Origin of the sequence: Pseudomonas sp. zjy_15, from assembly GCF_043101865.1 — a bacterium.
Taxonomy (GTDB): Bacteria; Pseudomonadota; Gammaproteobacteria; order Pseudomonadales; family Pseudomonadaceae; genus Aquipseudomonas; species Aquipseudomonas putida_Y.
Genome location: NZ_JBICII010000098.1, coordinates 1 through 110,402, shown reverse-complemented (window position 1 = coordinate 110,402; position 110,402 = coordinate 1). Strand labels below are relative to the sequence as shown.

At 61.1% G+C, this 110,402-nt stretch carries 116 protein-coding genes and 4 pseudogenes; 65 read left to right on the top strand and 55 right to left on the bottom strand.

What is annotated here, in order from left to right:
* The 3 genes from ACF8EF_RS18060 to ACF8EF_RS18050 form a co-directional block, all read right to left on the bottom strand.
* Nucleotides 1-678, bottom strand: a 678-nt coding sequence (locus tag ACF8EF_RS18060; RefSeq protein ID WP_392529293.1) for a DNA adenine methylase, incomplete at its 3' end; no start/stop codon positions are given.
* Nucleotides 679-829: 151 nt separating this feature from the next.
* A complete protein-coding gene (locus ACF8EF_RS18055; RefSeq protein ID WP_392529291.1) occupies nt 830-1,384 on the bottom strand; it encodes a lysis system i-spanin subunit Rz in 555 nt (184 codons plus the stop codon).
* A complete protein-coding gene (locus tag ACF8EF_RS18050) occupies nt 1,384-1,953 on the bottom strand; it encodes a glycoside hydrolase family 19 protein (protein WP_392529290.1) in 570 nt (189 codons plus the stop codon). The genes ACF8EF_RS18055 and ACF8EF_RS18050 overlap by 1 nt, the downstream gene beginning before the upstream one ends.
* Before the next feature lie 20 nt (nt 1,954-1,973).
* On the opposite strand from ACF8EF_RS18050, the gene ACF8EF_RS18045 reads away from it, so the two are divergent.
* Genes ACF8EF_RS18045 through ACF8EF_RS18030 form a run of 4 tightly spaced genes read left to right on the top strand, consistent with a single transcriptional unit; the run spans nt 1,974 to nt 3,694 of the window.
* Complete coding sequence (locus tag ACF8EF_RS18045; protein ID WP_392529288.1) at nt 1,974-2,729, top strand: hypothetical protein; 756 nt, start codon at nt 1,974-1,976, stop codon at nt 2,727-2,729.
* Nucleotides 2,726-3,214: a hypothetical protein gene (locus ACF8EF_RS18040; RefSeq protein WP_392529286.1), complete on the top strand. Its 489-nt coding sequence runs from the start codon at nt 2,726-2,728 to the stop codon at nt 3,212-3,214. Before ACF8EF_RS18045 ends, ACF8EF_RS18040 begins: the two co-directional genes overlap by 4 nt.
* The gene (locus ACF8EF_RS18035; RefSeq protein WP_392529284.1) at nt 3,207-3,425 is read left to right on the top strand and encodes a hypothetical protein; all 219 of its coding nucleotides are present in this window, start codon (nt 3,207-3,209) and stop codon (nt 3,423-3,425) included. The genes ACF8EF_RS18040 and ACF8EF_RS18035 overlap by 8 nt, the downstream gene beginning before the upstream one ends.
* A complete protein-coding gene (locus tag ACF8EF_RS18030) occupies nt 3,422-3,694 on the top strand; it encodes a hypothetical protein (protein WP_087535010.1) in 273 nt (90 codons plus the stop codon). Before ACF8EF_RS18035 ends, ACF8EF_RS18030 begins: the two co-directional genes overlap by 4 nt.
* 4 nt (nt 3,695-3,698) lie before the next feature.
* Here ACF8EF_RS18030 and ACF8EF_RS18025 read toward each other — a convergent pair whose 3' ends face one another.
* A complete protein-coding gene (locus tag ACF8EF_RS18025; RefSeq protein ID WP_392529282.1) occupies nt 3,699-5,324 on the bottom strand; it encodes a recombinase family protein in 1,626 nt (541 codons plus the stop codon).
* Nucleotides 5,325-5,509: 185 nt separating this feature from the next.
* Between ACF8EF_RS18025 and ACF8EF_RS18020 the strand changes: the two genes are divergently transcribed.
* Nucleotides 5,510-6,130: a LysE family translocator gene (locus ACF8EF_RS18020; protein WP_392529280.1), complete on the top strand. Its 621-nt coding sequence runs from the start codon at nt 5,510-5,512 to the stop codon at nt 6,128-6,130.
* A gap of 438 nt (nt 6,131-6,568) precedes the next feature.
* Here the strand turns inward: ACF8EF_RS18020 and ACF8EF_RS18015 are convergent, their stop codons facing one another.
* Nucleotides 6,569-8,896: a P-loop ATPase, Sll1717 family gene (locus tag ACF8EF_RS18015; RefSeq protein WP_392529279.1), complete on the bottom strand. Its 2,328-nt coding sequence runs from the start codon at nt 8,894-8,896 to the stop codon at nt 6,569-6,571.
* A 318-nt stretch (nt 8,897-9,214) separates the two neighbouring features.
* Nucleotides 9,215-9,592 (bottom strand): annotated as a pseudogene (locus ACF8EF_RS18010) (LysE family translocator); the annotation flags it as partial.
* A 131-nt stretch (nt 9,593-9,723) separates the two neighbouring features.
* On the opposite strand from ACF8EF_RS18010, the gene ACF8EF_RS18005 reads away from it, so the two are divergent.
* Both ACF8EF_RS18005 and ACF8EF_RS18000 read left to right on the top strand, forming a co-directional pair.
* The gene (locus ACF8EF_RS18005) at nt 9,724-10,533 is read left to right on the top strand and encodes an AraC family transcriptional regulator (protein WP_392461093.1); all 810 of its coding nucleotides are present in this window, start codon (nt 9,724-9,726) and stop codon (nt 10,531-10,533) included.
* An 83-nt stretch (nt 10,534-10,616) separates the two neighbouring features.
* Entirely contained in the window at nt 10,617-11,231 is a 615-nt protein-coding gene (locus ACF8EF_RS18000; RefSeq protein WP_176684562.1) for a LysE family translocator, read from the top strand.
* Here the strand turns inward: ACF8EF_RS18000 and ACF8EF_RS17995 are convergent.
* Nucleotides 11,179-11,904, bottom strand: a complete 726-nt coding sequence (locus ACF8EF_RS17995) for a serine/threonine protein phosphatase (RefSeq protein ID WP_176684563.1) — start codon at nt 11,902-11,904, stop codon at nt 11,179-11,181. The two genes, ACF8EF_RS18000 and ACF8EF_RS17995, sit on opposite strands and share 53 nt — an antisense overlap.
* Nucleotides 11,905-12,116: 212 nt before the next feature.
* On the opposite strand from ACF8EF_RS17995, the gene ACF8EF_RS17990 reads away from it, so the two are divergent.
* Together ACF8EF_RS17990 and ACF8EF_RS17985 are read left to right on the top strand one after the other, a co-directional pair.
* Nucleotides 12,117-12,860, top strand: coding sequence for a carbon-nitrogen hydrolase family protein (locus tag ACF8EF_RS17990; protein ID WP_392461092.1), 744 nt, complete (start codon nt 12,117-12,119; stop codon nt 12,858-12,860).
* Nucleotides 12,857-13,099: a hypothetical protein gene (locus tag ACF8EF_RS17985; RefSeq protein ID WP_176684565.1), complete on the top strand. Its 243-nt coding sequence runs from the start codon at nt 12,857-12,859 to the stop codon at nt 13,097-13,099. The genes ACF8EF_RS17990 and ACF8EF_RS17985 overlap by 4 nt, the downstream gene beginning before the upstream one ends.
* A gap of 4 nt (nt 13,100-13,103) precedes the next feature.
* On the opposite strand, the gene ACF8EF_RS17980 is transcribed toward ACF8EF_RS17985, so the two are convergent.
* Together ACF8EF_RS17980 and ACF8EF_RS17975 are read right to left on the bottom strand one after the other, a co-directional pair.
* Nucleotides 13,104-13,604, bottom strand: coding sequence for a methylated-DNA--[protein]-cysteine S-methyltransferase (locus ACF8EF_RS17980; RefSeq protein ID WP_392461091.1), 501 nt, complete (start codon nt 13,602-13,604; stop codon nt 13,104-13,106).
* Nucleotides 13,605-13,674: 70 nt separating this feature from the next.
* Nucleotides 13,675-14,475 carry a lipopolysaccharide biosynthesis protein gene (locus ACF8EF_RS17975; RefSeq protein ID WP_392461090.1) on the bottom strand — a complete coding sequence of 267 codons (801 nt, stop codon included), beginning with the start codon at nt 14,473-14,475 and terminating at the stop codon, nt 13,675-13,677.
* Between the two features lie 323 nt (nt 14,476-14,798).
* On the opposite strand from ACF8EF_RS17975, the gene ACF8EF_RS17970 reads away from it, so the two are divergent.
* Nucleotides 14,799-15,005: a hypothetical protein gene (locus ACF8EF_RS17970; RefSeq protein ID WP_392461089.1), complete on the top strand. Its 207-nt coding sequence runs from the start codon at nt 14,799-14,801 to the stop codon at nt 15,003-15,005.
* Between the two features lie 42 nt (nt 15,006-15,047).
* Here ACF8EF_RS17970 and ACF8EF_RS17965 read toward each other — a convergent pair whose 3' ends face one another.
* Nucleotides 15,048-15,407 (bottom strand): hypothetical protein, encoded by a 360-nt coding sequence (locus tag ACF8EF_RS17965; protein WP_176684568.1) that lies wholly within the window; start codon nt 15,405-15,407, stop codon nt 15,048-15,050.
* Between the two features lie 169 nt (nt 15,408-15,576).
* Between ACF8EF_RS17965 and ACF8EF_RS17960 the strand changes: the two genes are divergently transcribed.
* On the top strand, nt 15,577-15,777 hold the full coding sequence (locus ACF8EF_RS17960; RefSeq protein WP_176684569.1) for a hypothetical protein: 201 nt from the start codon (nt 15,577-15,579) through the stop codon (nt 15,775-15,777).
* A 223-nt stretch (nt 15,778-16,000) separates the two neighbouring features.
* Here ACF8EF_RS17960 and ACF8EF_RS17955 read toward each other — a convergent pair whose 3' ends face one another.
* From ACF8EF_RS17955 to ACF8EF_RS17945, 3 genes are all read right to left on the bottom strand, one after another.
* Nucleotides 16,001-16,309 (bottom strand): hypothetical protein, encoded by a 309-nt coding sequence (locus ACF8EF_RS17955; protein ID WP_392461113.1) that lies wholly within the window; start codon nt 16,307-16,309, stop codon nt 16,001-16,003.
* Between the two features lie 191 nt (nt 16,310-16,500).
* On the bottom strand, nt 16,501-16,869 hold the full coding sequence (locus ACF8EF_RS17950) for a hypothetical protein (RefSeq protein WP_176684570.1): 369 nt from the start codon (nt 16,867-16,869) through the stop codon (nt 16,501-16,503).
* Nucleotides 16,870-17,272: 403 nt separating this feature from the next.
* Nucleotides 17,273-17,560 carry a hypothetical protein gene (locus ACF8EF_RS17945; protein WP_209966281.1) on the bottom strand — a complete coding sequence of 96 codons (288 nt, stop codon included), beginning with the start codon at nt 17,558-17,560 and terminating at the stop codon, nt 17,273-17,275.
* 217 nt (nt 17,561-17,777) lie between these two features.
* Between ACF8EF_RS17945 and ACF8EF_RS17940 the strand changes: the two genes are divergently transcribed.
* From ACF8EF_RS17940 to ACF8EF_RS17930, 3 genes are all read left to right on the top strand, one after another.
* Nucleotides 17,778-18,305: a DUF3455 domain-containing protein gene (locus tag ACF8EF_RS17940; protein WP_392461088.1), complete on the top strand. Its 528-nt coding sequence runs from the start codon at nt 17,778-17,780 to the stop codon at nt 18,303-18,305.
* A 103-nt stretch (nt 18,306-18,408) separates the two neighbouring features.
* Complete coding sequence (locus ACF8EF_RS17935) at nt 18,409-18,957, top strand: sigma-70 family RNA polymerase sigma factor (protein WP_392461087.1); 549 nt, start codon at nt 18,409-18,411, stop codon at nt 18,955-18,957.
* Complete coding sequence (locus ACF8EF_RS17930; RefSeq protein ID WP_392461086.1) at nt 18,954-19,646, top strand: anti-sigma factor domain-containing protein; 693 nt, start codon at nt 18,954-18,956, stop codon at nt 19,644-19,646. The genes ACF8EF_RS17935 and ACF8EF_RS17930 overlap by 4 nt, the downstream gene beginning before the upstream one ends.
* A gap of 52 nt (nt 19,647-19,698) precedes the next feature.
* On the opposite strand, the gene ACF8EF_RS17925 is transcribed toward ACF8EF_RS17930, so the two are convergent.
* The 7 genes from ACF8EF_RS17925 to ACF8EF_RS17895 form a co-directional block, all read right to left on the bottom strand.
* Complete coding sequence (locus tag ACF8EF_RS17925) at nt 19,699-19,956, bottom strand: hypothetical protein (RefSeq protein WP_021785589.1); 258 nt, start codon at nt 19,954-19,956, stop codon at nt 19,699-19,701.
* A 239-nt stretch (nt 19,957-20,195) separates the two neighbouring features.
* Complete coding sequence (aroQ, locus tag ACF8EF_RS17920; RefSeq protein ID WP_176684575.1) at nt 20,196-20,633, bottom strand: type II 3-dehydroquinate dehydratase; 438 nt, start codon at nt 20,631-20,633, stop codon at nt 20,196-20,198.
* 4 nt (nt 20,634-20,637) lie between these two features.
* Entirely contained in the window at nt 20,638-21,456 is an 819-nt protein-coding gene (aroE, locus tag ACF8EF_RS17915; RefSeq protein WP_392461085.1) for a shikimate dehydrogenase, read from the bottom strand.
* Nucleotides 21,453-22,685, bottom strand: a complete 1,233-nt coding sequence (locus ACF8EF_RS17910; protein ID WP_021785591.1) for a CaiB/BaiF CoA-transferase family protein — start codon at nt 22,683-22,685, stop codon at nt 21,453-21,455. The genes aroE and ACF8EF_RS17910 overlap by 4 nt, the downstream gene beginning before the upstream one ends.
* Nucleotides 22,682-23,137 (bottom strand): MaoC family dehydratase, encoded by a 456-nt coding sequence (locus tag ACF8EF_RS17905; RefSeq protein ID WP_004576665.1) that lies wholly within the window; start codon nt 23,135-23,137, stop codon nt 22,682-22,684. Before ACF8EF_RS17905 ends, ACF8EF_RS17910 begins: the two co-directional genes overlap by 4 nt.
* Entirely contained in the window at nt 23,134-23,532 is a 399-nt protein-coding gene (locus ACF8EF_RS17900) for a VOC family protein (protein ID WP_010953899.1), read from the bottom strand. The genes ACF8EF_RS17905 and ACF8EF_RS17900 overlap by 4 nt, the downstream gene beginning before the upstream one ends.
* Nucleotides 23,529-24,476, bottom strand: coding sequence for a ketopantoate reductase family protein (locus ACF8EF_RS17895; protein ID WP_392461084.1), 948 nt, complete (start codon nt 24,474-24,476; stop codon nt 23,529-23,531). The genes ACF8EF_RS17900 and ACF8EF_RS17895 overlap by 4 nt, the downstream gene beginning before the upstream one ends.
* Nucleotides 24,477-24,569: 93 nt before the next feature.
* Here ACF8EF_RS17895 and ACF8EF_RS17890 point away from each other — a divergent pair, with 93 nt between their 5' ends.
* Together ACF8EF_RS17890 and ACF8EF_RS17885 are read left to right on the top strand one after the other, a co-directional pair.
* Entirely contained in the window at nt 24,570-25,484 is a 915-nt protein-coding gene (locus ACF8EF_RS17890; RefSeq protein ID WP_392461112.1) for a LysR family transcriptional regulator, read from the top strand.
* 183 nt (nt 25,485-25,667) lie between these two features.
* Nucleotides 25,668-26,855, top strand: a complete 1,188-nt coding sequence (locus ACF8EF_RS17885) for an MFS transporter (protein ID WP_392461083.1) — start codon at nt 25,668-25,670, stop codon at nt 26,853-26,855.
* Between the two features lie 132 nt (nt 26,856-26,987).
* Here the strand turns inward: ACF8EF_RS17885 and ACF8EF_RS17880 are convergent, their stop codons facing one another.
* Nucleotides 26,988-27,929, bottom strand: a complete 942-nt coding sequence (locus ACF8EF_RS17880) for a LysR substrate-binding domain-containing protein (protein ID WP_176684582.1) — start codon at nt 27,927-27,929, stop codon at nt 26,988-26,990.
* 236 nt (nt 27,930-28,165) lie between these two features.
* On the opposite strand from ACF8EF_RS17880, the gene ACF8EF_RS17875 reads away from it, so the two are divergent.
* Complete coding sequence (locus ACF8EF_RS17875) at nt 28,166-29,914, top strand: OPT family oligopeptide transporter (RefSeq protein ID WP_176684583.1); 1,749 nt, start codon at nt 28,166-28,168, stop codon at nt 29,912-29,914.
* A gap of 197 nt (nt 29,915-30,111) precedes the next feature.
* Here ACF8EF_RS17875 and ACF8EF_RS17870 read toward each other — a convergent pair whose 3' ends face one another.
* A complete protein-coding gene (locus tag ACF8EF_RS17870) occupies nt 30,112-30,732 on the bottom strand; it encodes a TetR/AcrR family transcriptional regulator (RefSeq protein WP_392461082.1) in 621 nt (206 codons plus the stop codon).
* 93 nt (nt 30,733-30,825) lie between these two features.
* On the opposite strand from ACF8EF_RS17870, the gene ACF8EF_RS17865 reads away from it, so the two are divergent.
* Nucleotides 30,826-31,422 (top strand): NAD(P)H-dependent oxidoreductase, encoded by a 597-nt coding sequence (locus ACF8EF_RS17865; RefSeq protein WP_176684585.1) that lies wholly within the window; start codon nt 30,826-30,828, stop codon nt 31,420-31,422.
* A gap of 71 nt (nt 31,423-31,493) precedes the next feature.
* Here the strand turns inward: ACF8EF_RS17865 and ACF8EF_RS17860 are convergent.
* A pseudogene (locus ACF8EF_RS17860) lies at nt 31,494-31,992 on the bottom strand (AraC family transcriptional regulator).
* Nucleotides 31,993-32,121: 129 nt separating this feature from the next.
* Here ACF8EF_RS17860 and ACF8EF_RS17855 point away from each other — a divergent pair.
* From ACF8EF_RS17855 to ACF8EF_RS17840, 4 genes and pseudogenes are all read left to right on the top strand, one after another.
* Nucleotides 32,122-32,641, top strand: a pseudogene (locus tag ACF8EF_RS17855) (carboxymuconolactone decarboxylase family protein).
* A 13-nt stretch (nt 32,642-32,654) separates the two neighbouring features.
* Complete coding sequence (locus ACF8EF_RS17850; RefSeq protein ID WP_176684586.1) at nt 32,655-32,810, top strand: glutaredoxin domain-containing protein; 156 nt, start codon at nt 32,655-32,657, stop codon at nt 32,808-32,810.
* A gap of 280 nt (nt 32,811-33,090) precedes the next feature.
* Complete coding sequence (locus ACF8EF_RS17845) at nt 33,091-33,657, top strand: TetR/AcrR family transcriptional regulator (protein ID WP_392461081.1); 567 nt, start codon at nt 33,091-33,093, stop codon at nt 33,655-33,657.
* Nucleotides 33,658-33,710: 53 nt separating this feature from the next.
* Nucleotides 33,711-34,187, top strand: coding sequence for a DUF1348 family protein (locus tag ACF8EF_RS17840; protein ID WP_392461080.1), 477 nt, complete (start codon nt 33,711-33,713; stop codon nt 34,185-34,187).
* A 129-nt stretch (nt 34,188-34,316) separates the two neighbouring features.
* On the opposite strand, the gene ACF8EF_RS17835 is transcribed toward ACF8EF_RS17840, so the two are convergent.
* Both ACF8EF_RS17835 and ACF8EF_RS17830 read right to left on the bottom strand, forming a co-directional pair.
* Nucleotides 34,317-34,661 (bottom strand): hypothetical protein, encoded by a 345-nt coding sequence (locus ACF8EF_RS17835; protein ID WP_256122369.1) that lies wholly within the window; start codon nt 34,659-34,661, stop codon nt 34,317-34,319.
* On the bottom strand, nt 34,654-35,520 hold the full coding sequence (locus ACF8EF_RS17830; protein WP_392519174.1) for a DMT family transporter: 867 nt from the start codon (nt 35,518-35,520) through the stop codon (nt 34,654-34,656). The genes ACF8EF_RS17835 and ACF8EF_RS17830 overlap by 8 nt, the downstream gene beginning before the upstream one ends.
* 121 nt (nt 35,521-35,641) lie before the next feature.
* Between ACF8EF_RS17830 and ACF8EF_RS17825 the strand changes: the two genes are divergently transcribed.
* Nucleotides 35,642-37,024 (top strand): PLP-dependent aminotransferase family protein, encoded by a 1,383-nt coding sequence (locus tag ACF8EF_RS17825; protein WP_392461078.1) that lies wholly within the window; start codon nt 35,642-35,644, stop codon nt 37,022-37,024.
* Nucleotides 37,025-37,117: 93 nt separating this feature from the next.
* Nucleotides 37,118-37,594, top strand: a complete 477-nt coding sequence (locus tag ACF8EF_RS17820) for a GNAT family N-acetyltransferase (RefSeq protein WP_392461077.1) — start codon at nt 37,118-37,120, stop codon at nt 37,592-37,594.
* A gap of 85 nt (nt 37,595-37,679) precedes the next feature.
* Here the strand turns inward: ACF8EF_RS17820 and ACF8EF_RS17815 are convergent, their stop codons facing one another.
* Genes ACF8EF_RS17815 through ACF8EF_RS17805 form a run of 3 tightly spaced genes read right to left on the bottom strand, consistent with a single transcriptional unit; the run spans nt 37,680 to nt 41,889 of the window.
* A complete protein-coding gene (locus ACF8EF_RS17815; protein ID WP_392461076.1) occupies nt 37,680-39,083 on the bottom strand; it encodes an ATP-binding protein in 1,404 nt (467 codons plus the stop codon).
* A complete protein-coding gene (locus tag ACF8EF_RS17810) occupies nt 39,080-40,894 on the bottom strand; it encodes a DAHL domain-containing protein (RefSeq protein ID WP_392461075.1) in 1,815 nt (604 codons plus the stop codon). The genes ACF8EF_RS17815 and ACF8EF_RS17810 overlap by 4 nt, the downstream gene beginning before the upstream one ends.
* Nucleotides 40,891-41,889: a cytochrome-c peroxidase gene (locus ACF8EF_RS17805; RefSeq protein ID WP_392461074.1), complete on the bottom strand. Its 999-nt coding sequence runs from the start codon at nt 41,887-41,889 to the stop codon at nt 40,891-40,893. Before ACF8EF_RS17805 ends, ACF8EF_RS17810 begins: the two co-directional genes overlap by 4 nt.
* A 199-nt stretch (nt 41,890-42,088) precedes the next feature.
* Here ACF8EF_RS17805 and ACF8EF_RS17800 point away from each other — a divergent pair, with 199 nt between their 5' ends.
* Together ACF8EF_RS17800 and ACF8EF_RS17795 are read left to right on the top strand one after the other, a co-directional pair.
* Nucleotides 42,089-43,459: an HD domain-containing phosphohydrolase gene (locus ACF8EF_RS17800; RefSeq protein WP_392461073.1), complete on the top strand. Its 1,371-nt coding sequence runs from the start codon at nt 42,089-42,091 to the stop codon at nt 43,457-43,459.
* Nucleotides 43,460-43,580: 121 nt separating this feature from the next.
* A complete protein-coding gene (locus tag ACF8EF_RS17795; RefSeq protein WP_392461072.1) occupies nt 43,581-44,246 on the top strand; it encodes an SOS response-associated peptidase in 666 nt (221 codons plus the stop codon).
* A 328-nt stretch (nt 44,247-44,574) separates the two neighbouring features.
* Here the strand turns inward: ACF8EF_RS17795 and ACF8EF_RS17790 are convergent, their stop codons facing one another.
* The gene (locus ACF8EF_RS17790; RefSeq protein ID WP_392461071.1) at nt 44,575-45,561 is read right to left on the bottom strand and encodes an alpha/beta hydrolase; all 987 of its coding nucleotides are present in this window, start codon (nt 45,559-45,561) and stop codon (nt 44,575-44,577) included.
* 97 nt (nt 45,562-45,658) lie between these two features.
* Between ACF8EF_RS17790 and ACF8EF_RS17785 the strand changes: the two genes are divergently transcribed.
* Together ACF8EF_RS17785 and ACF8EF_RS17780 are read left to right on the top strand one after the other, a co-directional pair.
* Entirely contained in the window at nt 45,659-46,552 is an 894-nt protein-coding gene (locus ACF8EF_RS17785; RefSeq protein ID WP_392461070.1) for a LysR family transcriptional regulator, read from the top strand.
* A gap of 80 nt (nt 46,553-46,632) precedes the next feature.
* Nucleotides 46,633-47,052 (top strand): hypothetical protein, encoded by a 420-nt coding sequence (locus tag ACF8EF_RS17780; protein ID WP_392461069.1) that lies wholly within the window; start codon nt 46,633-46,635, stop codon nt 47,050-47,052.
* 70 nt (nt 47,053-47,122) lie between these two features.
* Here the strand turns inward: ACF8EF_RS17780 and ACF8EF_RS17775 are convergent, their stop codons facing one another.
* Nucleotides 47,123-47,683: a nucleotidyltransferase family protein gene (locus ACF8EF_RS17775; protein ID WP_392461068.1), complete on the bottom strand. Its 561-nt coding sequence runs from the start codon at nt 47,681-47,683 to the stop codon at nt 47,123-47,125.
* Between the two features lie 299 nt (nt 47,684-47,982).
* On the opposite strand from ACF8EF_RS17775, the gene ACF8EF_RS17770 reads away from it, so the two are divergent.
* On the top strand, nt 47,983-48,468 hold the full coding sequence (locus ACF8EF_RS17770; protein WP_392461067.1) for an AAA family ATPase: 486 nt from the start codon (nt 47,983-47,985) through the stop codon (nt 48,466-48,468).
* A 46-nt stretch (nt 48,469-48,514) separates the two neighbouring features.
* Here ACF8EF_RS17770 and ACF8EF_RS17765 read toward each other — a convergent pair whose 3' ends face one another.
* From ACF8EF_RS17765 to ACF8EF_RS17750, 4 genes are all read right to left on the bottom strand, one after another.
* Nucleotides 48,515-49,027: a GrpB family protein gene (locus ACF8EF_RS17765; protein WP_392461066.1), complete on the bottom strand. Its 513-nt coding sequence runs from the start codon at nt 49,025-49,027 to the stop codon at nt 48,515-48,517.
* Between the two features lie 81 nt (nt 49,028-49,108).
* Nucleotides 49,109-49,651 carry an AAA family ATPase gene (locus tag ACF8EF_RS17760; RefSeq protein ID WP_392461065.1) on the bottom strand — a complete coding sequence of 181 codons (543 nt, stop codon included), beginning with the start codon at nt 49,649-49,651 and terminating at the stop codon, nt 49,109-49,111.
* Between the two features lie 125 nt (nt 49,652-49,776).
* On the bottom strand, nt 49,777-49,905 hold the full coding sequence (locus tag ACF8EF_RS17755; RefSeq protein ID WP_392461064.1) for a hypothetical protein: 129 nt from the start codon (nt 49,903-49,905) through the stop codon (nt 49,777-49,779).
* A 147-nt stretch (nt 49,906-50,052) separates the two neighbouring features.
* A complete protein-coding gene (locus ACF8EF_RS17750; RefSeq protein WP_392461063.1) occupies nt 50,053-50,220 on the bottom strand; it encodes a DUF2199 domain-containing protein in 168 nt (55 codons plus the stop codon).
* Nucleotides 50,221-50,524: 304 nt separating this feature from the next.
* Between ACF8EF_RS17750 and ACF8EF_RS17745 the strand changes: the two genes are divergently transcribed.
* The 11 genes and pseudogenes from ACF8EF_RS17745 (at nt 50,525) to ACF8EF_RS17695 (ending at nt 61,613) form a co-directional block, all read left to right on the top strand.
* Nucleotides 50,525-50,809 carry a type II toxin-antitoxin system Phd/YefM family antitoxin gene (locus ACF8EF_RS17745; RefSeq protein ID WP_070096705.1) on the top strand — a complete coding sequence of 95 codons (285 nt, stop codon included), beginning with the start codon at nt 50,525-50,527 and terminating at the stop codon, nt 50,807-50,809.
* Nucleotides 50,775-51,083, top strand: coding sequence for a Txe/YoeB family addiction module toxin (locus ACF8EF_RS17740; RefSeq protein WP_392461062.1), 309 nt, complete (start codon nt 50,775-50,777; stop codon nt 51,081-51,083). The genes ACF8EF_RS17745 and ACF8EF_RS17740 overlap by 35 nt, the downstream gene beginning before the upstream one ends.
* Before the next feature lie 156 nt (nt 51,084-51,239).
* Nucleotides 51,240-51,556: pseudogene (locus tag ACF8EF_RS17735) on the top strand (site-specific integrase); the annotation flags it as partial.
* Between the two features lie 20 nt (nt 51,557-51,576).
* A complete protein-coding gene (locus tag ACF8EF_RS17730; RefSeq protein WP_003248141.1) occupies nt 51,577-53,163 on the top strand; it encodes an ABC-F family ATPase in 1,587 nt (528 codons plus the stop codon).
* Nucleotides 53,164-53,337: 174 nt separating this feature from the next.
* Nucleotides 53,338-54,531, top strand: coding sequence for an MFS transporter (locus ACF8EF_RS17725; protein ID WP_176684599.1), 1,194 nt, complete (start codon nt 53,338-53,340; stop codon nt 54,529-54,531).
* A 113-nt stretch (nt 54,532-54,644) separates the two neighbouring features.
* Nucleotides 54,645-55,487, top strand: coding sequence for a glutathione-dependent disulfide-bond oxidoreductase (gene yghU / locus ACF8EF_RS17720; RefSeq protein WP_176684600.1), 843 nt, complete (start codon nt 54,645-54,647; stop codon nt 55,485-55,487).
* A 191-nt stretch (nt 55,488-55,678) separates the two neighbouring features.
* Nucleotides 55,679-57,382: an amidase gene (locus ACF8EF_RS17715; protein ID WP_392461061.1), complete on the top strand. Its 1,704-nt coding sequence runs from the start codon at nt 55,679-55,681 to the stop codon at nt 57,380-57,382.
* Nucleotides 57,383-57,465: 83 nt separating this feature from the next.
* A complete protein-coding gene (locus ACF8EF_RS17710; protein WP_252459746.1) occupies nt 57,466-58,140 on the top strand; it encodes a transcriptional regulator in 675 nt (224 codons plus the stop codon).
* The gene (locus ACF8EF_RS17705; protein ID WP_392461060.1) at nt 58,137-59,054 is read left to right on the top strand and encodes a pyridoxal-phosphate dependent enzyme; all 918 of its coding nucleotides are present in this window, start codon (nt 58,137-58,139) and stop codon (nt 59,052-59,054) included. Before ACF8EF_RS17710 ends, ACF8EF_RS17705 begins: the two co-directional genes overlap by 4 nt.
* Nucleotides 59,055-59,238: 184 nt before the next feature.
* A complete protein-coding gene (nspC, locus tag ACF8EF_RS17700; protein WP_003248125.1) occupies nt 59,239-60,336 on the top strand; it encodes a carboxynorspermidine decarboxylase in 1,098 nt (365 codons plus the stop codon).
* Between the two features lie 32 nt (nt 60,337-60,368).
* A complete protein-coding gene (locus ACF8EF_RS17695) occupies nt 60,369-61,613 on the top strand; it encodes a saccharopine dehydrogenase family protein (RefSeq protein WP_176684603.1) in 1,245 nt (414 codons plus the stop codon).
* A gap of 131 nt (nt 61,614-61,744) precedes the next feature.
* Here ACF8EF_RS17695 and ACF8EF_RS17690 read toward each other — a convergent pair whose 3' ends face one another.
* Entirely contained in the window at nt 61,745-62,791 is a 1,047-nt protein-coding gene (locus ACF8EF_RS17690; RefSeq protein ID WP_392461059.1) for a class I SAM-dependent methyltransferase, read from the bottom strand.
* Nucleotides 62,792-63,035: 244 nt separating this feature from the next.
* Here ACF8EF_RS17690 and ACF8EF_RS17685 point away from each other — a divergent pair, with 244 nt between their 5' ends.
* The 3 genes from ACF8EF_RS17685 to ACF8EF_RS17675 all read left to right on the top strand — a co-directional run bounded on the left by ACF8EF_RS17685 (nt 63,036) and on the right by ACF8EF_RS17675 (nt 66,565).
* Complete coding sequence (locus ACF8EF_RS17685) at nt 63,036-64,364, top strand: UDP-glucose/GDP-mannose dehydrogenase family protein (RefSeq protein ID WP_176684605.1); 1,329 nt, start codon at nt 63,036-63,038, stop codon at nt 64,362-64,364.
* A gap of 141 nt (nt 64,365-64,505) precedes the next feature.
* On the top strand, nt 64,506-65,726 hold the full coding sequence (locus ACF8EF_RS17680; RefSeq protein ID WP_176684606.1) for a putative DNA modification/repair radical SAM protein: 1,221 nt from the start codon (nt 64,506-64,508) through the stop codon (nt 65,724-65,726).
* Nucleotides 65,717-66,565, top strand: a complete 849-nt coding sequence (locus ACF8EF_RS17675) for a TIGR03915 family putative DNA repair protein (protein ID WP_392461058.1) — start codon at nt 65,717-65,719, stop codon at nt 66,563-66,565. Before ACF8EF_RS17680 ends, ACF8EF_RS17675 begins: the two co-directional genes overlap by 10 nt.
* 62 nt (nt 66,566-66,627) lie before the next feature.
* On the opposite strand, the gene ACF8EF_RS17670 is transcribed toward ACF8EF_RS17675, so the two are convergent.
* From ACF8EF_RS17670 to ACF8EF_RS17660, 3 genes are all read right to left on the bottom strand, one after another.
* Nucleotides 66,628-67,599 carry a biotin-dependent carboxyltransferase family protein gene (locus ACF8EF_RS17670; RefSeq protein ID WP_176684608.1) on the bottom strand — a complete coding sequence of 324 codons (972 nt, stop codon included), beginning with the start codon at nt 67,597-67,599 and terminating at the stop codon, nt 66,628-66,630.
* Entirely contained in the window at nt 67,596-68,483 is an 888-nt protein-coding gene (locus ACF8EF_RS17665; RefSeq protein ID WP_176684609.1) for an allophanate hydrolase subunit 1, read from the bottom strand. Before ACF8EF_RS17665 ends, ACF8EF_RS17670 begins: the two co-directional genes overlap by 4 nt.
* A 92-nt stretch (nt 68,484-68,575) precedes the next feature.
* Nucleotides 68,576-69,334, bottom strand: coding sequence for a 5-oxoprolinase subunit PxpA (locus ACF8EF_RS17660; protein ID WP_392461057.1), 759 nt, complete (start codon nt 69,332-69,334; stop codon nt 68,576-68,578).
* Between the two features lie 120 nt (nt 69,335-69,454).
* Here ACF8EF_RS17660 and ACF8EF_RS17655 point away from each other — a divergent pair, with 120 nt between their 5' ends.
* The 4 genes from ACF8EF_RS17655 (at nt 69,455) to ACF8EF_RS17640 (ending at nt 74,144) form a co-directional block, all read left to right on the top strand.
* Entirely contained in the window at nt 69,455-70,372 is a 918-nt protein-coding gene (locus tag ACF8EF_RS17655) for a LysR family transcriptional regulator (protein ID WP_176684611.1), read from the top strand.
* 191 nt (nt 70,373-70,563) lie between these two features.
* On the top strand, nt 70,564-72,630 hold the full coding sequence (gene treS, locus ACF8EF_RS17650) for a maltose alpha-D-glucosyltransferase (RefSeq protein WP_392461056.1): 2,067 nt from the start codon (nt 70,564-70,566) through the stop codon (nt 72,628-72,630).
* A gap of 173 nt (nt 72,631-72,803) precedes the next feature.
* Nucleotides 72,804-73,433 carry a riboflavin synthase subunit alpha gene (locus ACF8EF_RS17645; RefSeq protein ID WP_209966387.1) on the top strand — a complete coding sequence of 210 codons (630 nt, stop codon included), beginning with the start codon at nt 72,804-72,806 and terminating at the stop codon, nt 73,431-73,433.
* A 9-nt stretch (nt 73,434-73,442) separates the two neighbouring features.
* Nucleotides 73,443-74,144 (top strand): YoaK family protein, encoded by a 702-nt coding sequence (locus ACF8EF_RS17640; RefSeq protein ID WP_209966390.1) that lies wholly within the window; start codon nt 73,443-73,445, stop codon nt 74,142-74,144.
* Here the strand turns inward: ACF8EF_RS17640 and proP are convergent, their stop codons facing one another.
* The 6 genes from proP to glaH all read right to left on the bottom strand — a co-directional run bounded on the left by proP (nt 74,145) and on the right by glaH (nt 81,842).
* Nucleotides 74,145-75,647: a glycine betaine/L-proline transporter ProP gene (proP, locus tag ACF8EF_RS17635; RefSeq protein WP_176684613.1), complete on the bottom strand. Its 1,503-nt coding sequence runs from the start codon at nt 75,645-75,647 to the stop codon at nt 74,145-74,147.
* 158 nt (nt 75,648-75,805) lie between these two features.
* A complete protein-coding gene (gene hemB, locus ACF8EF_RS17630) occupies nt 75,806-76,780 on the bottom strand; it encodes a porphobilinogen synthase (RefSeq protein WP_010953815.1) in 975 nt (324 codons plus the stop codon).
* A gap of 196 nt (nt 76,781-76,976) precedes the next feature.
* A complete protein-coding gene (locus tag ACF8EF_RS17625; RefSeq protein ID WP_021782398.1) occupies nt 76,977-77,870 on the bottom strand; it encodes a PA4780 family RIO1-like protein kinase in 894 nt (297 codons plus the stop codon).
* Nucleotides 77,871-77,957: 87 nt separating this feature from the next.
* Nucleotides 77,958-79,349: a GABA permease gene (gene gabP / locus ACF8EF_RS17620; RefSeq protein ID WP_176684614.1), complete on the bottom strand. Its 1,392-nt coding sequence runs from the start codon at nt 79,347-79,349 to the stop codon at nt 77,958-77,960.
* Between the two features lie 150 nt (nt 79,350-79,499).
* Nucleotides 79,500-80,750, bottom strand: coding sequence for an L-2-hydroxyglutarate oxidase (gene lhgO / locus ACF8EF_RS17615; RefSeq protein WP_176684615.1), 1,251 nt, complete (start codon nt 80,748-80,750; stop codon nt 79,500-79,502).
* A gap of 114 nt (nt 80,751-80,864) precedes the next feature.
* Nucleotides 80,865-81,842 carry a glutarate dioxygenase GlaH gene (glaH, locus tag ACF8EF_RS17610; RefSeq protein ID WP_176684616.1) on the bottom strand — a complete coding sequence of 326 codons (978 nt, stop codon included), beginning with the start codon at nt 81,840-81,842 and terminating at the stop codon, nt 80,865-80,867.
* A gap of 194 nt (nt 81,843-82,036) precedes the next feature.
* On the opposite strand from glaH, the gene csiR reads away from it, so the two are divergent.
* The 3 genes from csiR to ACF8EF_RS17595 all read left to right on the top strand — a co-directional run bounded on the left by csiR (nt 82,037) and on the right by ACF8EF_RS17595 (nt 84,856).
* Nucleotides 82,037-82,732, top strand: a complete 696-nt coding sequence (csiR, locus tag ACF8EF_RS17605) for a DNA-binding transcriptional regulator CsiR (RefSeq protein ID WP_392461055.1) — start codon at nt 82,037-82,039, stop codon at nt 82,730-82,732.
* Between the two features lie 74 nt (nt 82,733-82,806).
* The gene (locus ACF8EF_RS17600) at nt 82,807-83,487 is read left to right on the top strand and encodes a response regulator transcription factor (RefSeq protein WP_176684618.1); all 681 of its coding nucleotides are present in this window, start codon (nt 82,807-82,809) and stop codon (nt 83,485-83,487) included.
* On the top strand, nt 83,465-84,856 hold the full coding sequence (locus ACF8EF_RS17595) for a HAMP domain-containing sensor histidine kinase (RefSeq protein ID WP_176684619.1): 1,392 nt from the start codon (nt 83,465-83,467) through the stop codon (nt 84,854-84,856). Before ACF8EF_RS17600 ends, ACF8EF_RS17595 begins: the two co-directional genes overlap by 23 nt.
* 130 nt (nt 84,857-84,986) lie before the next feature.
* Here the strand turns inward: ACF8EF_RS17595 and cysS are convergent, their stop codons facing one another.
* Nucleotides 84,987-86,369 carry a cysteine--tRNA ligase gene (cysS, locus tag ACF8EF_RS17590; RefSeq protein ID WP_392461054.1) on the bottom strand — a complete coding sequence of 461 codons (1,383 nt, stop codon included), beginning with the start codon at nt 86,367-86,369 and terminating at the stop codon, nt 84,987-84,989.
* A gap of 9 nt (nt 86,370-86,378) precedes the next feature.
* Entirely contained in the window at nt 86,379-88,082 is a 1,704-nt protein-coding gene (locus ACF8EF_RS17585) for a glutamine--tRNA ligase/YqeY domain fusion protein (protein WP_010953806.1), read from the bottom strand.
* A gap of 248 nt (nt 88,083-88,330) precedes the next feature.
* Here ACF8EF_RS17585 and ACF8EF_RS17580 point away from each other — a divergent pair, with 248 nt between their 5' ends.
* Nucleotides 88,331-88,831, top strand: coding sequence for a peptidylprolyl isomerase (locus ACF8EF_RS17580; RefSeq protein WP_176684620.1), 501 nt, complete (start codon nt 88,331-88,333; stop codon nt 88,829-88,831).
* Complete coding sequence (locus ACF8EF_RS17575) at nt 88,828-89,550, top strand: UDP-2,3-diacylglucosamine diphosphatase (protein ID WP_176684621.1); 723 nt, start codon at nt 88,828-88,830, stop codon at nt 89,548-89,550. Before ACF8EF_RS17580 ends, ACF8EF_RS17575 begins: the two co-directional genes overlap by 4 nt.
* A gap of 81 nt (nt 89,551-89,631) precedes the next feature.
* On the opposite strand, the gene ACF8EF_RS17570 is transcribed toward ACF8EF_RS17575, so the two are convergent.
* On the bottom strand, nt 89,632-91,944 hold the full coding sequence (locus tag ACF8EF_RS17570; protein ID WP_392461053.1) for an acylase: 2,313 nt from the start codon (nt 91,942-91,944) through the stop codon (nt 89,632-89,634).
* Between the two features lie 196 nt (nt 91,945-92,140).
* On the opposite strand from ACF8EF_RS17570, the gene ACF8EF_RS17565 reads away from it, so the two are divergent.
* A complete protein-coding gene (locus ACF8EF_RS17565) occupies nt 92,141-92,515 on the top strand; it encodes a fe2+ zn2+ uptake regulation protein (protein WP_176684623.1) in 375 nt (124 codons plus the stop codon).
* A gap of 36 nt (nt 92,516-92,551) precedes the next feature.
* Here ACF8EF_RS17565 and ACF8EF_RS17560 read toward each other — a convergent pair whose 3' ends face one another.
* Nucleotides 92,552-92,740: a hypothetical protein gene (locus tag ACF8EF_RS17560; RefSeq protein ID WP_003248064.1), complete on the bottom strand. Its 189-nt coding sequence runs from the start codon at nt 92,738-92,740 to the stop codon at nt 92,552-92,554.
* A gap of 151 nt (nt 92,741-92,891) precedes the next feature.
* Here ACF8EF_RS17560 and ACF8EF_RS17555 point away from each other — a divergent pair, with 151 nt between their 5' ends.
* The 4 genes from ACF8EF_RS17555 to ACF8EF_RS17540 all read left to right on the top strand — a co-directional run bounded on the left by ACF8EF_RS17555 (nt 92,892) and on the right by ACF8EF_RS17540 (nt 95,320).
* Nucleotides 92,892-93,350, top strand: coding sequence for a hypothetical protein (locus ACF8EF_RS17555; RefSeq protein ID WP_176684624.1), 459 nt, complete (start codon nt 92,892-92,894; stop codon nt 93,348-93,350).
* Nucleotides 93,351-93,601: 251 nt separating this feature from the next.
* Nucleotides 93,602-93,982, top strand: a complete 381-nt coding sequence (locus ACF8EF_RS17550) for a Mor transcription activator family protein (RefSeq protein WP_003248057.1) — start codon at nt 93,602-93,604, stop codon at nt 93,980-93,982.
* 63 nt (nt 93,983-94,045) lie between these two features.
* Nucleotides 94,046-94,690: a DUF2589 domain-containing protein gene (locus ACF8EF_RS17545; protein WP_176684625.1), complete on the top strand. Its 645-nt coding sequence runs from the start codon at nt 94,046-94,048 to the stop codon at nt 94,688-94,690.
* A gap of 75 nt (nt 94,691-94,765) precedes the next feature.
* Nucleotides 94,766-95,320 (top strand): DUF2589 domain-containing protein, encoded by a 555-nt coding sequence (locus ACF8EF_RS17540; RefSeq protein WP_019437142.1) that lies wholly within the window; start codon nt 94,766-94,768, stop codon nt 95,318-95,320.
* A gap of 19 nt (nt 95,321-95,339) precedes the next feature.
* Here the strand turns inward: ACF8EF_RS17540 and ACF8EF_RS17535 are convergent, their stop codons facing one another.
* From ACF8EF_RS17535 to ACF8EF_RS17525, 3 genes are read right to left on the bottom strand one after another with little or no spacing between them, the layout of a single operon-like run.
* Complete coding sequence (locus ACF8EF_RS17535) at nt 95,340-99,014, bottom strand: translocation/assembly module TamB domain-containing protein (protein ID WP_392461052.1); 3,675 nt, start codon at nt 99,012-99,014, stop codon at nt 95,340-95,342.
* The gene (locus ACF8EF_RS17530; RefSeq protein ID WP_339443143.1) at nt 99,011-100,753 is read right to left on the bottom strand and encodes an autotransporter assembly complex family protein; all 1,743 of its coding nucleotides are present in this window, start codon (nt 100,751-100,753) and stop codon (nt 99,011-99,013) included. Before ACF8EF_RS17530 ends, ACF8EF_RS17535 begins: the two co-directional genes overlap by 4 nt.
* A gap of 52 nt (nt 100,754-100,805) precedes the next feature.
* Nucleotides 100,806-101,456, bottom strand: a complete 651-nt coding sequence (locus tag ACF8EF_RS17525; protein ID WP_392461051.1) for a GNAT family N-acetyltransferase — start codon at nt 101,454-101,456, stop codon at nt 100,806-100,808.
* A 162-nt stretch (nt 101,457-101,618) separates the two neighbouring features.
* On the opposite strand from ACF8EF_RS17525, the gene xthA reads away from it, so the two are divergent.
* Nucleotides 101,619-102,431: an exodeoxyribonuclease III gene (gene xthA, locus ACF8EF_RS17520; protein WP_176684629.1), complete on the top strand. Its 813-nt coding sequence runs from the start codon at nt 101,619-101,621 to the stop codon at nt 102,429-102,431.
* A 40-nt stretch (nt 102,432-102,471) separates the two neighbouring features.
* On the opposite strand, the gene ACF8EF_RS17515 is transcribed toward xthA, so the two are convergent.
* Both ACF8EF_RS17515 and ACF8EF_RS17510 read right to left on the bottom strand, forming a co-directional pair.
* The gene (locus ACF8EF_RS17515) at nt 102,472-103,224 is read right to left on the bottom strand and encodes an anti-sigma factor family protein (protein WP_392461050.1); all 753 of its coding nucleotides are present in this window, start codon (nt 103,222-103,224) and stop codon (nt 102,472-102,474) included.
* Nucleotides 103,221-103,742, bottom strand: coding sequence for a sigma-70 family RNA polymerase sigma factor (locus tag ACF8EF_RS17510; RefSeq protein WP_021782377.1), 522 nt, complete (start codon nt 103,740-103,742; stop codon nt 103,221-103,223). Before ACF8EF_RS17510 ends, ACF8EF_RS17515 begins: the two co-directional genes overlap by 4 nt.
* A gap of 124 nt (nt 103,743-103,866) precedes the next feature.
* Here ACF8EF_RS17510 and ACF8EF_RS17505 point away from each other — a divergent pair, with 124 nt between their 5' ends.
* The 5 genes from ACF8EF_RS17505 (at nt 103,867) to ACF8EF_RS17485 (ending at nt 107,667) form a co-directional block, all read left to right on the top strand.
* Entirely contained in the window at nt 103,867-104,919 is a 1,053-nt protein-coding gene (locus ACF8EF_RS17505) for a catalase family peroxidase (RefSeq protein WP_176684631.1), read from the top strand.
* Nucleotides 104,916-105,449 carry a cytochrome b gene (locus tag ACF8EF_RS17500; RefSeq protein WP_176684632.1) on the top strand — a complete coding sequence of 178 codons (534 nt, stop codon included), beginning with the start codon at nt 104,916-104,918 and terminating at the stop codon, nt 105,447-105,449. Before ACF8EF_RS17505 ends, ACF8EF_RS17500 begins: the two co-directional genes overlap by 4 nt.
* 83 nt (nt 105,450-105,532) lie before the next feature.
* On the top strand, nt 105,533-106,738 hold the full coding sequence (locus tag ACF8EF_RS17495; RefSeq protein WP_209966411.1) for an MFS transporter: 1,206 nt from the start codon (nt 105,533-105,535) through the stop codon (nt 106,736-106,738).
* A gap of 81 nt (nt 106,739-106,819) precedes the next feature.
* Entirely contained in the window at nt 106,820-107,365 is a 546-nt protein-coding gene (locus ACF8EF_RS17490; protein WP_003248033.1) for a cupin domain-containing protein, read from the top strand.
* A 2-nt stretch (nt 107,366-107,367) separates the two neighbouring features.
* A complete protein-coding gene (locus ACF8EF_RS17485; protein WP_245355123.1) occupies nt 107,368-107,667 on the top strand; it encodes a hypothetical protein in 300 nt (99 codons plus the stop codon).
* Here the strand turns inward: ACF8EF_RS17485 and ACF8EF_RS17480 are convergent.
* Nucleotides 107,640-108,254 carry a 2-hydroxychromene-2-carboxylate isomerase gene (locus tag ACF8EF_RS17480; protein WP_392461049.1) on the bottom strand — a complete coding sequence of 205 codons (615 nt, stop codon included), beginning with the start codon at nt 108,252-108,254 and terminating at the stop codon, nt 107,640-107,642. The two genes, ACF8EF_RS17485 and ACF8EF_RS17480, sit on opposite strands and share 28 nt — an antisense overlap.
* 29 nt (nt 108,255-108,283) lie before the next feature.
* On the bottom strand, nt 108,284-109,015 hold the full coding sequence (locus ACF8EF_RS17475; protein WP_176684635.1) for an SDR family oxidoreductase: 732 nt from the start codon (nt 109,013-109,015) through the stop codon (nt 108,284-108,286).
* Between the two features lie 89 nt (nt 109,016-109,104).
* Here ACF8EF_RS17475 and ACF8EF_RS17470 point away from each other — a divergent pair, with 89 nt between their 5' ends.
* Nucleotides 109,105-109,668, top strand: coding sequence for a TetR/AcrR family transcriptional regulator (locus ACF8EF_RS17470; protein ID WP_176684636.1), 564 nt, complete (start codon nt 109,105-109,107; stop codon nt 109,666-109,668).
* A complete protein-coding gene (locus ACF8EF_RS17465) occupies nt 109,655-110,248 on the top strand; it encodes a DUF4157 domain-containing protein (RefSeq protein WP_392461048.1) in 594 nt (197 codons plus the stop codon). The genes ACF8EF_RS17470 and ACF8EF_RS17465 overlap by 14 nt, the downstream gene beginning before the upstream one ends.
* Nucleotides 110,249-110,402 lie beyond the last annotated feature (154 nt).

Here is a 110,402-nt window from a genome sequence, read left to right as displayed (position 1 = left end):
GTGGAAGCCTTCGAACGCGCGTCGAATGTCTGGGTGATCGTTGATGCTGACCATCACTTTCCCCTTGCAGCGGCGCATGAAGTTGGCCATGCGCTCGTACTCCTCGAGCGGAAAATCCACGCCATATCCGGCGGTCTGCCAGTATGGCGGATCCATGTAGAAAAATGTGTGTGCCCGATCGTAGCGCTCGGCACAGTCGAGCCAGGGCAGATTCTCGACGTAGGTACCGGCAAGGCGCTGCCACGCGGCCGACAGGTTCTCCTCGATGCGCAACAAGTTGATGGCCGGTCCGGTGGTCGCGGTACCGAACGTCTGCCCGGTGACCTTGCCGCCGAAAGCGTGCTGCTGCAGGTAGAAGAACCGAGCAGCGCGCTGGATATCGGTCAAGGTTTCCGGGCGCGTCATCTTCTGCCACTCAAAGATCTGGCGAGAGCTGAGCGCCCATTTGAACTGGCGCACGAACTCCTCCAGGTGGTTCTGTACAACGCGGTAGAGGGTGACCAGGTCACCGTTGAGATCGTTCAGCACCTCCACGGGGGCGGGCTGGGGACGCATGAAGAACAACGCGGCACCGCCGGCGAAGACTTCGACGTAGCATTCATGAGGGGGAAATAGAGGGATCAAGCGGTCGGCCAGGCGGCGTTTGCCACCCATCCAGGGAATAATTGGAGAGGTCATAGGTATGCAAGTCTTTACTGTATGGATAAACAGGTGTTAGGCTCGCCGCGCTTTGTGCACAAGGCAGAGGCCACGGCTGGACTTGCAGGAAGGGTCTGCGGGTTCAGCGGGCCGGGCTGGATGTTGACGCATCCACCCGGCTCGCCTCTTTTCATTTGGTGACTGTACGGACGTAGGCCTGGCAGGCTTTCAGTGCGATCAGTCCTCGGTCACCGTCGTCGGTGATACCGATAATTCGTTGAGCATGCGCTGGGTCAAGTCGGGCGCGTATGGCTCCATGAACCACGCTTCCGGTGCAGGCGGCTTCTCGCACCCCACCGTCACCACCCGGGGCGGCAAAGGCTCCGGCGTCGACAAGGACTGACAGCCGCAAGTCAGCAGTAGCCAGCCTGTCACGCAGGTGATCTTGAGTCTGTTGTGCATCGTTCATTTCCTTCCAATGTGTTTTGCCCTGCTCCTGCAGGCGATCTTCTAGGTCTTTGCGCTGGCTTTTCTGCTCCGCCAACTGTTGCAGGGCTGCAGCTGCAGCCTCCTCGCGTTCGCGACCATAGATCCGGTCCCTGTCTGCAAGCTGCTGGACATAACCTGTAGCCTGCTCAGCCAGCTGCTTTCCGTACTCGCTGGCCTGCCAGACCCAGGCCCCACGCCCGCCGGCACAGAGACCGACCGCAGCGGCCAGAAGCGCGATACGCCAATTCATCGGCATTACTGCAGCACCTCCAGCGCACGCTTGTAGAACGCCTGGCGATCCTTCAACCCATTCAGGCCACCATTGATACGCCGGGTGATCAGCTCGAACACCGCGTCATCGGCCCGCAGCACCTTGTCCGAGAGGCTATTGAGTCCTGCCCGCTGCCAGTACCAGCCGGCCGACAGCGACGCATAGACGGGCTGCTCAAGCAGGTCGGGTGTGTTGAGCAAGCGGCTGTCACCGAACAGCGCTTCGCTGCAGGCCTCGTAGTTGTCGCGGCCGGTGATCTGAATGAGCCCACGCCCACGGTACCGCTGACCATCGCCGTCAGCCGCCGGGGTGTTGCCAAGGCGCTCCGCCAGCCGCCCGGTGTCGTACTTGGCCAGGTAGGCATCGTTGCCGAGCTCGCGCACATACAGCAGCTGGCCTGACTCATGGCCGACTTGCGCAAGAAACGCAGCCATACGCCGAGGGGTGACGATCGAGTACTTGCCCATTGTGGCGTTGAGGCCGGGAACAAAAACGCCGGCTTTGCGGCCGGCGTTGGGGAGGATCTGCTGCAGCTGTTGTACTGAGATAGCCATTATTCTCTCCAGTGATGGCCGTGAGCGGCCATAAGGGTTACGCCTATTTCCTTGGCCGAAAAGCAGGTCGCGCCCACCACCAACGCGGCTTGCTTTTTGATCTCCTGCCGAGCGATGTCAGTCGCACCACCATCATGGAGATACCACCACAGGGTTCGACCCCGGAGGGAAGCGGGCACGCGAGAGCACAGGAATCAATCGAAGCCACTCCCGCTTCGCTCCGCGAAGTCCGTGTTGTCGACGCGCAAAAAACAGAAAGTCTCTGCTGCGAAGCAGCAGGCATTATTCCCCCTTTCAGCAGCCCCACCGAGGGACTGATACCCCACGACAGGCTGCGCGAGGCAGCGCCCGCTGATGCAGCGCTAATCGCTAAAAATCGCCCGTACGCGCAGCCTGCCATGGGGTATACGCACCCTTCTGCCGCCAGCTGCATTGGGGCCGCGATGGACGCGATACTGGCCGAGCAGAATGGTACGTACGCCACCTCCGGGCAGATGGCACAGGCAATTGAAGCCGCGCTGAAGCAAGCCGGGTTCATGATGCCTGCTGATCAGTCCTACCAGAGCATACCGGTGACAAGATCGGACTATGACCTGCTGATGCATGCGGCCGAGACATTGCGCCTGGCCGAGAAGACTTGGAAAGCCCTCCCAGGCACCGAACCAGGCCGGAAACGGGCCATACAGCAACAGCAGGATATCTTGGCACTCGCAATTCGCGTGCACGTCCAACTGCGAAAAACTTCGGCCAGCGTCGACAGTGTGGAGGCAGCATGAGCCGCATTCAACGCATCATTTTCAACAAGACGTCGCTGGAGCATGCACTTTCCGCCGTTTGCGGGCTTCACAACATGAGCACCGATCTGATCGCTGGAGATGTATTCCGGCAATTTTCGGAACTGGCTACCTATCAACTGACCCCAGTGACAGTTTGGTGCGGCCAAGGCGGTTTGTACCAATCCAAGATGGAGGCTGTTGGAAACGGCGAGCAACGCATCGAATCTGCCATTCTGATCGACGAACCGGATCTCGCGGGACTTGCCGTCGACAGCGTCGAGGTTGCTCGGCTGGCGGAGGAAAACCTGCAGCACCGAAACCTTCAGATCGAGGCCGACGACCTGATCAAGTCCCTCCGCGCCAAGCTGGCTGAGCGTGATGTGCTACTACGCGATTGCTTCACCGCCATGCTGAAAGGTGGTTACTCGAAGCCCTTGCGCGAGCGCATCAAAACCGCGTTATCCGGCGGGGCACACCATGACTGAGCGCATCCGCCCACCCATGGCCTCACACAGCCTCGACCTGCCCGCAATCTGTGATGTCTGCGGTAAAGGCAGATCGACACGACGACACACGAAGTGCGGCCAGATCCGCCAACAGCGGGAAGGCGACAAGTGGGCAGCCTACATGGCCAACGTGGCCGCTAAACGAGCATTGGGTAAACGGGCCATCGCCCGCCGGGGAGATATTGAATGAAGACAGTAGTACCTAACCCAAAACTGGCGGGTGCAAAGCTATCAGCGACAGTCAGCACTGGCTTCACCGCCAAGAGCGAGTCAGGCGCCCCCGCCCAGTTGGCGATCATTGATGAGTACGGCAACATCCTTGCAGCCGGACAAGACGTGGCATGGGCGGCCTGGCGCGTATGTGTGGAGGTACAGGAAAACTTCTGGGAGGGACAAGGGCACCTGGTGGTCCACACTAGCCCACCTGGCCTCCCACTGGACAACAAAAAGTCAGCTTAAAGATTCAACCTGGGCGGTCGATACCGGCCGCCCACTTTCCAGACTTCCTCTCGACCCTAAGCCATCGGCGCTGCCCTGCCTTGGAAATCAGCAGGACATCGATGTACCAAGCCCTGCGCCCCTCTGGCAATACACCACGCATGTAAACCACGATGCGCTCGAAAGTATCGATCATCAATTGCCGAACCTTATCCCGCGCCTCGACCTCCTGCGCCTCAACTCCGGCGGTTAGATCCGACCATAGCCTTGCATCTGCTGGCCTCTGCCTGGAGGCGATGCCGGCTAGCTCTCGTTCAGCCTGGAGCAGCTTTGCTTTAGCCTTAGTCAGCTGCTCTTCGAGATCACGGGCTTTACGCAGGAACGTAATCGGCAGAACGCCATCACCCTCCCCCAATGCCAACGCTTCAGTAAGCCGGCCGAGCTGGGCTTCGAGATCAGCCACCTGCTTTCGCGAGCTCATAACCCCTTGCTGTAGGTCGCCACTCGGTCCTGCTGGCTGCTGTAAACGCAGCAGGTTCATCTGATCTGAGCAAAACGAAATAACAGCCCGTTCGACAGGTGCAACGCTACAACTTCCGCCCACATCGCACCCTCCTTTGTTCATGTAGGACATGCACATGATACGCCTATGCCCATCCGTCAAAGTCCCATCAGGTCGAACCTTATGCATCACATTCTGCGCGGTCATTGCCGTGCCGCAGTAGCCACAGTAGGTAATACCGATACCAGTCACTATCCCAGGAATGGCTCCCTTCCCTCGCCGACGACTTCGCTGACCTCGCAATAGCTGTAATTCCTCAAACTCAACATCCGAGAGTAACCGAGGATAATAGTCCTCCAACAGGTAATCTTCACCGTCAACACAGATATGCTTCGCACCTTTCAAAGCCACTAACTTGATCAGGCGATAAATCTGCTGTGGAGAGATCCCGAGATAAGAAGTATCGAAGCCCCGTTCCTGGATCATACTGAAGGCTCGATCAGCGCCATATCCTTCGCGATACTTCTCGATGGCAAATCGCACAACTTCGGTACGCTCAGGAATCAACTCCCAGCGACCGTCGACGAAGCGGACCCAGCGAGGGTCGCTGCCATTGCGGATCAAACCACGGTAGTGTCCAGCGATCCAGTCTTCACACAAGCGCTTGATTGAGGCCTTCACGCGCTTACTTTTGGTGTCGCTCTCTTCATGAGCCCGGATCATGACCAGAAGGCTATAGACCAGGTCCATTGGCTGCGCCTTCAACCTTTCCCTATTGTACTCACGGCCGTCACTCGCGGTGACCACGGTAATGCCCGCATTGATGATTTGGGCCAACTGGGCTTGCGCTTGTATCGGTTCTGCCCGGCTGAGACGATCCAGGCCCTCAACAACCAATACAGAGCCGGCCGGGATACGCTCCTCATCAACGGCCTGCAGGAAGACGCCCAAGGCGCCCTGTTTTATGTGCCGCTGGTGAAAGGCAGAAAGGCCCTCATCCCTCAAGGAAAGCGACTCGTCTAGTGTGAGTCCCCTTGCCGCAGCCCATGACTTCGCATACTCAGCCTGCCTGTCCGCACTGTTCCCTGCTGCTTGGCGCGGGTCAGAGAACCGCAAATAGCTGTAGACCACTCCCTGAGACGCTTGCATGCCCTTGATTCTACTCTAAACGTGAAAAACCGAAGTATATATTACCACTCAAAGGGCCAACCAGTGGACACATGATCATGCCGAGATGATTCTGCTAGCCGGCGCTCAGCACGCAGGGGATTGAAAAAAGAAACGAATTCATAAATGATGCCCACACCAACATTCACAAAAAATGACGAAGAATCATGAACATCTCCACACTACTCATATTCATACCTGCTTGTTTTGCACTGAACATGGCTCCCGGCCCAAATAACCTGCTTTCGGTTAATAACGCCACACATTATGGTTTCTGGGCTTCATGTCTTGCAGGCACCGGAAGGCTAATTGCTTTTGCAGCAATGATAGCGCTCGCAGCAGCGGGCTTAACGGCTGTACTCGAAACGTCCGAACTGGTGTTTCTAGGTATCAAATTTCTTGGCGCTGCTTATCTATTCTACTTAGCTTTTAAACTTTGGACAGCAAAGATTCAAAATCAGGAGACGAGCGATGCAAAACCAAGAAGTCTTGTGAACCTAGCGAAACAAGAGTTTGTCATTGCAGCTGGAAATCCAAAAGCAATATTGATATTCACAGCATTCCTACCACAATTCATAGACCCAGCACATGATGTCGCGCCGCAGTTTGCAATGCTGGGTGCTCTGTTTTTGGTACTCGAGATGATCGCACTGGCAGGCTATGCCTTAATCGGGTTGCACCTGCGACGCTGGTTCAATAACCCCAAAGAAAAACGTCTTTTCAACCGCATCTGCGCGGTGCTGCTATCTGGCGCAGCCTCGGTACTGCTCGCCACGCGGCGTGCATAAGGCCTCTCAGCAGCTAAGGGAGAGCTGTATATTTGGGTTCCGGTAGCCTAGCTGAATATCCCGGCACCCTTGTGAGTGGAGCCTACTGAGAGGGCGATTCAGCTATCGACCCAGGCTGTGTGAAAACGCAAATGGATCTCTGAAGAGCGCGAGCGTACGTGAAATCTGTAATGGCTTGGTTATTTAGCTAACCTAGATTTCGCGCAGAAGCGCGAAACTCTGGTCGTTTTCTAACCAGCCTGATCGCGCAGAACGTTTTCACACAGCCTGGACCCATAGCGGACGCTGGTGAAGGGCAACAATCGGCCAGAAGCGGACAGTCAGCCCAGTAAATAGATCTGCCCCTTTTCTTGAACGAGCAAGAAAAACCAAGTGCGCGCTTTGTTTCAAGCCCGCATTCTTTGAATGCGGACGATTAATTTGGCGTAGAAAAATTAACTATTGATCAATCATAAGTGCGGGCCAGAAAGCCTGATTAATAGCCAAGCTCACAAGCCCCGCCCTACGCTTAATGCCATCCAGAAGCGCCTTGTTGTAACTGAAATCGTAGATAAACTTTGGCTCATCTGAGTTCATCTTGATGCCAAGAAACCCATACCACAGCAAAAGATCGAGAACATTGGCGGCCTGCGACTCATCAAGACCAGACTCCTTTAGCTTGCTTAAAACATCGACCTCGGAAAGCACTGAACTTGACGCAACAAATGCATAGAGAATTCCGTCAGCATTGCCGGAAATGTCACGCAACTCGTATCCAATATCACGAAGCAAGTCAGAGGAATAAGCGGCAATTCCCTTCTCAATGTCAGTTGCATCAATAATTTCATGATTGAGGTTAATAGCGAACCCCTTGCACTGATTAATCAAATTCAGTAGAAATCTGGGGCGCATCAGCGACCTCTCAATAAGGAACTGAGATGTTTCCTCCCCTTTAAAGTGGCTAACAAAGACACTAAGCCACGCCGCCTTGAAATCTGCATCCTCATCCAAACCATTTGAAACAATGCGGAGGCGCACCATTTCTCGAAGAAGATCAGGGTCTGTCCAGTCCAAAACAACGTTGGCTTCTTTTCCGCGATCAGAAGTCTCTTGAACCAATAGCTCATAGACATCATTGCGCAGAAACACCACTGAGTGAACAGAAAATTCGTCAGAGCCAAACTGCCTCTCAATCTTCCTGGTTGCCTCAATAAGCGCTCGAATAATAAGCAAATCTTCGTGTTGTAAACCTGAGGTAGGCCAACCATTATCTATATTATCGAACAAAAGCCAAAGTACTTCTTTGTTTTCCAGGTACTTACCCAGCTTATTTTTTAGCTGCTTAACATCATGCTTATATAGGAGCTCTGTAACTTGCGCAGCGCTCAAAGAGGTATTCTCTTTATCGCCGTACAATGACTGATACTCGGAGTATATTTTCTCCATAAGAACGGACATGCGTTCGGAAAAATCCCCTTCTGAATCATAACCTTCTGCATAATAAAGCTCTGCCAGCTCTCTATAGCCATCGTAAAGCCTATGGTCGTGAATGTGACGAGCCTTATCCTTTTCCAGAATTTTATAACAAATCTCAAGAAGAAGAACATATTCCCAGAAGGCAGTAACAGTGTGCTGATAAGTACCCTCTGCAAGAAATTTCAAAATTCTTTCTTTGAACTTAACAAGCTTGTAACCATCCGGCTTTAAGTCGAGAACAATATTTTTATTTCGACTTTTTTCGCGTTCAGCATCCCTGATCTGTATGAAAATAGCGGATTTCCCTGATCCTTTACGACCTACTACCAGATGGGCTTCACCTCTTAAAGACTTTAGGAACTGATCCGTCTCGAGATAGTAGCGGTCCAAATCACGCATCTCATTCTCGGCAGAGGTCGCACCAAGATTAAGCCTCTTTAGAAAAGATCTTTCCTGCTTGAGATTCACATTCTCAACCAGCTGGAACGCCTGGGTTACTTCAACAGCGAACGCCTCTACTACAACATTGACATCATCAGGGTGGTAATTAACGCTAACGAAATCCCTGTAATCCAGGGGGACAGGATCATCACCCCACTGAAGGATACGAATAACTTTCCCCATGCCCTCTGCTAAACCCGCTATGAAGGCTGCGCGGAGATTATGAATTTCCCACCCTTGATAAGTAGAGCCTAGAAGAGGAACAACCACACCATAGGACTGCGCCACTTGCGATATTGCATCATTAGCCGAAAGCCTTGGAATCTCATTAGGATCAAAATTCCTAAAGGTAAACCCGGCCTTTTTGATTCTAGAGATAATCCGAGTAGACCAATCCGACTTTACTGGTAAGTCCAGATAATAAACCGGGGCCTTCAAGTTCATTGGAGCAGACACGTCCAACGCCTTTGCAGTAGGGGCACCAGCAATAAAGGCGGCAAGATCAGTAGAGTTTTGGTACTCCCGATACCCCAAGGTGTCGAATATACCTACCTTGGCGATAGTAACGCCCTGTGTGGTAAGCGCTCTATTTCTTACAAGTAGAATCCGCTTCCCCTTACCAATCGCATATCCGATTTCGTAAGTAACATTGAAATTTAGCTCAGTGATATCAGCCAATAGAAAATCAGCCTCGTCAATTCCAGCTAAAACCTCATCGCCAATAAAATGACCGACAATATCAAGAGCGGCCCAGGTTTTAACCTTAACTTCTGAGCAGGTATTAGACACAATACCAACAGCACGCTCAATTACTTGCCCTATGTCTGAAGGTTGCGAAGCATAAGCAAAAAAACCGTTAGAGTTGCTCATTTGATCGATTTCCCTATCGCAGGAGATGGCTCATGGCCACAACATAATGAGTCAGACTAGCGGGCAAAAATCCTGAGGTAAAGGCAGGGTTGCTACGTTGACCAAATTTTCTGAAAAAACTTTGGTCCAATTAGGTAGGAGGGTGGTTGGTCGCTCCGAGGTCATGCAGGACTTTGCGCAATCAAGCCTGACTAGCGTGTCTGAGAGCCCCTATCTTGCTGCAAGGGCGCTGACGCCACTGGCAGCTATTGGCCGGTATGTGACCACCGCGAAGGGCAGCATTGGGTCGATAGGTGCCTGTCACCTGTGTTTATATTGAACATCCTTAGGGTTGCCGGCCGCCACCCAGAACTCCTGGCGCGCCAGGCGCCAAGTGCCGCCAGGGTGATCGCTTGCCACCACGGTCTCGCTCACGGGTGCGCGCCACAGTTGCCAGGCGATGTAGAACAGGTAGGCCGCGCCCACCACCTTGATGGCCAGGAACAGGTATTCGCTGGTATGCAACACCACTGCCAGGCCCATCGCTGCCAGGGCGATCATGCCGCAGAAGGCAAGGATACGGCCGCCGCCGGCCACGCAGGCGGTGCGCAGGCCGTAACGGCTGGCGTTGTGCAGTGACAACAGGTTATTTGGCCCTGGCGCCATGTTCAAGGCGAAGCAGGCGGGGATGAAAAGCAGCAGGCTTGAAAGGTCCATTCTCGTTTTCCTCTGACAACAGCCCTCTATTTCGGCGCGTTCCGGGCCCTGCGGTCAAGTAACAGCCAGCGATAAAAACTGTACGGGTCCACGGTACCTGTTAACCTGCCGGCAATACCGAGGAGCCTGTAATGCCCCGTTCCCACGCCGCCTTGTGGCGCGATCCGGCCCTGCCACATGTCGAAAGCCGGCGCGCCTGCCACAGCCGGGCCTGCTACAAGGCCCACAGCCACCCGACGTTTTCCATCGGTGCGGTGGATGCTGGCCGCAGCCATTTCACCGGGGCTGCCGACGGGCAGCATCACTTGGCACCCGGCACGCTGGTACTGGTTCCGGCCCACCGCGTGCATGCCTGCAACCCGGCCCCCGGCCTGGCGTGGAGCTATCAGATGCTGCATGTGGATGCCGACTGGCTGACGCAGTTACGCCTGGAGTCGGGCCTTGGCGGTATCGAAGCTGGCGAACCGGTGCGTATCTGCAGGGAGGCTGAGGTATATCGGCAGTTCTGCGCGCTGAACAGGTTACTGTTTTCCAGTGCCTGCAACGGCGAGAAAGATGCGGCGCTGATTGCCTTTCTGGGGGACCTGGACGTTTCCGCACACCCACCGCTGGCAGCGGCCCCCGCCCTGGAAGCCGCCACCTTGAGCGGGTTGCTTGCACACATCGAACACCAGGATCCTGCCCAATTGAGCCTGGAGGTGTTGGCGCGGGAGGCGGGGCTTGGGCGCTATCAGCTGATCCGCGCGTTTCGTGCGGCTACCGGGTTCACGCCGCATGCCTACCTGCTCAATGCCCGGGTCAATCGTGGGCGGCAACTGTTGAGTGAAGGGCTGGCCCTGGCGGAAGTGGCCTACCAGCTTGGCTTTGCTGACCAGAGCCATTTCCAGCGGGTGTTCAAGGCCCATGTGGGGGTTACGCCGGGGCAGTACCGCGGAAACTGAAGGCTGCTGCAGGTGCAATATTGTTCAATACGCCAGAACGGGCCCGGCAGCAGACTGCGGTTTTTTCCGTAGAGCAGCCCCCAATGCAACAATTCATGATCATCGCCCTGGCCCACTTCCTTGCCCTGCTCTCACCTGGCCCGGACTTTTTCCTGGTCGCACGCAACGCGATCAGCAGCGGCTGGCGCATCGCCAGCGGCGCCTGCCTGGGCATAGCACTGGCCAACGGTGCGTTCATCGTCATCGCCTTCACCGGGCTCTCGGTTCTGCAGCAGGGCAGCCTGCTATTTACCGCCCTGCAACTGGCCGGCGCCAGCTACCTGCTGTACATCGGCGTGCTGTTCCTGCGCCATGCCGGGCAAACCAGCCTGGGCACAGTCACCGGCAGCCAGCGGGTGCATGGCTGGTGGCGCAGTTTGGGCATGGGCTTCTTGTCCGGCATCCTCAACCCCAAGAACGCGCTGTTCTATGCCAGCCTGGCCAGCATGGTCGCCAGCGTCAGCCCCGGCTGGAAAACGGCCTACGCCGTATGGATGTTCAGCATCGTCCTGCTCTGGGACTTGCTGGTCGCCGTGGCCATCGGCAACCAGCGGGTACTGCGGCGATTCGCCCGCAGCCTGGCGTGGCTGGAGCGGGCCTCGGGGGTCATGCTGGTGTTGTTGGCAGGGGCGTTGTTGCTGCATCTGGCCCAGGGCTGACCCGCTGCAAGGTGCGCATGTCGACCAAGGTGAAATGCCCGCTGGACCAGCCCCCCGTGTCCAGGTGCCACACATTGCCCAGCAGCTTGGCCTCCAGCACCGGGGTGTGGCCGACCAGCAGGGCTCGCAGGCCCTGCACCGGTTGGGTGTCTCCCTCTTTCAGGCGCCGACGCGACCACTGGCACACTTGGCGCACGTCAGGGTCGTCATCCAGTTCCAGCCAGGAGCGTAAGACTGCCCAGTCGGCAAACGGGCTGTCTGCATGCAGCAGGCCTACCAGCCCGTCTGCACTCTCCACTTCCATGGCAATCGGCAGCTGCTCGAAACGCTCCACGAAACGCAGTTGCTCGCGCCGCGGCAAGTCGAGAAACCAGCCACCGCCGGCGGCGCGGTACATGCCCAGGTCGAGCCGCCCCCCGCGCACGCGGGTGATTGCCAAGGCCTCATGATTGCCCTGGACGGCATGGAACCAAGGCTGGGCCAGCCATTCCAGCGCTGCCTCGCTGTGCGGCCCACGGTCGACCAGGTCACCTACGCTGAACAGGCGGTCCACCGCCGGATCGAACCCTACCGCATCCAGGCATTGTTGCAGGCGCTGGAAGTGACCATGGATATCGCCCACCGCCAGGTCCCGTCCCCGGATATTGGCGATCAGCCGCCGAAACCGTGCCATTACCGTCTTCCTCTGCTGGTGGCACCATGCCCGCCTCGCGCGTGCCCTGCTCATGGCGCTGTCACTGGACAGCATGGCACAAGGCACCGCGGCTGCGCGGATCTTGGTGCGTTGCGTTGCGCACTCGAGGCTTCCTGAAAACCCTTCACTGGTACAGGCGTTGGTGCCAATAGTATGCTCGGTACTTGAACCTCTACCAAGGAAGGGTCTTGATGAAACTGTGCGCCGTACAACTGGCGTCGCTCAAGGGCGATTTGCCAGCCAACCTCCAGCGCCATCTGGTTTGCATCGAGCAGGCTGCTGCCCTGGGTGCCGAACTGGTCGTGTTTCCCGAGCTGTCACTGACCGGCTATGAGCCGAGTGTGGCGCGTCAGGCCGCCCTACCCGTCACCTCCACGCGCCTGGACCCGCTGCAGGCGGCGTGCGACCGCTTGGGCATTACGGTTGCCGTGGGCCTGCCATTGCCGACACCCGACGGCATACGCATCGGCATGCCCATCTTCTGCCCAGGGGCGCCGCGCCAGGCCTATGCCAAACAGCGCTTGCACGATGATGAGCTGCCTTACTTCACCCCAGGTGATCAGGCATTGCTGCTGGAGGTAGGTGAACACCGGGTGGCGCCGGCGATCTGCTACGAGTCGATGTTCCTGGCGCATGCCGCCGTGGCCCGCGAGCGCGGTGCCGATCTGTACCTGGTCAGCGTTGCGAAAACCGCCAAGGGTATCCGCGAGGGATATGCGCACTACCCAGAGGTGGCACACGAGCTGGGCATGCCGGTATTGATGGCCAACTGCGTGGGGCCGGCCGACACCTTCATCGGTGCCGGCGGTTCTGCCGCATGGGACAGCCAGGGGCAGTTGCTGGCCAGCCTGGATGACCACAGTGAAGGCCTGATCGTACTCGACACCCGCAGTGCCAGTGCGATCACCCTGCCCTTGGACCCGTACCTTGCATGATCTATCTGTTTCTAGCGTTGCTGAGCTACGCCTGCACCTACTACCTGGTCGGTTTGCTGATTCAGGGTCAACTCGCCGATGTGGCCGAGGGATTGCGCCATCGGCCCGATGCGCCTACGCCCGGCGAGTACCTGCGTGAGGTCGAGCCCCGCGCACGTCAGGCGCGGCGGCAATACACCCTGATCGCCGGTTCGGTGCTGGCCGTGCTGGCCTGCCTGATCGCCAGCGGGTTCGGTTGACGCCTTACAGGTCCAGCGCCAGGCTTTGCCGCCCTTCCAGCGCCAGCAGGTACTGCTTGGCCGCCAGGCCACCGGCAAAGCCGGTCAGGCGGCCCGACGCGCCGATTACCCGGTGACAGGGAGCGATGATCGAAATCGGGTTGCGGCCATTGGCAGCGCCAACCGCGCGTACTGCCCTGGGGTTGCCGAGCTGCCGGGCAATGTCGCTGTAGCTGCGGGTTTCGCCGAACGGTATCGCCAGCAACGCGGCCCACACCTGGCGCTGGAACTCAGTACCGGCAAAGTCCAGCGCCAGCTCGAAACGCTGACGCTTGCCGTCAAAGTACTCGCCCAGCTGGCGAGCGGTTTCCCGCAGTACCGGGCACTGGTCGTCCCGGTGCAGTGCGCCCAGGCGTACGCGGTTTTCCCGCTCCTCTTCCCACAATACGGCTGCCAGGCAATTGCCACGGGCCACAAGGGTCAGCATGCCGACGGGCGATGGCATGATCGTGAATGCGCTGGACATAGCAGGCTCCTGCAAGTTGCGACCGCCCAACTGTACGCATCCACAGTCTTTCATGCACCCGCTTTCTTGCTTAGTTCATTGCGCAGCCGGCAATGTGCCGCGCCTGGCTGAGCGTGACCTTGGGTATCAGCTCAGCGGGAATGCGTGATGTTGCCGACAGGTTGTAGACGTGGAAATGCTCGCTGACCACTTCCCTGGCCATCAGCTTCAACGACGGCAGGATGCGGCTGTCCCAATGCTGGTCGAGCCCGCACGGCGAACACTGCCCTTGGCCGTTTTCGTAAAAGCGCCCGGCACTCTGATCGAGGTCTACCCCTACCAGCAACACTTCTTCAAAGCCCAGGTGATAAGCCAGTTGCAAGGCCACATAAGCTACTGTGCGAGCATCGAAGAAACCGTGGGCCAGGTTTTTGCTGAAGGCGATGGAGCGGCTGCGTTTGCTCCACAGAGCACGGTTGCACACACAACTGTCACCATGTCCGCGCAAACCGTCCAGCAGCCCCGGCGTGACGGCTTTCTGCAAGGCATAACACTGGGTGTGGGCTGGCACATCGGCACGCGCATACTGCTCTGGCCACAGGGCCAGGCGTTCGCTGTCGCGCACGGCAGTGGCGAACAAGGCCGGCTGTTGCTGGCAAAAGCTTTTGTCGGTGCACACGTAGAAGAAGGGTTTGATGCCGTGTTCGGCAGTCATGGCGACCGAGCCATTCATGGCGATGATGGGCAAATGCGCAAACTCGCCCAGTGGAAACTGTTTGGCAGAAGCGCCGGAGGCAAGGATCACCACGGGGCCTTGCTGGGTATTGCGACACGCCTCGAAATGGGCGAACGCCCCGCGTTCAGCACTTGGCTGCAACGGATGTGTGTTCATCAATGGCATCTTTAACCGGACAGTACAAACCACAAGACTGATCAGTTTATATGCCGCCGCCGCTTTTACCTAACTTTACCTAGCTGAACTTCAGTCAACCGCCAATCCCTTGCTTGGCGGGGTTTCAGCCTAGCGAATAGCGGCTTATCCAAGAGCCATGACAGCCCCCCGGTGAAAAAGTGTTCCCCTACTGTGGATCAGGAATAGCGATAACCATCACCGATGGTGACGGACGGGTACTAAGCGCCTTTCGTCATGAGCCTGCTTGATGCTTACCACTGGCGAGACTAATACTTAAACATCTGCCTGGGGAGGCACGAAAAATGCAACCAAGATTCGTTATCGTTCCCGCTGTGCCGATCGAAAAGGAGTCGTTCCGCGTAGGCAGCCGCTACTACGCCGCTACCGTTTGTGGAGGGTTCGACATTTATGACAATCAGGCAAAGGAGCGGCTCAAGCCCAGCTACCCGAGCCGGAAGGAGGCGCAGGTGAAGTGCGAGCATTTGAACAAGCGGGATGAGGCGGGGTAACCGCAGGAGATCTGCGCGGCTCAGCAAGCTCGGGTTACTGACTCAGTCCAGACATTCCTTGGCAGCCTGGCGTAATTTGTCGCCAGATAGAAAGCTGCCCTTGTAGAAGGTCGCGCGGCTGCCCTCACGAGCTTCGACTACGTCAAGCACATCGTCGCTTGCCACGGCGCTTGGCGCCGTCAGCCGGTAGCCGTGGGCTATCGACTTCTGCGTGGCCTGGGGTGCCAGCGCCTGCCATTTGGGCAGGACACAGGCGGCGTACTGCTGCGGCGACTTTTGGGTAAGTTTGCTGGCTGTGGGTTTGCCAGGGGTTGCGCAACCGGCGAGGCTGGCAACCAACACCGTGGCGATAAAAATACGAAAGTCAGGCATTTGCAATCGACCGTTATGGATAGGCTGCATTCTAACGGCGGTGACGCCGCGTTACTAATCAACCAAAGTCTTGCTGCAGGACGGCGCCCAAGCGGGGACAGTGTAGCGCACCTGATATTTCTGCCAGTAGCCGGGGGCACGCCGCAACAGTGAAACTCCCGAGGGACATCACACCACGACTCGGCAGGGGCTTCAGACCATGCAAACCAACGCCAACCACACTCAGTTCTTCTATCAGAATGGCAAACTCGTCACCCTTAAAACCGGTGAACAAGGCCGTAGCCTCTTTCGCTCGCCGGACGTACCACTTGCCGAGCGACAATCAGACGACACCGACGCCGGCGGATTGCTGGCAACTGACGACAAGGGTTCGGTGCTGCAGGTACAGCAGAAAAGCTGAAGTCGTCATGATGCTCCGGCCCCATTGCGAACCAAACGCGGGCTCAGGGCTTGGCTCCCCTGTACAACACGATGGCTGCTATATCCAGGACCAGCACACTGCCGACAATCACAAACATGATGTACTGATCTTCAGAGAGCATTGCCGTATCCCCCAGATGCGCCGGTTTCAAAGGGGTATGCAATTACTGATCCCGTCAGCGCATCAGGTAGCGAACTGAGACTCAGCTGAACTTCAACTTGACCACTTTGCTCAGCGCCCAGCCACTGAAGACATAGAACGCATCCAGGTAGAAGCGCCCTGCATAGTTGGTCAACGGCGTTTGATTCAATAGCACATCAGGCTCGGGCGCAGGAGGAAACAGTGCATAAAAGCCGTTGGGCAGAACTGCCAGCGTCAGCAATAACAGGTAAGTCGAGGCTTGTAGCAGGGTGGCACGCTTACTGGATCTGGCGGACCACTTCAGCCCGTAGTAGGCCACCAGGCCGGCAACAGGCAAAACCCAGAAATGCGTCGGAATCCCAATGAACATTTCGGCGACTACGCTTCTTGCTTCCACCTGCGACTCTCCATCCAAATGCATCGATTATTACGGGCGGGGCCGGCAAATGCAAAAAACAACGCTGCTCAAGCCATAGGCCGTTTCTTGGGCACGCAAGGTTATTCGCCCCTCAGACAAGAAGCCCGCTCTCGACGGCGGGCTTTTTGACTTGGGTCTGAGATTTACGCTTTTGAACACATCAGTGCAGCATCCAGCAACCTGCCATGGTCGTACCAGGCATCACGTTGATAGGCCGTGAAGTGGCGCTCGCTTCCCGTGCCCCGCAACTCTACAAGACCCTCTGCCTTGTCGGGGTCAGTGCTTTCGATGAAAAGCCTGACCGCGTTATCACCCTCGACTTCATAGGTTTTCACATTCCCTTGTAGCTCGCCTTTGACGCAGCCCAGATAGGCGGGTGGGCTTTTCATGGTAGTGCCAGCCGTATAATCGTGGCTGTCACGCACATCAGGGTTTTGTGCGCAGCCTGCCGTGAACAACGTGGCTACCCCGGACACAAGTAGTGCGCCTGCTAGCGATCTTGAGTTTCTCATGCGACACGCTCCTGCAGCCCCATCGAAAACTGGGAAATGTTGCCAAGCAGCCTGCCCTTTTTTTGGTTTTGGTGTGCCCATGTTACTGCGCCATGACGTCCGTGCATCAGGTTTGTTAGCTATATAGGTTTCGGGGCGTTTCCCTCACGCCCTGCCTTGCCCCCGATTACGAGTAAGGCCTACCCCATAACCGGGGTCAGGGGATGGCATTGAGAAACACATAAGTCGCCGCCAAATCCAGTACCAGCACAGCAACCACGCTGAAAATCATGTAATAGCGGTCATCCTGAGTCATGTCTGCGTACCCCGCATGATCAATGTCTCAGGGGTCACAGCAATTCCCGTTCCAGCGCCCTGATGCAGCCCGCTGACACTGCGCCAGCCCAACCGCGCAATCGCGCAGTCAGTCCTTGATCTGGCATACGCCATTGGCTTTGTTCTTGCCGGTATACGAGACGTCAGGCGAGCCGTCCGGGTTGATCGACAACGATACCGTTACCCCGCCGCCTTTGGCCTCGAAATAGTTGTCATTGAATTTCTTCAGCTTGGCCTCCTTGCCATTGATGTAGACGGGCCCGCCTTTATCGGCATGGACCTCGATATTTCCGGGGCATGTTGCATTCAACAGCGGAATACCGGCATGGGCAACGCCCGACGCGGTGAACAACAGGCCTAGTAACAAACGCTTCATCTGCAGTGTCCTCATGGGGTTGGCGGGGTGCGAGCATTAACGCCGTCCTGCAATGGCGAAGATGCTCATGATTCGTTCGAGATTGTAGGCGAGCACAGGCAGGCTCATCGCGCTACGCATATTTTTTTCATTCAGTGCATCCAGCCCGGCCGTTGGCGGGTATTGCTAATGGGCGGCCTCTGACTGCCCAGCCCAATGACTTTCAGGAGCACTGTCCATGAACTTCAAATACTCCGCCTGTGTGCTTGCCTGCAGCCTCGCCCTTGCGCTGCCACCCGCCCACGCCCAGTCCGCGCTGCCAGAATCGGTCAAAGTCCCTGATGGTCATCGGGTCCTGCTCGAAACCGTCGGCGTCGGCGAGATCACCTACGAGTGCCGCGACAAGGCCAACACCCCCGGTCAGACCGAATGGACTTTCGTCGGCCCCAAGGCAGTGCTCAATGACCGTGCCGGTAAACAGGTGGGCGACTACTTTGGCCCACCCGCTACCTGGCAGGCCAAGGATGGCTCGAAAGTCACCGGCACCCAGCTGGCAGTGGCACCAGCGGACAAAGGCGCCATTCCTTATCAACTGGTCAAGGCCAACCCGGCCGAGGGCAAAGGCGCCATGCTGGGGGTCAGCTATATCCAGCGCCTGGCCACCCGCGGCGGTGTGGCGCCGTCAATCGACTGCACGGCGCAGAACAAAGGTGCCAGGCAGATCGTCCAGTACCAGGCTGACTATGTGTTCTGGACAGCCAAGTGAAGCGCACTTGAGCCTACGCCCTGCGAGTGATGATCTACGCTCGATGGCAAGCCCCCGGCTGGATGGCCGGGGTACCTTGCCTTACACAAGGAAGCCACACACGTTGAACTCGCCGGCCACCCCCTTCGACTTCCACCGCTGCCTGTTAGCCTGTGCACAGGGTGACCGGCGGGCCCTGCAGGCGCTCTACGATCACGAAGGCGCGCGCCTGCTTGGCGTTGCCCGGCGTATCGCACGTGACGACGCCACCGCAGAAGACATCGTCCACGATGCGATCATCCGCATCTGGACCTGCGCTGCCAGCTACGACCCGGCGCGCGGCTCGGCTCGAGGCTGGATCTACAGCATTACCCGCCACCTGGCACTGAATTCGATACGCGATACCCGCCGTGAAACTGTACTGACCGATGCCGACACCGAAACTGCGTCAACATTGCACGGGAGGGTTGATGACCTTGACCTCTGGTCCGGCTCAGCAAAGATCTACCGCTGCCTTGAACAACTGCAGCCCGCACCGCAGCGCTGCATCCTGCACGCCTACGTGGACGGCTGCAGCCACGCCGAGATAGCCGGTTTATTGGGCGCGCCACTGGGCACTGTCAAGGCCTGGATCAAACGCAGCCTCAAAGCGCTACGGGAGTGTCTGGAATGAAGCCCGATTCTGCCGAAGAACTGGACAGCCTCGCCGGGGAATATGTGCTGGGGACCTTGTCGCCGGAGCAATATGCCGCAGCGGCCGAACGCCTGCGTACCGACCCCGCGCTCCGCGCCGCCGTGGATGCCTGGGAGGCCCGGCTGCTGGAGCTGACCGCGCTGTCTACCCCGCAGCCACCAAGCCCCCGTCTGTGGCGCCGTATCCAGCGCAGCCTCGATGAGCTACCCGCATCGCGCACGCAGACTCGCTTGTGGCAACGCCTCGGCCTGTGGCAAGGGCTCAGCGCCGCGGGGCTGGCTGCAAGCCTGCTGCTGGCGTTTACCTTGCTGACCACGCCCCCCTCTACCACGGAATACCTGGTGGTGCTGGTGGCGCCGAACAGCCAGGCCCCCGGCTGGGTGGTGCAGGCCAGCGACAGCCACATGATCGAACTGCTGCCGCTGGGCCAGGACACGGTCCCCGACGGCATGGCCTTGCAGTTCTGGACCAAGGGCGAGCAATGGCGCGCCCCGGTTTCGCTTGGCCTGGTCAAACCGGGCGAACCCTATCGAGTTCCGCTGGAAAGTTTGCCACCCCTGGAGGCCAATCAACTGTTCGAGCTGACGCTGGAGAAAGCCGGTGGCTCGCCGACCGGTCTGCCGACAGGGCCGGTGAAGTTCATTGGTCGCGCGGTGAAAGTGATATGACACGACAGGGCCGCAGAACGCGACTGCGGCCTTCGCAAGGCTGGACCTATGGTCAGGCGCGGATCACCTCGAGGCGATCCCGCCCAGCCTCTGTGATGGCGTTCTCCCCTTCATCGCTGATGCGATAACGTCCTGACACCATTTTGGTAATTGAGAACCGGACCAGCCCGCTTTGGGACAAGGCTTGGCCTGCTTCGAAGCTCATTGCCTGCTCCAGGTCGAAGATCTTGATTTCTCCGATCTTGTAGCGTGCAAACGCGACCAAGGCGTTATCCAGTTCTTGTTGACTGATCGTTGTAGCGACTTCCATTCGACCTCCCAGGTCATGAGAGCCCCGGTCCGTGGGGTTGGAGGCAACGAACCGGGTGGCTTGTTGAAGGCGGACCGTACTATGCAGTCACGGAAGTCGCTACTGGCTTTCCATCCATGCTGGATGGGTAGGCAGCACGACACCCGCCACACCTACGGTCACTTCAGGAACCGTCGCCGCATGCCCCGCGTCACCTGCTTCGCGTGTAAACCCGCTCGCAGATCCCCCCTGCACCCTGCTCAGACCATGCTCATCACTGCACGCAGCGCCAGCAGGTAGGTTTCGACACCAAACCCGCAGATCTGTCCGCGCACCACCTCGGCAAATACCGAGTGATGGCGGAATGGCTCCCTGGCATGAATGTTGGACATGTGCACTTCAACCACCGGCACTTCGATAATGGCCAACGCATCACGAATGCCGTAGCTGTAATGGGTCCAGGCACCGGCATTGATCAGCACGGCATCTACCCGGTCCTCATAGGCCTGATGGATGCGTTCGCACATGGCGCCTTCGAAGTTGCTCTGGAAGCTCTCGACCTGCGCCCCCAGCTCTTCGCCCAGGGCCTGCAACGCCTGGTCGATGTCGGCCAGGGTCGCGGTGCCGTACTGGCGCGGGTCGCGCTTGCCGAACATGTTGTGGTTGATGCCATGCAGCATCAGTACATTGGCGACCATCGACCTACTCCAAGGGAATCGTCAGCTGATCGATCACCGCACATGTGTCGGGCCGCACCCCGCGCCACCAGGCAAACGCCTCGGCGGCCTGCTCCACCAGCATGCCGACGCCATCGGCCAGGCGCGCCTGACCCTGCTCGCGGGCCAGGCGCAGGAAAGGCGTGAGGCCTTTGCCATAGGCCAGCTCGTAGGCCAAGGCCGCCTCGCCCAGCACATCAGCCGGCAGTGGCGGCAAGTCAGCGGTCAGGCTCGCCGAGGTGGCGTTGACCACGATGTCGAACGATTGCCCTTCCAGCGCTTCGTAGCGGCTGATGCGCAGAAGCGGGTGATCGAGCTCGTTACGCAGCGCCAGCGCCTTGGCCATGTCCCGGTTGGCGATCACCAGCTCACGTGGCCCCGCCTGCAGGAACGGCAGCAACGCCCCGCGCACCGCGCCGCCAGCGCCCAACAGCAGCACACGGCGGTTGCGCAGCGGCTCGCCAAGGTTCTGCTCGATGTCTCGCAGCAAACCGATGCCATCGAAGTTCTCGGCGACGATGCGACCATCCTCGAACTTCAGCGCATTTGCCGCCCGTGCCAGTTGCGCCCGCTCGCTGCGCCGGTCGGCCAGTTCGAAGGCACGCAGCTTGAACGGGGCGGTGATGTTCATGCCCTTCCCGCCTTCGCTACGAAACTGCAGCACCTGGGCTTCGAAGTCTTCCAGCGAGCCTTCAATGGCCCCGTATTCCAGCTGCTGGTTGCTGGCCTGGGCGAACAGGCCATGAATCAGCGGGGATTTGGTGTGGTTGATCGGCCGGCCGATCACTGCGTAGCGGTCGCTCATCGTGCATCTCCGTGGGTGAACAGTACACCGTCTGCCTGCAGGGCAACGATTTCTTCGGGGCTGAAGCCAAGCCCGGCGGCCACTTCGGCGTTGTGCTGGCCAAGGTCCGGGGCTACTTGGTGAATCGTGGTGTCGCAGTCGGAAAAGCGGAACGGCAGGTTGGGCAGGCGCAGCGTGCCGTAGCGTGGGTGCTGCTGCTCGATGACCATGTTGCGTGCCTGGATCTGCGGATCGGCCAGCACTTCGTCGATGCGTTGGACCTTGGCACTGGGGATGTCGATGGCATCGAGCAACGCCAGGATCTCGGCCACCCGACGCGCGCCGACCCAGTCGCGGACCACCGCCAGGATCGCCTCACGGTGGGCGTTGCGGCCGTTGAGGTTGTGGTAGCGGCGGTCGCTTCCGAACCCGGGCGGGCCGCCGTTGGCTTCGAGCATGGCCGCGAAGCGTTGCCAGGCATCGTCGACCTGGGCAGCGATCACCAGGTCGCCGTCGGCAGCGCGGAACACGCCGTACAGGGTCGAGGTGGGCATGTCGTGGCCGGTCTGCTGGGGCAACACAGTGCCACCGGACAGCGTGTAACACTGCACCGCGTATTCGTGCATCGACACCAGGGTGTCGTACAGCGCCATGTCGATATGCTGGCCACGGCCACTGCTCACCCGGCCGAGCAGCGCGGCATTGATCGCCGCCACCGCGTGAATGCCGGTGTACATGTCGCCCAGGGAAATACGCAGCAGCGGCGGTGCCTCGCCCGGCACGCCAACCATTTGCATGATCCCGCTCTTGGCCTCGGCGATCAGGCCGAATCCGGCGCGGTGGGCGTCCGGCCCGGTATGGCCGTAGGCGGAAATCGAGCAGTACACCAGGCGCGGGTTGCGCGCCGACAGCTCGGCGTAGCCCAGGCCCAGCTTGTCCAGGGCGCCGGGGCGGTAGTTCTCGATGAACACGTCGGCCGAATCGGTCAGGCGCTGCATGAACGCCTTGCCGCGCGGGTCCTTCATGTTGACGCTGACGCCCTGCTTGCCCATGTTCAGCTGCAGGAAATAGCCGCTCTGCTGGTCGTCCAGGGTGAACGCGTGCTGGCGGCCAGCGTCGCCGCTACCCGGCCGCTCGACCTTGATCACCTCTGCGCCGAGCGCCGCCAGGCAACGGCCGACATAGGGGCCAGCGAGGAAGTGGCTGTAATCAACGACGCGGATACCCGCCAATGGCAATGCCTGGCTCATGCTGCTGCCCTCCGCGGCACCATCAACCGGTGCTCGCCACGTTGCACGACTTCGCCGTGCTGGTTGATCAGTTCCGAAGGCAACACCACGATGCCCCAGCCAGGTCGGCTGTTGCTCGGGCGCATCGCACCCACTCGCATGCGTACGTGGAGCACGTCGTTGACCTTGATCGGCAGCACGAAGTCCCAGGTCCAGCCCAGCGACATACCCGGTAGGAAGCGGTACTCGCACTGGGTCTTCAGGCCGTCGGCGATCGACAGCCCGAACAGGCCGTGGGCGACCAGGCAGCCAAAGTGGCTGGCGTTGGCGTAGGCCTCATCGACATGCACCGGGGTGTGGTCGCCGGTGAGGTCGGCGTAGGCCAGGATGCGTTCGCGGGTCACGGTGTAGGTCGGGCTGATGCACTCATCGCCTTCGCGGGCGTCGTCCCAGTACTTTTCAATCACGCTCATGCCTGCACCTCCGCGCGCGGGTCGATGGCCAGTGCCTGGGCTACGCACTTGGCCGGCAGCGCCTGGATGAACTCCACCGCCAGGCCATCAGGCAGGCGCAGCCAGTTGCGGCCCTGGGGCATCTCACTGACGCCAAAGCGTTGGGCGGCGGCCAGCGCCGCTTCCAGGTCTTCGCACATGATGCCCAGGTGCGCCAGGCGCCCTTCCGGGCCAGCGAAGTCCGGCTGGTGAATGAACTGCAGGCCGCCGAGTGTCCAGTACTGCGCCGGTTGCTCGACGTCACCCTGCACTTCACGCATGGTCATGCCGCACACCTCGCTGAAAAAGCGGATATGCCACTGAATGTCCTGCACCCAGAACGCCACGTGTTCGAGGTAGGCTTTTGGCTGGCTCATGGGGTTTCCCTCTTCTGCTGATCGGCCATGGCGCGCTCGATACCCTTGATGCAGGCCACCAGGGTCGCGTTGACCGGCGTGGCCACGCCATGGCGCTGGCCCCAGCGCACGACGGAGCCGTTGATGAAGTCGATTTCGGTGATCGAGTTTTTTTCCAGGCTCTGCAGCATCGAGGTGCGGAAGCTCGCCGGCAGGCCTTCGGCGGCCAGTGTCCAGGCAGCTTCGGGGCTGGTCAGGCTCAAGCGGATGCCGGCGCGCTCGGCCACGGCGATGGCCTCGGCCACAGCGGCCTTGGCGGTACTTTCCAGTAGCGGCTCGCTGTATAGCTGGCCGTAGCTGAGCATGGTGATGCCGCTCAATGCACCGGTGGCGACGTTGACCAGCAGCTTGTCCCACATGGTGCCGAGGATGTTGTCGCTGACCGTGGTGGCTAGCCCGGCGTGGTTGAACGCTTCGGCGATGGCCTGCACGCGCGGCGTCAGCTGGCCGTCGAGCTCGCCGATGAAAGTCTGTTTGCCGACGACACCGGCGCGGACCGAGCCCGGCGCGAGCAGCACGCCGCCGACATAGGTCTTGCCAGCCAGCACCCGCTCACGCCCCACCGCCTCGGCCAGGATGTCCTCGTGGCCGAGGCCGTTCTGCAGCGACAGCACCAGCGTCTGCGGCCCGATCAGCGCGACAGCGCCGGCTATGGCCTCGGCGGTGTGAAACGACTTCACCAGCACCACCACCAAATCGGTCACGCCAACGTCTTCGGCTTCGATGGCCGCGTTGACCGGTACATAGCGCTCGCCCCGTTCGTCCTGCACCCGCAGCCCGTGCTGGTTCATCGCCTCGACGTGCGCGCGGCCGCGGTTCAGCAGCCAGGTTTCATGCCCTGCCTCGCTCAGGGCTGCGCCAATGGCGCACCCCAGTGCACCGGCGCCCAGAATGCAAATTTTCACGTCGCAGACCTCCTGTGATTTGCGGTCACCTTATGCAGCAGGGATTATTTGCGCTATACAATGGCCTCAATACGACTATTGAGAATCGCAATGATGGCTACCCAGGAAGCCCTGCCCGAACCCAAGCTGCTGCAGCTGTTCGACGTGCTGTACCAATGCCGCAGTGTGACCCGCGCCGCCGAACAGCTAGGGCAGAGCCAGCCGACCATCAGCATCTGGCTGGCGCGCCTGCGCGAGCAATTGAACGACCCACTGTTCGTGCGCACGCCGGGCGGCATGGCCCCTACCCCGCGCGCCGATCAGCTGATAGGGCCGTGCCGCGAGGTGCTGGAATCGCTGCGCCGGCTGACCGCCTGGGAGCCGCAGTTCATCGCCGCCACGGCGCAGCGGCGTTTTCGCCTGTGTGTCAGCGATGCCAGCCATATCACCTTGCTGCCAAGCATCCTCAACTATCTGCGCAGCCATGCGCCGGGCATCCGCCTGGAGGCAGCGCGGATCGACGGCAATACCGAGAGCGCGCTGGAATCGGGTGAAGCGGACTTGGCCATCGGCTTCGTGCCCTGGCTGGGAGGGGGGATGTACCAGCAGGTGCTGTTCGAGCAGGACTGGGTGTGCCTGAGCAATCCGCAGCATCCGCGCCTGGGCAATGGCATGAGCCTGGAGCGATATCGGGCCGAGGGGCATGTGCAGATCAGTTTCGGCACCGGGCAAAAGCTGCTGGAAGCGGGATTGGCGCGGGCCGGGATCGAACGGCGGATCATGCTGGAGCTGCCAGCGTTTCTCGGGTTAGGGATGATAATCGGGACTACCGATCTGCTAGGCACCTTGCCGCGGCATATCGGGCAGACACTGGCCGATATGCATGGGCTACAGGTCCATGACTGCCCGTTCGAAGTGGAGGGGTTCACGGTCAAACAGCATTGGCATGCCCGATATCATCAGGACAATGGAAATCGATGGTTGAGGGACGTCGTGCGCGGATTGTTTCAGCAAGCAAGCCAAGCATGATCCAGTTTCGACTTGGAAGGCTGCAACCTGGAGAGCCAGTGGGGAAGCACACATGTACTCCACTCAATTGACATCAGGCCCCTTCATTGATGAAAAATTGTCCTCAGAGAGAGGAAAAACCGCCAAAGATAGGCAAATAAATAATCAATAGACTGGCGGGCATTTCCACCGGGGCGTCCGCATATGTCTGCATATGAATCCTTTTCTCAAGCTGCTACTCCCACGAAGGGCGTTGGGCTGAGCATCTCAATCCTGGCCCTCTCGGCCTTTCTCATCGTAACGACCGAGTTTCTGATCGTGGGCTTGCTGCCTGCGCTTGCCCGAGATCTTGATATTTCAATTTCTGTAGCAGGGCAATTGGTTACCCTTTTTGCCTTCACCGTCATGATCTTCGGCCCGCCCCTGACCGCTGCGCTTTCTCACCTTGATCGAAAGAAATTGTTCATCTCGATCTTGCTGATCTTCGCCATAGCGAACGCCCTGGCGGCAGTGTCCGACAGCTTCTGGCTCCTCTCTGTGGCCCGCGTAGTGCCTGCTTTAGCACTACCAGTTTTCTGGGGAACTGCCAGTGAAACTGCTGGGCAGCTTGTAAGCCCACAGCAATCTGGCCAAGCCATCTCGAAGGTCTACCTGGGTATTTCGGCGGCAATGCTGCTCGGTATTCCGTTGGGCACCATTGTGTCGAATGCGATTGGCTGGAGAGGCGCGTTTTGGTTATTGGCAGGTTTGTCGCTGATCATGGCACTAGCGATGTGGGCGTGCATGCCCACTGTCGCGCGTACCGAGAAAGTGGATTTTTTGAAGCAAGCACGCATCTTTAAAGAAACCTATTTCCTTTCGAATGTGCTCCTCTCGATTGTGGTGTTTACGGCTATGTTCACCGCTTATACCTACCTAGCCGATGTCCTTGAAAGAGTCGCAGGCGTGGCTCCGGAGCATGTCGGATGGTGGCTGATGGCATTTGGCGCAATCGGCCTGATCGGAAACTGGGTCGGTGGAAAGGCCGTCGACAAATCTCCAATCAAAGCAACTGCGCGCTTCCTGATAGTGCTGGCGATTGGCATGGCCGCGATTGTTCCACTCGCACATGCAGGCATGATTTTCTGCGTTGCTCTCGGCCTCTGGGGTATTGCCAATACCGCGCTTTATCCGGTAAGCCAGGTGCGAGTCATGAATTCGGTTTCCCACTCTCAAGCACTGGCGGGCACAACCAACGTATCGGCAGCAAACGCAGGTATCGGCATCGGCGCCATTGTTGGAGGGATGACGATTGCAAGCCTCGGCGTTGAATACCTAGGCTACATGGCATCTGGTGTGGCAGTGATTGCCTTGGCGCTGATACCTATCGTTCGCAAGCTTGCCCCAAAATAATCAGCACACAGCGGTCTTCTGCACCGCCTAGGCTGTTTTCAACGCAGCATGAACAAGTATCAAGGCTTTTCGTACAGAGCCCAGGCGTCTGAACGGAGCAGAATCGTGCATGATTACTGCTCCGTCAGGCGTTCAGCCTAAAAGCGGCTCAGGCGGTTGTGCGCCGTGCGGTGTTAGCCTGGGAAGCAGATAGTCCAGTAGCACGCGAACTTTTGGTTGCCCTTCCCGGCTTTTCAACCAGACCAGATTCATCGGTAAGCCATCGGTGGCTAGATCTGGCAGCACCTCTACGAGCTTTCCTTGGTCAATGTGACGCTGAGTTAGCCACGTCGGTAATTGACCTATACCGTGTCCGGCAAGCACCGCTGCTACTTCGCCTTCGCCATCCCCAACCGCAATGCGGGTGTAGACCGTTCGACGCTCCATTTCGCCCGGTTGACGCCCTTTAAAAAACCAAGGGCTGACGAATCCATCGCTTTGCCCGTATCCAACACAATGATGGTGGTCGAGATCACGCTCGTATTGCGGTGTGCCATGTCGCTCCAGGTACTCCGGGGACGCGCAGAAGATCAGCCGCTGGGCCCCGAAATACTGATGGCCAAGATTCGCTGGCCAGGCATCAGAGCCTCCAATCCGCACGACGATATCGATGCCCTCGTACACAGGGTCAATGAACCGATCAGTGAAAGAAATGTGGGGTTGCAGCATGGGGTGAAGACGGACAAAGTCCATGATCAAGGGGAGAACGTGTAGCCGCCCATAGGAGGCAGGAAGGTCGATCCGCACCCTGCCATGCGGCTCATTACCCTCGGCTGTAATCACATGCTCGACTTCTTCGAGATCTGTCAAAACTGATGTGCACGTCCTGTAGAAGACGATACCGGCCTCGGTAAGAGCCAGCGTCCGGGTCGTGCGGTTGAACAGACGAGTCCCGAGGCGATTCTCCAAACGTGCCACGCTTTTGCTTACGGCCGAGCTTGTGAGACTCAGTCGTTCGGCAGCAGCGGTGAAGCTACCGAAATCAGCTACAGCGACAAAGACATCAATACCTTTCAGTCGCTCAGACGAGTACATCGCAGTCTCCATTATTGAATAGCATTCCAGACACTTCGGAAATAATTGCCCAGATAAGACCAGAATTCTCCAACAGGCTAAATCACAAGCGACGTTTAGTTAAGACATCAGATAAAGCCGCACACGCGTAAGGCTGCTGCAGCCTTCAGGCTCGTCTTTGGCGCCAGCAGTGAACCTTCGTGGCTGTCTGGGCTCAGTTGTCCAGAGCACGTTTGCGACATCGACAAAGGATTGCCATGGGACATGCCTCCTCCACCGCCCTCCCCCAGGTTCGCATCGAACGTGAATTGAGCCTGCGGGCGGTGCTCACCGGCACGGTGCTGGGCATCTTGCTCACGCCCTCGAATGTGTACGCAGGGCTGAAGATCGGCTGGTCATTCAACATGTCGATCATCGCCTTACTGATCGGTTTCGCCCTGTGGCAGGGCCTGGCAGGGCGCCGCGACAACCGCTCCGCGTGGACGTTGCACGAAAGCAACATCAACCAGACCGTGGCGTCAGCCGCCGCCTCCATCATCTCCGGCGGGCTGGTCGCGCCGATCCCCGCCTATACCCTGCTCACCGGACACCAACTGGACCCGCTGCCGATGATGGCCTGGGTGTTCTCGGTGAGCTTCCTGGGCATCTGGATCGCCTGGTACCTGCGCCCCGCCCTGCTCAACGACCATGGCCTGAAGTTTCCCGAAGGCATGGCGACCTTGGAAACGCTGCAGCAGATCTACAACCACGGGCGCGAAGCCATGGCGCGGATCAAGGTGCTATGCAGCGCCGCGCTGCTTTCAGGGCTGGTCAAATGGGTAGACGGGTTCGTCTGGGCGATACCGCGCTGGGCGCCCACGCCGGCGCTCGAGCGCCTGACCTTCACGGTCGACCCTTCGCTGATGCTTATTGGCTTCGGCAGCATCATCGGCATTCGCGTGGGCGTGACGTTGCTGGTCGGCGCCGCACTGGCCTGGGGCGGACTGGCGCCCTGGTTGATCGAACAGGCCCTGGTGGTGCTTGCTCCGAACGCCAGCGGCCCACAGTTCGCCGCGCTGGTGGAATGGCTGTTGTGGCCGGGCGTGAGCCTGATGGTCTGCGCGACGCTGACTTCATTGTTGGTTCGCCTGTTCCAAGTGCCCCGGCGATCGCCCGCTGAACAGCGAACGCCGCGCGCCAGGATGCGTTTTAGCCCATGGCCAGCGTCGGGGCTGCTGCTATCCATGGCGCTGATCATTACCCTGCAGGTGTTGTTGTTCGGCATCGACTGGTGGATGGCGCTGCTGAGCATTCCGTTGGCTGTGTGCCTTGCGGTGGTCGCGGCGCGCGTGGTCGGTGCCACTGGCATCGCACCTATTGGCGCCATCGGCAAACTGTCGCAGCTCAGCTTCGGCCTGATCGCCCCCGGCCAGGTGGCGATCAACCTGATGAGCGCCAACACAGCGGGTGGCGCGGCCGGGCAATCCACCGACCTGATGAACGACTTCAAGGTTGGCCTGGCGATCGGCGCTACGCCGCACAAACAGCTGATTGCTCAGTGCGTCGGTATTTTCATCGGTAGTGTGGTCGGCGTGCTGGTGTATCGAGTGCTGATTCCCGATCCGCAGGCCTTGTTGCTCACCGAGCAGTGGCCGGCACCGGCCGCGGCGACCTGGAAAGCGGTCGCGCAGACGCTGACCCAGGGGCTGGGGGCGCTGTCGCTGGAGTCGCGCTGGGCGATTGCGACAGGGAGTGCTGTTGGCGTACTGCTGGGGGCACTGGACAGCCTGTTGCCGCAACGGGCAGCCCGCTGGCTGCCGAGTACGGCGGCGCTGGGGCTGGCGTTCATCCTGCCTGCATCGATCAGCCTGATGATGGGGTTTGGTGCCGTGGTGACCTGGCTGGTCAGTTGCCGGTGGCCGAGGGTGACGGAGCGGTTTGCGATTACCGCGGCGGCGGGGTTGATTGCCGGTGAGAGCATCATGGGGGTGGCGGCATCGTTCTGGGAGATGCTTCGGGGGTTGTAGATACTGCCTATCACCCCTCGCCCAGCCCGGGCTGGGCTGGTGGGAGCTGGCCTCGCGGCGAATCGGGGTCGGCTACGGCCAATTGCAGCGGTGGCTTTCGCCCCTTTTCAGGCGGTCGGTGCAACATTGGATAGCGGCTATCTGGCGTTCCGACTCATTTGCCGTTCAGCTCACCGCCCTCCTCGACACTCTGCGTACTACCGCGCGCTTCTGTCGACCATTGCGATGATCGTTTCGAACAGTTCCTCCCGCGCCTGCTCGGGTGTGATTTCTCCGGCGGCGGCGGCATGGGACAGGGCCTCGGCCGCACCAAGCATCGCCCGAAGACTCGCGGGGGCGATAGCCCCCCCTCTGGTGAAGGGAGAGAGAGCCGACCGGCACTTGTTCATGAAGATCGCTTCGTATTCGCGCTTGATCTTTTCGAGCTCCGGTGAACTGGCCAATGCCGCGATCACGCCGGGTATCTCGTTGCCCTGGAGAAGCACGCAGTCGACGTAAGACGATGCGATGACCGTCGCCGTACCCGGCAAGGTGGCTTCGCTCGCCTGAAGCGCGGCATCCATGAGTGCGGTCTGGCGTGCATCGAACTCCTGATAGAGCGCTGCCAGCAACCCGGGCCGCGTGCTGAAATGGTCATAAACCACGGGTTTTGTCACACCCGCTTGCTCGGCCAGCCGTCCAAGCGTCAAGGCTTCCGTGCCTTCTTCCCTGACTAGCCGCCAGGCGACGTCCAGCAACTGGCGGTATCTCTCTTCCCTTGACATGCGCCGACGCGGCTGCGGACTGGAACCCTGCTCTCTTGTCTCGATGCTTGACATGGCTATATACCAAAAGTAACTTACTAAGCGTAACTTACCAAGAGTATATAAGGTTCGCCCTCTCGCCCTCAATCAGTAGCAGGTGTTTTCGACATGCACGCACTCATCGTTGTCGCTCATCACGATCCCCAGTCCCTCACCCATAGCCTTGCTGCGCAAGTCGCCGAAGGCTTATCCCTGGCCGATCCCGGCAACTCCTTCGAAATCGCAGACCTATCAGCGCAAGCGTTCGATCCGCGGTTCACTGCGGCTGATCTCGCTGTCCATCACAGGGAAGCACCGCCCCCCGCCGATGTTGCCGCCGAGCAGGCGCGGATCGATCGTGCCGATGCCCTTGTGCTGGTCTATCCCGTCTACTGGTGGTCGATGCCAGCGCTTCTCAAGGGTTGGATCGATCGCGTGTTCGCCAATGGCTGGGCCTTCGATTTCAGTTCGGATGCCAAGCTGGTGAAGAAGCTTCGCCACCTGCGGGTTCATCTTGTCGGCGTCGGCGGCGCGGACGGCGGAACCTATGAGCGGCACGGCTATGCCGATGCCATGAAGACGCAGATTGATCATGGGATCTTCGATTATTGCGGCGCATCTGTCGTCACGTCCGAGCTCCTGCTCGAATCGGAAACGCAAGATCCGACTGATCATATGGACACTGCACGAGCCCTCGGTCGCGAACTTTTCACTGCGTCCAAGTGACGCCCGGTCTGCCCTTCCTGCGCCTCGGCCACCTCGCTCATTGCCTCGCGCGCAAATCTGTCGAGCAGGCGTTATACCGCATCCTGCTGCAGCCATTGCGTCGGGCTTGCGCCCACCTTGCGGCGAAAGGTTCGGGCCAGCGCAGAAGGGCTTTCGTAGCCGACCTCATCGGCGATCAGGGCAATGGGGCGCCCTTCGCGAAGGCGTTTCTGCGTCAGGCTGATGCGCCAGTTCGCCGAGGGGCTTGATGATGAAGTCCGGCAAAGCCAGGGTCAGCGGGTTGTTGGCGCCGCCATCGAAATGCAGGGTGGCGCACACCAATTCCGCTTCATCGGCTTCGGTCGCCAGCAAGTGGTGCTCCTGCGGGCGCACCGCCAGAATCAGGCTGGGTTCGGTCAACTCGATCAGTTGGCCACGCTTGCCCCTGAAGGCCAGACGCCCCGAGCGCAGCAGGTGGGCGTGGCCGACACTGTGCTGCCCATACAGGTGGGTTGTTCCACAGAAGCCACCCTGGTGAAACGTGGACGCGTGCAGGTTGAAGTGCTTGAGCAAAGTCGATAGTCGGTCCATAGCCCGCTCAGGTTTAGACGATCTGTTGCATACCTTCGACGATCTGAAGCCGAAAGGAAAGTCTGCCTCCCTAGTATGGACTCCAGGCGTGATAGACAAGCCGTTTAATCAACCTAGTGGAGAACTACCATGACTCGCATCGCTACTCTCTCGCTGGACCAGGCCCCTACTGGCTCGCGCGCAGCCCTCGAAGGCATTCAAAAAGGTCTCGGCTTCATTCCCAATGCATTCAAGACCCTGGCTCACTCTCCGGTCGCACTCAACGGTACACCTGGGCCTCGCCCAAGCCTTGGGTAAAGGCTCACTGAGCGCCGCCGGGCGTGAAGTCGTTGCCCTCGCCACCTCGCAAATCAACGGTTGCGACTACTGCCTGGCGGCACACACCTTCTTTGGCGGCAAGGCTGGGCTGAGCGATGAGGCCGTCAGGCAAGCCCGAGCCGGCACACTCAGCGCGGTTGCCGCACTGACGCAACAGATCACCGCAAGTCGCGGCCAGTTGAGTGACGAGCAGATCGCTGCTGCGCGTGAGGCGGGCCTTACGGATAGCAAGATCGTGGAGGTAGTGGCGCAGGTCACGCTGTTGACCCTGACCAACTACCTGAACAACATCGCCGCTACCGATATCGACTTTCCGCCATCGGCAAGCTAGGAGGGTAACCACCATGAGCCACGTGACTATCTACACCACCCAGCACTGCCCTTACTGCGTGAACGCCAAGCGACTGCTGTCGAGCAAGGGCATTACCCCTGACGAAATCGACGTTGAACAATCTTGGTCTGGCTTGGCCTTGAGGATGGCGAGGGAAACGAGGGGGTAATCTTGTCGGTTCATATCAAGCTTCTGGTCAGTGGCAAGGAGCAGGCGCGGTACTGCCTGCTTGAATGTGTGCATGAGTTTCATCGGGCGTAGCGCCGGGAATAAACGCTGCACGCCTGGCTGTCCAGCCGCTTCGCCGAACTGGAGCGCGACTGATCAGCGGGAAGCCAGCCACCCTGATCGAAAGCATGCCGGCGCCCCGCTTGCGCGCAATCGAATAATTTCGAGAGATGCTTGACCAGGGAGAACGGTCGTTCTACTCTGGCTACATGGATAAGCCAATGACCGATACACGCGAAAAAATCCTGGCGACTGCCGAGAAGCTGATTTACGAAAACGGGATTCATGCCACGGGCATGGACCTCCTGGTAAAGACCTCGGGCGTAGCACGCAAAAGTATTTATCGCTATTTTGCGAATAAAGACGACGTAGCCGCAGCGGCACTCAATGCACGCGATATACGCTGGATGAAGTGGTTTAGAAGTGAATGCGAAAAAGCGCAAACGCCAGAAGCGCGCATCCTTGGGATATTTGATGTACTCAAGAGTTGGTTCGAGTCTGACGGTTTTCGCGGATGTGCGTTCATCAACACAGCCGGAGAGGTTGGTGACGCAGACGATCCTGTTCGACAGATCGCAAAACTGCATAAACAAAAGCTGCTGGACTACACGCTAGAGCTGACCAGCGAATTAGGTGTCAAAGATCCGGCTGGCTTGGCCAAGCAACTTTTTTTGATGATAGAGGGCACGATAACCGTGGCCCACGTCATGGGTGACTACACCGTTCTCGATAGTGCAAGAGAAATCGCAAAGATATTACTCAAGGACGTACAGCACGCAAGCGCTTGACGTTAAAGCAACACCCACTCAACTTGACCATCCAGAAGATTGGAGGCACCACCATGTCCAACGAACACACGCGTCCGCCACTTCCTCCTTTCACGCGCGAATCGGCGATTGAAAAAGTCCGACTCGCCGAGGATGGCTGGAATACCCGTGAGCCGGAAAAGATTGCACTGGCCTATACGCCGAACACCCAATGGCGTAACCGTACCGAGTTTGCAAACAATCGTGAAGAAGCTCGCGACTTCCTCACTCGCAAGTGGAAGAAAGAGTTGGACTACCGCTTGATCAAAGAGCTCTGGGCCTTCACAGACAACCGCATCGCCGTCCGTTACGCCTATGAGTGGCACGACGATTCGGGCAACTGGTTCCGCTCCTACGGTAACGAAAACTGGGAGTTTGAAGCCGATGGCTTGATGTATCGCCGCTTTGCCTGCATCAACGACATGCCCATCAAGGAAAGCGAGCGCAAGTTCCACTGGCCACTGGGTCGCCGGCCGGATGATCACCCAGGCCTGACTGAACTGGGCCTGTAAGTACTGCTAAACCTGATCCTTTTACATAAAGGATCAGGTTTTTTTCACCGGGTTAATTGCACTGGCGGGCATCGCGTTGCAAGTACGCAGCCTCACGCCTCAAGATCGCTGGATTCTTCTTTAGCCAGCTCAATGAACACTCGCACGGCTGCACTCAGAAAGGCTTCTTTCGCCGCATGAGTACGGCCGTTCGCTGCAGCGTTCTGGCTCCAGCGGGATGGCCAGCAGATCGTCGTGGGCCAATGCAGTTTTGGCAGGCAGTAAAGTCGACAGGTTCGTCCGGCGAACGATTTCAATCACTGCGCCAAGGGCATTGACCTCCATCCGCACTTGCTCGCTCAGTAAGGGGAAGGCCTCGATCAGCGGCCCCACCAGATAGGTCGTGAATGTCGGCTGATGCAACTCAGACCGAGGGCGGACGACGCCGGGCCACACCCAGCCTTTTTGGCTGGGCACTGCCATGTGCTTACGCATATTTCTTAGCCCCGTAAACGCAGATCACAGCACCCAGCGTCACGAAAAGCATGGCCCAGCTGACGTGCTCGTGCAGAAGCACCGCTGCCAGCCCAAGCCCCATGAACGGCTGAAAGAGTTGCAGTTGGCCCACAGCCGCAATCCCACCCTGGACGAGCCCTCGGTACCAGAACACAAACCCGATCAGCATACTGAACAGTGAAACGTAGCCAAAGCTGAACCACGCAGGGGTACTTACCCTGGCAAAGTCATCAGGGGCAGGAAGATTGACCACCGTCAGCAGCAGCATGAACGGCAACGCTACCAGCAATGCCCAGCTGATCACCTGCCATCCCCCCAATGTCCGCGACAGACGCGCGCCTTCGGCATAGCCCAACCCACAGACCGCAACCGCAGCCAACATCAGCAGATCGCCCACCGCCGACGCCTCGCCTCCGTTCATCAAGGCATAGCCAGCGACCAACCCGGCACCTGTCAACGAGAACAGCCAGAACAATGGCCGAGGTCGCTCACCGCCCCGCAAAACGGCAAAGCCTGCGGTACACAATGGCAGGAGCCCGACAAAGACAATGGAATGAGCAGAGCTGATGTGCTGAAGGGCAAATGCTGTCAGTAGCGGGAAACCGATAACAACGCCGAGCGCTGTTACGGCCAAGGGCGACAAGTCCTCCCGTTTGGGTCGAGGCTGGCGTAGCACGATCAGAAAAAGCGCGCCCAGCATGGCGGCAATTGTTGCCCGGGCACAGGTGAGGAACGTCGGTTCGAAGTCGGCCACTGCCACTCGGGTTGCCGGCAACGAACCCGCAAAGATGGCGACGCCTATGAAGCCGTTGATCCACCCGCTTGCTGATTTTTCCATCGGTAAGTCCTCGATAAGCCAAGGCTCAGTACATCACCGACAGGCTCACCCAGGCCATGTACAATCCAATACACTTAAACCAAACTGTTATGCATATGACTCCAGCACAGTTGAGGGCGCGATGAAACGGGACGGAACGCGAATTCGAGCTGTCATGGGTGAAATCCAGTCGCGGATCGCCTCTCGAACCTACACACCGGGCGCGAGAATTCCCTCGGTCCGCGCTATGGCGCAGACCATGCAAGTGTCGGTTTCCACGGTTCTTGAGGCCTATGAAAGGTTGATGGCAGAGGGTGTACTCAACTCTCGCCCTGGCTCTGGCTTCTACGTAGCCGGACCAGTGGCGCCCTTGGTACTCACCGAACTCGGCCCCAGGCTTGATCGTGAAGTGGACCCGCTGTGGATCTCCCGCCAGTCGCTTGAAACCGCTAGCGATGCGTTGAAACCGGGATGCGGGTGGCTACCTCCCTCCTGGATGTTCGAAGCGGGCTTGCGGAAAGCGCTTCGAACCGTTGCCCGTTCTGACACGCTGAAACTGACTGAGTACGCCTCACCGCTTGGGCATCTGCCACTCAGGCAATTCTTGTCACGAAGGCTGACAGGCATCGGGATCGAAGCCCCTCTCGAGCAGATCATGCTCACGGAGTCCGGCACCCACGCCATCGACCTGATCTGCCGTTTTCTGCTGGAACCGGGGGACACCGTGCTGGTCGACGACCCCTGCTATTTCAATTTTCACGCGCTGCTCAAAGCACACAGGGTCAACATCGTAGGCGTACCCTATACGGCGACGGGCCCGGACATCGATGCTTTCGGTGCTGCCCTGCTTACGCATGCTCCCCGGTTGTACATAACAAATGCAGGCATCCACAACCCAACCGGCGCCACCCTGTCCCCGGTCACGGCACACAGGCTGCTGAAGCTGGCCGACAACTCCAGCCTGGTGATTGTAGAGGACGACATCTTCGGGGATTTCGAGAATGCTCCAGCACCACGGCTGTCTGCCTTCGATGGCCTTTCTCGTGTCATCCAGATCGGCAGCTTTTCCAAGACCATCTCCGCGTCGATTCGATGCGGCTACATCGCGGCTCGCACTGACTGGATCGAGAGCCTGGTCGATCTCAAGATTGCGACCACATTCGGGGGTGGCCGCCTGGCCGCGGACATCATCCATCTGGCGATTACCGATAGCGGGTACCGCAAACACATGGAAAGCGTTCGCCTCAGGCTGGCCGAGGCCATGGAGAGAACGGTAGCGAAACTAAGGGCCGTTGGTATCAAACCCTGGATAACGCCCCAGTCAGGCATGTATGTCTGGTGCCAACTCCCTCAAGGCACGGATGCAGCCACGCTGGCCCGGGCCTGCTTGAATGAAGGTGTAGTGCTGGCGCCCGGAAATGCGTTTAGCCAGTCCATGACTGCGGGTGATTTCATCCGTTTCAACGTTGCCCAATCGGCTGATGCCAGAATTTACGACGTGTTGAAACGGGCTCTGAGTGCTTAGTCGCCAGACCAATCCACGTTGTGCAAGGATTCATTGAAACGGGGAATAGCAGGCGCTATAAATCAGGTTTACAGCAGTTCGACAAGGCACATCATGCAGCTGCATTTCCGACCTCTCAGCGACGCCTCCATCGCTGACATCATCGCGCTCAACAACAATCCCGATGTCTTACGCCAAATGCCCTTGGGTCGTCCCGATTTTGACGAAAGCAAATGCAAGGTATGGGTTGCCCAAAAAGAGGCCCAATGGGCACTGAATGGCTATGGCCCCTGGGCATTTTTCGTTGAAGATGAATTCGCCGGCTGGGGCGGCCTGCAGCAGGAAGGCGGTGACGCTGATCTTGCCTTGGTGCTTCATCCAGACTACTGGGGGCTTGGCAAGGTGATTTTCGATGAGATCGTACGGCGCGCGTTCCAGGAGATGGGGCTTGAGTCGATCACCCTACTGCTTCCACCAACCAGAACACGAATCAAGGGTATTCTTCGCCTGGGGTTTCGCCTTGACGGAGAGGTGGATATCGACGGCACGCCCTTCTCGCGCTATCGGCTACTCGCCACTGCAAAACATTGACGTGTTGGCTGGATCGCCGGGGCACGCACCCTGCCCTTTTTGGATTGCGGTATACCCACCCGTCAGCAGCATGACACGGGCGCTATCACAGCGTTGCGCTCTGCTTTACCGGCAGTTGTACACGAAACGTTGTGCCGACTCCGACCTGGCTTGATACGGTTATCTCGCCACCGTGTTTCTTCACAATGCCGTAGGAAAGGGACAGGCCTAGCCCGGTTCCTTGGCCGACGGGCTTGGTGGTGAAGAAAGGGTCGAAGATTTTCCTGATGTTCTCCGGTGCTATCCCTGCGCCTGTATCCGCAACTTCGATGCACACCCAGGTGCCTTGATGAACAGTGCCCAATGTGATGGTCCCCCGCTCAGGGCCCATGGCTTGGGCGGCATTGAGCACAAGGTTCATTATCACTTGGTTGATCTGCGACGGCAGGCATTCGACCGGGGGTAACGGCTGGTACCGTTTTACGACGTCAGCTTTATGTTTCAGTTCGCTCGCGACGATGTTCAGAGTGGAGTCAATGCCCTGCTGCAAATCGGCTAATTGCCACTGCTGAGCGCTGTCAACGCGCGAGAAGTCTTTGAGGTCCTTGACGATATGCGCCACTCGACCGATTCCGTCCTTGGACTCCTTGATGAGGATCGGGATGTCTTCCAGGAGGAATTCCAGTTCAGTCTGCTCACGAAGCCTTTGCAAAGACCCCGTGATTTCGCTTCCGCCGAGCATCCGTTCGGCCTGGCGATAGGCGTCGAGCATCGCCATCAGTTGCTGGAAATACCCTCCCAAAGTACCCAGGTTGGAGGACACAAAACCGATCGGATTGTTGATCTCGTGCGCCACGCCGGCGGCCATCTGCCCCAACGAGGCGAGCTTCTCCGATTGCACCAGTTGGCTTTCCAGCTGCTTGCGCTCCTCGATCTCCTGCTGCAGCGCCTCGCTGGCTTGGGTCAGTTGCTGGGTACGCCGCTCTACCCGCTGTTCGAGCTGGTGCATTTTCAGCGAGGCTCGTTGGGTCATTTCCCATTTGGTCAGCAAGGTGCTGGCCATTTGCTGGACCTCGATATTGTCGAACGGTTTTTTCAGGATCAGCAGGCGATCGTGGGCCTGCAGCCGGTCGAGCAACTCATCCCAGGAATAGTCCGAGTAGGCAGTGCAGACGACTACCTGCAACAGCGGGTCCTCTTCCCACAGGTGCTCAATGGTTTGAGCCCCGTCCCATCCACCTGGCATTCGCATGTCGACGAAGGCTAATGCGTAGGGCTTGCAGGCCTGCAGCGCCCGCTTCAGCAGGCCAACTCCTTCCTCACCGCCATAGGCTGAATCGAGTTCGAATACCGGTCGTTCGTTCTTGACCTGCTCGCCAAACAACAACCCTTCCATCTCGTCCAGCTCAGTGTTCTGCGCTTTGGCCGGGGCAAGGATCTTGCGAAAATCCTCGTGGATTGTCGGCATGTCATCGATCAGCAGGATCCGGCGATTGGTCATGTCACTCATGCAGGCTCCGTCACCGCGATCAGCGGGATCCTCAGGGTAAAGACAGCACCCAGGCCAGGGCCGTCGCTGTGTCCGGTCAGGTGACCATTCATCTCGATGGCGGCCAAGGCGCAACTGTGCAAGCCGAAGCCATGCCCGTCCTTGCGCGTGGTGAAGCCATGGGCAAAGATCTTCTGCAGGTTTTCAGGGGCAATGCCTTCGCCTTCGTCCAGCACGCTCATTTCCAGGAAGCCCCCCTCAACGATGCGCGTCCTGAGGATCATCGTCCGCGGGTCGCTGCCGGGGCCGGACATGGCGTATTTGGCGTTGCTGATCAGGTTGATCAGAATCAGCAACAGCCGATGCCGGTCGCCCATCACCAGAGGCAGATCTGCGAAGTCGCGCACTACCCTCACCTGATGCCGGGTCAACGCGCCTGCGTTCATGCGCAGCGCGTCCTCGACCAGGTCGTTCACCGACAGCGGCTCAGGCACATTTTTAGCGCCGGCATAGGATTGCTGGGTGGCCACCACTTCCTTGATGTGGTCGATGCTCTTGTTCATTCGTTCCAGCTCGATCACCATCTCCTTCTGCTCATCGGCGATCGCCTCGGTCAACTGGTTGAGGTAGCCGGGAAGCAACCGGCCTCTGGGATCCTCGTCGAGAAACCGACCGATGTCTGTGGCATGCTCGCGGAACAGTTGCATGGCTTTGCCCAAGCCCTGGGTTTTGCTGCTGCGCAACCTTCGAGCGATGAGATCAGAGGATGTGTTCACGCTGTTGAGCACATTGCCCACGTTGTGCAACACATTGGTGGCGATCTCCGCCATACCAGCCTGGCGCGCGGCGTTGAACAGCTCGCTCTGAGCGTTCCTGAGTTCCAGGGTGCGTTCCTCGACTCGCTGCTCCAGGACGTCATTGGCGCTCTGCAATGCGTTGTTGACCCGTCTCACCTCGGCGAAGCTGCGCACCAGCAGCGCAGCCAGGCAGATGACCGAAAACATCAGCAGGCCCGATAGCCATAGCGTGTAGAGATGGTATTTACGGTTGATCTTTTCGAACTGTTGTTGATCCCTGTCCAGGAGGCTGGTGATCGTATCCAGGCGTTCGGCAACCGGAATCGCCTCGATCTGCTCGAGCAGGCGGTTGACGACAGGTTGCTCGCGCAGGATCAACGCCACGTGATTGCTCAACAGATTGAGGGGCGTCTGGAATTCTTTGGGCAGGTTCTCCGCGTTAACAGCCAAGTTGCCTAACCCCACCTCTATCTCGGCAGCCCTTTCCACAGAGGTAACCTGCGCGAACTCCAGGGCACTTAGCAAGAGGTCATAAGTGTCAGTGACGAATACGTGTACCTCCTGCCGATTCGGGGCCAGCATGGTGTTGATCTGGGCCTGAATACCGTCCTCGGCTGTGGGTAGAAATGCCAACGAATTTCGCAGCAAGGCATTGTGCGACTTGAATTGCTCCACGAGCCGAGCCTTTTCCCCGAACGCAGAAAGAAAACCGTCATGGGCATCGCGCCACTGGTTTGAGTCATCACGCCCTTGCTCGGCTTCCCGACGGTCGAACCGTGCCCACAGCCGCTTCATCTCCTTGAGAGGGATCACAAGTGGATCGTAGTTATGGGAGACGGCTACCCGGGCCTTGAGCACCTCGTTTTCCCATACAGCATCCTGTTGCTTGAGCTGACGGATGAGATCTCGGGATTCGTTGTAGGTCTGGGTCTGCTCTGACCCGGAATTCAGGTACAAGTACAGCAGCATCGACGCCAGTACAAGGACCAACCCACTGAATAGAATCAGGCTTGTGCGCCGAGAAATCACCCTCATGGCTGACCCGCCTTTTCAGCAGTGAGGGTCTTGAGGAACAGCATGATGAGCCTGCGGTCCTCATCGCTTGGGATTCGTCCAAGCTGATACTGGAACATCACGTCGATCGCACGCTCCAGCGTAGGCGCCGAGCCATCGTGGAAATAGGGCGCGGTCATCGCCACATTGCGCAGGCTCGGCACTTTGAACACACCCCGGTCGGCCTCCTCTCCGGTCACGTTGAAGCGGCCCTGATCCGCCTCGGTGGGGTTGCCGCGGTCCGCGATGTAGTCGCCGAACACGCCAAACTTCTGGAACATGTTGCCCCCAATATTCACCCCTTGGTGGCAGGCGATGCAGCCATAGTCCTTGAAGCGCTGGTAGCCGTATTTTTCCTCCAGGGTGAGCGCCTCGGTATCGCCCTGCAGGTAACGATCGAAGCGTGCGCCTGGGGTAAGAAGCGTCCTTTCGTAATCGGCCAACGCGCTGAGGATGTTGTCCTTTGTCACCGCGTCCGGGTAGGCATCCTTGAACGCCTGACGGTAACGCACGTCTGCGGCGATGCGCTGCTTGATCACCCGCCAGTCTCCGCCCATCTCGTGAGCGCTGGTGATCACCGCATCCCCCTGCTCCTCGAGCGACTCGACCCGGCCATTCCAGAACTGTCGGAAATTAAGGCTGGCATTGAGTACCGTTGGCGTATTGAGCGCAAGCGGCTGGCCATCAGCACCGATGGAAAACGCCCGGTCATCGGCCCCGTACTTGTCCAGACGGTGACAGCTGGCACAGGACAGTGTGCTGTTGAGCGACAACCGTGGATCGTTGAACAACTGGCGCCCCAGTTCCACACGCTCGGGTGCCAGCGTGGGTATCGGAGGCAGCGGCTTGAGCGGCTCGTCCAGCGGCTCGGCCCCGCTGCCCGCACTCAGGACCAGTAGCACCCACAGGCTCAGACAACGTCGCAAGCGCTGCAGGTGAAGATCGGAACGATAACGACAGATTATGTGCACGGACATCCGGGAGAATCCTTTTTCCCTGGGCTGACGGATATGCAGATGGGTGGTGCCCTGCCGTCAGGTTAGATGCCTTCCAGACAATTCGCCTGCCACACGCCACACCATGCCCCGACACCTGTCGCGGCAAAATGAACTAGCCTTTGACCTAAGCGCTCGTTGAGCTCGAGTGCCTCCATCGATCGACCAGGTGAGGCCTGCCATGGACGTGCAACAGCCCCCGAATTCACCCTATCGGCCGACCGTGTTGCTAGTAGACGATGAGGAGTCGATCCTTAGCAGTCTGCGTCGGCTATTGCGTGGCCAACCCTATGACGTGAAGCTGGCGACCAGCGGCGAACAGGCACTGGCGCAAATGGCCGAGGGCCCGGTAGACCTGGTGATGAGCGATGCGCGCATGCCAGGTATGGACGGCGCCACCTTGTTGGCGCAGATCAATCAGCATCACCCATCGACCGTCAGGATCTTGCTGACCGGCTATGCCGATCCGAGCGCAATCATCAAGGCCGTCAATGACGGTCAGATCCACCGTTACATCAGCAAGCCCTGGAACGACGACGAGATGTTGCTGACCTTACGCCAGGCCCTGGAGCACCAGCATTCCGAACGCGAGCGCCAACGCCTGGAGCTGCTGGCACGTCGGCAGAACGCCCAGTTGAGGCGCCTCAATAACGACCTGGAGAAACGCGTTGCAGCCCGTACCGCGGAGCTGCAGCAGACCGCTGACATGCTCGATCTGGCCTACGAAGAGCTTAAACACAGCTATGTTACCGGGACTGAGGTGTTCTCGATGTTGGCTAATCTGCGGCTGCCTCCAGCCAAGCAGACCAATCGGCAGATCATCGAACTGGTGCGTTGCTACTGTAGGGCCCACGCCTTGGACGAGGCGATAAGCCGCGATCTGGCCATGGCTGCGGCGCTGTACAACATAGGCAAATTGAGTTGGCCGGATAGCATGATCGTTGCCCCTTCGGACCAGCTGATGCACAGCGACCGCGACCGGTATCGCGACTATCCACGCCAAAGTGAAGCGCTGCTGATGACCCTTGAGCCCATGAAAGATGCCGCGCGCCTGATCCTGCATCACCAGGAGCACTGGGACGGCAGCGGTTTCCCCGACCGGCTCAAGGGTGAAGCCATCCCGCTCGGCGCCCGCTTGCTCAAGCTGGCAGTGGACTTCGTTGAGCTGCAACGGGGTTTGATTCTTGAACGGCAGATGAACAGTGACGAGGCCTTGCTCTACCTGCGCAAGTACGCCGGCCGGTTGTATGACCCGGCACTACTGGAGGATTTCGTCCAGGTTTGCGCGTCGTTCCACAGCGATCTCACCTTGGTGGACCCTGAAGTCCAGGTGTGTACCACGCGTGACCTGGCGCCGGGAATGGTGCTTGCGCGCAACCTCAACGCCGACAACGGCATGTTGCTGCTTAACGCTGGAAAGGTTTTGAGCGCCGCGCTGGTGGAAAAACTGGTGGCCTTTGAATCGATGGAGGGTGGCAAGTACTGCATTTTTGTTCGGGTTCCCGCGAACGACCCTATAACATCTGGAAAATCAGACTTGGCGCCGTGCTGAATGGAGATGGGGCGGTCATTCAACCCTTCACCACCAGGACTGCGCGTACAGCATGCCGTCGCCCTCCTCCACACCGGCGATACACCCAAGCGCTATGCTTGCTCTGGCAGGAGGGCTGCGCATGTGTGGAAGGTTGAGTCAGTACCGAGGCATACACGATTTTGTCGAAACCCTGAGCCTGCCAGAGGCCTGGCGGAACAACGTCGGCGACCAGCCACTTGGCCGGTACAACGTCGCGCCGACCACGCTGGTGGCAGTGCTGCGAATGGATGAAGCAGGCCCGCGGGCGGACCTGGTGAGATGGGGCTGGCGGCCACATTGGGCGACCGACCGTGCTGCGCCGATCAACGCCAGGGTCGAAAAGGTGGCACACGGCCGCTTCTTCCGGGCGATCTGGCCGCACCGAGGCATAACGCCGATCGACGGCTGGTATGAATGGGTCGATGAAGGCGGACCGAAGAAACAGCCGTACTACATCCGACGCCGGGACGGGCGCCCTTCCCTTTGCGCCAGCATCGGCCAGTTCGCTGGCGGCGAGCATGATGGGTTCGTCATCATTACGGCCGATGCCCAAGGCGGAATGGTTGATGTGCACGACCGCAGGCCAGTGGTTTTGGCCCCGGACCTTGCGCGTGAGTGGATGGAAACCGCGACGCCGGGCGAACAGGCCGAGCAGATGGCGCTCAACCTGGGCGAGCCAGCCGAGGCCTTCGAGTGGTATCGAGTGAGCACCGCCATTGGCAATGTGCGCAACCAAGGCGCCGAGCTGGTGAAGCCGCTTCAGTGACGCGGTAGTAGACCCTTCCCAGGCTGTGTGAACAATCAAGCAGCACATGGAACCGCCTTGAGATCCCCCATTAACTCTGCTGAAAATTTGATAATGCTCGGGCTTGTGAATACGGACTGACGGCGAGTTGAGTGGCAGCTCTTGGTCGAATGGGCCCCTGGCGAGCGGCCGCTCTGGGTCGAAATCGGTAACTTGCGACTGGCAGCTTTCGACCCATAGCCGTCGTTCGGGACAGGCGGCAACCGGCCAGAAGCAGACGACCAACGCCGCGCGCCCGACTTTTACGCTCACGCAACCGCCGCGGAGCAGCGGCGGCTGCACAAGTCCATCAGACGGCCAAGTGCGTCTTGAAGAACGGTACGATCTTTTCCAGCGCCTTCGCGGTGGCTTCCGGCCGATCATACAACTCGTAGTGTGAGGTATCCGGCAGCACGAGCAGTTCCTTGGCTTTCGATGCCGCGCGGCCGTAAATTTCCTGGCCGTCGCGATAGGCGCCGAAACCGCCGGGTCTGTCGCCGATCACGACTAGCAACGGCTGGGTCAGCAACACTTCGGCAAGGTGGAACGCATCCCAATCCACTGCGGCCGCTCGACGCGAGAATAAAAAGCTCGTCAGTCCGTGAGCGGCTTGGCCCCGCGACGTCTTGTAGTAATCGGTGGCTTCCAGGACATCAATGTCCGTGACACCTGCCTGCTTGGCCGCGTCCACCGAAGGCGGCAGCACGTCATCCACACGCAACCTGCTGCCACGCGCTTCGATGGTTCTCTGCTGGGCGATAGCCTCCAGCGTACCGACAGGATCATAGCCACCGAAGCCCTCGCGGCTCATTCGTCCGAAATTGACTCCGGTAATCGAAACCACCGCCTTTATCCGGCGTTCGGATTTCGCCGCGCTGATGGAATAGCCGCCACCACCGCACACGCCCAGCACGCCGATGCGATCGGCATCCACGTAGGGCAGCGTGACCAGGTAATCGATCACTTGGCGGAAGTCCTCCACGCGCTGGCCCGGATCTTCGATGAGGCGTGGCTCGCCGCCGCTCGCGCCCTGGTAGCTGGCATCGAAGGCGATCACCACGAAGCCCTCCTTCGCCAGCGCGGCGCCGTACACGTTCCCCGAAGTCTGCTCCTTGCAACTGCCGATGGGGTGCGCGCTAATGATGGCCGGATACGGTTTTGTCTTGTCAAAACCCGGTGGGAAATGGATGTTCGCGGCGATGCCCCAGGTCATGCCCGGATTGCGGATGTTGACGGTTTCAATGGCGGTGGCCATGGCTGACTCCTCGTAGAGTTGTCGATGGATTCGTGATTTCACGCGCTCGGCGGTTGTAGGCGTGACGCATACGATAGAACTTGGCTAATCTGTTGATAATCCGTCAGAATACGAATTCCATCATTAGGCTGGCTAATCAATGGACGGGCGTCGACTGCAAGACCTAGTGGCCTTCCTTGCCGTGGCCGAGGAGGCCAGCTTCACTCGCGCCGCGGCGCGTCTGGGCATCTCGCAATCGGCGCTGAGCCAGGTCATCCGAGGGCTGGAGGAACGACTTGGCCTGCGGCTGTTCGCGCGCACCACGCGTAGCGTTTCGCCCACCCCGGCCGGCGAACGGCTTCTGGCGCTGATCGGCCCGTCGATGGGGCAGATCGAGTCCGGGCTGGAGGAGATCACTGCACTGCGAGACAAGCCCGCCGGGACGATCCGCCTGACCGCGGACGAGTACGCGGTGCACAGCGTGCTGCAACCGGCGATTGCGCGCTTCCTGCCGGAGTACCCGGACATTCGCATCGAACTGACCATCGACTATGGCCTTACCGACATCGTCAGCGGACGCTTTGATGCCGGCGTTCGCCGCGGCGGCCTGGTGGCGAAGGACATGATCGCGGTGCGGATCAGTGGGCCGCATCCGATGGCTGTGGTCGGTGCACCGGCCTATTTTGCCCGGAGGCCGCCGCCCAGGCATCCGCACGACCTCACCGAGCATTCATGTATCAACCTGCGCTTGCCCACACACGGCGAACACTTCGCCTGGTTGTTCACCAAGGCGGGAAAAGAGCAGCGCGTGAAAGTGGAAGGTTCATTGGTCACGAACAGCATCGCCTCCGTACGTGATGCTGCGCTGGCTGGACTCGGCCTGGCCTACCTACCGCAGGCGTACTTCCGCGAATCGCTGGCGTCTGGAGATCTGGTCGAAGTTCTAGGGAGCTGGCGCAAGACCTTCGAGCCTTACCATCTCTATTACCCAAGCCGCCGCCACGCTTCGCCTGCGTTCTCATTACTGGTCGATGCGTTGCGCCACACGGAATAGCGGCCATTTGCGGTGTCTGCTCAGTTGTTAGCGAGCGTCCGTTGTCACGGGGCAAGCCCAATCTTACCTATGCGATCTTGATGATCACGGCCGTTCTCTTTTACTCCAGCATGGGTGCCGACCCGCTGTACACAGGTCTTGGGTACCTCGTCGCAGTGCCCACCGTGACGCTTATACCTGGCTTGATCCTGCGAGCGCCTCCTCTGTTTCTCACAGGAACGACAGTCACAGCCATCGCCACGCTGTTGATCTTTATGAAAATCATGTCCAGCCTGGACCACACCGAAGGAATGTTGGCGCTTGGACACATGTTTTCCGTGCCCGGCATGTTGACTGGTGCAGGCGTGTCAGCCTGGCTGTTGAGGTATCGCGTGAAAACACGCTTGCCATGGATCGTCGCAGGCATTGGTGTTCTAGGTGCCGCCTTGGGATTCATGGTCGCCCAGATGGTTGTATGCAATACCCTGATGTACTGCGGTGCGCTGTCGCTTGGGGTTTAATGCTTGAGCAACCCTAATGATGTCCAATATAAATACTGGTGACAGGCACCTATCGATCCACTCTGGACGTTCATCCAACCAATTCAAGCCACGGCCAGCGCGCCTGGTAGCTGGCAGCTTTCGCCCGGAATAAGTCTGGACGTGGATTCAACTCGTTCATCTTGAGCCAGTTGTTCAAGAGGTCGTTCAGGCCATGGGTGCTGTAGAGCTTACCCGTACAAGCGTCAATGCCTAGGCAGGTCGAGCGAATCAGATAGCGGTCGATACCATCTGTTACTTTTTTCAGCGGTGAATAGGTGCCGCCGAATTTCCGTTCGTACCACAAATGCACGCGGGCCTGATTGCGTATCTCGACATTAACGCCCAAGTGCGAGAACGCCTGATGAGCCTGGGCTATAACCCGGTTTTCCGCTTCCCAAGACAAGTCATCGTCGAAGTAGGCGATGTCATAGTCCTTGATACCCCACTCGGGAGGTTGTCCCGAGCGGTGATTCCAGAACGTCTGGAACAAAGCACCTGCGACCAGCATGGAATGAGGGATACCGAGCGTTGGCAGGATCTCCAAAAGCTCTCGGGTTATTGGGTTCTGACGGATGATCTCAAGTAGCGGCTCATCGGTGAGTGAATGCATGGGTGCCGTCCTTGGTGCATTTACAGAGGGCTGAGCCTACCTGAACGGCATCGAAACCGGTGAATCGCCCGTAGTTTCGTAGACGCCTCGATCGGCGCAATGGGGCGATAGCGGCTTTCTCAGCAAGCTCTGCTCACAAGGCTGCTGGGAAATTAAGCTAAGCTACCGTACCCCTAATGATGTTCAATATAGACACTGTTGACAGGCACCTATCGACCCATAGCGAACGTTTGAATGCTCGGTGATTGCTTCGGTGCTTTTCAATGAGCATCATCGGGGTTCGACAAGGAGACGTCTCTATGCCCAAACCAGTGCTGCATCTCATCTCAGGAAAAATTGCATCCGGTAAGTCAACGCTAGCCAAAAGCTTGGCAGTTGAAGGATCGACGGTTCTGCTGAGTGAGGATCATTGGCTCTCACGGCTATACCCTGAACAGATCAAGTCAGTAAACGACTATGTGCGTCTTGCGCACCAGGTTCGGCAGGTGCTGGGCCCGCTCGTCATCGATATCCTTCGGGCTGGAGTGACTGTCGTTTTGGATTTTCCTGCAAATACTCCTCAAGATCGACTATGGCTGCGCAACCTGGCTGACGCAGCCGAGGTTTCACATTGCGTCCACTACATCGAGGTGGACGATGACACCTGTCGAGACAGGTTGCATCTTCGCAACCACCGTGGTGAGCATGAGTTCGCGGCGACTGACGCGGAGTTCGATCTGATCACTAGCTACTTTCGAGCGCCACATAAGGATGAAGGGCTTCAGATTAAAATTCACCGACATTGACGATCTCTAGTGCGGATTTGGGCCGCTACCGACCCAGAGCGCACCATCACCTTCGTCTATTAGCGACCTCAAGCAACGCCGCAACAATGAACGGCCCCTTTTTCTCCAGATACTCAGCCATACCGCCGATATTGGTGGCTTCCAGTTCAATCTTGAGGTCTTGATATCGCTTCCGAAGGGAGGCGTCGTTCCTGAGCAGATCTCTGAACGTCAGCATCTGGATGACTGAGTGGTGACCACGGCTGCAAATGTGAATCTTGTGGGTCCGCAGCCCGCCAACATTGCGGCGGTAAAAGTGGTGCCCTTCCGACAGGTCACTGCCGCGCACATAACCCAGCGTCAGCAACACCTCGTCTCGCGCTACCTCATTGCGATGCTCTGAAACCTCGACCAGCACATCGATCTCAGGCTTGGCTGCAAGTTGCGGTACAGCCGTGCTGCCTACATGGTGAATGGCGAGAAGCTCATCGCCGAATACCGAGGCGAGCAGCACTTTGACCGCCTCATACCGTTGCGGCCATGCGGAATCGTAAGCCGTGATCTTGCTGGTCAGTGCCATGGGGGCCTCCTTGGGCAAGTGAAAATGTCCTGATGCGCCTACACGGCAGGCGCCTGCCGCCACTCAAGCGCGATCTGGCATCTAATGACCTTGCACAACCTGATCAGGCTGCGTGCCCATATTCGCGAGAAAAACATCGGTATCCCGATTGGTTCGTAGGCAGACCACGCGACAGCCCGACGGGGCCGTCGCCACGAATCGCTTTATCGCCTCCCGAGACGAGGTTTTCGTCCGCCACATGAACCTGAAAAACTCCGGCAGGTTGGCCAGCAACTCCGGACAGTTGTCCGGCAAGTCAGGCCGGGATCGACCGCGGTTCAACACCGTTCTGAGGAGCACGCGCCAGAATCGAAGCGGAGCCGAGCGATCAATCCATATCAACATGTCAGCGCGGGCCAGCCGGTTGTTCCATGTGGTCGAATGCCCGCCTTCGAAGATCCAGCGCTCACGGGCCTCGACCTCATGACAAAGACGCGTCTTCTCGTCCCGGCTCCGCTCGACCCACCCTGGCTGCCAATGAATCGTGTCGATATGCACGACCGGCAAGCCTGTACGTTCACCGAGCTTGCGCGCCAGGGTACTTTTCCCAGCCCCTGGCTGACCAATGATCATCACCCGCTGCATTCAAGCTCCCTCTCGCCATGCCTGCTGAATTTTGGGCGCGCGATTCTACGGCAATGGGCGACGCGGTCAACTGCAAGCGCACTCATGCTCTGGGCGTCCTTCGCAAGTCGGCAGCTAATCACTGCTCAAGTGGTGTAACTCATCATGGCGCTGGCCACTGAGTTCGCCGTTTGGGTGATCACGGCCGACAGCTTGGCTTTAGGATTATCCCTGACCGCCTCGAAAGCCTCCAATTGCATGTAGCGTCTTTGCATGCGTCACGCGTCGTTCTGCACGCGGATCGCCGCAGAGAGACTGCCTGGGGCCTGGTAGTCGGCCCTGTCAGCCGCAATTGAGCATGAAGGCCGTTGGTGTCACCAAAAGTCGGTATGGCGTTGGCAAGGGATACGGAAAACGATGGTTCAGAGGACTGATGGGGGGTCATCCCACTGCTCGTAGATACGTTCAAAATCTGGTTGCATGAGTTCGACCCATACCCCCACGCTATAGGGCTCATCACGCTGCAATACGGGAAGAGGTAGCGTTGCCCGGACAAAGAGTCGTTCGGCGGAAAACAAGCTCAATGTCATCGCTGGCGTGTTCCTTTCCCCACCCATTGCAGATCATCTTAAAAGCTCCTGTTGCTTCTACCGGTTTACTGCCTTGTACAACGTTAGGTACAATGGCTGCGGTTGCCAGCGACGGCTGGATCCATCTGGACACCTGTGGCCCGTGGCTACTGGAATGACGATTCTGATCCAGATGAGAGAACACTGTGAGTCACTACGGAGCCGCTGTGCGGGCCGACTGGCTTCACTTTCTTAGAACTTTGGGCGTCGCCTGTGGCGGTCCAAAGAGCAACCCTTACCCGGGCAGAGCCCGGAGGATGGACAAATGCACGTACTGACGTTTAGCCAGGCTCGCGCCGAACTGAAGCAGACAATGGATGATGTTTGCCGGGACCATGAGCCCGCCGTAATCACGCGACAGCGTGGCGAACCCGTAGTGATGATGTCCCTGGAGGACTACAACGGGATGAACGAGACCATTCACCTGTTGGGATCGTCAAAAAACGCTTCGCGCTTGCGCTCATCCATCGCTCAGCTCCGGGACGGCCAGGCCTTGACGAAGGAACTGGACCTCAATGAGCAAGAACCAGAAGCAGCGGAACAAGGATGAAGCCCGCGACAAGGTAAGCGTGAAGTTCACCAAAGAGGGCTGGGAGGATTACTGTCACTGGCAGAATGCTGACCTCACCATACTTGGCAACGTCAACCGCCTGATTGACGTGTGTCTGCGCACCCCCTTCACGGGTATTGGCAAGCCTGAGCCGCTGAAAGGCGATTTATCTGGCTTGTGGTCCCGCCGCATCACCCGTGAGCACCGTCTGGTCTACTTCTTCGAGGCCGGTATGCTCACCGTTCTGCAATGCCGCTACCACTACGACGACTAAAGCACCGTACTGTGCTGTGCGCGAGCTGCCTCCACCCCTGTTAAAGGGGCGGTCGGTAAACGAAATCACACGCGCGGTCGTTTGGCGCTGGGTGTCCAGTTCTACGGGATCGGCGATCCGCACGTTCACGCAGAGGCGCACTACCGCGCTGCACGGGAATCGCCGTTCGTCTTGCCGCCCGGTAAGAATGGGGAGCACGTCAAGCAGACGTCGGACCTGCACCACCAGTGGCGGCCAATCCTGAAAGGTTTGGGCATCAGGTACCGCCCCCGTATAACTGCCGCCACACCTATGCGACAATATGCTCAATGTCTGGTCTCAACCCCGCATTTATCGCCCAACAGCTCGGGCATAGCGTGCAGATGCTCTTATCGACTTATGCGCGCTGGATTAACTCGTCCAACGACTGGCAGGAGCTGGAAAAGCTTCAAATTGGTCCGAAATTGGTCCGTAGCTGCGAAGAAGCCACGTAAGTTATTGATAGGTAAGCTCCTTGATCTCCACCGCTAACATCACCATGCAGTTCGGCTCCAAGCCGCTGTTCGAAAACGTTTCCGTCAAATTCAACAATGGCAACCGCTACGGCCTGATCGGCGCCAATGGTTGCGGCAAGTCGACCTTCATGAAAATCCTCGGCGGCGATCTGGAGCCGTCCGCGGGCCAGGTCATGCTCGAGCCGAATACCCGCCTGGGCAAGCTGCGCCAGGACCAGTTCGCCTACGAGGAATTCACCGTGATCGACACGGTGATCATGGGCCACGGGCAGCTGTGGAAAGTCAAAGCCGAGCGTGACCGTATCTACTCGCTGCCGGAAATGACCGAAGAAGACGGCATGGCCGTCGCCGAGCTGGAAACCGAATTCGCCGAAATGGACGGCTACACCGCCGAGTCCCGTGCCGGTGAACTGCTGCTGGGCCTGGGTATTCCGCTGGACCAGCACTTCGGCCCGATGAGCGAAGTGGCACCGGGCTGGAAGCTGCGTGTCCTGCTGGCCCAGGCGCTGTTCTCGGACCCGGACGTGCTGCTGCTCGACGAACCGACCAACCACCTGGACATCAACACCATCCGCTGGCTGGAAACGATCCTCACGGCGCGTAACAGCACCATGATCATCATTTCCCACGACCGGCACTTCCTCAACAGCGTCTGCACCCACATGGCTGACCTGGATTACGGTGAGCTGCGCCTGTTCCCGGGCAACTATGACGAGTACATGACCGCAGCCACCCAGTCGCGTGAGCAACTGCTGTCGGACAACGCCAAGAAGAAAGCCCAGATCGCCGAGCTGCAGACCTTTGTCAGCCGCTTCTCGGCCAACGCCTCCAAAGCCAAGCAGGCCACTTCACGTGCCAAGCAGATCGACAAGATCCAGCTGGCCGAGGTCAAGCCGTCCAGCCGCGTCAGCCCGTTCATTCGCTTCGAACAGACGAAAAAACTGCACCGCCAGGCCGTGGTCGTCGAGAAAATGGCCAAAGCCTTCGACGACAAGGTGCTGTTCAAGAACTTCGACATCACCGTCGAAGCGGGCGAGCGCGTTGCGATCATCGGCCCCAACGGTATCGGCAAGACCACCCTGCTGCGCACCCTGGTCGGCGAGATGACCCCGGATGCCGGCTCGGTAAAGTGGACCGACAGCGCCGAAGTGGGCTACTACGCCCAGGACCACGCCCACGACTTCGAAGACGACATGAGCCTGTTCGACTGGATGGGCCAGTGGACCTCTGGCGAGCAAGTGATCCGCGGCACCCTGGGGCGCATGCTGTTCTCCAACGACGAGATCCTCAAGTCGGTGAAGGTGATTTCCGGTGGTGAGCAAGGTCGCATGCTGTTCGGCAAGCTGATCCTGCAGAAGCCGAACGTGCTGGTGATGGACGAGCCGACCAACCACCTGGACATGGAATCGATCGAAGCGCTGAACCTGGCGCTGGAAAACTACCCGGGTACCCTGCTGTTCGTCAGCCACGACCGCGAGTTCGTGTCGTCGCTGGCCACGCGCATCATCGAGCTGTCGGCCGATGGTGTGGTGGACTTCAGCGGTACCTACGATGACTACCTGCGTAGCCAGGGTGTGCTGGTCTGATTGAAGGCCAAGGTTTGGCCACCTTGTGTGGCCAGGCTTCTTCGCGGGCTCGCCCGCGAAGCCCCCTCCCACCGACTGCCACGACCCGACGAATAATTCGTTAGCCTGCTTTCTTTTCCTTCGCGCAGCGGCCATGATGGGTTCACGCCCAACCGCCCGCCCGCGAAAGAGCCCATGACCGCGCAACAACCTGCCCCCGCCAGCAACACGCTGCACATCACCCTGCAGATCCTGTCGATCGTTTTCTATACCTTCATTGCCTTCCTCTGCATCGGCCTGCCGATTGCGGTACTGCCCGGCTATGTGCACGACCAACTCGGCTTTGGCGCAGTAATCGCCGGTGTAACGATTGGCCTGCAGTACCTGGCCACGCTGCTGAGCCGCCCGTTTGCAGGGAGGGTGGCGGACACCTTGGGAGGGAAACAGGCCATCCGCTTTGGCCTGCTTGGGATTGCCGGTTGTGGGGTGTTGACGTTGCTGTCAGCCTGGACCCTCACCTTACCGCTGCTGAGCCTGGCACTGCTGCTCGGTGGACGTTTGCTGCTGGGCGTCGCCCAAGGGCTGATCGGCGTGGCCACCTTGAGCTGGGGCATCAGCCAGGTCGGCCCCGAGCACACTGCCAGGGTGATCTCGTGGAACGGTATCGCCTCCTATGGCGCGATCGCCATCGGAGCGCCAATGGGCGTCCTGGCCGTGGACGGGCTGGACTTCAGTGTGCTGGGGCCGGCTTTGCTGGTGCTGGCGACCCTTGCCCTGCTGGTGCTTCGCAAGCGCCCCGACGTGGTCGTGGTACGCGGCGAGCGCCTGCCCTTCTGGTCGGCGTTCGGCCGGGTTGCCCCGTGCGGCCTGGGTTTGACCCTGGCCTCGATCGGTTACGGCACCCTGACCACCTTCGTCACCTTGTATTATCTCGAGCGCGGCTGGGCCGGCGCGGCCTGGTGCCTGAGTGCATTTGGCGTGTGCTTCATCATCTCGCGGCTGCTGTTCGTCAACGCGGTCAACCGCTTTGGCGGCTACAACGTGGCGGTCGCCTGCATGGCCACCGAAGTGCTCGGCCTGAGCCTTCTGTGGCTGGCGCCCTCGCCGCCCTGGGCGCTGGTTGGCGCCGGGCTGACCGGTTTCGGGCTGTCGCTGGTGTACCCGGCATTGGGCGTGGAGGCGATCAGGCAAGTCCCCAGCAGCAGCCGCGGCGCAGGGCTGGGCGCCTATGCAGTGTTCTTCGACATGGCCTTGGCCATTGCCGGCCCGGTGATGGGGGCCGTCGCTGTACACCTGGGGTATGCCTCGATCTTCTGCGTGGCTGCCCTGCTCGCCTTGGTCGGGGTCGGCCTAACGTTGCTGCTGGCGCGGCGCGCTCGTCACAGCTGAACATTGAGCCGGTTCTGCACCCTGTGCATTTGCGCATTGTGTCGAACCCGTGGCATAGATGCAGGTCCACGTGTTTACGTGACCGTTTTCGCGCCATTGAAGGAGATTCATGCATGAGCAAGCCTGCCTACGTGCCACCCAAAGTCTGGCGCAACGACGCAGCCTCCGGCGGCCAGTTCGCCAGCATCAACCGCCCGGTAGCCGGCCCGACTCACGACAAGGACCTGCCGCTGGGCGAGCACCCGCTGCAGCTGTATTCCCTGGCCACGCCCAATGGCGTCAAGGTCACCATTGCCCTTGAAGAGCTGCTTGCCCTGGGCCACGCCGGTGCCGAATACGATGCCTGGCTGATCCGCATCGGCGAGGGTGATCAGTTTTCCAGTGGCTTCGTCCAGGTCAACCCCAACTCGAAGATTCCTGCCCTGCTCGACCGTAGCGTGGAGCCGCCGGTGCGGGTGTTCGAATCAGGTTCGATCCTGCTGTACCTGGCAGAAAAGTTCGGTGCTTTGCTGCCAGAATCGCCGGCTGCGCGCACCGAAAGCCTGAACTGGTTGTTCTGGCAGATGGGTGCGGCGCCTTACCTGGGCGGTGGCTTTGGCCACTTCTACGTGTATGCACCGGAAAAGTTCGAGTACGCCATCAACCGCTTCACCATGGAGGCCAAACGTCAGCTGGACGTACTTGATCGTCGCTTGGCCGAAAGCCGTTATCTGGGCGGCGAGGAATACAGTATTGCCGATATTGCCGTGTGGCCGTGGTATGGCCAGCTGGTACGCGGCAACCTGTATGACGCCGCGCAGTTCCTGGCGGTTGACGAGTACCCGAACGTACAGCGCTGGGCCGAGGAAATTGCCCTGCGCCCTGCGGTGCAGCGCGGTACACGGGTGAACCGTACCTGGGGAGATGAAGACAGCCAGGTGCCGGAGCGCCATAGCGCCGCAGACCTGGCAGGTTGACGCAGACCATGTGGGAGCGGCCCTTTGGCAACAAAAGGCCGCCCCAACAAAGGGCCGCGTAATGCCTGTAAATGCCCCCCGACAATGCCCCCCTGCATAAAACCATTTGCCCCCGCGCAAACCTGCGTCCGCCAAGCCCTTCTTGTACACTCCTCGCATTAGCCCCCACTTGCACATTTTTTGGTGAACGCATGATCGAGGTAACCGAGGTTTCCATTGCCGAGCTGCGCGACGCGCTCGAGTCGGGCCGCACGACGGCGGTCGAGCTGGTCAAGGCCTACCTGGCACGTATCGACGCCTACGATGGCGCCGACACCGCCACTGCCCTTAACGCCGTAGTGGTACGCAACCCGGAGGCGCTGAAAGAAGCCGAGGCCTCCGACGCCCGCCGTGCCAAGGGCCAGGTGCTTAGCCCGCTGGACGGCATCCCCTACACCGCCAAGGACAGCTACCTGGTCAAAGGTTTGACTGCCGCCTCCGGCAGCCCTGCCTTCAAGGACCTGGTCGCCCAGCGCGACGCCTTCACCATCGAGCGCCTGCGCGCTGCCGGAGCCGTGTGCCTGGGCAAGACCAACATGCCGCCCATGGCTAACGGTGGCATGCAGCGCGGCGTCTATGGCCGCGCCGAAAGCCCGTACAACGCCAACTACCTGACCGCGCCCTTCGCCTCGGGCTCGTCCAACGGTGCCGGTACCGCTACCGCCGCCAGCTTCAGTGCCTTCGGCCTGGCCGAAGAAACCTGGTCCAGCGGCCGTGGCCCGGCATCCAACAACGGCCTGTGCGCCTACACCCCGTCGCGCGGGGTGATTTCGGTGCGTGGCAACTGGCCGCTGACGCCGACCATGGACGTGGTGGTGCCCTATGCCCGCACCATGGCCGACCTGCTGGAAATCCTCGACGTGGTGGTCGCCGATGACATCGACAAGCGCGGCGACCTGTGGCGCCTGCAACCATGGGTGCCGATCCCGGCTGCTTCGACCATACGTCCGGCTTCATACCTTGAACTGGCAGTAGATGCCAGCGCGCTCAAGGGCAAGCGCTTTGGCGTACCACGCATGTATATAAATGCCGATCCCGAAGCGGGCACCGCCGAGAAGCCAGGCATCGGCGGGCCGACCGGCCAACGCATCAACACTCGCGCCACGGTGATCGACCTGTGGCAACAAGCACGCCAGGCCCTGGAAGCGGCGGGTGCAGAAGTACTGGAAGTGGACTTCCCGCTGGTGTCCAACTGCGAAGGCGACCGCCCAGGCGCGCCGACCGTGTACAACCGCGGCATCGTCAGCAAAGCGTTCCTGCATGACGAACTGTGGGAACTGTCGGGCTGGGCCTTTGACGATTTCCTGCGCGCCAACGACGACCCCAAGCTTAACCGCCTGGCCGATGTCGACGGGCTGAAGATCTTCCCCCACGACCCGGGTACCTTGCCCAACCGTGAAGACGACCTGGCTGCCGGCATGGACGAGTACGTCAACATGGCCAAACGTGGCCTGAAGAGCTGGGACCAGATCGAGACCTTGCCCGACGGCCTGCGCGGCCTGGAGCAGACCCGCAAGCTGGACCTGGAAGACTGGATGGACAAGCTGGGCCTGGACGCGGTGCTGTTCCCCACCGTAGCCGACGTTGGCCCGGCCGATGCCGATATCAACCCGGTATCGGCGGACATCGCCTGGAGCAACGGTATCTGGGTAGCCAACGGCAACCTGGCAATCCGTCACCTGGGCGTGCCGACCGTCACCGTGCCGATGGGCGTGATGGCCGATATCGGTATGCCGGTAGGGCTGACCTTTGCCGGGAAGGCCTATAGCGACAACGCGCTGCTGAGTTTTGCTGCTGCCTTCGAGGCGACCGGCTCGCGCCGGATGATTCCGCCGCGCACACCGGCGCTCGGCTGAGTCTTACAGGGCCCGTTAAAGCAGATCGCGAATTTCAACTACATGTGTAAAAATACACAAATAGTTTATTTTTGCGATCTGCCATGCCTATCACCTCCAGCGAAGAACGCCGACTCACCCTCACCGTGCTCAAGGCCGCCATCCAGGCCCTGGGCAGCGTTGCCGCGCGCAACATGGAAATTCTTCTGCACGACCTTGACCACCCCGAGCATTCGGTGGTGGCGATCGTCAATGGTCATCTTTCCGGCCGCAGCGTAGGCAGCCCGATCCTCGCCGCACCGGAGCAGGACCAGGGTTTCAAGGCATTGATGCAGGCCTCGGCCGACCAGCACGGCTGTGAGCCGGTGGTGCTGCCCGATTACCCCACTACGCTCAAAGGCCGCACGCTACGAAGTGCCACGGCAATTTTCCGTGACAGCAGCGGCCACCCGTTCGCCAGCCTGTGCGTCAACACCGACGTCACCGGCCTCGATGCTGCCATGAGCTTTCTCCAGCAGTTGCAGCCGCTGGGGGCCATACCGGCGGTCAACGAACCAGCCGACATGGAGCTGCTGATGAGCGAGATCATCCAGGCCGCCCTGCAGCGCAGCGGCCAGGGGCGGATGAACAAACAGGCCAAGGTCGAGGCCGTGCGCGTCATGCAGGAACGCGGCCTGTTCATCGTCAAGGGCGGCGTCGAGAAGGCTGCCAGCGCCCTCGGCGTGACGCGCTACACCATTTACAACTACCTCGAGCAACTACGCGGAGCCAGCCAATGACCTTGCACATTCATACCCCCCTGATCGAATCGCGCCCGCTGTCGTTGGCGGCCGGTCGAAATATCTGGCTCAAGCTCGATGCCCTGCAACCCTGCGGTTCGTTCAAACTGCGCGGTGTCGGCCACGCCTGCGAGGTACACCAGGCGCGCGGCGCCCGGCACTTTGTGTCTTCATCAGGTGGCAATGCCGGTTTGGCAGTCGCCTACGCCGGACGCAAGCTGGGGGTGCCGGTGACCGTGGTGGTACCCGAAACCACCACCGAACGGGCCAAGGAGCTGCTGCACCTGGAAAACGCCAAGGTGGTGGTGCACGGCAGTTCCTGGCAAGAGGCCAACGCCTTGGCACAGACACTGGTAGGCCCGAACGATGCCTTCATCCACCCGTTCGACGACCCACTGCTGTGGGCCGGGCATGCCAGCCTGGTGGATGAAGTGGCCGAGGCCGGCCTGAAGCCGGACGCGGTGGTGCTGTCAGTCGGCGGTGGCGGCTTGCTCAGTGGCGTGGTCGAGGGGCTGAAGCGCAATGGCTGGGGCGATGTGCCGGTGCTGGCGGTAGAAACCGAGGGCGCGGCGTCGCTGCATGCGGCCATGCAGGCCGGCCATTCGGTGGAGCTGGAGCGTATCGCCTCGGTGGCGACGTCGCTGGGGGCCAAGCGTGTGGCTGATCAGGCGCTGATGTGCGTGCAGCAGCATCCGGTGCACAGCCACCTGGTCAGCGATCGCGCAGCGCTGGAGGCCTGTGAGCGGTTCTTGCTGGACCACCGTGTGCTGGTCGAGCCCGCGTGCGGGGCGGCGTTGGCAGTGGCCTATGATGCCAAGGCACTGGGCGCCTTGCGCAATGTACTGGTGGTGGTCTGTGGCGGGGCTACCGCAACACTGGAGCAGATCAAGGCGTGGCTGCAGCAGGTAGATTGAAGCTGCCATCTGTCGGGGGTGATTACGATAGTCACATACACCTGATCTACTAGCCTCGCCGCAACCGAAAAGCCCTCGCAATCGCGTCAACCCTGACGAAATGCGTATCCCGCCCTTTCGGTCTGCGGCAAGTGAAGGCACAATGCGTGTCCTTTTTTTGGCCGGCCTGGCCGGGGGCCTTTAAATGATCAAGACGCCGTATTACCTCATCGATAAAACCAAGCTGCTCAGCAACATGGAGAAGATCGCCTACGTGCGCGAACACTCCGGTGCCAAGGCGCTGCTCGCCCTCAAGTGCTTCGCCACCTGGTCGGTGTTCGACCTGATGCAGCAGTACATGGACGGTACTACCTCGTCCTCCCTGTTCGAGCTCAAGCTCGGCCGCCAGAAGTTCGCCGGCGAAACCCATGCCTATAGCGTGGCCTGGGCCGACGACGAGGTCGAGGAGATGCTTGAGAACTGCGACAAGATCATCTTCAACTCGATCGGCCAGCTGCAGCGCTTTGCCGAACAGTCCGAAGGCAAAGTGCGTGGTCTGCGCGTCAACCCGCAGGTCAGCAGCTCCGACTACCTGCTGGCCGACCCGGCCCGCCCGTTCAGCCGCCTGGGCGAATGGGACCCGGCCAAGATCGAGCAGGTGATCGAACAGATCTCCGGCTTCATGTTCCACAACAACTGCGAGAACGGTGACTTCGGCCTGTTCGACAAGATGCTCACGCACATCGAAGAGCGTTTCGGCCACCTGCTGCACAAGGTCGAGTGGGTCAGCCTGGGTGGCGGCATTCACTTCACCGGTGAAGACTATGCAGTAGATGCCTTCTGCGCGCGCCTGAAGGCGTTCTCGGAAAAATACGGCGTGCAGGTTTATCTGGAGCCTGGCGAAGCCGCCATCACCAACAGCGCCTCGCTGGAAGTGACCGTGCTCGACACACTGTACAATGGCAAGCACCTGGCCGTGGTCGACAGCTCGATCGAAGCGCACCTGCTCGACCTGCTGATCTACCGCCTCAACGCCAAGATGGCCCCCAATGACGGCGAGCATACCTACATGGTCTGCGGCAAGTCATGCCTGGCCGGTGACATCTTCGGCGAGTATCAATTCGACCGTCCGCTGGCCATTGGCGATCGCCTGTCGTTCATCGACACGGCAGGTTACACCATGGTCAAGAAAAACTGGTTCAACGGGCTGAAGATGCCTTCCATCGTGGTCAAGCAGCTCGACGGCAGCGTCGAAGTCGTCCGCGAGTTCGGTTTCGAAGACTACGTTTCCAGCCTGTCGTAAGACCGGCTTTCAAGTAAGGAGCAAAAGGTAAATTGAAGAAGAACGTTCTTATCATTGGTGCAGGAGGTGTCGCCAAGGTGGTGGCCCACAAGTGCGCGCAGCATAACGACGAACTGGGTCGTATCGCTATCGCGTCACGGAACATCTCCAAATGCCAGGCCATCATCGACAGCGTCAAGGCCAAGGGTAGCCTCAAGGTGCCCGCCGACATCCAGGCCTTCTCGCTCAATGCCCTCGATGTCGAGGCAACCAAGGCGCTGATCCGCGAAACCGAATCGCAGATCGTGATCAACGTAGGTTCCGCCTTCCTCAACATGTCGGTGCTGCGTGCCTGCATCGATACGGGTGTCGCCTATCTGGACACCGCCATCCACGAAGAGCCGGGCAAGATCTGCGAGACCCCGCCGTGGTACGGCAACTACGAGTGGAAACACCTCGAAGAGTGCCAGGCAAAGAACATTACCGCCATTCTCGGCGTCGGTTTCGACCCGGGTGTGGTGAACAGCTACGCCAAGCTGGCGCAGCAGCAATATTTCGACAGCATTGAATCGATCGATATTCTCGACGTCAATGCCGGTTCGCATGGCAAGTACTTTGCCACCAACTTCGACCCGGAAATCAACTTCCGCGAGTTCACCGGGCAGGTGTGGAGCTGGCAGAACAGCCAGTGGACCAGCAACACCATGTTCGAGGTCAAGCGTACCGACGACCTGCCAGTGGTAGGTTCGCAAAACCTGTACCTGACCGGCCACGATGAAGTTCACTCGATTTCGAAGAACCTCAACGTGCCGAACGTGCGCTTCTGGATGAGCTTCGGTGAGCACTACATCAACGTGTTCACTGTTCTGAAAAACCTGGGCCTGCTCAGTGAGCAACCGGTGAAAACCGCCGAAGGCCTGGAAGTGGTACCGCTGAAAGTGGTCAAGGCCGTACTGCCAGACCCGGCCTCGCTGGCCCCTGGCTACACCGGCAAGACCTGCATCGGTGACCTGGTCAAAGGCACCAAGGATGGCCAGCCGCGCGAAGTGTTCATCTACAACGTGGCTGACCACGAAGAAGCCTACGCCGAGACCGACAGCCAGGGCATTTCCTACACCGCCGGCGTACCGCCAGTGGCTGCCGCCCTGCTGGTCGCCCGTGGCGAGTGGGATGCCAAGCGCATGGTCAACGTCGAGGAGCTGCCAGCCGAGCCGTTCCTCAAGGCGCTGGACGTGATGGGCCTGCCGACCCGCGTCAAAGATGAAAAAGGCGATCGTCCTTGGGACGCTGAAGCCTAAGCAACAAACAGAAGGGGTGCCATGCAGCACCCCTTCTGCTTTCCAGGTCCAGGATCGCCACAGGCCTGAAAACAAGCACGTAACCTGTGGGAGCGGGCAAGCCCGCGAAGAGGCCGGCGCAAGATCACCCTCTACTTGCGGGCCTCCAGAATCAGGTTGAACGGCGTCTGCGTCGCCCGCCGGAACCTGCTGAACCCTGCCTCCTCGAACACCGCCCGCAATCGCGCCTCCCCGGCCTGCGCCCCCAACCCCAGCCCCACTTCCTGCGACAACGAATTGGGCGTGCAGATAAACGTCGACGCCGCATAGAACAAGCGCCCGACCGGTGTCAGGTTACCCTCCAGCGTGTCCTCGGCATACGGTTCCACCAGCATGACCGTGCCATCCGCCTTCAAAGCACGGTAGGCATGCCGGGCTGCCCCGACCGGGTCACCCATGTCGTGAAGGCAATCGAAGAAGCACACCAGATCATGGTCATGCCCCGGGTACTCCTTGGCGCTGGCCTGCTGGAAGCTCACCCTCGCCTCCAAATCCGCTTCACGTGCACGCTCGTTGGCGGTTGCGATCGAAGGCTCATGATAGTCGTACCCCACGAAGGTCGACGCCGGAAACGCCTGCGCCATTACCAGTGTCGAGGCGCCATGACCGCAGCCCACGTCCGCCACCTTGGCGCCCGCCTGCAGCTTGGCCACCACACCCTCCAGCGCCGGCAGCCAATCCGCGACCAGAAAGGTGCGATACCCCGGCCGGAAAAACCGCTCGGTACCACTGAACATGCACGGGTGGTGATCGCCCCAGGCCAACCCGCCATCGCCGCGCATGGCGGCTACCAGCTTGTCCTTGTCATGGAACAGTGCCGCCACCACTGCCGCGCCGCCGGCCATGTAGGCCGGGGAGTCCTCCAGCGCCAGGGCCATGGCCTGCTCTTCAGGCAACACGAAACGGCCCTTGTCATGGATCATGTAGCCCGATGCCGCCTGGGCATTCAACCATTCGCGCACCAGCCGCGGGTGGCAGCCAGTCTTTTCCGCCAGTTGCTCCGGGGTGACCGCCTGGCTGTCGGCCATGGCCCGGTACAGCCCCAGTTCATCGCCGAGAATGACATTGGCCAGCGTCGCCGCTGCGCCCATGTCGCCCACCAGCTTACCCATGAAATCGTGAAGCCTTGCCTCGTCCATGACGTGCCCTCCTCTGCAAGAAGGCCATCGCCCACGAGGGATGTCTGCTCCGGGGAGGCGGTGGTCGGTTCAAGGGTTTCCGCTCGCGGTACAACACGCTAGCGCGAGCTGTCAGTAAGTTTAGATGCTCTGCCTGGGCGACGTGGAATAACGGCCATATGGCGCAAGAGCACATCCTTCAGGTCACAATTCCTAAACATCGATGTGACATTTTTTTTCAGCTTTCCTATCAAGGAGCTGTCAAATGAAGGTCACGGTTTTCGGAACCGGCTATGTCGGCCTGACCCAGGCGGTGTGCCTGGCCCAGGTGGGGCATTCGGTACTGTGCATGGATGTCGATGCCGATCGGGTTGCCAGCCTGAATGAAGGCCATTGCCCGATCTTCGAGCCCGGCCTTGCGCCGCTCCTGGAGAAGAACCTCGCCTGCGGTCGACTGCGCTTCACCACCGATGCCGCAGCGGCTTCCAACTATGCCCGGTTGCAGTTCATTGCCGTCGGTACTCCGCCGCAAACCGACGGCAGCGCCGACCTGAAGCACGTTTTCGCCGTGGTCGACAGCATCCTCGAACATGCTGACGGACCCAAAGTAATCGTCAACAAGTCCACCGTGCCGGTGGGTACGGTACACCGCATCAAGGCACGCATCGCCCAGGCCGTAGCCGATACCAGCCGCTTCCAGGTGATCAGCAACCCAGAGTTTCTCAAGGAAGGCTCTGCGGTGGATGACTGCTTGCGCCCCCAGCGCATCATCATCGGCGGCGCAGAAGCGGCCGAAGTGGAATTGCTACGCGAGCTTTACCTGCCGTTCAACCGCAACCGCGAAAAGTTTATGGTCATGGACGCGCGCAGTGCCGAGCTGACCAAGTACGCGGCCAATTGCATGCTGGCCACCAAGATTTCCTTCATCAACGAAATCGCCAACCTGGCCGAGCACCTGGGGGCCGATATCGAAATGGTGCGCCGTGGCATCGGCTCGGACCCGCGTATCGGTTACGACTTCATCTACGCTGGCTGCGGTTTTGGCGGCTCGTGCTTCCCCAAAGACTTGCAAGCCCTACGCCACAGTGCCGAGGCAGAAGGCTGCGAAACGCAGTTGTTGCGCGCAGTAGAGTCGGTCAACGAGCAGCAGAAGGGCCGGCTGTTCAGCAAGATCAAGCGCCACTACCCTGGCGGCCTGCGGGGCAAGGTGTTTGCCCTGTGGGGGTTGTCGTTCAAGCCCAATACCAATGATATCCGCGAAGCCTCCAGCCGGGTCCTGCTGGAAGCGTTGTGGGCCGCGGGTGCGCGGGTCCAGGCCCACGACCCTCAGGCCATGGAAGAAATCCGGCGCCTCTACGGCCCGCGTGCCGACCTGCAACTGGTGCCCTGCAAGGACGATGCATTGCAGGGCGCCGATGCCCTGGTGATCGTCACCGAATGGCAGGACTACCGTGTGCTCAACCTGGACGAAGTGCCGCAACAGCTGGCCGACCGTGTGGTGTTCGATGGCCGAAACCTGTACGAACCCGAGCACATGGCCTCGGCAGGCCTGACCTACTACGGCATCGGACGTGGCAACAATGCGCCACCTTGACTGCAGTGAATACCGGCTGGCCACTCCCCAGGCAGTCAGCCGGCTTCATCGACGCAGGGTCGTGTATGACTGGCGCAAACCACTTGCAATCCATCAAATCTCAAAATACTGTATGAATATTCAGTATAGCGAGACAGCGCCATGCAACTCATCGCCAAACTCGGCATCCTGGCCGACGCCGCCAAGTACGACGCGTCCTGCGCCAGCAGCGGCGCGCCGAAGCGTAACTCGCGCGGCGGTGACGGCCTGGGCGCTACCAACGGCATGGGTATCTGTCATAGCTACACGCCCGACGGCCGCTGCGTATCACTGCTCAAGGTACTGCTGACCAACTTCTGCCTGTATGACTGCCAGTACTGCGTCAACCGCCGCTCCAGCAACGTGCCACGCGCGCGCTTCAGCCCCGAGGAAGTGGTACGCCTGACCCTGGACTTCTACCGGCGCAACTGCATCAGCGGCCTGTTCCTCAGCTCCGGCATCATCCGCTCGGCGGACTACACCATGGAGCAGCTGATCCGTGTGGCCCGGCTGTTGCGCGAAGAACACAGCTTCCGCGGCTACATCCACCTCAAGGCCATCCCCGATGCCGACCCGCTGCTGATCGAAGAGGCCGGGCGCCTGGCCGACCGCCTCAGCGTCAACATCGAACTGCCCACCGACGCCAGCCTCAAGCGCCTGGCGCCGGAAAAGCAAGGGCGCACCATTCGCCAGGCCATGGGCGTGATTCATCAGGGCCAACAGGCTGTGGCCAACGAGCCCAGGGCGCCGCGCTTTACCCCGGCCGGGCAAAGCACCCAGGTCATCGTCGGCGCCGACAGCACCGACGACAGCACCTTGCTGCGCAATGCCGAATCGCTGTACCAAGGCTACGGCCTCAAGCGCGTGTACTATTCCGCCTTCAGCCCGATCCCTGACAGCCCCGGCAGCGTGCCCCTCGCCGCACCGCCGCTGCTGCGCGAACACCGCCTGTATCAAGCCGACTTCCTGCTGCGTGGCTATGGCTACAAGGCTGGCGAGCTGCTGGGCCACAGCGGTAACCTGGCACTGGACATCGACCCCAAACTGGCCTGGGCACTGGCCAACCGCGAAGTGTTCCCACTGGACGTGAACCGCGCCGAACCGGCGCTACTGGCGCGTATCCCCGGCATCGGCCTGCGCAGCGTACAGCGCCTGGTCGCCCTGCGCCGGGAGCGGCGCATCCGATATGACGACCTGATCCAGCTGCGCTGCGTGCTGGACAAGGCACGGCCATTCATCGTGACCAGCGACTACCGCCCGGCCCAGGCCGAATTGCGCAGCGGCTTGCTGCGAGCACGCTTGAGTGAGCCGCCAGCGCCCGTGCAGATGGGGTTATGGGGGTGATCGCGCTCGACTGCGACGACCTGTTCGCCACCTGGCGCGATCAGGCCCGGGGCTTGTTGGAGCATGGCATCGACCCATCGGAAGTCACTTGGTCGCAAGGCCCGATGGCGGACCTGCTGGCCGTGCCGGCAGCGCCGCCTGAAGGGCCTGGCCCTTTCCGGGCCAAAGTCCCGACCGCACTGCTGAGCCAGTTGGAGCAGGCCTCTCGCTACCGTGGCGAACAGCGCTGGAACCTGCTGTATGAAGTGCTGTGGCGCGTCGCCCATGGCGACCGCACGGCAATGCTGGCGGGTGACCGGCTGGGCAGTGAGCTGCAACGGCGCATCAAGCAGGTAACCCGCGAGGCGCATCACTTGCACGCGTTTGTACGCTTCGTGCCGCTGCCTGAGGAACTGGCTGAGCACTTGCAGCTCGATCTGGTGGCCTATCACGAGCCGGCACACGACATTCTGCACAGTGCCAGCGCGCACTTCGCCGACCGCCTGGGGCGTTTGCGCTGGTTGATTGCCACGCCACAGGATGGCATTCGCTTCGACGGCCAGGCGTTCGACTACCAGCGCCAGTGCCCCGAGCCCTGGCGCCAGTGGGCCCGCAATGCCGAAGACCCGGGCGCCGAACTCTGGCGCACCTACTACCGCCATACCTTCAACCCCGCCCGCCTGAACCCGGAAGCCTTGCGCCTGCACATGCCAGGACGGTTCTGGCGGCATTTGCCGGAAGGCATGCTGATACCGCAGCTCGAAGGCCTGGCACGCCAAGGCAAACAGCGGGACGGCCAAGCCCTTGAGGTGGCCTCCCAAACCGGCAAGACAATCAGCAAACCTGCGCGCTCGGTGTAGCCGCGGAGCCCGTTGCGGCCCCGTCGAGACACAAGGCCGCTGCTACGCCGAAGCCATCATGCTCAACTGAAGAGCCTGGCCAGGCAGGCCAGCTTCTTCTTGTACGAACGCCGCGCCTCCAGTGCCTGCTCCAGGCTCACCGGCAGGAACCGCGCCTGCTGGTTGGGCTGCATCTGCCCGATCAGGTCGAGGTCGGCACTGATCACCGTGCCGATCATGGCGTAACCGCCCCCCGACACCGCATCGCGATGCAGGATGATCGGTTCCAACCCTGCCGGCACCTGGATCGATCCGATCGGGTAGCAGCTGTCGACGATATTCGACGGATCCGACCCGGCACCGAACGGCTGCTCGCGCGCCTGGAAACTCAAGGCGCTGCCGCCTTTGTAGCGATAGCCGATACGGTCCGCTTCGGAGCCAACCGTCCAGGCGTCGGTGAAGAAACGTTGCGCTGCCGCTTCGGTCAGGCGGTGGAAGTACAGCCCAGGCACCACCCGCAACACCACCTCGCCCCCCAAGGCCTGACGCAGGGCCATCGGCAAGCTTGCACCGGCGCGGGTCTTGCCGCTGGGCACGCCGACCGGCAACAGGTCACCGGCCATCAACTTGCGGCCCTGAAAGCCACCCAAGGCCCCCAGCGCATAGGTTGAACGGCTACCCAGCACCTCCGGCACATCGATACCGCCAGCCACTGCCAGGTAAGCCCGGGCGCCTGCAGTGGGGAAGCCAAAACGCAGCACTTGCCCGGCGCGCACGGCAAACGCCGTGTCCGGGCGCTGCTCGCGTCCATCCAGCAGCACTGGCATCTGTGCCCCGCACACCGCCACCAGCGTATCCTGCTGGAACTCCAGTTCCGGCCCCACCAGCGCACACTCCAACCCTGCGGCGCCCGCCGGGTTGCCCACCAGGTGGTTGGCGGCGCTCAGGGCATACTGGTCGAGTGCGCCGGATGGCGGAATGCCCAGGTGGTAGTAACCTTCGCGGCCAAGGTCCTGCACGGAAGTCGCCAGGCCCGGTTTGAGTACCTTGATCATGCCAGCACCTCCTGCAGCGATTTCGGGTAGCCGACCGGATCGGCGAGAAAGGCGTCCAGAGAAAACGCCACGGGACGAATGCGCAGGTCAAAACGGCCCTCCTCCACATCCGCCACCGCCTGGTCATAGGCACGGCGGTCGATGGGTTTGAACTGCACGATGTCACCCGGGCGGAAGAACACCATGTGCTCTTTCAGGTAATTCAAGGTCTGCTGCGGGTCGTAGATCGGTGCCGGGGTGACGCCGAACATCTGGTAGCCGCCAGCCCCGCGCACCGAGTAGATGCAGCCGAAGCAGCCGCCATGGCCCAGGGTGTGCTTGGGCGTGTCGGTACGGGGGCGCAGGTACTTGGGCACCTGCAGCTGCCGCTGGCGCTCGACCATCTGGAACATGAACGGCAGGCCGGCGACGAAGCCGACCATCGACACGAACCATGGCGCACCGCTGTGCGCGGCAATGAATGCGTCGACATCGGCCAGGCCGTTGATGCGCGCGGCGTACTCCAGATCAGTACTGGTCGGGTCCTGGTGGCGATCCCTAAAGCGCATCAGGGTTTCATGGGTCCAGGGGTCGTTGTACAGCACCGGAATCTCGATGATACGCGTCTGCAGCGAGCGCTCGGCCACCGCCTGCGCTTCGGCGCCGCGCACGGCCTCAAGCAGTGCCTCGGGGGCGATACGGTCCGGGTCGAAGCGGATCTGGAACGACGCGTTGGCCAGGCACACATCAAGCACGCCATCCAGGGCCAGCCGCTCCACCGCCCGGGTGACGGCCATACCCTTGAAAAAGGCCTCCAGCGACATGCTCTCGCTGACTTCGGCAAACAGGTGCTCGTCGGCGCCGAAGCTGTAACGGATCGGGGTTGTAGCAAGCGGTTCGGCCATGACAGTTCCTTTTCTTGGAATCTTTATAGAAAGGCAGGCGAAAATAAAATGCTCGGGCTCCGGCTTGTCTGTTTGCCGGATGCCTGATTGATTCAGCGCGGCGCACGCACCACGATGCCAGCCGTATCCAGGGCCCTGCGCGTGGCCTCGACCAGATCCAGCGCGCCCGGGGTGTCACTGTGCAGGCAAATGGAATCGAATTCGATGGCCAGGTCCTGGCCTTCGACCGTACGCACCACGCCTTGGCGGCAAGCGCGCAGCACCCGCTCGGCGACGGCTTGGGGCTCGTAGCCACGCACATTGCGGGTAAACACGATCGACCCGCTCAGGTCGTACTCGCGGTCGGCGTAGAACTCGCGAACTACCGGCTGGCCCAGTGCCTGGGCAATGCGACAGATCACCGAACCCGGCATGCAGAACAGCAGCAGTTCCGGCTCGATCACCCGCAGGTTTTCCACCAGCAAGTGCGCGGCTTCTTCGTCACGCGCCAGGTGCATGTACAACGCCCCGTGCGGTTTGATGTGCTGCAGACGCACGCCCTGGGCACGGGCGATTTCACGCAGCGCGCCCAATTGATAGAGCATGTCGTCCACCAGTTCCTGCGCCGAGGCATTGATATGCCGGCGGCCAAAGCCAACCAGGTCACGGAATCCCGGGTGTGCCCCCACAGCAACGCCCAGTGCCTTGGCGCGCTCGACGGTGCGGCGCATGGTGCCGGGGTCGCCGGCATGGAAACCAGTGGCGATGTTGGCGCTGCTGATGTAACCCATCAGCTCATTGTCGACGCCATCGCCAATGGTCCACGGGCCAAAGCCCTCGCCCATGTCCGAGTTGAAGTCTACTGCTTGCATGACGGCATCTCCTGGCACTTGTGACTGCATGCAAGCCACGTTAGATTCTCTACACCCCCTTGGGAAGATCTATAAACAGATGGGGTACCTTCTGAAAATCAGATACCCCGGGAGCCTACCGTGTCACTGACCCTGCGCCAGGTCCGCTACTTCGTTGCCACCGCTGAAATCGGCCAGATATCCCAAGCGGCGATCCACCTGAACATCTCCCAGTCGGCAGTGACCACGGCCATCAAGGAGCTGGAAGCAATGCTCGGTGTGCTGTTGTTCCAGCGCTCGGCCCAAGGCATGAGCCTGACCGAGGCCGGCCGGCACTTTTTGAACCGTGCCTACGTCATCCTGCGCAGTGTCGACGACGCGTTGAACAGCCCGCTTCCGGACGTGCGCGCCAGCGGCCTGTTGCGCCTGGCGGCGAGTTACACGGTGATCGGTTACTTCCTGCCGCACCACCTGCAACGCCTGGAGCACTGGCATCCGGGCGTGACCCTGGAGCTCTACGAGCAGGAACGCAGCGCCATCGAGCAAGGCCTGCTGGAAGGGCGTTTCGACATGGCGGTGGTGCTCACCGCCAACCTCACCCACCCCGACATCGTTTCGGAAACCCTGTTCAACTCCGAGCGCCGGCTGTGGTTGCCCGCGCACCACCCGCTGTGCGAACGCTCGGCGGTGAGCCTGGCCGATGTGGCCTGTGAGCCGTTCATCCTGTTGACCGTGGATGAAGCCGAGCAAAGTGCCATGCGTTACTGGGAGCAGGCCGGGCAGCGGCCGAGCGTAAGGGTGCGGACCAGTTCGGTGGAGGCCGTGCGCAGCATGGTGGCCAATGGCAGTGGCGTGGCAATCCTGTCAGACCTGGTGCACCGCCCGTGGTCGCTGGAGGGCAAGCGTATCGAGACGGTGACCATCAGCGACCCGGTCGCACCGATGAGCGTAGGGTTGGCCTGGCACCGGGAACGGGCGTTCAGCCCGGCGATGCAGGCGGTGCGCAATTACTTCCATGATGCGTTTCTGGCGCCGCAGCAGTTGTCGGCCCGGCGCTGAGCCTGCCTTTGCAGGCCCGGCCTCTTCGCGGGCGCGCCCGCTCCCACAGGTGCAGCGCAAATCTTCAGCGGTATGGCAGCCTGTGGGAGCGGGCGAGCCCGCGAAGAAACCAACACCCATCTCGAGCCGAACGTTCAGGCCGCAATGCCGTCATAATCTGAGCCGGTGCCGACACGCAAAGAGGACGCGAAATGACCCAGCCCGACCCGTCATACGTCAAATGGCTCGAAGACCGCGCCATGCTCAAGGCCTCCCAGGCGCGTGCCAGCCTGTACTCAGGCCAGTCGCGCCTGTGGCAACAACCCTACGCCGAGGCCCAGCCCCGCCGCGCCACCGAAATCGCCTCGGTCTGGCTCACCGTCTACCCCGACGCCATCATCGCCCCTGAGGGCTGCTCGGTGCTCGGTGCCCTGGCTCACGAAGCATTGTGGAAGCGCCTGTCGGAGATTGGCGTGCAGGGCCTGCACACGGGCCCTATCAAACTGTCCGGTGGCATCCGCGGCCGCGAACTCACCCCTAGCGTGGACGGCAACTTCGACCGCATCAGCTTCGACATCGACCCGCTGTACGGCAGCGAGCAGGAGCTGATCCAGATGAGCCGCATGGCCGCTGCGCACAATGCCGTGACCATCGACGACCTGATCCCCTCGCACACCGGCAAGGGCGCCGACTTCCGCCTGGCCGAGATCGCCCATGGCCCCTACCCGGGGCTGTACCACATGGTCGAGATCCGCGAAGAAGACTGGACGCTGCTGCCCGAGGTGCCCGCCGGACGCGATGCGGTCAACCTGCTGCCCGCGCAGTGTGACGAGCTGAAGGCGCGCCATTACATCGTTGGCCAGCTGCAACGGGTGATCTTCTTCGAGCCGGGCGTGAAGGAAACCGACTGGAGCGCCACGCCGCCGATCACAGGCGTCGACGGCAAGACCCGGCGCTGGGTGTACCTGCACTACTTCAAAGAGGGCCAGCCGTCGCTGAACTGGCTGGACCCGACCTTCGCCGCCCAACAAATGATCATTGGTGATGCGTTGCACGCCCTGGACTGCCTCGGTGCCCGCGGCCTGCGCCTGGACGCCAACGGCTTTCTCGGCGTGGAAACCCGCGCCAGCGGCACCGCCTGGTCGGAAAGCCACCCGCTGTCGATCGTCGGCAACCAGCTGATCGGTGGCATGATCCGCAAGGCCGGCGGTTTCAGCTTCCAGGAGCTGAACCTGACCCTCGATGACATTGCGCAGATGTCCAGGGGAGGCGCCGACCTGTCCTACGATTTCATTACCCGGCCGGCCTACCAGCATGCGCTGCTGACCGGCGACACCGAGTTCCTGCGCCTGATGCTCAAGGAGATGCACGCCTTCGGCATCGACCCGGCCTCGCTGATACATGCCCTGCAAAACCATGACGAACTGACCGTGGAGCTGGTGCACTTCTGGACACTGCACGCGCACGACATGTACCTGTACAAAGGCCAGACCCTGCCTGGCAGCATTTTGCGCGAACATATCCGCGAAGAGATCTACGAACGGCTGTCGGGAGAACATGCCCCGTATAACCTGCGCTTCGTGACCAACGGCATCGCCTGCACCACCGCCAGCCTGATCGCTGCTGCCCTGGGTATTCGCGACCTCGAACAGATTGGCGAGGCGGATATCGAGCTGATCAAGAAGGTGCACCTGCTGCTGGTCATGTACAACGCCATGCAGCCGGGGGTGGTCGCCTTGTCCGGTTGGGACCTGGTCGGCGCCCTGCCCTTGCCCGCCGAGGCGGTTGCCGAACGCATGCTCGATGGCGATACCCGCTGGATTCACCGGGGCGGCTATGACCTCGCCGGGCTCGACCCGCAGGCAGAGGCTTCAGTGCGTGGCATGCCGCGCGCCAGGGCGCTGTACGGCAGCCTCGACAGCCAGCTGGACGAGGGTGATTCATTTGCCTGCAAGGTGAAGAAACTGCTGGCTGTGCGCCAGGCCTACGGCATCGCCACCAGCCGTCAGGTGCTGGTACCTGAGGTGAGCAGCCCGGGGCTGCTGGTGATGGTGCACGAGCTGCCAGCCGGGCGGGGTATCCAGATCAGTGCGCTGAACTTCGGCCAGGACACGATTGCCGAGGAACTGCTGTTGACCGGGTTCACACCCGGGCCGGTGGTCGACATGATCAACGAGACGGTCGAAGGCGATTTGACCGAGGACGGGCGCCTGATGGTGAACCTGGACCCGTACGAGGCGCTGTGCCTGCGGATCGTCAACAGCAGCGGGCATGTTTGAATCTGCAGTGGCCCTGCCGTCGGCAAACCGGGTTCGCCCACAAGCACGCCGCCTGCCCCGCGCAGGCGCCAGACTCGCAAGCCGGCTTGCCAGCCAGGAAGCCCGGTCTTGCATTTACTGCGCTACGGGCATAGCGTTCGGAAGTTTTCTTTTCCGTGCCCAGGAGCAACTCCATGTACACCGGCATCGTCCAGGCCGTCCGCCCTCTGCTTGATGTGACCACCTACCCGGGCCACAACCAGTTCACCATCGACCTCACCCCGGAACTGCTCGACGAGCTGAAGATCGGTGCCAGCGTCAGTGTCGAAGGTACCTGCCTGTCCGTGACCGAAATCGATGGCAGCCAGGTCAGGTTCGACGCCATGACCGCGACCCTCGAGCGCACCAATCTGCGCAACTTCAAGCCCGGCCAGCGCGTGAACATCGAACGCTCAGCGAAGATGAACGCCGAAGTCGGCGGCCACCTGATGGCCGGCCATATCGCCACCACCGCTGAAATCGTCGAGCTGTCGATCAAGGAAACCGGCGCCTTCATCAAGTTCCGTATGCCGCCGCAATGGGGCAAGTACGTGTTCCCGCGCGGTTTCATCGGGGTCAATGGCTGCAGCCTGACGGTCGCTGACGTGGAGGACAACGTGATCACCATCAACCTGATCCCGGAAACCCTGCGGCAGACCACCTTCGCCAGTTACCACACAGGTGAACTGCTCAACATCGAGGTCGACCACCAGACCATGGTGCTGGTCGATGTAGTAGAGCGCACCATCAAAGGTACCCTGGCCCGCGAAAACCTGCTGCCCTGAGGCCTGCACATGCTCCCTAACGCCCTCCCCGCGCGCACAGCCAGGCGTTTGCGCCTGCAGGTAATGCGTGGTCGCGTCGGCCTCGGCCTGGTCGCCGCCCTGTCGGTGCTGGCCGGCATGACCGATGCCATCGGCTTGCTGGCACTGGGCGATTTCGTCTCGTTCATGAGTGGCAACACCACACGCCTGGCGGTGGCCATCAGTGAAGCAGACCTCGCTCTGGTACTGCGCCTCAGTGGCGCCGTACTAGGCTTTGTCGCGGGCAATGCGCTGGGTGTGCTCCTGGCTCGCGGATTGCGTCGTCGAGCCTGGCCGGTGCTGTTGGTGGTTGCCGCACTGCTGGCTTTCGCGGCAGCGTGGCCGTTGCCTGCCACCTTCCCTGCGCTGTTGGCCACCACGCTGGCCATGGGCATGATCAATGCAGTAGTCGAGCAGGTGAATGGCCTGCCCATCGGCCTGACTTACGTGACGGGCGCCCTGTCGCGTTTCGGCCGCGGCCTAGGGCGCTGGCTGCTGGGCGAACGGCGCAATGGCTGGCGGGTGCAGTTGGTGCCTTGGGCAGGCATGCTGCTGGGTGCCGCACTGGGCGCCTGGTTGCAACAACACCTGGGCCTGCAGGCGCTGGCCGGCAGCTGCGCGCTGGCCTGCGTGCTGGCGCTGGTATCGCGGTTCATCCCGCGGTCCTGGCAGCGTGGCTACATGCCGCGCTGATCATTCGATACGCGGGTGCTGCAGGGCCAGCTTCTCGCGCTTGGCTTCCAGCTCGGCGATCTGCGCATCGATGTCCTCGATCTTCTGCTCGATGTTGTCGTGGTGCTCCTGCAGCAGTTCACGCGCCTCTTCGATGTCCGATGCCGCGGGTGCCGCGCCGCGCAGGGGCTTGTTGGCGGTTTCCTTCATGGTCAGGCCGGTGATCAGGCCGACAGCGGCGATCACCATCAGGTAATAGGCCGGCATGTACAGATCGCCTGTGCTCTCCACCAGCCACGCAGCGAGGGTCGGGGTAAGGCCGGCGATCAGCACCGAGATGTTGAAGGCGCTGGCCAGGGCACTGTAGCGGATGTGCGTGGGGAACATGGCCGGCAGCGTCGAGGCCATCACGCCGATGAAGAAATTCAGCAACACGGCAATGATCAGCAGGCCGGCGAAAATAAGCCCGAGCACGCCACTGTTGATCAGCATGAATGCCGGAATGGCCAAGGCCAACAGGCCGACACTGCCGACGATGATGAACGGCCGTCGGCCGAACTTGTCGCTGAGCAGACCGATCATAGGCTGCACGAACAGCATGCCAACCATGATCGCGATGATGATCAGCACGCCATGGTCTTCGCTGTATTGCAGGTTGTGCGACAGGTAGCTGGGCATGTAGGTAAGCAGCATGTAGTAGGTGACGTTGGTGGCAATTACCACGCCGATACAGGTCACCAGACTGCGCCAGTGCTGGGTGGCCACTTCCTTGAACGACACCTTGGGCCCGGAGGCCAGGCCTTCACGATCGCCCTGCTCCAGCTTGTCGACGTGCTGCTGGAACGCAGGTGTTTCTTCCAGCGCATGGCGCAGGTAGAGCCCGATGATGCCCAGCGGCAGGGCCAGGAAAAACGGCAGGCGCCAGCCCCATTCGAGGAACTGTTCTTCACCCAGAACCGTGGAAATGAGCACCACCACCCCTGCGCCCAGCACAAAGCCGGCAATCGAACCGAAGTCCAGCCAGCTGCCGAGAAAGCCGCGCTTGCGGTCAGGCGCGTACTCGGCAACGAAGATCGAGGCGCCGGTGTATTCACCGCCCACCGAAAAGCCCTGGGCCATCTTGGCCAGCAGCAACAGGATCGGCGCCCAGATACCAATGCTTGCATAGGACGGTATCAGGCCGATGGCGAAGGTGCTCAGGGACATGATCACGATGGTCGCGGCGAGGATTTTCTGCCGCCCGAACCTGTCGCCCAAGGCACCGAAGAACAACCCGCCAAGAGGCCGGATCAGGAATGGCACCGAGAAGGTGGCCAGGGCCGCGATCATTTGCACGCTGGGGTCGGCGTTGGGGAAGAACACCTTGCCCAAGGCATAAGCGACGAAACCGTATACGCCAAAGTCGAACCACTCCATGGCGTTGCCCAGCGCGGCGGCTGTGATCGCCTTCTTCATCTTGGCGTCGTCGACGATGGTGATGTCCTTCAGGCCGATTGGCTGGACGCTTTTCTTGCGAGGTTTCATACCCGTATCCCTGTCGATGAATGCTCTAAGGGATCAGATACAACAGGACACTAAATAATTCAGCGCTTACTGTTTTTTTGTGCGTTTGCGGCACCACCAAACGGCGCCCAAAGAAAAGCCGCTGCAATGGCAGCGGCTTTCATGCCGAAGGCCTGGCTTCAGATACCTTCGCGCGCCAGGTCCATGGCGAAGTAGGTCAGGATCAGGTCGGCACCGGCACGCTTGATTGCGCCAATGCTTTCGCGCACCACCCGGCCTTCGTCGATGGCACCGGCCAGGCCACCGAACTTGATCATCGCATACTCGCCACTCACCTGGTACGCCGCCAGTGGCAGGCGCGAAGCGGCGCGGATGTCGGCGATCACATCAAGGTAGGCACCGGCCGGCTTGACCATCAGCACGTCCGCCCCTTCCTGCTCGTCGAGCAGCGACTCGCGCACCGCTTCGCGGCGGTTCATCGGGTTCATCTGGTAGCTTTTGCGGTCGCCTTTCAGTGCGGTGCCACCGGCCTCACGGAACGGGCCATACAACGACGAGGCGAACTTGGTGGAATAGGCCATGATCGCGGTGTCGTGGAAGCCGGCACCGTCCAGGGCGCTGCGGATTGCCTGCACCTGGCCGTCCATTGCCGCCGAAGGGGCAATGAAGTCGGCACCGGCAGCGGCGGCGATGACAGCCTGCTTGCCCAGGTTGGCCAGGGTGGCGTCGTTGTCCACGCCATGGTCATGCAGCACGCCGCAGTGGCCGTGGCTGGTGTATTCGCAGAAGCAGGTGTCGGACATCACCACCATTTCCGGCACGGTGTCCTTGCAGATACGCGACATGCGCGCAACCAGGCCGTTTTCGTTCCAGGTGTCGCTGCCGTCAGCATCCAGGTGGTGCGATACGCCAAAGGTCATCACCGACTTGATACCGGCGCGGGCATAGCGCTCGATTTCCTGGGCCAACAGCTTCTCGGGGATACGGTTGACACCGGGCATGCTGGTGATCGGCACGAAATCATCGATGCCCTCTTCGACGAAGATCGGCAGGATCAGGTCTTCAAGGCGGAACTCGGTTTCCTGGAAGATCGTGCGCAGGGACTCGTTCTGGCGCAGGCGGCGGGGACGAACGGACGGGAATTGGTTGGACATGACAGCTCCAGGGAATTTGAACGGCGTATACCTTATGCCTGTCGCGCGCCAGTGAAAAGGCTAAATGACGAGATTGTGTCTTGCGTCAATGGCAACGCCCGGGGTTTGCCTGTGTTGGCCTCTTCGCGGGTAAACCCGCGCCTACAAATCCAGTAGGAGCGGGTTCACCCGCGAAGCGGCCGGCACAGGCACTGAATTACTGCAACCAGGGCGGCGTCACCTCCTCTGCCTTGGCCGGCCCATGCTCAGCCTCGGCGCGTGCCGCACGGCGGCGAGCGTCGTCCATACGGGCGGCGTCGATCTCGCGCATCACCCCGGTTACGTCAGCCTCATGTTCGTCATCCTCGAACACCCCGGTCAACGGGCTGTCGGGCAGCAACTCGCCGGCCTCGTACAACGCCCACATCTCCTGCGCATAGCGGGTGCTTTTCAGCTCCGGGGCAAAGCGCCCGAAATAATGGGCCATGTTGTCCACATCGCGCTGCAGCATGCTGAAGGCGTGGTTGTTGGCGGCTGCATCCACTGCCTGCGGCAGGTCGATGATCACCGGCCCGTCCGGGCCGAGCAGCACGTTGAACTCGGACAGATCACCATGCACCATTCCGGCGCACAGCATCAGCACGATCTGGCGAATGACGAAGGCATGGAACGCGCGGGCATCTTCAACTTCCAGGTGTACGTCGTTCAGGCGCGGGGCCGCATCGCCATCGGCATCGGTCACCAGCTCCATCAGTAGCACGCCGTCCTGGAAGTCGTAAGGCTTGGGCACCCTTACGCCCGCACCGGCCAAACGGAACAGCGCAGCCACTTCGGCGTTCTGCCAGGCATCCTCGGCTTCTTTGCGGCCGTACTTGCTGCCCTTGGCCATGGCCCGGGCCTGACGGCTGTTGCGCACCTTGCGGCCTTCCTGGTATTCGGCGGCCTGGCGGAAACTGCGCTTGTTGGCTTCTTTATAGACCTTGGCGCAGCGTACCTCGCTGCCACAGCGCACCACATACACAGCGGCTTCCTTGCCACTCATCAACGGCCGGAGTACTTCGTCGACCAGGCCGTCTTCGATCAACGGTTCGATTCTTTTAGGTGTCTTCATCAGGCTGCGTTCAGGGTCCTGGCTTTGTTGACGGACATCCTCTCACAGCCTGATGCGACTTGCTCGTCTGTCTTCAGGCCAGACGAATCAGGCGCGCTGCCCTACGCCAGCCACGGCCCCGCCGCGCGCCCGGCGCCGGGTGACCAGCACCCCCGAGCACACCACCAACACCGCCAGCACCATCGTCGAGACCACTTCCAGGCGATGATCCGGGCGGAACAGCATCAATACCAGTACGCCGCTGATGAACAGGATCACGCCCCAGGTCAGCCACGGGAACAGCCACATGCGGTAACCGAGTGTCTTGCCCTGTGCCGTCAGGCGCTGGCGCAAGCGCAACTGGGAAATGGCGATGACCAGATACACCAGCAGGGCAATGGCGCCGGAGCTTGCCATGAGGAAGCCAAACACCTTGGCCGGCACCAGGTAGTTGGCGATCACCGCCAGGAATGCAGCCCCCGTCGACAACAACACGGCCACCACGGGTGTACCACTGCGGCTGGTTATCTGGGCACAGGCCGGGGCATCACCACGACGGCTAAGCGAATAGACCATGCGCGAGGCGGTGTACAGCGAGGAGTTGAGGCAACTGGTCACCGAGGTCAGCACCACGAAGTCGATGATGGCCTTGGCATTTGGCACGCCGAGGGTGTCCAGCACCGTGACGTAAGAACCCTCGGTAGCCAGGCGCGGGTCGGTCCACGGTACCAGTGCGATGACGATGAAGATCGACAGGATGTAGAACAGCGTTATCCGCCAGATCACCGAATTGGTGGCCTTGGAAATATGCTTGCCCGCCTCGTCGGATTCAGCCGCAGCAATGGTCACCACCTCGGCCCCGAGGAACGAGAACATGGTGATCAGCATGGCGCTCAGCACTGCACCAAAGCCGTTGGGCATGAAGCCCCCGGTATCCCACAGGCGCGAAACGCCGCTGACGCCGGACCCCGGCAACAGGCCGAAAATGGCGCAGACACCCAGGGCGATGAAGCAGACAATGGCCACCACCTTGACCAGTGCCAACCAGAACTCGAACTCACCGTAGTTCTTCACGCTGAACAGGTTGGTGGCCGTCAGCAGTAACGTGATCACCAACGACAACACCCAGATCTCCATCTGCGGGACCCAGGAGTTGATGATGGTAGCGGCGATATTGGCCTCGATCGGGATGATCAGCACCCAGAACCACCAGTACAGCCAACCGATGGTATAACCGGCCCACTTGCCGATGGCGAGGTCAGCATAGGTTGAGAACGAGCCGGTATCTGGGGATGCAACGGCCATTTCGGCCAGCATGCGCATCACCAGCACCACCAGGCCGCCCGCCAGGATATAGGCCAGGATGGTGGCCGGCCCCGCTTCGGCGATGGCGCGGCCAGAGCCGACAAACAGCCCGGCGCCGATCACGCCGGCAATGGACAGCATGGTGACATGCCGTGATTTCAATCCATGACTCAAATTGTTCTTGTGGGTTTGCATGGCGCTACCTTGTTGTTTTTGTCATGCCCACGCAGGGGCCGCCGGCTGCACGTCACCGACGCAGGCGCGAAAAAGCCCGCCCTGCCCTGAATGGTGAGCAGGGCAGTACGGGTTGAGTAAAACGAAACCGCAAAAGGTGTTACTGGGCTGTCAGCTGGCAGCCCTCTGGTTGGCCGACAGGTCGGCCTTGGGGAAGCTGCCGCCCTGCAGGCCGACCTGCTCGCACACTTTCTCGACGATGTAGGCGCCGATCGGTATGGCCGAAGTAGCGGCTGGCGACGGTGCGTTGCACACGTTGACACTGCGTGCAGTGTTGACGAACAGGAAATCGTCGATCAGCTTGCCGTCGCGCGACACCGCCTGGGCACGCACGCCGGCCGGGTAAGGCGTGAGGTCGGCTTTGCTAATGCTCGGGCAGTACTTCTGCACCTGCTTGAGGTACCCGCCCTTGAACAGCGAGTTCTTCATCTCGATCAGGCCCGGGCGGAAGTTCTTCGCCAGCACCTTGAGGATGCCGGGCGTGGTCAGGGTCTGGAACAGGTCGCTGGGGCTGACATCGGTCTTGCGGTAGCCCTCGCGCTTCATCGCCAGGACGGCGTTGGGGCCTACGGTGACGGTGCCGTCGATCATGCGGGTCAGGTGCACCCCCAGGAAGGGCATCGACGGGTCGGGAATGGGGTAGATCAGGTGGTTGACGATCTGATTGTGCTGCTTGGGCAACAGGTAGTATTCGCCACGGAACGGGCAGATCACGAACTCGGTACGCAGCCCGAGCATGCCCACCACGCGGTCGGCCATCAGCCCCGAGCAGGTCACCAGGAAACGGCTGCGCAATTCATCACGCGGGGTGCGCACGATCACTTCACTTGCCTGCTCCTGCAGGCCGACCACTTCTGCGCCATAGCGGATTTCGCCACCGGCACGCTGGAACTCTGCCGCCATCGCAGCAGTCACCTGGGCGTAATTGACGATGCCGCTGGACGGCACGAAGATCCCCCCCATACCGACGATGTTGGGCTCACGCTCGCGCAACTCGTCAGCCGACAGCCAGTAGCGCTCCAGGCCATTGGCCGCGGTGCGCTCCCACAGCGCCTTCATGCGCTGCATTTCCAGATCGTTGGTGGCGACCAACAGCTTGCCGCACTCATCGAAGCGGATGCCGTGCTGGGTGCAGAAGGCTTTGGTCGCCTTGTTGCCTTCAAGGCAGAAGCGCGCCTTGAGGCTGCCGGGGGTGTAATACACGCCGGCGTGGATCACGCCGCTGTTATGGCCGGTCTGATGGCGGGCCGGACCAGACTCTTTCTCCAGCAGGAGCATCTTCGCATCCGGGTAGACCTTGATCAGGTGCATGGCCGTGGACATGCCCACAATCCCGCCGCCAATAATGATGAAATCGTACACAGCCTTACCTCACACGCAGGCATTGCCTGGCAGGCTCACCAAGGCCCGCACGGGGCCTGGTGGCATTGTTATGTGCAAAAACGCGTGGACGAGCGCCCGCCCCGCGCCCTGTCATTATTGCCCGCGCTGGTACAGCGGCTTGGGGAAGGCGACGTAACCACGCTGGCGCATCAGTTCGCGGCGCAGGCCCTCGTGCGGGGTGAAGCGATCGCGGCCATGCAGCCAGAACAGGTTGTTGATCAACAGGAAACTGCCTACGCCTACCGGTACCGAGACCTTCTTGCCGCTGCCTTCCAGCGACTCGGACAGGGCGTTCAGCCAGATACCTTCCTCGTAGTTTTCCGGCTGCACGAACTGGTCAATGTAGCGCATGGTCGGCCGGCCTTCGGCATCGGTGTCGAATACCGAATGGAACACATCTTCGGCAACCTTTTTGCTCGGCGGTGCGGTCCAGCGCATTTCGCGACGGGCCATCGGGTGACGGAAGAACGCCTCGCACTCCTCCCAGTCGTCCAGATGCAGCAGCAGCGAGTTGCCGCCTTCCATGTTCTTTTCGTCGATCTTCAGCATCAGCACGTAGTCGGTGATCTGGTTCACGAACGTGCCGTCGTTGTGCAGTTCCATGACCCGGTGCGGCTGGCGCAGGTAGCTGTCGGAGTTGTCGCTGTTGACCACCACGAAGCGCGCATAGAACTGGCCACTCATGGCGTCATAGTTGGAACGGCCGATCAAGTGGGCGCAGGCGGTGGTGAACTTGACCATGTCTTCGGCCTGGCTCACGTCATCCAGGCCGACCGGGGTAATCAGCATGCCGCCTGTGGCGCGATCGAGGATGGTGTTGAGCAGCACCGGGCGCAGCGTGCCCTGGCACAGCTCGTCAAGGATTTCGCCTACGCGAAAACGCAGGAACGACTTGTACTCCAATGCCTGCACCGGCCATTGGGCAACGGCCTGCACGAACGCTTCGACGGTTTCACGGGCAAAGGTCAGTTCCAGCAGGCGCGGCGACTGTTTCGAGGGGGCGATGGAATAGCCCTGCGGTTCGAGGGGCAGCGGCATGACAAGTTCGTCGATCTGCGTAAAGGCGTTCATGGCAATGTCCTGGCTAAAAAGTAGGTGGCGCCGTCCGGTAATGACCTGGATCAGTGCGGGCGAGGTAAAAATATCGCCACAAAATGAAAATGTCTACATTTTTATGATTCGACGATACTATTTGTGTTTGTCCATTGTTTTTCGCCGACAGAGGGTTTCGGTATGATCGGCAAAACGTTTTGAGGAACAGGATCTTGGAAGCGCTCGCCCCCCGACAAAACTCAGCATTCAGCGGGTATGAGAGGCTCAAGCAGGACATCATCCGCGGGGTGTTCAAGCCCGGTGAAAAGCTGTTGATGAGTGCCCTCAAGGAACGCTACGACCTGGGTGTGGGCCCGTTGCGCGAAGCTCTGTCGCAACTGGTGGCCGAGCACCTGGTCAACGCGATCAGCCAGAAAGGCTACCGGGTAGCGCCCATGTCGCTGGATGAGATGAACGACATCTACGACGCCCGCGCCAACCTGGAAGCGATGATCATCGCCCTGGCCATCGAGCGCGGCGACGACGCCTGGGAGGCGTCGGTGCTGGCCCACTCGCATACCCTGGCCAAGGTGGTAGAAGTAAAAACCCGCGAGCAGCGGCTGGATGTGTGGGACGAGCGGCACAAGGCGTTTCATACTGCCATTGCCTCGGGCTGCGGCTCCAAGCACCTGCTGCAGGCACGCACCTACCTGTTTGACCAGGCCGAGCGCTACCGCCACCTGTGGCTGACGCAAACGGTGTTTTCCGAACAGGCGCTGGCGCTCAAGCGCCAGGAGCATGCGGCACTGGTCGAGGTGATCCTCGCCCGTGATGCCACACGCGCCAGCGCCATGATGCGCGCGCACCTGATGACACCGGTACCGATCATTGCGCAGATCATGCATGCCGAAGGCATCGGTGCACGCTAGATGAATTTTTCTTAAATCGCCGGTTGTCTATTCTTTGGCACAATCAAATCTTCATTAGATGCCCGGGAACCAGCATGCCTCGCGTACTGACCATCGAAGACGACGCCGTCACCGGCCAGGAAATCGTCGCCGAACTTACCAGCCACGGCCTGGAGGTGGATTGGGCCGACAATGGCCGTGAAGGCCTGGCCAAGGCCATTGCCGGCGGCTACGACCTGATCACCCTGGACCGCATGCTGCCCGAGGTCGACGGCCTGACCATCGTCACCACCCTGCGCAACCTCAAGATCGCTACGCCGATCCTGATGATCAGCGCCCTCTCCGACGTCGATGAGCGGGTGCGCGGCCTGCGTGCCGGCGGAGACGACTACCTGACCAAGCCGTTCGCCTCCGACGAAATGGCGGCGCGAGTCGAGGTATTGCTGCGCCGCAACAGCGTGCCCATGACCCAGACCCGCCTGCAGGTTGCCGATCTGGAGCTGGACCTGATCAGCCACGAAGCGCGCCGCGGTGACAATACCCTCAACCTGCTGCCCACCGAGTACAAGCTGCTGGAGTACCTGATGCGCCACAGCGGCCAGGTGATCACGCGGATGATGATTTTCGAGGAAGTCTGGGGCTATCACTTCGACCCGGGCACCAACCTGATCGACGTGCACATCGGCCGCCTGCGCAAGAAGATCGACTCCCCCGGCCAGTCGCCGCTGATCCGTACGGTACGGGGCTCCGGCTATGCCATTGCTGAACCCGTCTAAAGGCTGGAGCTCCTCTACCAGCCGCCTGCTGGCACTCTACAGCTTTCTGTTCGTGGCCTGGAGCAGCATCCTCATGGGGGTGCTGTATTTCGAGGTGTCCAGCTACCTGAGCAAACTCACCCGTCACTCCATGCTGCAGCGCCAGCACCTGTTCGCACACATGAGCGGCAAGCAGCTGGACGATGCCCTGATTGCCAGCCAGGCGTTCGAGGAGCGCAGCTTTGACGCCTACGGCCTGTTCGACCCTCAGCTCAACCCGATTGGCGGCAGCGTGCGGGCCTTGCCCCCAGAGCTCAGGCTGGACGGCAAGATCCATGAGTTGAAACGCTGCCTGGATGCCGACGACCCTCGCATGCCTCGCGACAGCTGCGACGCGGTGGCAATCAATGTACAGGATGGCCGGTGGCTGGTGCTGGTACGTGACAACGGCTCGCTGTTCGTGGTTACCCGGATCATCCTGCACGCCCTGCTCTGGGGCATCTCGCTGACCCTGATCCCGGGTTTTGCCGGTTGGTACTTGCTACGGCGCAGGCCGCTCAAGCGTATACGTGCGATCCAGGCCCAGGCCGAACTGATCGTCGCCGGCGACCTGACCCACCGCCTGCCTCTGTCGGCCCGCCGTGACGAACTGGACATGCTTGCGGCGATCGTCAATGCCATGCTCGACCGCATTGAACGGCTGATGCACGAGGTCAAGGGTGTGTGCGACAACATTGCCCATGACCTGCGCACACCGCTGACCCGCCTGCGCGCCCAGCTGTACCGTATTCGCCAGCAAAGCGACGTGGACTCTGCGCAAGCCGAAGCACTGGACCAGGCCATCGGCGAAACCGACACCTTGATGGCGCGCTTTCGCGGGTTGTTGCGCATCAGCGAGCTGGAAGACCGCCAGCGCCGCGCCGGCTTCGTCCAGCTTGACCCGCATGAGCTGCTGGTAGAGCTGCACGATTTTTACCTGCCATTGGCCGAGGATGGCGGTATTCACCTGCAGTTGCACCAACCTGCGCAGCTACCGGCACTGCACGGCGACCGCGAGCTGCTGTTCGAGGCCTTGGCGAATCTGGTGGGCAACGCGATCAAGTTCACGCCCGAGGGCGGTCGTGTGCGCATTGCCGCCACGCAGGATGACAACGGCGTGCACATGGCGATCGAGGATAGTGGGCCTGGTATTCCCGAAGCAGAGCGAACGGCTGTACTGAAACGGTTCTATCGCAGCGATGAGGGCCACCGCCATGCCGGCTTCGGGCTGGGGTTGTCGATCGTGGCGGCGATCGTCGACCTGCATGGGTTCGGGCTGGAGATTGGCGAAAGCGAATTGGGTGGGGCCAGGCTGGTATTGCACTGTCCGCTTGCGGGTCTAGGCAAATAAAAGCTGGGGCCGCGTTGCGGCCCTTCGCGGGCACGCCCGCTCCCACAGGTTGGCGCGACATTTCAAGTGTGCGCTATCCCTGCGGGGAGCGGGCGTGCCCGCGAAGGGCTGCACCGCAGCCCCAGTTACTTCAGTCAGCCAGACGCCAGGTAGTCGTGCCCTTGCTGTCTTCCAGCACCACCCCCATGGCAGTCAACTGGTCGCGAATGCGGTCGGACTCGGCCCAGTTCTTGTCCGCACGCGCCTGCAGGCGCGCCTGGATCAAGCCCTCGACTTCAGCCGCATCGACCTTGCCTTCGGCACCGGCACGCAGGAAGTCATCGGCCTCCAGTTGCAGCACACCCAGCACATCCCCCAGCTCGCGCAGTCGACCGGCCAGGCCGGCAGCCGCTTCCGGGTCGCTGTCACGCAGGCGGTTGATCTCGCGCACCAGGTCGAACAGAACGGCACAGGCTTCGGGGGTACCGAAGTCGTCGTTCATCGCCACGCTGAAACGCTCGACAAAGGCTTCGCCACCCTTGGCCGCCACCCGTGGCAGGCCGCGCAGGGCGTGGTAGAAGCGCTCCAACGCACCCTTGGCGTCACGCAGGCTGTCTTCCGAGTAGTTGATCGCGCTGCGGTAGTGGCTGGCCACCAGCAGGTAGCGCACCACCTCCGGGTGGTACTTCTCGAGCACGTCGCGGATGGTGAAGAAGTTGTTCAACGACTTGGACATCTTCTCGCCGTTGATACGGATCATGCCGCAATGCATCCAGGCGTTGGCGTACGGCTTGCCAGTGGCCGCCTCGCTTTGGGCAATCTCGTTCTCGTGGTGCGGGAACTCCAGGTCGCTGCCGCCGCCGTGAATGTCGAAGCTCTCGCCCAGGCAGCAGGTGGACATCACCGAGCACTCGATGTGCCAGCCCGGGCGACCCGGGCCCCATGGCGATTCCCAGCTCGGCTCGCCCGGCTTGACGCCCTTCCACAGTACGAAGTCGAGCGGGTCCTGCTTGGCTTCGTCGACCTCGATGCGTGCACCGATACGCAGGTCTTCGATCTTCTTGCGCGACAGCTTGCCGTAACCGACGAACTTGCCGACGCGGTAGTACACGTCGCCATTGCCTGGCGCGTAGGCGTACCCCTTGTCGATCAGGGTCTGGATCATCGCGTGCATGCCGGCGATATGGTCGGTGGCACGCGGTTCCTGGTCCGGCGGCAGGATGTTCAGGCGGCGTTCGTCTTCGTGCATCGCGTCGATCATGCGGGCGGTCAAGGCGTCGAAACTTTCGCCGTTCTCGTTGGCCCGGTTGATGATCTTGTCATCGATGTCGGTGATGTTGCGCACGTAGGTCAGCTCATAGCCGCTCTTGCGCAGCCAGCGGGTGACCAGGTCGAAGGCCACCATGCTGCGGCCATGACCCAGGTGGCAGTAGTCGTACACGGTCATGCCGCACACGTACATGCGCACCTTGTTGCCATCCAGCGGCTTGAAGGTTTCCTTCGCTTTGCTCAGGGTGTTGTAGATGGTAAGCACGGCGGTTCCTCAGCTGCCCCAGGAGTCACGCAGGGTGACAGTGCGGTTGAACACCGGGCGGCCCGGCTGGCTGTCTTTCAAGTCGGCGCAGAAGTAGCCTTCGCGCTCGAACTGGAAGCGGTCCTCGGGCTGCGCCTGGGCCAGCGACGGCTCGGCACGGCAACCGCTGAGCACTTGCAGCGAAGCAGGGTTGATGTTGTCCAGGAAGCTGCCGCCCTCCTCGGTCTTTTCCGGGTTCGGCGAGCGGAACAGGCGGTCGTACAGGCGCACTTCGCACTCGACGCTGCCCTCGGCCGGCACCCAGTGGATCACGCCCTTGACCTTGCGGCCTTCAGGGTTCTTGCCCAGGGTGTCCGGGTCGTACGAGCAACGCAGTTCGACGATATTGCCATCGGCATCCTTGATCGCTTCGTCAGCACGAATCACGTAGCTGCCGCGCAGGCGCACTTCACCGGCCGGTTCCAGGCGCTTGTAGCCCTTCGGCGGTTCTTCCATGAAGTCGTCGCGGTCGATGTACAGCTCGCGGGAGAACGGCAGTACACGCACGCCCATGTCTTCCTTCGGGTGGCGTGGCAGCTCAAGCTGCTCGACCTGGCCTTCCGGGTAGTTGGTGATGACCACTTTCAGCGGGCGCAGCACGCACATGGCGCGTGGCGCGGTGCGGTCCAGATCGTCACGGATGCTGAACTCGAGCATCGACATGTCGACCACACCGTCGGAACGGTTGGTGCCGATCATTTCGCAGAAGTTGCGGATCGAAGCCGGCGTATAGCCACGGCGACGGAAGCCGGACAAGGTCGACATGCGTGGGTCGTCCCAGGCGTCGACGTGCTTCTCGTCCACAAGTTGCTTGAGCTTGCGCTTGGAGGTGATGGTGTAGTTCAGGTTCAGGCGGCTGAACTCGTACTGGCGCGGGTGTGCCGGCACCGGCAGGTTGTCGAGGAACCAGTCGTACAGCGGACGATGCCCTTCGAACTCCAGGGTGCAGATCGAGTGGGTAATGCCCTCGATGGCATCCGACTGGCCGTGGGTGAAGTCGTAGTTGGGGTAGATGCACCACTTGTCGCCGGTCTGGTGGTGGTGGGCATGGCGAATGCGGTACAGGATAGGGTCGCGCAGGTTCATGTTTGGCGAGGCCATGTCGATCTTGGCCCGCAGCACACGCTCGCCGTCCTTGAACTCGCCGGCCTTCATGCGGGCGAACAGGTCGAGGTTTTCTTCCACGCTGCGTTCGCGGAACGGGCTGTTCTTGCCCGGCTCCTTGAGGTTGCCGCGGTACTCCTTGGCTTGTTCAGGGGTGAGGTCGCAGACATAGGCCTTGCCACGCTTGATCAGCTCGACCGCCCAGTCGTGCAACTGGTCGAAGTAGTCGGAGGCATAGCGCACGTCGCCGCCCCACTCGAAGCCCAGCCATTTGACATCGCTCTGGATGGCGTCGATGTACTCCTGGTCTTCCTTGGCCGGGTTGGTATCGTCGAAACGCAGGTGGCAGACGCCGCCGAACTCCTTGGCCAGGCCGAAGTTGACGCAGATCGACTTGGCGTGGCCGATGTGCAGGTAACCATTGGGCTCCGGCGGGAAACGGGTGACGATGCTGCTGTGCTTGCCCGAGTCCAGGTCGGCCTGGATGATCGGCCGCAGGAAGTTCGCAGGGACAGCGGGGGCGCCTTTGGCAGCGGCGTTGGGCGCGTTGTCGGCAGTGGGCTTGCTCATAGGATCCTTGAATGCGTGTGTCCAGCCTGGGTAGGCCGATTGAATCAAAGGGCCTATCATAGCCGAAGCAGTCAAGCTGCTGACAGCCGCGCCCGGACAAACTGATGTGATTTATCACGGCTTTTTGCCGCAGCCTGGCAAAATGGCCAGTGCGCGCCATGTGTCGCGATCGCCTGATCCTGCGTCTGGTGATAACCCGCGCCCTGCGCACCCTAATTTCTGATTGCCTTGAAAGAGCGAGTTTCAGCATGTCCAAAGTCAAACTGAGCACCAACCACGGCGACATCGTCCTGCAACTGGACGCCGAGAAAGCGCCGCTGACTACCGAAAACTTCGTTCAGTACGTCAAGGATGGCCACTACGATGGCACCGTATTCCACCGTGTGATCAAAGGCTTCATGATTCAGGGCGGCGGCTTCGAAGCCGGCATGAACCAGAAGAAAACCCGCGCCAGCATCCAGAACGAAGCCGACAACGGCCTGAAGAACAAGAAGTACAGCATCGCCATGGCCCGCACCATGGAGCCGCACTCTGCCTCGGCGCAGTTCTTCATCAACGCCTCCGACAACGACTTCCTCAACCACAGCGGCAAGAACGTGCAAGGCTGGGGCTATGCCGTATTCGGCGAAGTGATCGAAGGCCGTGAAGTGGTCGACGCCATCGAAAAGGTCGCCACCGGTTCCAAAGCTGGCCACCAGGACGTACCGGCAGACGACGTGATCATCGAGAAAGCCGAGATCATTGAGTGATTCTGCTGATCTCTGATCTGCACCTGCAAGAAGAACGCCCGGATATTTCCCGGGCGTTTCTTGATCTGCTCGATGGCCGCGCCCGGCACGCCAAGGCCCTGTACATCCTTGGTGACTTCTTCGAAGCGTGGATTGGCGACGATGCCATGACGCCCTTCCAGCAGTCGATCTGCCAGGCCATGCGCCGGCTGAGCGACAGTGGTACGGCCATCTACCTGATGCATGGCAACCGTGACTTCCTGATTGGCCAGGCCTTTTGCGAGGCGGCGGGCTGCACGCTGTTGAACGACCCCAGTGTGATCGAACTGGGCGGTGAACAGGTGCTGCTGATGCACGGCGACACCCTGTGCACCCGCGACCTGGGCTACATGAAGATGCGCCGCCTGCTGCGCAATCCGCTGAGCTTGTGGATCCTGCGCCACCTGCCGCTGTCGGCCCGCTACCGGCTGGCGCGCAAGCTGCGCAATGAAAGCCGTACACAAACGCGGATGAAGTCCACCGAAATCGTCGACGTCACGCCAGAAGAAGTACCCAAGGTGATGGCGGCGCATGGCGTGCGCACCCTGGTGCATGGCCATACCCATCGGCCGGCGATTCACAAGCTGGTGGTCGACGGGCAACCGGCACGGCGTATCGTACTGGGCGACTGGGATCGCCGCGGTTGGGCCTTGCAGGTTGACGAACAGGGCTTTCAGCTGGCGCCGTTCGAGTTTTCCTGACATTACAGGGGCTCGCGGGCAAGCCCGCAGGCCCCTGTAGGAGCCGGTTTACCCGCGAATGGGCCGGCGCAGGCTGACGCCTCAGGGCTGGCTGACTACCGCCCCTTTGTCCCGCTCACTGATCACCACTTCCCGATACTCCGGGTCTGCCTTGATCTGCGCCTCGGTAAACGGAATCACCGCCAGTTGCTTGGCCGCAAATGCCTTGGTCTGATCACTGGCATGCGCCGAAGCCTTCTCACTCGACTGGGAGAACGCCAGCAGGCCACGGGCTTCTGGCCCCTTGTCGGTGAAGCTGACCAGTTGCAGGTAGCTGGTGCCACTCACCACCAGCCGCTTGCCCTGCCCGTGCGGCACGCTGTAGATCGCGTTGTACACCCCGAGTGCCTGCGGGCCACCCGGTACCGGCGTGCCATCAAGGGCCTGTTGCACCTGCCCCCAACGGGCATTCCGGGCAACGCCACTTTCACTGACCTGCTTGAGCGACACCAGTGCTGCCTGATGTACCCGCTTGCTCACCGCCGCCTGCTCGACAGCCAGGCCGCGTGGGGTGTGTTGCGGGTCGGCCGGGTTGAATGCCACTCGCCAGCTTTCCGGGTCCTCAGCCAGCGTATTGAAGAGGTTCTGGAAGTGCACCAGGCCCATACCACTGTCGAGGTCGGCCTTGCCGTTCCAGGCGGCCAGGCTGCTGCACACTGGCTGCACCTCTGCACTGGCACCCTCGCACCATTGCAGCAGGTCTGGCAACACCAGGCTGGCCAGGTACACCTCGTCATCGGTGACCATGCGCTGCAGTTCATCTACCCCTAGCCGGGCTTTGCCTTGCAGGCGCTGCAGGGCAAAGCGACCACGCATGCCCAGCGGCTGGTCACTGCGGCTGACCAGTGGAGAATAGCCAGTCAGCGGCTGCGCCGGGTTGGCCATCCAGGCCGGGTCGTTAGAGTTCTGCACGAAGTCTTCACGCTCCAGGCTTGGCAGTAGCCGCGCCGGGAAGATGCCCGGTTGCGCAGCCTGCGCGTCAACCTTCCACTGGCATGCACTGCGCGAGCCATCCAGCACCACCAGGCGCCCTTGCGCCTGCGGGTTGCTGCAGGCATCCAGCAGTTGCTGGTCGACATAGGGCACGACCGACTGGTTCAGGTACAAAGCCCGCCCCCCTTCGTCCACGGCCAGCGTGTTGACCCACGGGATACCCTGCAACTGTTCGACCGAACCCTTCAATGCCGTCAGGCTGTCGGCACGGTTGATCTGGTACCACTGCTGCAACACCCGTGTGTTTTCAAGGTTGGCGTCTCGCAAGCTGTAAGCCGCCTGCGCATTCCAGTCCAGGTGACCTGGCCATTGCACCACAGGGCCGAACTGCGAACTGTAGACCTGCCGCTCAATCTGGCTCAGGCTGCCATCCGCGGCCTTGGCCATAACACGGATGGTTTGCCGGGCCATCGGCAGCGACTTGCCATCGAGCATATAGCGGGTCGGGTCTTTGGGGTCGAGTTGCAGGCGGTAGAGCGTGAAGTGCTTGGAGGTGTCCACGGTGTGCGTCCACGCCAGGTGCTTGTTGAAACCGATGTTGACGACCGGCAGGCCTGGTAGCGCCGCCCCCATCACATCGAGCTGGCCGGGAATGGTCAGGTGCATCTGGTAGAAGCGCATGCCGCCCATCCACGGGAAGTGGGGGTTGGCCAGCAACAGGCCGCGGCCATTGGCTGAGCGCTGCGCGCCTACTGCCACCGCATTGCTGCCGCGCTCCGAAGCGAACCGCGCCTGCCGGGCCAAAGCGGTGGCAAAGTCCGCTGACGATTGCTGGCTGGTCAGCGTTGGCGGTTGCGCCCCCGCCAACGCCTCGACGAACTGCCCGACACCGCCCTCGGCCAGCAAACGGCGGGTCAGCTTGACCAGATCCTGGCTGCTGATGGGCCGCACCCACTCACCGTCGCCACACTCGGCAGGCAGCCCTTGACGACGGCGCTCGGCCAACGCCCGGTTGTAGCCGCTGGCATAGCCCGCCAGCAATGCCTGCACCGGCGCGGGTTGCGCCTGCAGGAAGGCATCGACCGCCGCTGGGCTGTTGAGCCAGGTGAAGAACAGGTCGCTGGCCAGGTTGTCACGCTGCTCCAGGGTCTTGCCCTTGGTGCCGAAAAAGCGTGAGCGCTCACCGTTCACGGTCAGCACTTCATTGGCAAGCAGGCATAGGTTGTCCTGGGCGTAGGCATAGCCGACGCCATAGCCCAGGCCACGCTCATTCTTGGCCACGATATGCGGTACGCCGTAACGGGTGTGGCGGATCTGGGCAGTGGCATCGGCTATCGCGGGCTGGGCCTGCACGCCGACGCTGAAGGCCACCAGGGCAGCGGCCAGGCCGGCGCAAGTCATGGGACGGCAAAGTGGAAACACGGGCACTCCTCGGGTTCGGGGGTCATCCCGATCAGACGAATGGCCAGATGAATATTTTACGTATTACAAGGCGACGGAACGTCTTGATGAGAAACAGGCATTTTTTTCACGAATGGGTTGCAGTTTTTGCGTGCTCATTCGTCCTAGTAAGTGAGCCACCCACATTTCGGGTTCGTCCACGAAAAGGAGCATTCGCATGTACAACCCGCAAACCTCGATCCAGGCCGGGCACGCCCCAGGCAAAGCGTCCAAGGGACAGGACGTATTTGCTGAAGAACGTGTCGGCAACGAACAGATCCGCGAGCTGTTGCGCACCTTCGGCCTGCGCACCAGCCTGATCCGCCTCAAGGTTATCGACGCCTTGCACGCCGCCGACCGCAATGGCCGCAGCATTGGCGTGCGCGGGGTGCACGCACAACTGGAACAACTGGATATCCCGCTGTCGTTCCTCAGTGTGCGCGAAGTGCTCAAGCGCCTGTGCACCGAAGGCGTCATACAACTGGGTAGCGACAAATGCTACAGGCTCAACCCCCAGGCGCGCGCCGTGCTGGAGCAAACACCGTCGCGCTGAGCGCATGGCCGGCCATGCCTGGCCGGCCCGCGCAGATCAGGGCTTGACCTTGCGCCGCAGAATGCCGTTGATCACCACGACCACCACGGCAATGGCGATGGCCAGCATCTGGAAGGTCTGCTCACTGATCGTGCCCTGCTTCTGCAGGTGGGACAGGCCCAACATAAGGCCCAGTACCACCAGGATGATCAGAAGTGAATATTTGAGGCGCTGCACGTGTGTCATCGAATGTTCCTTGCAACATCAGGGGCAAATGGCTCGCAACGAGCCGCGGCAATGATACAACGGTCACCGCCCCCGGCGCTGGATTTCCTGCTGGGTGGGGTGACGTCAGCCTGAAAGCATGGGGCTCCCTAGCACCCACGCCGGAGGCACCATGTACAAACCCCTGTTGTTCGCATCGCTGTTACTGACCCCGCTCTCCCTTCATGCACTGGACACCCAGCAGACGCCGGCCGAACACCTGCTCGAACTGGGCCGCGAGTTGGCCACCCATGCCGGTGCCAGCCAATGGCAACAACTGTGGCAACGCGTACGCCAGGCCGGCTACCTGCAGACCGATGCTGCACCGGTACATTTCAGCGTGCCCACAGCCCGCTTGCCCGACCTGGCCCGACTGACACTGGCACAGGCCGACCAGGCACAGCCACTGCGTCAGACCCAGGTACTGTACCGCCGCCACTTTGCCGACCAGGTCATCGGCCAGCGCAACGGCCAGCCGTTGCACGCGCTGTGCCTGCTGGTCGATTGGCGCACGTTGCCGCCGGGCATGCGCGATACCCCTCAAGCCTATCTGGGTAGCGCCAGCTTGCTGAGCAGTTATCCGTGCGATTGAGGGGTGCCGCACCCACTCCACATCATCGGAAGTGACCCGACAGGAAACCAAGCGGCACAGCCAAATATCGGCGCCATTTCCTACAGAGCCAGATATCGCTGCCTGCAAATCCTGTTCACCGAAGCTACAACCCCCAACCCCTATGCCGCCTAGCGACGCGCCTCGGCTGTCGCACAGAATTTGCTCACACCTTCGACATAACGCCGCGGGTGATCGGGTCGCACATCCCATCCACCCCGAAGGAGCGCCATATGCAAATGCCAGATTTGAGCCAGATCGATATCAGCCAACTGCCCCACTCACTGCAGGCCCTGATCGACTGTATCGGCATCGAAAACGCCTACCAACTGACCTGCGCCTACGGCGGCAGGCCCAAGTACATACCCAAGCACCGCGAGCGCACCAAGCTCGCCGACGTGCTGCCGGCCGAAGCGCTCGACGCACTGATCAAGCGCTTTGCCGGGGTCGCCTTGGAGATCCCCAAGGCTGACCACTTTCTGCGTCAACTGCGCAACCAGCAGATTCAGAAGGAGAGCGCCAACGGACTGTCCCGCAGCCTGCTGGCCAACAAGTACGGCCTGAGCCTGCGGCAGATCGGCAACATCCGGCGCCAGGAGCTTTGCACGCGCTGACGCCCGAACACCGTAGCTGCCATTCGCGGCTGCCTTACCCCTACATAGAGCGAGCTTTCCGATATGTCGTTAGATAACAGCCTTATAGGCTCCGTCATCAATGCCCTGCCGATGGACCGCATGATCGCCGGTCCCTTGCAGGCCATGGTCCAGGCGCAGGTAACCGCCAGTAAATCGTACGCCGACTTCCTGATGCAGGTATGCGTCCAGGATGGCAAGGCAGTCGCCATCCAGTTCGACTACGACGAAACCATCGTCGATGAACAGGGCGAGTACAAAGGCGTGGTCAGCAAGACCATGAAAGTGCCGCTGATGGCGGCCATTACCCACCCCAACATTTCCATCGAAGAGGGTAATGTAGCGTTCGAGCTGGTTATCAACCAGATGTCGGAAGATGTTTCCAGCAAGGACATGAATGCAGAAGCTAGCGGCTCACTCGGATGGGGGCCGTTCAGGCTGAACGTGAAAGGCAGCGTAAGCCACAAATCCACGCAAACCCGCAAAACAGATACTCGCGCCCGCTATGCCTTCAACACGACCCTGAAGCGTCAGGAACCGCCCGAAGCGATGATGAGGGTAATCGAGTTCCTCACTGACGCCGCGACCAAGCCAACCGTTGTCCGAACCGCCGAACTGCAATGCCCGGACGAAATCTCCCAGGCGGATACCTTGAAACGGCCCGCGCCTGCAAACCTGCCGACCCCGTAAACCGCTGGTGCTTGACCCGATTGCCCCTCCTGCCGGTTTTGGGAGGGGCACACCCTGGCCTGAGGAGTCGAATCGTTGCAAAAGCCCCCCGCCCCCATGACCTCCATTGACCTGCGTGAAATTACCCGTGGCCTGCAAGAAGCCGCCAGTGCCACCAACAGCCTGATTGCCCAGCAGTACATCAACCTGTTCGACCAGTTTTTCGAGTGCGACACCGAAGCACTGGGCGCCCCCATGAAAGCCAAGATGGTCGAGGTGGCCATGGATGGGCAGCACATCATGCGCGTCCCCTTGTTTGCGCTGGTGTCACCGAAAGGACTGGCCCTGGAGCGCATGCAGGTCGACCTGTCGGTAAGGGTCAAAGGCACCGAGGCGCAGCAGGCACTGCTGACCGCAAGCGAGAGCAAGGCCGCGAGCTTCAAGGTCACCATTGGTGGCCAAGGCCGTCAGGGCGAAAACCGCGACCCGGACGAAGTGCAGATCCGCATGCAGTTTCAGGCAAGCGAACCGCCAGAGGCCTTGAACCGGTTGATCGAGGAATACACCAACCTGATCGTCCCGGTACGCGCCACCCCCCCACCGCCCTCACCCGACACCAACGAGTTCATCGAGGCGGCCACCGTCCGTTGATGGCCGCCACGCTGCGGGCCTAGAAGTCGCGCTTGTAGAAGATGTCCAGTGAGCTTGCCAGCCCACTGGCGGCCTCGAGGTAGACCCTCTTGCTCAGCTTGTAGCGCAACGCGATCGTGTTGGCCGGTTCGAACACCCCCACCCCGTAACGAAGGCTCAGCTTCTCAGTGATGTTACCGCTGGCGACCACGCTGGTGCTGTTGCCAGAACCTTCGGTATCCAGCTGAAAGTCGTCGATCCCCAGACTCGAAGCCAGGCTGCCGGTAATGCCGGCGCTCCCGGCAAGGCCCAGGCCCAGCGCCGCTTCGGCGAGCATGTTGTTATCCTCGCCGGTATTGCCCAATGGCCGCCCCAATACCAGGTACGAAAGCGCCTGTTCCTGGCTCATGGCCGGCTCCGAGAACACTTGGGTCGTCGGCTGCTCGGCGCTGCCGCTCAGGCGAATGCCGGCAATCACGTCGTCGACCCTGCGGATCGCTTCGATGTCCAGGTACGGCTGGTCGATCGGACCGGCGAACAGCAGGCGCGCCCGGCGTATGGTGAGGCGCTGGCCGTAGGCGCGGTAGCGGCCGTCTGCCAGGCTCAGTTCGCCACGGGTATCGAGGTTGTCGCCGATGTGCACATGGCCAAGCAGGTTGGCGGTAAGTCCAAAGCCGCTGAACGACAGCTTGTCGCGACCCACTTCGACATCGATGTCCATGGCCATTGCCATGGGTGGCTTGCCTTCCTCGGTCTGGTGACCGACGATTACCGTGTCATCCGACACCTTGACCGTGGACGGCGGCAGCTCACGTACAGTGATCTTGCCCTTGGGCACCTGCACCTTGCCGGTCACCGACAGCTTGTCATCGATCAGGCGCAAGGTCAGGTCCGGGGCAACTTCCAGCGTGGCGTAGGGCTCTACCGCGACCGGCAGTTGCTGGCCTTGCAGACGCACGTCCATGCCCAGTGCCTGCCCCCAGGTGAGGTTGCCGCTCAACTGGCCACGTCCCGCCTCGCCACTGCGCCAGTTACCGGTGAGCTGGACTTGCTCGCCGGCAATCAGCGCCTGCAGTGACAGGTCCTGAAGGCTGGCCGGCAGCTCGGCACCACTGACTTCGCCACCGCTGAGCACCAGGTTGCCGTTGACCTGAGGTGCCAGCAAGGTGCCTGAAAGCCGACCACTGCCATTGAGCTGCCCGGCCAGGCGTTCGACCATGGGCACGAACGGGCGGGCCACCGACAGGTCCAGACCGGCCAAGCGGAAATCACCCGACAACGGTTTGTTCTTGCCCAGCGGATCGAGCCGGGCGTTGACGTTCAGCTCACCCAGGCGCTCACCGCGAAACGCCAGGCGCGTATCGATGCGCCGCGGTGCCAGCGTGCTGTCCAGGCGCAGGGCCTGGTAAGGGAAATCGATCCAGCGGCCTTTGTCGCGCACACGCAGGGTGCCGCCACTGGCATCGACAACGACAGTGCCCTTGGGGCCGCTGGCCGGGATGTCCAGATTGATATCGGCGTTGAGCAGGCCTTGCCAGGCAAAGTCCTTCGGCAGCCACTGGGCCAGGCTGCCCAGCGGGAACTGCTTGAGGTGGTAGCGCAGGCGCGGTTCGGGGGCCAGCCGCTGGTCGTCGCCACACAGGCTTGCCTGGCCGGAGCGCCAGCAGTGGGCCCCGAAGTCGAGCTGGCCGCTGGCCAGCCGCTGCAGGCGTGCAGGCGCCTGCAACTGCCAGTCCTGGCCGCCGGCCTGGATTCGGCCACTGGCCAGGCGCCCGCGCCAGTCACCTTTGTTCAACTGGCCATCCAGGCCAAGGTCGAGCTTAAGCTGCGGGCCGTCCAGCGCCAGGGTCAAGGCCTGCTGGCGAATGTCGCCTTTGCCGTTGGCCTGCAACGTGCCCAAGGCTGTGTCACCCAGGTGGATACCGGTTGCCTTGAGCTCGACTACACCGCGCTGGACGCTGTCCAGGCGCGCATCCAGGTCCAGCTGCTGCAGGCGGTTTTCGGCCTGGGCCAAGCGCTGGCCCTGCAGGGTCAGCGTACCTTGCGGGGCCTGCAAGGTGCCGGCGACATCCAGCCGGCCCTTGACCCGGCCTTGCAACCTTGGCCACAGCTGGCCCAGGCGCGGCAAGTCAAGGTCGACTCGCCCAGCCAGGCGCTGTTGCAAGCTGCCACTGCCGTTGATGCGGTTGTCACCCAACTGGATGGCCAGTGTGCCCAGGGTCCAGTTTTGCCCCGCCCCCTGGGCCTCGGCCTTGAGCATGGCTGGCTGACCACGCAGGCGGCCTTTGAGGTCAAGCTGGGCATCGAGGGTAAGCGCATCGCCTTTCAGTTCGCCTTTGCTGCGCAGTGGCCCCGCCAGGGTGCCCGGCAGTTCGGCCAGCCAATACGCCGGATCGAGCGCGGAGAGCTGCAGGTCGACATCCCAGGCCAGGGTGTCGGCAAAACGTACGGCGACACTGCCGGCTGCCTTGCCCTGGCCGGCGGTCAGCGCCAATTGCGGCAGTTTCACCTGGGTGAGGTCACCTTCGAACGGGCTGGCGATGCTGAACGCTCCCGCCGGGCCGTCCAGGTCGCCCGTGAAGGTACCCTGGTAATTGCCATCGCGATAATGCACCTGGGTATTGAAGCGCTTGAGGTTGACTTCGGGGGGAGTCTCCAGTGGGTACAGACGCAACCACGGGAAGTCCTGCCAGTCCAGCTGCGCATCGGCGCTCAGGCCTTGCTGCCAGTCAGCCGTGGCTTGCAGCTTGACCCGTTGGCTGTCGCTGGCGGTCAGGTCCAGGGCATCGAGCCTGGCGCCTTTGCTGTCGACCAGACCGGACAGGACCAAGGCGATCGGTGACTGCTCGGCCGGCAGGCTGGCCCTGCCAGACAGTTGATAGCCATCGAGCAGATCGCCCTTGGCATCGAGCTCAAGCGCGTTCAATTGCAAGGTGTCAGGCAACGCACCAGCCGGTTTGAACGCCTCGGAACGGATGCGCAAGGTCGCCGGCAGGTGCTCGGCCAATGCCTGCAACTGCCCGCTCAATGTGGCATCGAGGTAACCGCTGCTGGTGCCGGCGAGTTCCAACGTCTTCTGCAGTTGGCCATTGGCTGTCAGTGCCAGTTGCCAGGGTTTTTCGTCTACCGTAGGCAACTGCAACTGCGCCTGCAGTTGCACCGGCCAGTCGCCTTCGGGTTGCAGGTCGCCCTGCAGGTTCAATTGCAGGTCGTCGCGCAGCAGCCGCAGGCTGTCGATGCGTATCCCGCTGTGGGTCCAGTGCGCAGCCAGTTGCAAGTCGCCAAGCAGGTCACTGCCATCCAGGCGCAACTGCCCGACCTTCACCTCGCCCAGTTCGATGGCCAGCGGCAAGCGCAGGGTCGGCAATTCCAGCGGGGCGCTCTCGGCCGGTTCGGTGCTTGGCGCAAAGGCCATGTCAATGCGGTCTGCCTGCAACCGGTCAATGCACAAGGTAGCGCGCAGCAAACAAGCCGGCGACCAGGCCAGCAACGGCGCTTGTAACTCTACCTTGCTGCCGGCGTCGGCCCAGCTCAGCCGGCTGGCCTGCCAACTGCCCGCCAGGCGCCCCTGGAAGTCGGCCACTTCAAGCCCGGGCACCTTGCCCAGTGCCCAGCGGCTGCCGGCCTGGGTACCCAGCAGCAGGCCGAGCACCAGGCCCACGCTCGCGACGCCCCCAAGCAGGCCCAGCACACTATATTTGATTACGCGTTTCACAGCTCGGGCCCCATGGAAAAGTGCAGGCGAATGCCCCCTTCGTCATCCAGCGCCTTGGCCAGGTCCAGGCGCAACGGCCCGACCGGCGATACCCAGCGTACACCAAAGCCGACGCCGGTCTTGAGGCTGGGCAGTTCCAGGTCGTTGAACGAGTTACCTTGGTCGACGAAGGTCGCGACGCGCCATTTTTCGGTCAGCGAATACTGGTACTCGACACTCCCTGCCACCAGGTAGCGCCCGCCAATACGGTCACCGTCGCTGTTCTTCGGGGAAAGGGTCTGGTAGTCGTAACCGCGCACACTCTGGTCGCCACCCGCGAAGAAACGCAGCGACGGCGGAATGTTGTTCTTGAAGCCATTGGTCGCACTGCCGCCAAACTGTACGCGCCCAAGAAAGCGGTGGTTGTGGCCGAGCGTGGTCAGGCCTTTGAGCAATACGTTGCCGTGTAGCAGGTTGGTGTCGGACACCAGCCCTTCCTTGGCAACTTGAACATCGAACTGCAAGCGATAGCCGTTGTGTGGGTCGATGCGGTTGTCACTGCGCAGGAAGGAATAGCTGGCACCCGGCATCAACAGGTTGCTCAAACCGGAGTCGTCACCCAGGCGATATTCTTCGCGTTGGTACTTGAGCGAAATCACCCGTTGCCAGCCACTGGGCAGCTTGCTGTGCCACTCAGGGCCGACCGTCAACAGCTTGCTGAGCGTGTCGGTGCCGGCAAGCTCCTCGTTCTGGTAGCCACCGGCAAAGCGCAGCTTGTCGGTCAGCGGCGGGTCGAGCGGAATGTCGTACCACAGGCCGACGTTCTGGCGCGGTGCCGACAGTTCGGTTTCCCAGCCATAGCTGTGGCCTTGCGGGTTGACCCAGTGGCGGGTCCAGTTGGCCTTGCCGCGTGGCCCGACGTCGGTCGAGAAGCCCAGGCCAAGGCCCATGGTGCGTGGTTTACGGGTTTGCAGGTGAACATCCACCGGGATGTCTTCGCCCACAGCAGCAGTGGGCGCCGCATCCACGCGCACGCCTTCGAAATAGCCGCTCGATTGCAGGTCGTTGTTCAGTTCCGCGATCAATTCCGAGTCGTAGGGAGTGCCCGGCTTGAACGAAACCATGCGCTGCAGCAGGTCCTCGTCCAGCGGCGTGTCGCCACCGAAGGTGACGGCGCCCAGGCGATAACGCGGGCCACTCTGGTAGACCAGGTCGATATCGGCCACACCGGCTTGCGGGTCGACAGCCAGACGCTGACTAGTGAAGCGCCCACTGAAGAAGCCATAGCGCGACGCCTGGTTCTGGATCAACCGCTTGGCATCCTCGTAATGGCCGTGATTGAGTTGTTCACCCGCCCGCAGCGCCTTGCTGCCAGGCACGCGGAAGGCTTTCATCTCGCTGGCTGGGCCCTCGATGCGCACGGTAACGTTGCGCAGGCGAATCGGTTCGCCCGGGTTGATGCTGATAATCAGTTGTGGGGGATGGTCTGCGTCGCTGGCGGGCTTGACCTCGGTATCGATCTGCGCCTGATAGTAGCCGAGTGCCTGCGCCGCTTTGCGCGCCTGCTCCTCTGCCCCGCGACTGAAGCGCAAAAGTGCTTCTTCGTCGCGGTCACCCAAAGTGCCGATATAGCCTTCGACATTGGCCTTGAGCGCCTTGTTGGCCGGCTTCACCTTCACCAACAACTCGCTCTGGCCCCATGCTGCGAAACTGGCGACCCAGAAAACCAGGCCCCAGGTCAATCTTCCTGAATACGTCATGCGGCGCATGCTACCAGAGCCAGGCGCTCAAGGGAGCCGCCTGGCGGCCTGTTCAGGTCAATGCGGGTTTTGACGAGACTGGATTAGGATGAAAGAACACCCTCTCCCGGATCGGCCCTACAGCTACTTCACCAATTTCCTCATAACCCTGACGCTGGTAAAAAGCCAGGTAGTGCTCGTTACCGGTGTCCAGCACCACACCTTGGGTGCCTGGGTCTTCCGCGCACCAGTCGTGCACGGCTTGTAACAATTGCTCGCCGTAGTGCTTGCCCTGAAATTGCGGATGCACCCCCAGCAACGGCAGCATATGTACCTGGTCAGTGGGCAGGCAGGCGGCCAACGCGGCCTGGTAATCCATGTAGCGCCGCGTACAGCGCAGGCCGGTCCCCAGCATCATGCGCAGGCGCCAGGCCCAGCTGTCGGCCACGCCCAGCCGGCGCAGCGGCGGCACGATCAGGGCCAGGGCAATCAGGCGGTCCTCGACCAACAGGCCGATGGCGGGCAGTTGCAGGTAGAAGTGCTGGCGTACCCATTCACGCACCATCACCCGCAGGCGCCGCTCATACCCCGGGCGCTGGGCTTCGAAGAGATAGGCGAAGGTGGGCTCGTGGCGGTAGGCGTTGTACAACAGCGAACGCGCCTCGCGGCTGTAACCATCATCGAGCAGGCAGACACGGGCCGGGGCGGCTGTGGTTTCGGGCATTACGGGCAGACCTCCTGGAATGGGCATACTGTGCCTTGGAGGTGCCCCTGCGCGCTTCGTTCAACCCCAACAGCACGTTAGCAGCAGGCTCGCCTGGCCGCCATGCTGGTGATGAAGGTCGATGTCGGCTAGCATCGCGCCTTTTACCGGGATTGTCTTTCCATGAAGATCGTCTGTTTCAACATCAACGGCCTGCGGGCCCGCCCGCATCAGCTGGCGGCGCTGATCGAAAAGCACCAGCCGGACGTGATCGGCCTGCAGGAAACCAAGGTCAGCGACGATCAGTTCCCGCTGGCCGACGTGCAGGCTCTGGGTTACCACGTGCACTATCACGGCCAGAAGGGCCACTACGGCGTGGCCCTGCTGTCGCGCCAGGCGCCGCTGAGCCTGCACAAGGGCTTTGCCACCGACGAAGAAGACGCCCAGCGCCGCTTCATCTGGGGCACCTTCGCCGATGCCGACGGCAACCCGATCACCATCATGAATGGCTATTTCCCCCAGGGCGAGAGCCGCGACCACCCCACCAAGTTCCCGGCCAAGCAGCGCTTCTACAGCGACCTGCAGGCACTGCTGGAAAGCCAGTTCCGCAACGACCATCCAGTGCTGGTGATGGGCGACATGAACATCTCGCCGCAAGACTGTGATATCGGCATCGGCCCGGACAACGCCAAACGCTGGCTGAAGACCGGCAAGTGCAGCTTCCTGCCGGAAGAGCGTGAGTGGATGGAACGTTTGAAAGGCTGGGGGTTGGTAGACAGCTTCCGCCATCTGTACCCAGACGTGACCGACCGCTTCAGCTGGTTCGACTACCGAAGCCGCGGCTTCGAGGACGAGCCCAAGCGCGGCCTGCGCATCGACCTGATCATGGCCTCACAGCCGCTGGTGCCGCGCATCAAGGCAGCGGGGGTGGACTATGAACTGCGCGGGATGGAAAAGCCGTCGGACCATGCGCCGATCTGGTTGGAGTTGAGCTGACTCTGGTGACGGGCCCAAGGTGCATGCCTTGGGCCCACACTTACAACCCCAGCCTCAACGCCTCCCCTACCCCCGCCCCACGCACATCGTCCGCTGCGCTGACCAAGGCAAAGTTATAAGCCCCATGCGACCAGTACCGCGCTTCCAGCTGGCCATCGACCCGCTGCCCGTCCGGCATGCGCCGATAAAGGTCGCCCGGCGAGCGCAGGAACAGGCTGATGCGCTGGCCCTTGCCATCCTCGAACACCAGTAATGCAGCCGGCCCTTGTTCGTTGCTGAGCAAGCGCGCACCCACCGGCTTGAAACCGTAGCCCGCCAGGTCCGGTAACTGGCCCACCCGGCTGAAATAGCGCCCCAGCCAATCGCGTAACTGCCCAGGATCACTGGCCTGGATATCCAGTGTTTCACTGCCGGCGAACAAACGATGCGCCTGAACAGCGTCAGCCATGGGCAGGTCGGCTCGTGCCAGGGTTGCATCGCGCACTTGCCAGCCACCCAAGCCCCCCACACCCAACGCCAGCATCACCACCGCCGCCGCAACCCAGCGCCGCTGCCGACGCTGGCGCAATTGCCGACGCAACTGGCCAAGGTCCAACTGCGCTGCACCGGGCAGCTCGCCCAATCCCGCCAGTGCCGTACGCAGCCGCCGGGCATCGGCGCGCCAGCCTTCCACCCGTTCCGCAGCCTGCGGGTTGGCCGCCAGCCAGGCCTGCACCTCGGCCCGGCGCACAGGTTCCAGGCGCTCATCGACGTAAGCGTGCAATTCATCATCGGTGGGGATCAGGCGCGTCATTTCAGTCTCCGCAAGGCCGGGGGTTGGGGGTTGCCCTCGGTCAGTTCGCGCAAGGCATTGCGCGCGCGCGAAAGGCGCGACATCACAGTGCCGATGGGGATGCCCAAGGCCTGGGCGGCCTCCTTGTAACTCAAGCCCTCGATGCTGACCAGCAACAACAAGGCACGCTGCTCCGCCGATAGCCGGGCAAAGGCCTGCAGGTCGGCCTGGGCCAGGACGATGGCTTCGATGTTGTCACCAGCCGGCTCTTCGTCGCGCTCGTTACGGCCGAACCAGGACAACCAGCGCGCATGCAAGCGCTCACGGCGCTTACCGTCGAGGAACTGTCGATAAAGGATGGTGAACAGCCAGGCACGCAGGGCATCGGCGTCCCGTTGCTGGTCGCGGCGGCTCAGGGCCCGCTCGACCGTCGCCTGCACCAGGTCGTCGGCGCTGCCCGGCTCGCGGGTCAGCCACACGGCAAAGCGGCGCAGGCGGGCCAGCAGCTCGCGCCACTGGTGGTCGTCCAAATCGTGCATGGTCAGGTACCGGCCTCTGGGGTTGTCAGTGTAAAGGGCAGACGCCTGTGAACAAATTCTATTCCCGATGAGGGAATAACTTTTTCCCTGCCCCGTCGTACTGGCACCTTCACTGAACCGGACATTGACCATGAACACACCCTTGCACGGCCCGGCCAAAGCCTTGCGCCTGGCCGCCATTGGCGGCGTGCTGCTGGCCGCAGGTGCCGGCTTTGCCTATGCCGCCGGTTGGCTCGGCGAACCCCGGCTGACGCCACAGCGCATCATCGACACCTTCGAAGCCCAGGCCGGGCATTACCCCGGTTACCGCAAGAACCACGCCAAGGGTCTGTGCGTGAGCGGCTACTTCCAGGCCAGCGGGCAGGCCGCCAACCTGTCCACGGCGCGCGCCTTCAGCCAGCAACGGGTGCCGGTGGTGGGCCGTTTTGCCATCGGCGGTGCCAACCCGTTCGCCCCGGATACCGCTATACCCGTACGCAGCCTGGCAATTCAGCTAAGCACCGACGACGGTCAGGTCTGGCGGACGGGCATGAACAATCCTCCGGTGCTGGCAGTCAGCACGCCGCAAGCGTTCTACCAGCAAGTACTGGCGAGCACACCAGACCCGGCGACCGGCAAACCGGACCCTGGCAAGCTGCAGGCGTTCTTTGCCGCCCACCCGGAAAGCGCGGCGTTTCGCCAATGGGCGGCGGGCTACAAACCCAGCGACAGCTTCGCCAACACGCAATACCACAGTATCAATGCCTTCCGCCTGATCGACGCCGCTGGCGCGGCCCACCCGGTGCGTTGGCAGCTCGAGCCACAAACTGCATTTGCGGCATTGCCCACCCAGGTTGATGACAAGCAATTCCTGCAACACGACTTGCAGCAACGCCTTGCCCAAGGCCCGTTGCGCTGGAAGCTGCGTCTGGTGCTGGCCGAACCAGGCGACGCCGTGGACGATCCTGCACGGCGGTGGCCCGCCGAGCGGCGCAGCGTGGACGCCGGCACTTTGGTGCTGGAACAGGTGGACGCCCCCGAGCAAGGGGCCTGCCGCGACCTCAACTTCGACCCGCTGATCCTGCCGCGCGGTATAGAGGCATCGGCGGACCCGATCCTTGCCGCCCGCTCGGCCGCCTATTCGGAATCGTTCAACCGCCGTAGCCGCGAGTCGCTCAGCACCGGAGCCAAGCCATGAAACCTGAAACCTTCCACCCTTTCGCCCGTCTGCTGCATTGGCTGATGGCCGTGCTGATCCTGGCCATGTTGTTCATCGGCGTGAGCATGGTCGCCGACCTGTCTCTACGCCATCCGGTGCTGATCAGCCTGCACAAGGCCACCGGCCTGGCCCTGCTGGTGCTGGTGGTGCTGCGCATCGCTGTGCGCCTGGCCGTACCCCACCCGCCCCTGCCGAACGACCTGCCAAAACTGCAGCGCTGGGCCGCCGGGGCCTCGCATCTGCTGCTCTATGGCCTGATGCTGGGCATGCCACTGCTGGGCTGGGCCATGCTGTCAGCCGGCGATTACCCGCGCCCGCTCGGCTTGCCTGCCATCACCCCCCACAACCTGCAGCTGTATGCCGTGTTGCGCCAGGCCCATGGCTGGGCCGGCTACCTGCTGTTCGCCACGGTGCTGGTGCATGTGGGTGCAGCCTTGATGCATGCGTGGGTGCGCCGCGACGGTGTGTTGCGTAGCATGTGGCCTGGCCCCTTGCGCCGCAGTGAATGAACTGCAGCAGCCCAGGGGTTCGACAATCGATAATGATTCCTAATAATATCGGTTTTTGCTTGCCACTCTGCCTTGGACTGCCTATGAACGCCGCAAAGGATCCTGCAACGCTTCTACCTGCCAGCACCCTGGACTTGCGCCCGCTGCTGCTGGCCAACATGGCCTGCACCATGTCGATGATGGCCTTCGTCGCCCTGATCGGCCCGATAGCCCGCCAGCTTGGCATGGCCACCTGGCAAGCCGGCGCCGCCATAACCGTGGCCGGCGTGGTCTGGGTACTGCTGGCCCGGCCCTGGGGGCGCGCGGCAGACCGCCTGGGCCGCCGGCGCATCCTGCTGCTGGGCAGCGCTGGCTTTACCCTGGCCTACTGGCTGCTGTGCCTGTTCGTCGAAGGCGCACTACGCTGGTTGCCGGGGGCAACCTTGGCGTTCATCGGGCTGATGATCGCGCGCGGTTGCATCGGCGCCTTCTATGCCGCCATCCCGGTAGGCTGCAATGCGCTGATCGCCGACCATGTCGAGCCGCAACGCCGGGCGCGAGCCATGGCCTCACTGGGAGCGGCCAACGCCGTCGGTCTGGTGGTCGGGCCGGCGCTGGCCGCACTGCTGGCGCGGCACAGCCTGAGCCTGCCGTTCCATATCATGTCGCTACTGCCGGCCACCGCCTTCCTCGTGCTGTTTTTTACCCTTAAACCACAGGCTCTGACGCACAGCCACGCCCCCAGCCCGGTGCGGCTGAACGACCCGCGCCTGCGCCGGCCGCTGCTGGTGGCATTCAGCGCCATGCTCAGTGTGACCGTGTCGCAGATCATCGTCGGTTTCTTTGCCCTCGACCGCTTGCATCTGGGCCCTGCCGAAGCGGCCCAGGCGGCTGGCATCGCCCTGACCACCGTAGGTGTGGCGCTGATGCTGGCGCAGGTGATACTGCGCCAACTGGAGTGGCCACCGCTGAAGATGATCCGGGTGGGTGCCACGGTATCGGCACTGGGCTTTGCCTGCGGCTCGCTGGCCACCACGGCCCCCTGGCTGTGGGCTTGCTATTTTGTTGCGGCAGCGGGCATGGGCTTCGTGTTCCCGGCGTTTTCGGCACTGGCAGCCAATGCCATGCAGGCCTCTGAGCAAGGCGCCACAGCCGGTTCCATTGGCGCCGCCCAAGGTATGGGCGCGGTGATCGGGCCACTCGCCGGTACCTTGGTGTATGCCCTTGATCCGCGCTTGCCATTCTTGGCCGTGGCCGTGCTGTTGCTGCTGGTCGGGCTGTGGCCAATGCCGCGTGAGCAGCGGGTCTGAGAAGCACAGCGCGCAAGGGCGCAGAGTGTGTTTTAATGCGCATCGCTCATTATTATTGACACCTCTGATTACAAGGCGGCTATGGACACGGGGACGCGACTCAAACTGGTGCGTGAACGCAACAATCTCTCCCAACGGGAATTGGCCCGCCGCAGCGGACTGACCAATTCGACGATCTCGCAGATCGAGCAGAATCGCGTCAGCCCTTCGGTCAGCTCCCTGAAAAAGCTGCTCGAAGGCATTCCCATGAGCTTGGCGGAGTTTTTCAGCTTCGACGAGCCAGTGCGCGAAGAGCGCTACGTATTCCGTGGTGGCGAACAACCAGACCTGGGGCGCAATGGCCTGCGCATGCTGCTGGTCGGCGCCAGTGTCGAAGGCCGGCAAATGCGCATGCTGCGTGAGCTGTACGCACCCGGCGCCGACTCTGGAGAGCCGATCGTGCATGCTGAAGGCGAAGAATGCGGCTTGGTCACCCGTGGTACCGTCGAGCTGTGGGTCGATGGCCAGGTCAGCGTGCTCAACTCGGGCGACGGTTACTATATCCCCACGACCCTGCCGCACAGTTTCAAGAACATCGGCCCGGATGAGGCCGAGATCATCAGCGCCAACACGCCGGCGAATTTCTGATCTTGACCCACAGAGCTTCACTGAGCACCCGGGATGTCTATCAGTGCCTGCGCAATGTGGCCCTTGGCGTGCATCCCCTTGAGGTGACTGAACGCCGCGATGACGGCCTGGTCGATGTCGGCATCCAGGGCTGGCAACTGACGTTGGCGCTGGATGCCGAAGGCCTGGCGCATTGCGTTCATTGCCAAGCCCCCGACGGCGAACAGGCCGGGCTCGAGCACTGGCAGCGCTATGGCACCAACCCCACAGACCTGCTCAGCCTGTGGGAACGCACTCAGCTGGAGAGGCTGTTGGCGCCCTGACGCAGCGCCTCCTCGACAAAGTCCAGACGGTCCTGGCCGAAGAACATCCCATCACCGACAAAACAGGTGGGCGCGCCAAACACCCCGCGCGCCACAGCCGCCTCGGTCGCCTGCTTTAGTGCTGCTTTTACTTCGCTGTCAGCGGCCAGGGCGTGAAAAACCTGCGGGTCGAAGCCTGCCTGCGCGAGTGTTTCATTCAGCACAGCGCTGTCGCTCAGGTTGCGGCGCTGTACCCACAGCCCGGTGAACAGCACCGTTAGCAATGCCTCGAACCGATCCGGTGAATGCAATTGTGTACCTGTCACGCCGCGCATCAAAGTCAGGGTATTGACCGGGAAGCCCGGCGGCATCCCGAACGGCACGCCGTAGCGTTCGGCAAAGCGGGTCAGGTCGGTGAACATGTAGTGCCCTTTGGCCGGGATCATGGCCGGCGAAGCATTGCCGGTAGCCTGGAAAACCCCGCCAAGCAGCATTGGCCGGTAGCGCAGCGTGGCGCCCTGGCGGGCACACAGGTTCGGCAGTTGGGTCCAGGCCAGATAACTGGCCGGGCTGCCCAGGTCAAAAAAGAAGTCGACAGACGTGTGCATGGTTAAGATCCTTGCGGGTTAACGGGGATTTACCAGCGTTCCATCCAGGGGCGCAGGTCCAGCTCGAAGGTCCAGGCGTCGCGAGGCTGTGCGTGCAGGAACCAGTAACTGTCGGCAATGTGCGCCGGGTCAAGGATGCCATCCTGGTCCTTGAGGGCATAGCGCTCGGGGAAGCTGTCGCGGATGAAGGCCGTGTCGATGGCACCGTCCACCACCACATGGGCGACATGGATGTTGCGTGGCCCCAACTCGCGCGCCATGCTCTGTGCCAGGGCACGCAAGCCGTGCTTGGCCCCGGCGAAGGCGGCAAAACCGGCTGCGCCGCGGGTACCGGCTGTAGCACCGGTGAACAGGAGGGTGCCACGCTCACGCTGAACCATGCGCCGGGCCACCGCCTGCGCGGTGAGGAAACCGGCAAAGCAGGCCATTTCCCAGATCTTGAAGTACTTGCGCGGGGTTTCCTCGAGGATACTGCACGGTACATTCGCACCGATATTGAAGACAAATGCCTCAATCGGGCCTATATCACGCTCGATAGTCTCCACCAGCGCCGTAACCTCCTCTTCCTTGCGCGCATCAGAGCCAAAACCGTGAGCCTGGCCGCCAGCGGCGCGAATTTCCTCCAACAGCGGCTGCAGTTTGTCGGCCTGGCGCCGAGTTACGCAGGCAACATAGCCCTCACGCGCAAAGCGTTTGGCGATCTCGCCCCCAGTGGCGTCGCCCGCCCCGATCACCAGCACTACTTTTTGTTGTTCTGACATGCCTGCCTCCATGGGTAAATGATCGTTTAGTAAACGAACGCTATGTTATGATCGCGGTCATCGTCAAGCCTGTCTGCCGAGGCATGTGAATGCGCTACTCCAACGAACACAAACAGCAAACCCGCGAACGGCTGCTGGCCAGCAGCGGCGCGCTGGCCAAGCGCGGGGGATTTGCCAGCACCGGCGTGGCCGGGCTGATGAAAGCGATCGGCCTGACCGGCGGTGCTTTCTATAACCACTTCCCGTCCAAGGACGACCTGTTTACCGAGGTGGTACGCCAGGAGCTGAGCAACAGCCCCCTGATACGGCTGGCCTGCCAAGGAGCCAACCGCGAACGCCTGGGCCGCTGCCTGCAGCAGTACCTGAGCCTGGCCCACCTGCGCAATGCCGAAGGTGGATGCCCGTTGCCGCCGCTGGGAGTGGAAATCGCCCGGGCCGACACGCCGGTGCGTGAAGTGGCTGAGCACTGGCTGGTAGAACTGCACCAGGCCTGGAGCACAACCCTGGAGGATGAGCAACTGGCCTGGGTGCTGATCAGCCAGTGCGTAGGGGCAGTGCTGGTCGGGCGCATGCTGGCCAGTGAAAGCGTGCAAGCGCAGGTACTGGGCGCCAGCCGCCAGTTTGTCGAACAGGCCCTGCATGAGGCAGATTAGTGCCTTGTTGGGTTTGCTATTGGCCCTGCCAGCGTTTGCCGAGCAGGCCTGCCCGCCTGGGCAGTATCAGGTGTGCCTGATGGGTTGCTTCTGCGCCCCGATCGACCCGGGCCAGGCCGGGCAGATCCTCAAGGATGTGGAGGTCATGGCCTCGTCCAGCCTTGCCTACGCCTTGCGCCAGGCCCGCGACGAAGCCACGGCCAGCGGTGTTCAGCCGATTCCGTTGCATATTCGGGCGCAGCTTGAACCTTGGTATGACTTTGCCGTGCTCGACGCAGCGCGCTTTCGGGTGGGGGATGAGCAACAGATGAGCGCAGCCAATGCGCTATTGCAGAACCCCGATGTGAACGCCGTTACACTGATCGACACGATCATCTTCCGCCGGGCCGCCGATGCCGAGGACAACGTGGCCTTGTGGGCGCACGAGCTCAAGCATGTGCAGCAGTATCAGGAGCTGGGTGTGGAGGAGTTTGCCCGACGCTATACGCGCAACTTCGACGACCTGGAGGAGCCGGCCTACAAGGTCGAGGCCGAAGTCGACAAGGCGCTGCGCGAGCGTCGTTCAGGCTTGGCCCGCTGATCGCTGCCATTGCGCTCCACATCTACAGCGCCTGTCTTGCCCGGCGCAAAATTCAGCCGTTAGCGCAAACCAAGGTAGGAGCGGGTTTACCCGCGAATACGGTAGCGGCGGCAACGGTGAACGGCGAGTGGGAATTGGCCAGCAGGGTCGGCCC

Coding starts and splice junctions, on each gene's coding strand:
- ACF8EF_RS18055 (WP_392529291.1), bottom strand. CDS start 1,384: ATGCCGATGAATTGGCGTATCGCGCTTCTGGCCGCTGCGGTCGGTCTC.
- ACF8EF_RS18050 (WP_392529290.1), bottom strand. CDS start 1,953: ATGGCTATCTCAGTACAACAGCTGCAGCAGATCCTCCCCAACGCCGGC.
- ACF8EF_RS18040 (WP_392529286.1), top strand. CDS start 2,726: ATGAGCCGCATTCAACGCATCATTTTCAACAAGACGTCGCTGGAGCAT.
- ACF8EF_RS18035 (WP_392529284.1), top strand. CDS start 3,207: ATGACTGAGCGCATCCGCCCACCCATGGCCTCACACAGCCTCGACCTG.
- ACF8EF_RS18030 (WP_087535010.1), top strand. CDS start 3,422: ATGAAGACAGTAGTACCTAACCCAAAACTGGCGGGTGCAAAGCTATCA.
- ACF8EF_RS18025 (WP_392529282.1), bottom strand. CDS start 5,324: ATGCAAGCGTCTCAGGGAGTGGTCTACAGCTATTTGCGGTTCTCTGAC.
- ACF8EF_RS18020 (WP_392529280.1), top strand. CDS start 5,510: ATGAACATCTCCACACTACTCATATTCATACCTGCTTGTTTTGCACTG.
- ACF8EF_RS18015 (WP_392529279.1), bottom strand. CDS start 8,896: ATGAGCAACTCTAACGGTTTTTTTGCTTATGCTTCGCAACCTTCAGAC.
- ACF8EF_RS18005 (WP_392461093.1), top strand. CDS start 9,724: ATGCCCCGTTCCCACGCCGCCTTGTGGCGCGATCCGGCCCTGCCACAT.
- ACF8EF_RS18000 (WP_176684562.1), top strand. CDS start 10,617: ATGCAACAATTCATGATCATCGCCCTGGCCCACTTCCTTGCCCTGCTC.
- ACF8EF_RS17995 (WP_176684563.1), bottom strand. CDS start 11,904: ATGGCACGGTTTCGGCGGCTGATCGCCAATATCCGGGGACGGGACCTG.
- ACF8EF_RS17990 (WP_392461092.1), top strand. CDS start 12,117: ATGAAACTGTGCGCCGTACAACTGGCGTCGCTCAAGGGCGATTTGCCA.
- ACF8EF_RS17985 (WP_176684565.1), top strand. CDS start 12,857: ATGATCTATCTGTTTCTAGCGTTGCTGAGCTACGCCTGCACCTACTAC.
- ACF8EF_RS17980 (WP_392461091.1), bottom strand. CDS start 13,604: ATGTCCAGCGCATTCACGATCATGCCATCGCCCGTCGGCATGCTGACC.
- ACF8EF_RS17975 (WP_392461090.1), bottom strand. CDS start 14,475: ATGAACACACATCCGTTGCAGCCAAGTGCTGAACGCGGGGCGTTCGCC.
- ACF8EF_RS17970 (WP_392461089.1), top strand. CDS start 14,799: ATGCAACCAAGATTCGTTATCGTTCCCGCTGTGCCGATCGAAAAGGAG.
- ACF8EF_RS17965 (WP_176684568.1), bottom strand. CDS start 15,407: ATGCAGCCTATCCATAACGGTCGATTGCAAATGCCTGACTTTCGTATT.
- ACF8EF_RS17960 (WP_176684569.1), top strand. CDS start 15,577: ATGCAAACCAACGCCAACCACACTCAGTTCTTCTATCAGAATGGCAAA.
- ACF8EF_RS17955 (WP_392461113.1), bottom strand. CDS start 16,309: ATGTTCATTGGGATTCCGACGCATTTCTGGGTTTTGCCTGTTGCCGGC.
- ACF8EF_RS17950 (WP_176684570.1), bottom strand. CDS start 16,869: ATGAGAAACTCAAGATCGCTAGCAGGCGCACTACTTGTGTCCGGGGTA.
- ACF8EF_RS17945 (WP_209966281.1), bottom strand. CDS start 17,560: ATGAAGCGTTTGTTACTAGGCCTGTTGTTCACCGCGTCGGGCGTTGCC.
- ACF8EF_RS17940 (WP_392461088.1), top strand. CDS start 17,778: ATGAACTTCAAATACTCCGCCTGTGTGCTTGCCTGCAGCCTCGCCCTT.
- ACF8EF_RS17930 (WP_392461086.1), top strand. CDS start 18,954: ATGAAGCCCGATTCTGCCGAAGAACTGGACAGCCTCGCCGGGGAATAT.
- ACF8EF_RS17925 (WP_021785589.1), bottom strand. CDS start 19,956: ATGGAAGTCGCTACAACGATCAGTCAACAAGAACTGGATAACGCCTTG.
- aroQ (WP_176684575.1), bottom strand. CDS start 20,633: ATGGTCGCCAATGTACTGATGCTGCATGGCATCAACCACAACATGTTC.
- aroE (WP_392461085.1), bottom strand. CDS start 21,456: ATGAGCGACCGCTACGCAGTGATCGGCCGGCCGATCAACCACACCAAA.
- ACF8EF_RS17910 (WP_021785591.1), bottom strand. CDS start 22,685: ATGAGCCAGGCATTGCCATTGGCGGGTATCCGCGTCGTTGATTACAGC.
- ACF8EF_RS17905 (WP_004576665.1), bottom strand. CDS start 23,137: ATGAGCGTGATTGAAAAGTACTGGGACGACGCCCGCGAAGGCGATGAG.
- ACF8EF_RS17900 (WP_010953899.1), bottom strand. CDS start 23,532: ATGAGCCAGCCAAAAGCCTACCTCGAACACGTGGCGTTCTGGGTGCAG.
- ACF8EF_RS17890 (WP_392461112.1), top strand. CDS start 24,570: ATGGCTACCCAGGAAGCCCTGCCCGAACCCAAGCTGCTGCAGCTGTTC.
- ACF8EF_RS17885 (WP_392461083.1), top strand. CDS start 25,668: ATGTCTGCATATGAATCCTTTTCTCAAGCTGCTACTCCCACGAAGGGC.
- ACF8EF_RS17880 (WP_176684582.1), bottom strand. CDS start 27,929: ATGTACTCGTCTGAGCGACTGAAAGGTATTGATGTCTTTGTCGCTGTA.
- ACF8EF_RS17875 (WP_176684583.1), top strand. CDS start 28,166: ATGGGACATGCCTCCTCCACCGCCCTCCCCCAGGTTCGCATCGAACGT.
- ACF8EF_RS17870 (WP_392461082.1), bottom strand. CDS start 30,732: ATGTCAAGCATCGAGACAAGAGAGCAGGGTTCCAGTCCGCAGCCGCGT.
- ACF8EF_RS17865 (WP_176684585.1), top strand. CDS start 30,826: ATGCACGCACTCATCGTTGTCGCTCATCACGATCCCCAGTCCCTCACC.
- ACF8EF_RS17850 (WP_176684586.1), top strand. CDS start 32,655: ATGAGCCACGTGACTATCTACACCACCCAGCACTGCCCTTACTGCGTG.
- ACF8EF_RS17845 (WP_392461081.1), top strand. CDS start 33,091: ATGACCGATACACGCGAAAAAATCCTGGCGACTGCCGAGAAGCTGATT.
- ACF8EF_RS17840 (WP_392461080.1), top strand. CDS start 33,711: ATGTCCAACGAACACACGCGTCCGCCACTTCCTCCTTTCACGCGCGAA.
- ACF8EF_RS17835 (WP_256122369.1), bottom strand. CDS start 34,661: ATGCGTAAGCACATGGCAGTGCCCAGCCAAAAAGGCTGGGTGTGGCCC.
- ACF8EF_RS17830 (WP_392519174.1), bottom strand. CDS start 35,520: ATGGAAAAATCAGCAAGCGGGTGGATCAACGGCTTCATAGGCGTCGCC.
- ACF8EF_RS17825 (WP_392461078.1), top strand. CDS start 35,642: ATGAAACGGGACGGAACGCGAATTCGAGCTGTCATGGGTGAAATCCAG.
- ACF8EF_RS17820 (WP_392461077.1), top strand. CDS start 37,118: ATGCAGCTGCATTTCCGACCTCTCAGCGACGCCTCCATCGCTGACATC.
- ACF8EF_RS17815 (WP_392461076.1), bottom strand. CDS start 39,083: ATGAGTGACATGACCAATCGCCGGATCCTGCTGATCGATGACATGCCG.
- ACF8EF_RS17810 (WP_392461075.1), bottom strand. CDS start 40,894: ATGAGGGTGATTTCTCGGCGCACAAGCCTGATTCTATTCAGTGGGTTG.
- ACF8EF_RS17805 (WP_392461074.1), bottom strand. CDS start 41,889: ATGTCCGTGCACATAATCTGTCGTTATCGTTCCGATCTTCACCTGCAG.
- ACF8EF_RS17800 (WP_392461073.1), top strand. CDS start 42,089: ATGGACGTGCAACAGCCCCCGAATTCACCCTATCGGCCGACCGTGTTG.
- ACF8EF_RS17795 (WP_392461072.1), top strand. CDS start 43,581: ATGTGTGGAAGGTTGAGTCAGTACCGAGGCATACACGATTTTGTCGAA.
- ACF8EF_RS17785 (WP_392461070.1), top strand. CDS start 45,659: ATGGACGGGCGTCGACTGCAAGACCTAGTGGCCTTCCTTGCCGTGGCC.
- ACF8EF_RS17780 (WP_392461069.1), top strand. CDS start 46,633: ATGATCACGGCCGTTCTCTTTTACTCCAGCATGGGTGCCGACCCGCTG.
- ACF8EF_RS17775 (WP_392461068.1), bottom strand. CDS start 47,683: ATGCATTCACTCACCGATGAGCCGCTACTTGAGATCATCCGTCAGAAC.
- ACF8EF_RS17770 (WP_392461067.1), top strand. CDS start 47,983: ATGCCCAAACCAGTGCTGCATCTCATCTCAGGAAAAATTGCATCCGGT.
- ACF8EF_RS17765 (WP_392461066.1), bottom strand. CDS start 49,027: ATGGCACTGACCAGCAAGATCACGGCTTACGATTCCGCATGGCCGCAA.
- ACF8EF_RS17760 (WP_392461065.1), bottom strand. CDS start 49,651: ATGCAGCGGGTGATGATCATTGGTCAGCCAGGGGCTGGGAAAAGTACC.
- ACF8EF_RS17755 (WP_392461064.1), bottom strand. CDS start 49,905: ATGCAAAGACGCTACATGCAATTGGAGGCTTTCGAGGCGGTCAGGGAT.
- ACF8EF_RS17750 (WP_392461063.1), bottom strand. CDS start 50,220: ATGACATTGAGCTTGTTTTCCGCCGAACGACTCTTTGTCCGGGCAACG.
- ACF8EF_RS17745 (WP_070096705.1), top strand. CDS start 50,525: ATGCACGTACTGACGTTTAGCCAGGCTCGCGCCGAACTGAAGCAGACA.
- ACF8EF_RS17740 (WP_392461062.1), top strand. CDS start 50,775: ATGAGCAAGAACCAGAAGCAGCGGAACAAGGATGAAGCCCGCGACAAG.
- ACF8EF_RS17725 (WP_176684599.1), top strand. CDS start 53,338: ATGACCGCGCAACAACCTGCCCCCGCCAGCAACACGCTGCACATCACC.
- yghU (WP_176684600.1), top strand. CDS start 54,645: ATGAGCAAGCCTGCCTACGTGCCACCCAAAGTCTGGCGCAACGACGCA.
- ACF8EF_RS17715 (WP_392461061.1), top strand. CDS start 55,679: ATGATCGAGGTAACCGAGGTTTCCATTGCCGAGCTGCGCGACGCGCTC.
- ACF8EF_RS17710 (WP_252459746.1), top strand. CDS start 57,466: ATGCCTATCACCTCCAGCGAAGAACGCCGACTCACCCTCACCGTGCTC.
- ACF8EF_RS17705 (WP_392461060.1), top strand. CDS start 58,137: ATGACCTTGCACATTCATACCCCCCTGATCGAATCGCGCCCGCTGTCG.
- nspC (WP_003248125.1), top strand. CDS start 59,239: ATGATCAAGACGCCGTATTACCTCATCGATAAAACCAAGCTGCTCAGC.
- ACF8EF_RS17690 (WP_392461059.1), bottom strand. CDS start 62,791: ATGGACGAGGCAAGGCTTCACGATTTCATGGGTAAGCTGGTGGGCGAC.
- ACF8EF_RS17685 (WP_176684605.1), top strand. CDS start 63,036: ATGAAGGTCACGGTTTTCGGAACCGGCTATGTCGGCCTGACCCAGGCG.
- ACF8EF_RS17680 (WP_176684606.1), top strand. CDS start 64,506: ATGCAACTCATCGCCAAACTCGGCATCCTGGCCGACGCCGCCAAGTAC.
- ACF8EF_RS17675 (WP_392461058.1), top strand. CDS start 65,717: ATGGGGGTGATCGCGCTCGACTGCGACGACCTGTTCGCCACCTGGCGC.
- ACF8EF_RS17670 (WP_176684608.1), bottom strand. CDS start 67,599: ATGATCAAGGTACTCAAACCGGGCCTGGCGACTTCCGTGCAGGACCTT.
- ACF8EF_RS17665 (WP_176684609.1), bottom strand. CDS start 68,483: ATGGCCGAACCGCTTGCTACAACCCCGATCCGTTACAGCTTCGGCGCC.
- ACF8EF_RS17660 (WP_392461057.1), bottom strand. CDS start 69,334: ATGCAAGCAGTAGACTTCAACTCGGACATGGGCGAGGGCTTTGGCCCG.
- treS (WP_392461056.1), top strand. CDS start 70,564: ATGACCCAGCCCGACCCGTCATACGTCAAATGGCTCGAAGACCGCGCC.
- ACF8EF_RS17645 (WP_209966387.1), top strand. CDS start 72,804: ATGTACACCGGCATCGTCCAGGCCGTCCGCCCTCTGCTTGATGTGACC.
- ACF8EF_RS17640 (WP_209966390.1), top strand. CDS start 73,443: ATGCTCCCTAACGCCCTCCCCGCGCGCACAGCCAGGCGTTTGCGCCTG.
- proP (WP_176684613.1), bottom strand. CDS start 75,647: ATGAAACCTCGCAAGAAAAGCGTCCAGCCAATCGGCCTGAAGGACATC.
- hemB (WP_010953815.1), bottom strand. CDS start 76,780: ATGTCCAACCAATTCCCGTCCGTTCGTCCCCGCCGCCTGCGCCAGAAC.
- ACF8EF_RS17625 (WP_021782398.1), bottom strand. CDS start 77,870: ATGAAGACACCTAAAAGAATCGAACCGTTGATCGAAGACGGCCTGGTC.
- gabP (WP_176684614.1), bottom strand. CDS start 79,349: ATGCAAACCCACAAGAACAATTTGAGTCATGGATTGAAATCACGGCAT.
- glaH (WP_176684616.1), bottom strand. CDS start 81,842: ATGAACGCCTTTACGCAGATCGACGAACTTGTCATGCCGCTGCCCCTC.
- ACF8EF_RS17600 (WP_176684618.1), top strand. CDS start 82,807: ATGCCTCGCGTACTGACCATCGAAGACGACGCCGTCACCGGCCAGGAA.
- ACF8EF_RS17595 (WP_176684619.1), top strand. CDS start 83,465: ATGCCATTGCTGAACCCGTCTAAAGGCTGGAGCTCCTCTACCAGCCGC.
- ACF8EF_RS17585 (WP_010953806.1), bottom strand. CDS start 88,082: ATGAGCAAGCCCACTGCCGACAACGCGCCCAACGCCGCTGCCAAAGGC.
- ACF8EF_RS17580 (WP_176684620.1), top strand. CDS start 88,331: ATGTCCAAAGTCAAACTGAGCACCAACCACGGCGACATCGTCCTGCAA.
- ACF8EF_RS17565 (WP_176684623.1), top strand. CDS start 92,141: ATGTACAACCCGCAAACCTCGATCCAGGCCGGGCACGCCCCAGGCAAA.
- ACF8EF_RS17560 (WP_003248064.1), bottom strand. CDS start 92,740: ATGACACACGTGCAGCGCCTCAAATATTCACTTCTGATCATCCTGGTG.
- ACF8EF_RS17555 (WP_176684624.1), top strand. CDS start 92,892: ATGTACAAACCCCTGTTGTTCGCATCGCTGTTACTGACCCCGCTCTCC.
- ACF8EF_RS17550 (WP_003248057.1), top strand. CDS start 93,602: ATGCAAATGCCAGATTTGAGCCAGATCGATATCAGCCAACTGCCCCAC.
- ACF8EF_RS17545 (WP_176684625.1), top strand. CDS start 94,046: ATGTCGTTAGATAACAGCCTTATAGGCTCCGTCATCAATGCCCTGCCG.
- ACF8EF_RS17530 (WP_339443143.1), bottom strand. CDS start 100,753: ATGACGTATTCAGGAAGATTGACCTGGGGCCTGGTTTTCTGGGTCGCC.
- ACF8EF_RS17525 (WP_392461051.1), bottom strand. CDS start 101,456: ATGCCCGAAACCACAGCCGCCCCGGCCCGTGTCTGCCTGCTCGATGAT.
- xthA (WP_176684629.1), top strand. CDS start 101,619: ATGAAGATCGTCTGTTTCAACATCAACGGCCTGCGGGCCCGCCCGCAT.
- ACF8EF_RS17515 (WP_392461050.1), bottom strand. CDS start 103,224: ATGACGCGCCTGATCCCCACCGATGATGAATTGCACGCTTACGTCGAT.
- ACF8EF_RS17510 (WP_021782377.1), bottom strand. CDS start 103,742: ATGCACGATTTGGACGACCACCAGTGGCGCGAGCTGCTGGCCCGCCTG.
- ACF8EF_RS17500 (WP_176684632.1), top strand. CDS start 104,916: ATGAAACCTGAAACCTTCCACCCTTTCGCCCGTCTGCTGCATTGGCTG.
- ACF8EF_RS17495 (WP_209966411.1), top strand. CDS start 105,533: ATGAACGCCGCAAAGGATCCTGCAACGCTTCTACCTGCCAGCACCCTG.
- ACF8EF_RS17490 (WP_003248033.1), top strand. CDS start 106,820: ATGGACACGGGGACGCGACTCAAACTGGTGCGTGAACGCAACAATCTC.
- ACF8EF_RS17480 (WP_392461049.1), bottom strand. CDS start 108,254: ATGCACACGTCTGTCGACTTCTTTTTTGACCTGGGCAGCCCGGCCAGT.
- ACF8EF_RS17475 (WP_176684635.1), bottom strand. CDS start 109,015: ATGTCAGAACAACAAAAAGTAGTGCTGGTGATCGGGGCGGGCGACGCC.
- ACF8EF_RS17470 (WP_176684636.1), top strand. CDS start 109,105: ATGCGCTACTCCAACGAACACAAACAGCAAACCCGCGAACGGCTGCTG.
- ACF8EF_RS17465 (WP_392461048.1), top strand. CDS start 109,655: ATGAGGCAGATTAGTGCCTTGTTGGGTTTGCTATTGGCCCTGCCAGCG.